Source organism: Kitasatospora sp. NPDC087271, assembly GCF_044744605.1.
Classification (GTDB): domain Bacteria; phylum Actinomycetota; class Actinomycetes; order Streptomycetales; family Streptomycetaceae; genus Kitasatospora.
Genome location: NZ_JBIUYQ010000002.1, coordinates 111,630 through 226,972 on the forward strand (window position 1 = coordinate 111,630; position 115,343 = coordinate 226,972).

Genomic DNA, 115,343 nt, shown 5'->3' on the forward strand with positions numbered 1-115,343 from the left:
CGTAGCGCGGCCGGCGGGCCCTGACGTGCGCCTTGGCCCGGCTGCCGACCTGCCGGCAGGCGGCCTCGGTGCGCTCCAGCGCCTCGGCGATCTCCCGGTAGGAGAAGCCGAAGGCCTCGTTGAGGACGAAGACGGCCCGCTCCAGCGGGGACAGGCTCTCCAGCACCACCAGCAGGGCGAACGAGACCGTCTCGGCACGCTCGACGTCGGCGGTCGCGTCCGGTTCGGCGACCAGCGGCTCGGGCAGCCAGGGGCCGACGTAGGCCTCGCGGCGGACGGCGGCCGAGTCGAGCCGGTTGAGCGCGAGGTTGGTGACCGTCCGGGCCAGGTAGCCGCCCGGGTTGGCGACCGGGCCGGTGACCCCGCTCCAGCGCAGCCAGGTGTCCTGGACCAGGTCCTCGGCGTCGGCGACGCTGCCGAGCATCCGGTAGGCGATACCGAAGATCATCCGGCGGTGCCGCTCGAAGTCGTCGAGGGCGGGATCGGTGAGGGTGTCCGTCACCGCTCCGACGCTACCGCACGGGCCGCGGCGAGCCGAGGCCTCGTCAGCCGCGGAACGCCTCGTACGCGGGGGCGAGCAGGGTGGCGAGGTCGCGGCCGCGCACGGTGACGCCGGAGCGGCCGAGACGGCGCAGCGAGGGCTCGTCGGGCTCCTCCTCGGGCCCGGGCGGGGCCGGGCGCAGGGTGAAGCCGCCGCCCCAGTAGGCGGCGACGTTCACGGCGGCGGCGTTCACGGCGGGGGTGTTCCCGGGTTGGGCGTCCACGGGTTGGGCGTTCCCGGCGGGGGTGTTACCCGGTGGGACGGGGGCGGGGTGGTCGGGTGTCATGCGTCCTCCTCGGCGACGGCGTCCTCACGGGTGAGCGCGACCAGTTCACGCAGCGCCTCGACCGGCAGGTCGGTGAGCCAGCGCTCCCCCTCCCCCACCACCGCTGCGGCCAGCGAGCGCTTGGCGGCGAGGAGTTCGTCGATCCGCTCCTCGACGGTGCCGACGCAGACCAGTCTGCGGACCTGGACGTCCCGGCGCTGGCCGATCCGGAACGCGCGGTCCGTGGCCTGCTCCTCGACCGCCGGGTTCCACCAGCGGTCCAGGTGGATCACCTGGTTGGCGGCGGTCAGGTTGAGGCCGGTGCCGCCGGCCCGCAGCGAGAGCAGGAACACCCTTGGCCCGTCCGGGGACTGGAAGCGCTCGACCATCTCCTCGCGGCGGGCCCGGGGGACGCCGCCGTGCAGGTAGAGCACCTCCTCCCCGAGCCGGCGGGCCAGGTAGGGGCGGAGCATCGTGCCGAACTCGGCGTACTGGGTGAAGACCAGCGTCCGGTCGCCCTCGGCCAGCGCCTCCTCCAGCAGTTCCGCCAGCCGGGCCACCTTTCCCGAGCGATCGCCCAACGCCGAGCCGTCGTGCAGCAGTTGGGCCGGGTGGTTGCACACCTGCTTGAGCTTGCCGATCGCGGCCAGCACGGTGCCGCGCCGCTCCACGCCCCGGATCCCCTCGACCCGCTGCAGCAGGTCGGCCACCACGGCCTGGTAGAGGCCCGCCTGCTCGGCGGTGAGGCTGCACCAGACGGTCATCTCCTGCTTGGCCGGCAGCTCGGCGGCCACCGCCGGGTCGGACTTGAGCCGGCGCAGCACGAACGGGGCGGTACGGCGCTGGAGTTCGGCGGTGCGCTCGGGGCTGCGGTGCAGTTCGACCGGGATCGCGTAGCGCTCCTTGAAGCGCTCGGCCGGGCCGAGCAGCCCGGGATTGGCGAAGTCCAGGACGGCGTGCAGTTCGGCGAGCCGGTTCTCCACCGGGGTGCCGGTCAGGGCGATCCGGTGGCGGGTGACGGGCAGCGCGCGGACGGCCCGGGACTGGGCGGTGCCGGCGTTCTTGACGTACTGCGCCTCGTCGGCGACCACCCGGCGCCAGCGGATCGCCCGCAGCGCGGCGAGGTCGCGCTGGACCAGCCCGTAGGTGGTGATGACGAGGTCCGAACCCCGTACGGCTTCGGCGAGTCGGTCGGCGCCGAGGCGGCCGGAGCCGTGGTGGACGTGGCGCCGCAGCGCGGGGGCGAAGCGCTCGGCCTCGCGCTGCCAGTTGCCGACCAGGGACATCGGGCAGACCAGCAGGGTGGGGCCGGCCGCCCCCTCGGCCTGCTCGGTGGCCAGCAGGGCGAGGGTCTGGACGGTCTTGCCGAGGCCCATGTCGTCGGCCAGCACGGCCCCGAGGCCGAGCCCGGCCATCGCGCGCAGCCAGGCCAGGCCGCGCTCCTGGTAGGGGCGCAGGGTGGCCCGGAAGTCGGGCGGCAGCACGGGGGCGGGGGCCGGGGCGGCACGCCCGGCCAGCAGGTCGCCGAGCGGGCCGTCCGCGCGGACGGCGGTGACGGGCAGCCCGGCGACGGTCGCCTCCGGATCGAGGGCCAGCCGCAGCAGGTCGGCGGTGGCCAGCACGCCGTCGCGCCGGTCGGCGAGGAAGGCGAGCGCGGCGGCGATCTGCTCCGGGTCGGCCTCCAGCCAGGTGCCGCGGACCCGGACCAACCCCTGCTTGGCGGCAGCGAGTTCGGCCAGTTCCTGCTCGGTCAGCGGCGCCCCCTCCGGGCCGAGCGCGGCCTGCCAGCGGAAGGCGACCACGGCGTCCCGGTCCATCTGGGAGGCGACGGCGAGCGAGCCCGGCGCGGGCGGGGTGGTGGCCCGCAGGGCGAGCCCGAGCCTGGGCCGGCGGCGCCACCAGGCGGGCAGCAGCACGCCGAAGCCGCCCTCGGCGAGGGCGGGCGCGGCGGTGCGCAGGAAGTCCAGCGCGCCGGCCCGGTCGAGCGGCAGGGCGGCCGGGCGGGAGCGGTGCCGCAGGCCGTCCAGGGCCGGCCAGCGGTGGGCGGCGCGGGCGAGCTCGGTGACCAGGACGTCGGCCGGGTCCGGCGCCTTGCGGGCCAGCGCGGCGTGGGCGGCGCCGCCTTCGTGCAGGTCGGCGGCGCGGACCAGCAGGGAGGGCTCGTCGACGGCCTGGAGCAGGAACTCCAGTTGCCAGGCGTCGTCGGAGGGCCGGCCCTCGGGGTCGTCCGGGTCGGGACCGAGCGGCTCCAGCAGGCGGAAGCAGAGCCGGAGCGCGGGCGCGGTGGGCTCGGCGGCGGCGTACCAGGCGGCGAGCCGGCGGCGCAGTTCGGCGAAGCCCTCGGACTGGACGTTCGTGAGGCCGCCGTCCGGGGCGGTCAGGGCGTGCAGCCAGCGTTCGGCGGCGGCCCCCACCGCGGCGGCCCCCATCGCGGCCCCCACCGCGGCGGCCGTCGTGGCGTCGGCTCCCACCGCGGCGGCCGTCGTGGCGTCGGCCGGAACGCCACCGGTTCGGGCGTCGCCGGTCCGGGCACCGCCCGGGCCCAACGGGGGCGTGCCGGCCAGGGCGGCCCGGGCCTCGGCGTCCACCAGCGCGCCCAGCGCGGCGTCCAGCAGGGCCTCGCCGGTGCCGGCGCCGCCGGCCGGCCACTCCCCCAGCAGGACGGGCGGGCAGCCGTCCGCCAGTGCGGCGGCCTCCCGGCGGCCCGCCGGAGTGGGATCGGGCCGCCAACGGGCCTGCGGGCGGCCGTCCGCCAGGACGGGCAGCGGCAGCACCCGGCCCCGGCCGACCGTTCGCCAGGCGAGGTCGTGCACGCCGGTCAACCAGCGCAGCGAGGGGCCCTGGACGACCTCGACGCGCCCGGTGCCGGGCAGATCGGTGCTGGTGACGGCCCAGTGCGGGTCGAAGACCTCGCCGAGCAGTTGGGCGGCCGCGCCGGTGTCGAAGAGCAGCGCGGGGACGCGCCAGGGCGCCAGGACCGCCGCGCCCCGGACCGGGGTGACCGGCAGGTCCGGCGAGGGCGCGGGCAGGGCACCGGTGGTGGGCAGCAGCAGGGTGGCCCAGCGTTCGGGGGCCTGGCCGGCGAGCCAGCCGAGGCCGGGCCCGATGCCGCCGAGGACGGCGGCGAGTTCGCCGGCCGGGCAGGCGTAGGGGTGGGCGCGCGGGGCCGCCCGGCCGGGGCGGGGCTCGGCGGCGCCCGGATGGGCGCGGGCGTCCTCGGCCCACAGGGCCAGCCGTCCGCCCGCCCGCCAGAGCGCGTGCAGGACGAACATGCGGGAGGCCTTCCGGTCGGCGGAACCGTCCTTTGCAGCCTAACCGGGCGGTCCGACAGCGCCGCTCCGCCAAGTCTTTCGCGAAACGCCGAGGGCTGTGGTTGAAATTTGAACGAAAGCGGCTTACGCTGAACCCAACAAGTTGAAGCCTAAACAAATGGCTTCGGACCCGAGGAGGAGCCATGGGCCTGTTCAACCGCACCAAGACCGCCACCCCCACCGCCGTCGCCGAGACCCCGACCGGCCCGGACCTCGCCCACCTGACCGGCGACTGGACCATCGACACCACGCACAGCGAGGTCGCCTTCTCGGTGCGCCACGCCATGGTGACGAACGTCAAGGGCCGCTTCACCGAGTACGACGGCAAGCTGCACCTGGACGGCAGCACCCCGGGCAACTCCTCCGCCGACCTGGTGATCAAGGTCGCCAGCATCGACACCAACCAGGCCCAGCGCGACGAGCACCTGCGCACCGGCGACTTCTTCGCCGCCGACACCTACCCGGAGATCCGCTTCCGCAGCACCTCGGCCGAGCGGCTGCGCGGCGACACGTACCGGATGAGCGGCGAGCTGACCATCAAGGACACCACCCGTCCGGTGGTCCTGGACCTGGAGTACACCGGCAGCGCCACCGACGCCTACGGCGCCGAGCGGGTCGGCTTCGAGGGCAGCGCCGTCCTCGACCGCACCGAGTTCGGCCTGACCTACAACGCGGCCCTGGAGACCGGCGGCGTGCTGATCAGCGAGAAGGTCAAGCTCAGCTTCGACATCTCCGCCGTCAAGGCGGCCTGACCCGGCCGTCCACGACCGCCACCCGGGCCACCGGACCCGCCGCGCGGCCCGGTCCGCCCACCCGCCGCCCCTGCCGACCCCCGACGGCAGGGGCGGTGTCGCGTCCCAGGGTTTCCGGCGGCCCGTCCCGACGGCCCGGTCTCACCCGAGCAGCGCCGCGTCCGCCGCCGGCAGCCAGCTTCCCGCCGGCCGCCGCAGCCAGCCCTCGGCCGCACCGAGCCCGGCAGCTGCGGCGCCCAGTGCGGCCAGCCCCGGGTGGCGCTCGCCGGGCCGGTGCACCAGGCTGACCAGGCTCAGCGGCACCGGCTCCACCAGCGGCACGTTCACCGCCCCCGGAATCCTCGGCCCGCCGACGGTGGTCAGCATCGGATCGCCGTGCCGGGCCAGGTAGCGAGCCGTCTCGTCCACGCCCACCGGCGGCACGTACGGCGCGGCCGGCGTCAGGCCGTGCTCGCGCAGCAGGCGGACGCCGAGATCGGCCCACTCGGTGGTGGCCGGGTTGCCGGCGCAGACGTCGACGGGGTTCCCGGTCAGCTCGGCGACCCGCAGCACCGGGCGGCCGGCCAGCGGGTGGGTGTCCGCCATCATCACCGAGATCCGCTCCAACCGGACCGGCCGCTGGGCGAGTTGGTCGCGCAGCGGGGCGGGCAGTCCGGCGAACCGGCCGAAGGACACGTCCAGCCGGTGGGCCAGCAGTTCGGCGGCGGCCGCGGCGAGGCCGCCGTGGAAGCGGGCCAGCAGTTCGCCCTCCGGCCAGGCGGCGCGGGCGCGTTCGAGCACCCGGTCGGCGGTGAGGTCCGGGCCGGTGACGTCGCTGTTGAGGTCCAGCAGCAGCGGCCGGGCCGCCGCGCCCGCCAGGATCTCGTCGTGCAGGGCGAGGAGCCGGCGCGCCCGGGGCAGCAACCGCTGCCCGGCCGGGGTGAGTTCGACGCTGCGGGTGGTGCGGGTGAACAGCGCGTCGCCGAGCAGCCCTTCCAAGGTCCGGACGTCCCGGCTGAGCGCCTGCTGGGCGACGTGCAGCCGCCCGGCGGCCCGGCCGAAGTGCAGGCTCTCGGCGGTCGCGACGAAGCCGCGGAGCAGTCGGGGGTGCAGGTCACGGGGCATGGGCGGCAGATTAACAACAACCTGCTGTGAATGCGACGGAACAGGTGTTGGACCGCCGCCGGGCACCGGCGGGAGGCTGATGGGCACCCCCCTCACTCTCCCCAGGAGCCCGATGCCCTCGCGCGCCCTCCTCACCTCCTACCGGCGGCTGTTCGCGGCCCCCGGCGCGGCCGCCTTCACCCTCGCCGGGCTGCTCGGCCGGCTCGCGCTGTCGATGAACGGCGTCTCGCTGGTCGTGCTGCTCGCCGAACGGCGCGGCTCCTACGCGCTGGCCGGCACCGTCTCGGCGGCCGGGCTGATCACCGGCGCGCTCGGGATGCCGCTGCTCGGTCGGCTGGTGGACCGGTACGGGCAGGCGCGGGTGACCGTACCGGCCGCGCTCTACAACGCCGCCCCGCTCGCCGCCCTGCTGCTCTGCCTCCGGCTCGGCGCACCCGACTGGACGCTCTACGCCTGCTGGGCGGCCGGCGCGGCCGCGCCCAACCTCGGCGGCATGGCCCGGGCCCGCTGGGCACACCTGTACCGGGCCGACCCGGCCGCCCGGCACCTGGCCAACTCCCTCGAACAGGCCCTGGACGAACTCTGCTTCATGGCCGGGCCCGTCCTCGCCATGACGCTCTGCACGGCGGTCGCCCCGGAGGCCGGACTGCTCGCCGCCGGGGCGCTCGGCACCACCGGCGCCCTCCTGTTCGCGGCCCAGCGGCGCACCGAACCACCGTTGCCCGCCCGCTCGGAGGGCGACCGCCACGGCTCGCCGCTGCGGGTGCCCGGGCTGCGGGTGCTGCTGCTCGCCTTCCTCGCCACCGGCGTCGTCTTCGGCTCGACCGAGATCACCACCGTCGCGTACGCCGACGCGCTCGGGCACAAGGCGGCGGCGGGCGCGCTGCTGGCCCTGGTCGCGGGCGGATCCTGCCTGGCCGGGCTGCTGTTCGGGCTGCTGACGCCGCGTCGGGCGACCGGGGTGCGCTTCCTGTCCGGGGCCGCGGCGATGGCCGGGGTGCTGCTGCTGCCGCTCGCCGCCGGACTGGGCGGGGCCGGGCTCGGCCTGCTCGGGGTCGCGCTGTTCGCGGCCGGCACGGCCACCGCGCCGACCATGGTGACCGGGATGACGCTGGTCCAGGAGCTGCTGCCGGGGCGGCAGTTCAACGAGGGGATGGCGGTCGCGGTGTCCGGCATCGTGGTCGGCATCTCGGGCGGCGCGGCGCTCGCCGGCGCGGTCGCCGAGCACGCCGCCCCCGGCACCGGCTACGCGCTGCCGGCCTGCGCCGCCGCGCTCGCCCTGCTGATCGCCCTGGCCGGGCGGCGGCACCTGGGGCAGTCACGGCGCACCCCGGTGGAAGGTGCCGAGCGGGTTGTCAGTGCCTCGGTCTAGCCTTCGGGGCATGGCGGAAATCACCTATGTCCGGGGCGATGCCACCGCGCCGCAGGGCAAGGGCGTGAAGGTGATCGCGCACGTCTGCAACGACCTCGGCGGCTGGGGCAAGGGCTTCGTGCTCGCGCTGTCCGGACGCTGGCCCGAGCCCGAGGCCGCGTTCCGGCGCTGGCACCGGGAGCGGGCGGGGAACGACTTCGGGCTCGGCGCCGTACAGCTGGTGCAGGTCGAGCCGTACGTCTGGGTGGCCAACCTGGTCGGCCAGCGCGGCATCCGGACGGGGCGCTCCACCGGGGTGCCGGTCCGGTACGAGGCGATCGACACCGCGCTGGCCGCGCTGGGCGACCACGCGCGGGAGCTCGGCGCCTCCGTCCACATGCCGCGGATCGGCTGCGGGCTGGCCGGCGGGCGCTGGGAGCGGGTCGAGCCGCTGGTGTCCGCGCGGCTGGTGGAGCGAGGGGTGCCGGTGACGGTCTACGACGTCGGCTGAGCCGGCGCCGCCTGCGCTGACACCGCCTGCGCCGCGAGGCTCTCGGCGGGCCAGCTGTACACGCACTCGGGCAGTACGTACCCGCCCGGGAACACACCCTCCTGCACCCGCGTCCGCACGCCGCCCTCGCGCTCGTAGAAGGCGATCGCGCGGATGTTGTCGCGCAGCACCTCCAGGTACAGCTCGGCTCCGGGGTGCCGTTCGGCGACGTGGGCGCGGGCCGCGGCGAACAGCGCGCGGCCGATGCCGCCGCCGGTCCGCCCGGGGCGGACGTGCAGGTTGTCGACCAGTACCCGGCCGTCCGGCTGCGGGACGAGGTAGATGAACCCGACCGTCTCCCCGGCCTGTTCGGCGATCAGCAGTTCGGGCTCGGCGGCCGGATCGCCGTAGTCGACGGTCAGCCGCAGCTCCCACAGCTCGCTCCGCTGGACGGGCAGCCCGTCGCCGAGTGCGGCCGCGGGGACGATCCCGCGGTAGGCGGTGCTCCAGCTGCGGGCGTGCAGGTCGGCGACGGCCGCGGCGTCCTGCGCTCCGCCGCGCCGGATGGTGGTCTGCACGGGACTGATCATGTGACGAGCCTCCCACAGATTGGAGTTGAACATGTTCAAGCGAAACCTCTACAGTGCTCACATCATTTTGAACGCGTTCGAAATGGCGGGGGTGGTGGATGTGGCACCGAGCACGGAGGGGACGCCCGGTGCCGCGTCCACCGACACGGGTCGGAGCTTCGTCTCCGGTTAGGCTCGTGCCCGTGGACGACCTGGCAGCGACGAACCGAACGGACGGCACGAGCGGTGCGGCCGACAGCGGGCCCATGCCCGGCGGCCGGGCGCAGCCGAAGACCGACAAGAGCGAGCAGACCCGGGCACTGATCCTGGAGACCGCGATGCGGCTCTTCCAGGAGCGCGGCTACGAGAAGACCACCATGCGCGCGATCGCCACCGAGGCGGGCGTCTCGGTCGGCAATGCTTACTACTATTTCTCGGCGAAGGAATTCCTGATTCAAGGGTTCTATGACCGAATGACGTACGACCATGCGGCGGATGCCAGGAACCGCATGGCCCATACGCGGAACTTTGCCGAACGGCTGGAAATCGCGCTGACCTCCTGGCTCGACACGGCCGCGCCGTACCACGAGTTCGCCGCGCAGTTCTTCCGCACGGCCGCCGACCCCACCAGCTCGCTGAGCCCGTTCTCCAACGAGTCCCACCCGGCGCGAGCGACCGCCGTGGAACTGTTCCGCGACGTGTTGCAGGGATCGGAGCTGGCCCCCAAGCTGGACGCCGAACTGGGCGAGCTGCTGCCCGACGTGCTCTGGCTGCACCTGATGGTCGTGGTGCTCTACTGGGTCTTCGACCGGACCGAGGACACCGAGCGGACGCGGGAATTCGTCCGCCGGTCCACTCCCATGGCGGCCCGGGTGATCAACCTCTCGCGTTATCGGGTGTTCCGCCCGATCGTCCGCGATGCCAAGGGCCTCATTCAGGACTTCATCCTGCCCACCATCGGGAAAACCGCCGTCAAGTAACCCGCCCGAGGGCAGCTCGGACGCGTCGAGGGCCGGACCGCAGCGGTGCGATCCGGCCCTCGGCGTGGCGGCCGCTCAGAAGCCGTCCGGGTTCCAGGGCTGCAGCGGCGTGCGCAGCAGCAGGTCGGCGGCGGCCGCCGCGCCGGGGCGCAGTTCGGTGAGCAGGCCGGCCGCGAGCAGCCGGGGCGCCGTCTCGCCGCCCAGGTAGAGCGACGCCAGCTCGGAGGCGTCCAGGGCGAGGTCGGCGTCGTCCGTGGTCCGGGTGCAGCGGCCGGTGCCGTCCGCGGCGACCTCGATCGCCCAACGGCCGGAGGCGTAGCCGAGCCGGTCCTCGACCTCCAGGACCACCCGGCCGGGCGCGCCGTACGTCCGGGCGTCGAACGCGGCCGCCACGTCCAGCACCCGCAGCCAGGTGAAGTCGGCGTTGTCCACGTACGGGGTGGCGGCGCGCGGGTCCTGGAGCAGCAGCGGCAGCGGGTCGTCCGGGCCGATGTTCTCCGCGACGACCTTGCGCACCCAGTCGACGGAGAGGACGAAGCGCCACAGTTCGGCGGCGGTCGCCCGGTCGAGGGCGAGGAAGTCGGCCACGGTCAGGGTGCAGTTCGGGTAGCTGCCGTCCCAGGTGTCGTCGACCCGGTAGGCCACCAGGCCGGTGACCGTACCGTCGGCGTCCCGGTGGACGGCCGCGAACGGCTCCTTGAACTCGTTCCCCGGCACCTTGAGTTCGCCGGTGTTCCGCTTCCACCACAGCTCGTCGCGGGCGATCGCGCCCGGCTGGGTGCGCCGCCAGCGCTCGTGCAGGTCGGGGCCCAGCTCGCGGGCCTGCGCCATGGTCACGAAGTCGATCCGCCCGCCGGGCACGGTGGGCAGGCCGTCGCGCAGACCGCGGGTGCGGTGCAGGTCGATGTTCCAGCCGTGGCCGCGGGTGGCCGGGCCGAAGCCGTAGCGGCCGTAGATGTTGTACTCGGCGGCGATCAGGATGGCGACCGCCGAACCCCGCTCGACGGCGGCCGCGAGGTCGCGGCGCATCAACGTGCCGAGCAGGCCGCGGCGGCGGTGGGTGGTGCTGACCGTCACGGCGGTGACGGCGTCGGCCCGGACGGTGGCCCCGCCCGGGACGGTCAGCTCGACGTCGAAGCTGCGGAAGGTGGCGATGCAGCGGTCGCCGTCGAAGCCGGCCAGCATCCGGCCCGGCTCCCACTGCAGGCGGCGGAAGTCGGCCGTGCTCTCCGCGTGCGAGCGCAGGAAGCCCAGAGCGAGCGCCCGGTCCCACGCGGCCACCTCGCTCTCGGCGATCGCGCGGATCTGGAGGCCGTTCACGATGTCGACGGCCCCGTCATCGGTTGTGTTGCCCATCGGGCCACCGTACGGGCGCCGCTTTCGGGCGGCATCCCATTTATTCCGTGTCCGATGCGTGGTGCTCCCCCGGCACCACCACCCAGTGGTTGCAGTGCAGGACTCGGTCGGCGAAGTCGACGTCCAGCTCGCCGAGCAGCCGGAAGCCGAGCGCCCGGCAGATCCCGTTGGACGGGCCGTTGGCCGTCGCCGGGAAGGCGTGCACCGGGCCCCACCGGCCGTCCCGGGAAGCCGCGTCCAGCAGTTCCCGGACGGCCGCCTTGGCGAGGCCGCGCCCCTGGAACTCGGGCAGCACCATCCAGCCGATCTCGGCCACGGCGGCGCCGTCCTCCTCGTGCGACCAGAGCGTGACGGAGCCGGCCACCACCTCCGGCCCGGCGCCGTCCGGGACGATCACCTTGATCCACGAACGGTCCTCGGCGACCTCCACGACGTCCTTGCGCAGCCGCTCCCGCACCCGCTCCTCCGGCAGCGGCCCGCCCAGCTCGGCCATCATCACCGCGTCGCACCGCATCCGGACGTACGCCCCGACGTCCCCCGCCTCGACGTCCCGCAGCCTCATCGCGTCTCCTCCCGAGTGATCGACGCGGCCACGCTAGCGCCCGCCGCCGACAGCACCGGCGCGAGCCGGGCGCGCACATCGGGCCCTGCGGGCGGGCGCGGAAGCGGGCCGGGCGCTACGGGCGGGCGTAGAAGTCGGGGGTGCCCATGATCCAGAGGCTGGCCTGTTTGACCGGCATGCCGACGCGGGGGGCCTCGATCATCTGGTCGTCGCCGATGTAGAGGCCGACGTGGTGGATGTCGACGGCGCGGCCGGTGTCCGTCCAGAACACGAGGTCGCCGGGGCGCAGCTGGCGGTAGCTGACCGGGGTGCTCTGGGCGTACTGGTCGGCGGCGAAGTGGTTGAGCTGTTTGCCGCCCTCGCGCCAGGCCATCATGGTGAGCCCGGAGCAGTCGTAGCCGGCCGGGCCCTCGCCGCCCCAGATGTAGGGCAGGCCGATCTTGGAGCGGGCGAAGGCGATGGCGGCGGCGGCGCCCTCGGCGGACCACGGGCCGCCGGCGGCGGGAGGTGCGGCCGGGGTGGCCTTGGCGGCGGCCTCGGCCGCGGCGGCCGCTTCGGCGGCGGCCTTCTCGGCGGCGGCGCGGGCGGCGGCCTCGGCCTCGCGGGCGGCGATCGCCTCCAGGGCCTCGCTGCGCCGGCGTTCCAGGTCGACGGTGGTGTGCCGGGCGGCGGCCAGGTCGGTGAGCAGTTGTTCGCGGCGGCGGTCGGCGGCGGCGACCGCCTCCTGCTGGGCCGCGAGCCGGGCCTCGGCCCTGGCCTTGGCGGCGCCGACCTCGGCGGCGGCCTTCTCGGCGGTCTCGGTGGCGGCTCGGGCGGCGGCGGAGGCGCGGGTCGCGGCGGCGGCGGTGGAGGTGGCGGCGTCGAGGATCTGCCGGGTGCGCTCGCTGGCGACGCCGATCACGGCGGCGCGGTCGCCGGCTTCGCGCGGGCCGTGGGCGCCGAGCAGGGCGTTGAGGGCGGAGAGTGCGGCGCCCGCGCCCTGGCGGTACGTTTCGGCGGCGAGCTGGGCGGCGTCCTCGGCGGCCGCGGTGCGGTCGGCCTCGGCGGCGGTGGCGCTCCGGGCGGCGGCGGTCTCGTCGGCGCGGGCCCGGACGAGGGCGAGCTGGGCGCCGTTGTAGGCCTCGACGGCCTGTTCGGCGCTGCGGCCGGCCTGGTCGAGTTCGGTCCGGGCGGCGGCGAGGCCGGCTTCGATGGCGGTGACGGAGGCGGCGGTGCGGTCGGCCTCGGCACGGGCCCGGTCGATCTCCCCGGTGGTCGGGTACGGGTCCTCCGTCCGGGCGGGGCCGGCGGCCGGTTCGGGGTCCGCCGGGGCCGCCTGGGCTGCGGGGAGCAGCCCGAGCAGGGCGGTGAGGGACAACAGGAGGGTCGGCAGGAGCCTGCGCGCCACGAGACATCCCCTTCTCACGGGTCCGGAGGGGACGGCGGCGGACGGTCCGCAGCGCTCGGGCGGGGCGGCCGAGCGGAGCAGGTCCGACGAATCATCCCATCACATGACAGAACGGTCACTCGCCGATCATGTTCTCAACTCCGGCGCTTTTCACACCTCGGACGCACTCCGCCGGGCGGGTGACCATCAGATGATCTGACCACAAGTCACCTTCAGCCGGGCGCACAGGGTCTGCGAACTACCGGTGGATCCGGCGGGTGTGCGGCCGCAGGTGGGGGTGTCGCCCGGGCCGGTGCTCCACCCCGGTCGGACGAACCGCGTACGTCCGATTGCGCCCCGCCCGGATCGCGCGACGGCGCTGCTGCGCCCCGAGGGACGGGCCCGCGCCGGGGCCGCCCGCGCCGTACGGCCCACCCGGCGCCGGGGAGTTCGCCGCCCCGGCCCCGGCAGCGGCCGCCGAGCGGCGGTCCGCCAGCCGCGCCTGACGCCGGGCCAGCGCCCGGGCGGCGTGCGCGTCGAGGTGGGCGGTGGCCCGGGCGGACATCCGCTCGGCCACCCGGTGGGCGGCGGGGTGGTTCGCGGGCACCTTGTCGGGGGCGCCGGCGATCAGGTCGAAAAGCCAGGTACGGGCCCGGTCCGCACGCCGGTGCAGCAGGCGCTCGCGCCGGAGCGCACGCGCCCGGCGGCGCGGGCGCGTGGCGTACCGCCAGCGGGCCCACGGGCTGCTCGGGCGGGCCAGCCGGATCGCCCCGATCCAGGACAGGCCGGGGACCATGATGCCGAGCAGGCCGGTCCACATCTTGCCCTTGATCAGGGTGATCACCGAGGCCAGGGCGTTCACCGAGATCACCGTGATCAGGCCCCACCTGGTCTCCTGGCTGGGCACCACGCCGAGCGGCACGTACCCGACCAGCAGGAGGGCGGTGAACAGGATCCCGAAGATCACCGCGTCCACCGACTTGCGGCCCTGCTCGCTCCAGTACACGTCGTCCAGGTGCAGGATCAGCGCGAACTCGTCCAGCACCAGGCCGCACCCGATGCCGAAGACCAGCCCGAACCAGTCGATCCACGGGTGCCCGCCGTACGTGGCGAACACCCCGACGCCGCCGACCAGCAGGAAGCCCAGGCCGAACACCATGTGATGGATGTGCAGGCCGCCGGGGGTGACGTTGCCGAACCACCACCGCACCTCGGCGCGGATCATCCGGACGCTGAACCGGATGCACACGAAGGAGGTGATGAAGCCGACCAGCAGCAGGAACAACGGCTGTTTGTGCGCGGCGACGATGTGCTCGCGGTAGCCGTCCAGCAGTGTGGTCATGCGTCTTACCTTCGTTCCTGGTCCTGCGTGCGGCCTGCCGTGACATGGCCCGGAGCCCAACACCGGTCCAACGCGCGGTCAGAACCCGCGGGTGCGTTTGGCCGCCCGGCGCGGCACGACCGGGTACAGCGACGGGCGCTCGCCGCCGACCGGCAGCTTCATGAACATCCGGGCGATCTCACCGCCGAGGTTCACCCCGATCGCCAGCGCCATCGCGATCGCCGCCGCCCGGGAGACGGACACCAGGCCCGCGCTGGCGTGGCCCTGGGCGAAGGACAGCATCCCCAGGTAGAGCGCCGAACCGGGCATCAGCGGGCCGATCGCGGCGGTCACGTACGGCAGCGCGGAGCCGTTGCGGTAGCGCGCCATCAGCTGGCCGAACAGGCCGACCAGGCCGGCCGCCACCCCCGTCGCCACGATCGGGGAGATGCCCGCGTTGTACGCCAGCACGCCGTAGCTGGCCCAGCCGATGCCGCTGTTCAGGGTGACCAGCGCGAGCGAGCGGCGGTCGGTCTGCAGCAGCGTGGCGAAGGCCAGGGTCAGCAGCATCGCGGCGATCATCTGGACCGGCGGGTAGGTGACGCCCGCCAGGCTCTCGTCCGGCCGCAGCTTCGCCTCGAAGCCGACCCCCAGGTAGAGGATCAGCATCACGCCGATCACGATGCCCGCGACCAGGTAGATCACCTCCAGCAGGCGGGCCGCGGCGGTGATGTAGAAGCCGGTCAGGCCGTCCTGGACGGCGGCGACCAGCGCCCGGCCGGGCAGCAGCGCGAACAGGCCACCGGTGATCACCACCGAGCCGCGCAGGCCCCAGTCATTGAAGGACAGGATGATCCCGGAGGCGGCGGCCGGCATCGCGGCCGCCACGAACTGGTAGAACTCCGGCAGCCGGCGCCGGGCCAGCGTGGAGGCCAGCCGGTCGCCGAGGACGGCCGCGACGAAGGCGCTGGCGAACACCAGCCAGGCCTTGTCGTCGATCCGCCCGCCGACCAGGAAGGTGGCCGCGCCGGCCAGCAGACCCGTGGTCAGCGCGAGCATCCAGCCCGGGTACGGGTGCCGGTTGCGGCGGATCAGGGCGAGCCGGCGGTAGGCGTCGTTGACCGTGACCTTCTCCGCGGTGATGTCCGCGACCAGCTCGTAGACCGCGTTCAGCCGGGTGTAGTCGGAGGTGCGGCGGCGCACCACCCGGTCGGCGGTGATCGGCGGCTCGACCAGCGAGGGCTGGTGCGAGATGCCGATCAGGGTGAAGGTCACCTGCGGCTCGCAGCGGTCCAGCCGGTAGGCGTGCGCGATGCCGAGCATCGCCGCCTCGACGTCCTCGGCGGCCTCGCCGCTGGCGAGCAGCAGCTCGCCGATGCGCAGCGTCAGGTCGAGGATGCGGGGGACGTTGCGGGTCGCACCCGCGGAGGGGTGCAGCTCGCGGGCGGTCCGCTCGAAGGCGGGGCGCTCGGACATCGGCATGCGCAGCAGGGTGCGCATCCGGTCCGGCCAGGGCGCCTCGCCGGGGGCGCCGGCGGTCAGCTCCGGGACCGGGATGCCCATCGGCGGGGTGTAGCCGGCGGCCCGCCACTCCTCGGGGGTGAGGGTGTCCTCGGCGACCGATCGGCGGCGGGCCGGGCGCGCGTCCTCCGGGCCGGGCGCCTGCCCGGGCGCGGGGTGCGGTCCGAGCGCGGGGTGCGGCCCGGACCCGGCGGGCGCCCCGGACTCGGGGGCCGGCTCCCGCTCCGGCTCCGGGGACAGCAGGCCCCTGGTCTCCGTGATCGGCGGGACGAAGGGGACGACGGTGGCGGGCTCGACGGTCGGGGCCGGATGGCCCAGCAGGCCCTCGGTGGGCGGCGCCTCGGCGGGGTTCACCGGCCGTACCGGCGGCGTCCGCCGGGTCTGACGGACCGCCCGGCCTCCCCTCGCCCGCTTGCCTGCGCCCGGTCGGCCCCGCTTAGGCACTTCCGCTCCTTGCCGCCCCTGGTGGCCGTCGGCCACCGTTCGATCTCGGGTTACACCTTGCCTGATCGAACTGCTGGACGCACATGTACGTGGCGTACCCCGGCGGGGGCCGCGGACGCCTACCCGGCGCGGTGGCGGTCGGCGGACGCCGCGCCGGAACGGCGGGCCCGCAGCAGTTCGACCGCCACCGGGACCACCGAGACCAGCACGATGCCGACCAGGATCGCCTCGATGTTCTCCCGGACGAACGGGATCCGGCCCAGGAAGTAGCCGAGCACGGTGACGCCGGCGCCCCACAGCACGCCGCCGACGAGGTTGAAGACCACGAAGGTGCGGTAGTTCATCCTGCTCACCCCGGCGACGATCGGGGTGAAGGTGCGCACGATCGGGACGAAGCGGGCCAGCACGATCGCCTTGGGACCGTGCCGGTCGAAGAAGGCGGCGGCCTTCTCCACGTTCTCCTGCTTGAAGAGCCGGGAGTCGGCGCGGCGGAACAGGCTCGGCCCGACCTTGCGGCCGAACAGGTAGCCGACCTGGTCCCCCGCCACCGCGGCGGCCACGATCAGCGCGCAGACCAGCCAGAGCGGCTGGTGCAGGTAGGTGCCGCCGGCCACCAGCAGGCCGGTGGTGAACAGCAGCGAGTCCCCCGGCAGGAAGAAGCCGATCAGCAGGCCGGACTCGGCGAAGACGATGGCCAGGATGCCGATCAGGCCGAAGGCGGAGATCAGGTTGGTCGGATCGAGCCAGGACGGGCCGAGGGCGAGGCTGGTCACGGGCGGACACTCCTGGGGGTCGAGTCTTGGCAATGAAATGGTAAAGCATTTACCAAGACTCGACAGATCCCGGGATGGTTCCCGGCCCGGGCACGCGCGCCCCGCCCCCGTGGCGCGCGTGCCCGGACCGGGCCGGAGCCGGACCAGACCGGGGCCGGCGACCGGAGCCGGACCGGGTCAGAGGCCGTAGCGCTCGACGACCTCCTCGTGCCGGGCGGCGTCCGCGCCCGCCGCCTTGGCCAGGTCGAGCCAGGCGAGCGGGTGCGCCCAGTCTCCGGTGAGCCGGTGCAGCAGCGCGTCGGCCTCGGCGGCGGAGGCCGTCGGCGGCACCCCGAGGGCGGCGTACACGCCGGGCAGCGTGCCGTCCTCGTCGGCCGGGTCGGTGATGCGGTACTGCTCCCCGCTGTACGCCCAGACCGCGTAGCCGGCCTGCTGGAGGCTCTCGCGCAGCGCCGCCCACGGCTCGTCGCCTGGCCAGCCGCCGTCGATCCAGTACGTGGTGTACCCCGCCGGGTCGAGCAGGGTGAGCAGCTCGAACACCGGACGCCAGCCGCGCCGCTCCTCCTCGGGGGCGTCCTCGGCCGGCGGCGGCTCCAGCAGCGCCGGGGCGAAGACCACCACGTCGCCGTGGTTGAGCGTCAGGTCTTCGCCGAGCACCGGCAGGATCCGGGCGGTGGCCGGACCGGTGCGGACGGCGGGCAGGTCGGCGGTGGCGCCGTTGGTGCGGGTGGCCCGGACGGTGACCAGCTGCCACTCCTCGTCCACCGGCCCCTCGGGCTCGTCGAACTCGATGCCGAGCAGCGCGCCCGCGGAACGGACCGCGGCCCAGTCCCGGTTGGCGGTGGCCGCCGTGATCAGGTGCCAGAGGTCGGACTCCTGGACGGTGCGGTGGCGCTCCTCCTCCGGGGCGGCCCCGGCGGGCAGCGCGTGCTCCAGGAGCTCCTGGTACAGCCGCTGCGCGGTGGCGTGGTCGCCCAGCTCGGTGGCGGCGCCGGCGGCCAGCCGGCGGGTGTTGATCCGGCCGGCGTCCAGGGCCAGGATCGCCTCGCACTGCTCCAGCACCTCGGCCCAGCGGCCCTCGGCGGCGGCCCAGCGGGCGCGTATCCAGTGCCCGTCCTCCGGGCTGTCGTCGGCCAGCCGGTCGGCGAGGCGGCGGACGCCCTCGCCGTCCCCCGCGTCGATCAGGGCGGAGCCGAGCATGCCGATCAGCACCTCGTCGGTCGGGGCGGTGTCGAGCCAGTGCCAGAGCAGGTCGCCGGCGGCCCGGGCGTGGCCGAGGCCGCCGAGCACCGCGGCCAGGTTGACGGCCAGTTCGGTGGCGCCGGCCGGCTCGCCCCGGTACTGGTCCAGGGCGACGGAGAGCAGGTCGGCGCCGGTCTCGTAGGGCACACCGACCTCGGCCAGGTGCGCCGCCAGCTCGCCGGGCGGGACGGGCAGCTCGGGCTCCGGCAGCGCCTCGGCGGCCGCCCGCAGCGCGGCGACCTCCGCGGCCACGCCGTCGGTGCGGCGCAGCTGGGCGAGCTTGCGCTCCCCGGTCGCGGCGAGGGTCAGCGCCACCGTCCGGGCGCCGCGGGCGAGGGCGAGCCGACCCGCCGCCAGCAGCAGGTCCACGCACGGGCGGTGCGAGCCGGTGCCGTCCAGGTAGCCGACCCAGCCGGCCACGGCGGCGCCCAGCTCGGCGTCGTTCTCCCAGGCGCCGGCCGCGACCAGCAGCTCGACCGTGTGCGTCCAGCCGTCCCGCAGGTCGGCGTGGCGCTCGGCGGCCTCCCGGTCGGGCAGCAGCGCCAGCGCCTCCTCCGTCCGGCCGAGCGAGGCCAGCGCGCGGGCCCGCAGCAGGCCGCCCCAGAGCCGGTCGCTCTCGTCGATCTCGTGGCCGCGGGAGCGCTCGGCCTGCTCGGCGGTGTCGAGCAGCGCGAGCACCTCCTGGTGCCGGCCGAGCCGGTGCAGGGTGCCGGCCCGGGCGTGGTGGAAGTGCAGCGAGAGCCGCTCGCCGGCCGCCTGGATCCGGGTGGCGGCGGTGTCCAGGTGGGCGAGCGCCTCGGTGTGGCGGCCGTCGTCCTCCAGCGCGTCGGAGTACTCGCGGGAGAGGCAGTCGAAGCAGGCGCGGCCGGGCTCGATCCGCTCCAGCGTCTCGCCGAGCACCGCCAGCCGCTCCGGCACGTAGCCGGGGCCGTCGACCCGGGCGTGGCAGATCGCGAAGTCCTGCACCACGCAGACGGACTGCGGGCAGCCCGCCGTCTCCTCGCGGTGGGCGAACTCCAGCAGGTCGACCGCCTCGGGCAGGGCCTGCTCGCCCTGGTGGCGCTTGTTCAGCAGGTTCTGCATCCGCCAGTGCCGCAGGTAGACCTCGACCCAGGGCAGGCCGAGCGCCCGGGAGGCGGCCAGCGCCTCCGGGTAGACGGCGTCCACCTGGTCGTTGCGGCCCTCGTTGGCGTGGCCGGGCAGCTCGTAGATGGCCTCGGCCAGCCGCCGGTGGCCGGCCTCGGCCAGCTGGCGGTGGGCGTCGTGGACCCAGGCCCAGATGTCGGTACTCATGTGGTGTCCCCCTGCGTGGTGCTGATGTGATGTCTACCGCGAACCGCTGACAATCCGTCCGTCACGCCTCGTCCGGGAGGGCGCCGAGGGTGTCCGGGACACCCGGCAGGCCGGCCGGGACGGCGGCGGTCAGCGCCGAGACCGCGGTGCCGATGCCGGACAGCGCGGCGGTGAGGTCGCCTCCGGGCGAGCCGGCCGGGCCCGCCGAGGCGGCCGCCATGATCACCTTGAGCGAGCGGAGCAGCCCCGCCGCCGTGGCGCTGCCGGTGTGCCCGGCGCGGTAGGCGGCGAGCAGGTCCAGCACGGCCGGGCAGGACAGGTTGAGGTAGAGGCGGGCCCTGACCTCTCCGTCGGTGCGGGCGGTGAACGCCCGGGCCAGCCGCAGCGCCGCGGACGGGATCCGGGCGTCGGCCTGGTCGTCCTCGATCCGGGCCTTCAGCTCGGCCTCGCGGTCCGGCACCAGGACCAGCGGCAGACCGGGCGGGTCGAACCGGGCCGGGACGAGCTGCTCGCCCTCGTCGGCGAGGGCGCCGGCCAGCCAGGCCGCCTCGCCGGCCGGCAGCGGGCGCTCCGGGTCGCGGAACAGCTCGCGGTCGCCGTGCTCGCTGCCCAGCTCGACCAGGCGGCAGCCGCGCAGCTGGGCGTAGCGGCGCAGGAAAGGCAGGACGGCGTAGCGGTCGCCGCGGGCGATCGGCACCCGCATCGCCCGGTACAGCATCTCCTCGAAGCCGCCGCCGCTGCCGAGCGCGACGTGCACCGCGCCCCCGCCCGCGGCCCGCAGCGCGCCGGCGGTGAGGTCGCCCTGGGAGGTGGGGACGGGGACGTCGTCGGCGAGCAGGGTGAACAGCCGCTCGTCGCAGAGCGCGGCGCCGAGCAGGTCCTGGCCGTGCCGGGTGAGGATGCGGCGCCAGGCGGCGGGCCGCAGCCGGGCGGTCTCGTACAGGCCGTCGACGATGGCGTCGGTGAGGGCGCGCTGGAGTGCGCGGTAGTGGTCGTCGCGCTGGAGGTCCTCGCGGCTGGCGGTGGGGGTGAGCCTGCTGGACTCGACCACACCGCCGATGAACCCGGCCCAGCTGGGCAGCAGGTCGCGGGCGTCCTCGGCGAGCAGCATGCCGCGCAGGTAGACGGCGAGGTCGCGGTTGTCGCTGCTGCCGTAGGTGCCGCCGTCCTGGACCCAGAGCAGGCCGATCGCGTCGGTGCCGCCCGCGGCCCCTCCCCCGGTGCCGCCCTCGGCCGGGTGGACGGGGAAGGCGGTGAGCGGCTCGAAGCGGCGGCCGAAGGCGGTGGCGAAGCGCATCCGGGCGGCGTGCTGGTCACCCGGCACGCTGTGGCGCCAGGGCACCTCGACGTTGTTGACGGGCTGCTCGTCGTCGCCGACGTGGACCGGGATCGGCAGCAGCACGCAGTACCGGCCGAGCACGTCGCGCAGCGCGTCCTCGTCGGCGAGGTGGGCGTGTTCGGCCTTGAGGGTCAGCTCGACGACCGTGCCGGGGCGGGGCCGGGCGGGCACCGGGTCGACCTGGTACTGCTCGCCGCCCCGGCTGCGGTAGCGGTGGCCGAGGTGCGGTTCGCGGTGCGAGGTGGTGATGACGGCGACCTCGTCGGCCACCGAGAAGGCGGAGAGGAAGCCGAGGCCGAAGGCGCCGATCAGCTCCTGGTTGCCGGTGAGGTCGCGCAGCATCCGGGTGTAGCCGGTGCCGACGGTGGCGAGGTAGGCATGGATCTCCGGCTCGGTGAGGCCGGCGCCGGTGTCCTCGATGGAGACGGTCCGCCGGGCGGCGTCTCCGCGCACCCGGATCAGCGGGCGGTGGTCGCCGTCCGGGTCCTCCAGGAGTCGGCGGGTGTGCGAGTCGTGGGCGTTCTGGACGAGTTCGCGCAGAGCGACCAGCGGGGTGGAGTAGAGGTGGGTGGCGAGGACGTTCACCAGTCCGCCGAGATCGACCTCGGTCGTACGCAGATCCTCGGCGGGGGCGGGCTCGGGCGGGGCACCTTCAGACATGGGTCCCCAGTGTGCCAGTGCGACTATCCGGCCACCATTTCTTTCTCCCTGAGAAAACTCGGTCAACTCCGCGTTGACAGCTCAGGGTTGTCCGGCCTTGCCGCCTTGCACGTCAACTTCCATCTCCACCAGCAGTTTTGAGGAGTGGAGATGCCGCCGTCGCAACCGTCGGGCTATCTCCGGATACGGCGTCACCATGACACCATCGGGGGAATTGCCACCTGTTTGGTGGAGTTCGTCCACGCTGCTGGTGAATGCTGAACGTGCGACGTCAGGCAACGGCGCCACGGAGCGGCCACTCCGGATCGCGCCACATTTCGCACCCCCAGCTCAGGGAGACCACCGTGTCCCGTATCCGCGCAGCCGCCGCCACCGCCCTCGGGGCGTTCCTCCTCGTCGGCTTCGGCGCCGCCGGCGCCCACGCCGACAACGGCGCCGGTGCCATCGACCACTCCAACAGCAGCGTCGTGAGCAACACCGGCTCCGCCAACGTCATCGGCAACGTCCACGGCAACGTGGTCGTCACCCAGCAGACGGCCACCGGCTCGGGCGCGAGCAACCAGAACAACGGCCTCGCCTCGACCGGCAACGGCGGCAACATCGGCGCTCTGCAGGGCAACGGCAACCTCGACGCCCGGGCCTTCTTCCCGGGCGCCGTCGGCTAGGTCCTGTCCGGCCCCGGGCGCAGCCACACCCTCCGGGCCGGGTGCCCACCCCGTCAACGCGGGGCGGGCACCCGGCCGCCGTCCGTTCCGGGCAGTCCGAGGACGGCCCGGCCGAGGTGCAGCAGGCAGTTCCCGAGGTCCGGGCGGGCGCTGTGCGGGCGGTTCCGCACCCCGTCGTTGACCAGCGCGAACAGGGCGTGGACCCGGATCCGGGCCTCGACCGCGTCGTACTCGGGCCGGACCCGCCGCAGCAGGCCGACCCAGGTGCGCAGGAAGTCGCGCCGGAAGTCCACCGCGACCCGGCGGTCCGGCGGGGCCAGCCGCTCCGTCTCGCTGAGCATCGCGCCCAGGTAGTCGCCGTTGCGCAGCGCGAAGCCGACGTACGCACCCAGACCGGCCGCCAGCGCCGCCTCCGGCCCGGCGGCGGCCGCGAACGCGCCGTCCACCTCCTGCCAGAGCCCTTCGCGGCTGCGCACCAGCGAGGCGGCGAGCAACTGGGCCTTGCTGTCGAAGTGCCGGTAGACACTGGGGCCGGAGATGCCGACGGCGGCGCCGAGCTGGTCGGTGCTGACGTTGTCGAAGCCGCGCTGGTGGAAGAGCCGGACGGCCGCCGCGAGCAGTTCCTCGCGACGCGCCTGCGGCCTGGGCTCCGGCGACCCCGGGGCGACGGGACCGGCGGCGGGGACGGCAGCGGGACCTGGGTGGACAGCGGGATCCGGGTGGGCGGCGGCGCCGCCCGGAGAGGCCGCGAGGACGGTGGCGACGAGTTCGCGCAGCACCGCCTCGGCGCGGCGCGGCTGCGGCGCGACCGACTGGTAGGAGAGCCCGGTGCAGGCCGAGAGCGCCGACCAGCAGAGAAACTCGGCGTCCGGCAGCGGAAGTTCCGGCCGTCCGGCGCGCAGCACGGCGGTCATCAGCGCGACGTCGGCGCGCAGTTCGCGGCGCAGCGCCGCCCGCCGGGCCGGCGGCAGCAGCCTGGCGTCACGCTGCACCAGGGTGCCGAGCGGGCGGTGTCCGACCGCGACGGCGGCCAGCGCGGCGCCGAGGTCGCCGGTGGTGCGGGCCCCGCGCAGCCCGCAGGCCAGCGCGTCCAGCCCCAGCCGGACGGCGCGGTCGAGCAGTTCGGGCTTGCCCCGGAAGTGCCGGTAGAGGGCGGGCGCGGTGATGCCGACCCCGGCGGCGACCTCGGTCATGGAGACCTGGTGGTAGCCGCTGCGGTGGAACCGGTCGGCCGCCACGGCGAGGATCTGGGCGCGCCGCCCGGGAGGTCGTCGGACCACCATGGCGAGCCTCCCTCCCGCGCTCCGGACTGCCGCCCGAAGGCTAGCAAGGATTCACTTGAGGGCGCCGACCGCCGGTGGCCACCGGCCTTTTCCGGCGCCGTCGACCCTGGACAGCCGAAGCTACCCGGGATTAACTTGTGAGGCCATCACCTGGCACGTTCAGCCCCCGCCGGCGCCCGCAGCCGGTCACCACCGAAGGGAGCGCCGCCGTGCGCCGCACCGTGTTCAACGAGGACCACGAGGCCTTCCGGGAGACCATCCGGGACTTCATCGCCAACGAGGTCGTCCCGGTCTACGAGAGCTGGGAGGCCGACGGCCACCCGCCGCGAGACTTCTACCGGCAGCTCGGCGCGCTCGGCGTCTACGGCATCGAGGTGCCGGAGGAGTACGGCGGCGCGGGCGAGAGCGGCTTCAAGTACCAGACGGTGATCACCGAGGAGACCGCCCGGGCGGGCGTGAGCTTCGGCTCCTCGGGCGTGCACACCGCGCTGGTCCTGCCCTACCTGCTGGAGTACGCCACCGAGGAGCAGAAGCGGCGCTGGCTGCCCGGCTTCGTCTCCGGCGACATCATGACCGCCATCGCGATGACCGAGCCGGGCGCCGGCTCCGACCTCGCGGGCATCGCCACCACCGCGAAGCTCTCCGAGGACGGCACCCACTACGTCCTGAACGGCGCCAAGACCTTCATCACCGGCGGCGTGCTGGCCGACCTCGTCCTGGTGGTCTGCCGCACCGCCCCGTACGACCCGGACAACCGCCGGGCCGGCCTGTCCATCCTCTGCGTGGACACCACGTCCCCCGGCTACACGGTCGGCCGCAAGCTGCAGAAGATCGGCCTGCGCACCTCGGACACCGCCGAGCTGGCGTTCAGCGACGTCAGGGTGCCGGTGGAGAACCTGCTCGGCGAGGAGGGCCGGGCCTTCTCCTACCTGACCCACAACCTGGTGCAGGAGCGGCTGGCCATCGCCGTCAGCGCGTACGCGTCGGCGGCTGCGGCGGTGCGGTTCGCGCTCCAGTACGTCAAGGACCGCAAGGTGTTCGGCAAGGCGGTGGCCGAGTTCCAGAACACCAAGTTCACCCTGGCCGACTGCGAGGCCCAGGTGGTGGCGCAGCAGTCGATGGTGGACCGCGCGCTGGAGCTGTACCAGCAGGGGGAGCTGACCGTCGCCGACGCGGCCGCCGCGAAGCTGTTCTGCACCGAGTCGGCCTCCACCGTCATCGACAAGTGCCTTCAGCTGCACGGCGGTTACGGCTACATCCTGGAGTACCCGATCGCCCGGCTCTACACCGACAACCGGGTGTTCCGGATCTACGGCGGCACCAGCGAGGTCATGCGCAGCATCATCGCCAAGTCCCTCGGCCTGTAGGCGGGTCCACAGCCGCGGCGGGCCGCACCCCCATGGCGGCCCGCCGCACCCGGACGGGCGCGGGTGCGGCTCAGGTCGACGGGTGCGCTCAGTTGGGTGAACCGTGCTCCGCGCGCCAGGCCTCCCAGCCCGCGCTGGACGCCACCTTCGCCTCGCGCAGCGCCCGCTGGGCGAACGCGGCCGGCGCGGTCTCCAGGCTGCGCACCCAGCTGCGGCCGGCCGTGGCCAGCGCCGCGCACACCATCGCCGCCCCGGCCACGCCGAGCACGGCGCCGATACCGGTGAGCAGCGCGCCGCCGGCCAGCAGCGAGCGGTTGACCTGGAACCCACCGGAGACTGTCTCGTTGATCGCCATGCCTCCACGATGCGGGCACTCGCCGGGGGCTGCACGTCGAACGGCTCCGGGTGCGCGAGCCGAGCGCGTCCGCGAACCTGGGCACACGGCGCCGGTCCGGGCGCCCGGGGTCGGCCCGGCACGCCGGGTCAGGAGGACGCGCGATGCCCGATCTCGAACAGCTCGCCGTGGAGCACGCCGCCCGGGCGGCCGAGAGCCCGCACGGGCGCAGCGCCCACCTGGTGCTCCACGACGGCGTCCTGCGGCAGACCGTGATCGCGCTGACCGCGGGCACCTCGCTGGACGAGCACACCCCGCCGACCGCCGGCAGCGTCCAGGTGCTGCGCGGCCGGGTCTCGCTGACCATCGCCGGCCGGCACCAGGAGCTGCCGGTCGGACGGCTGGAGCCGGTGCCCCAGGAACGGCACGGGCTGCTGGCCCACGTCGACTCGGTGGTGCTGCTGACGGTGGTCACCGCCTAGCGGGGCGGCGCGGGCGGCAGCGGGCGACGGGCGGCAGCGGGCAGCGGGCGACGGGCGACGGCCGGCCGCCGTCAGCGGGCGGTGGCGGGCGGTGACGGCACCGCGGGGCCGAACACGCTTCCGCTGACCAGCCGCAGCCCGCGCAGGAAGTCCCGCCCGTTCGGCGCCAGTTCGGGGGCGGCCAGCCACTGGGCGGCGTACCCGGCCAGCAGGGTCTGGTAGAAGGAGCCGCGGACGACCTCCTCCTCGGTGTCCGGCACTTCGGGCAGTCCCTGGAACAGCGCGGCGAGACCGAGCCGGCCCTCCTTCTGCGCCTCCGCGAACGCGTGCGCCAGCTCGGGCGCGTGCGCGGCCTGGGCGAGCGCCTCGAACTGGGCCGCCCAGAGCCCGCGGTGTTCGGTGAAGACGGTCCTGAGGCCGTCCCAGACCGCGGCGAAGCGCTCCTCCGGATCGTCGGACACGCGGTTGGCGGCGTCCACCACCGCGCCCAGGGCCGCCCCCATCTCCCCGATCGCCTCGATCATCGCCGCGTTGAGCAGCGCGTCCTTCGAACCGAAGTGGTAGCCGATCGCGGCCAGGCTGACGCCCGAGGCGGTCGCGACGTCACGGGCGGTGGTGCGCCCGTACCCCTTCTCGTACAGGCAGCGCTTGGCGCCGGCCATCAGGTCTTCGCGGTTTCCCATGACCCGATCCTACGGAAGGACTGCACAGATGTCTTGCACGAACGTCTCGCACTGATGTCTCGCACGATCGATTTACACATACGTACTAGACAAGCGTCTGACACGTCCGTACCGTCTTCCCCATGACCGCAACCACCGGCCGCGCAGGCCGTCGCGAATGGATCGGCCTGGCCGTCCTCCTGCTCCCGACCCTCGTCCTCGCCATGGACATGGGCGTGCTCTTCTTCGCCGTCCCCTTCATCTCCACCACGCTGGCGCCCAGCAGCACCCAGCAGCTGTGGATCATGGACGTGTACTCGTTCCTGCTCGCCGGGCTGCTCATCACCATGGGCTCGCTGGGCGACCGGATCGGCCGCCGCCGGCTGCTGATGATCGGCGCCGCCGGCTTCATCGGTGCCTCGCTGCTGGCCGCCCGGGCCGACACCGCCGGCCAGCTGATCGCCGCCCGCGCCCTGCTCGGCGTCGCCGGGGCCACCGTGATGCCCTCGACGCTCGCGCTGGTCCGCAACATGTTCCACGACCCCAAGCAGCGGCAGATCGCCCTCGGCGCCTGGGGCGGCGTCCTCACCACCGGCGCCACCCTCGGCCCGGTCGCCGGCGGCCTGCTGCTCGACCACTTCTGGTGGGGCTCCGCGTTCCTGCTCGCCGTCCCGGTGATGGCCCTGGTGCTGCTCGCTGCGCCCGTCCTGCTCCCCGAGTACCGCTCCACCGCCCGCACCGGCCGCTTCGACCTGCCAGGCGCCGCGCTCTCGATGGCCGCGATCCTGCCGCTGGTCTACGGCGTCAAGACCCTCGCCGTGGACGGCTGGAGCCCGCTGCCCGCCCTCGCCGTCCCGGCCGGCCTGCTGCTGGCCGCCGCGTTCGTATGGCGCCAGCGCACCGCCGCCGACCCGCTGATCGACCTCGGTCTGTTCCGGATCCGCACCTTCAGCGGCGCGATCAGCGTCAACACCATCGCGATGTTCGCGATGATGGGCTTCTCCCTCTTCACCTCGCAGTACCTGCAACTGGTCAAGGGCATGAGCCCGCTCACCGCCTCGCTCTGGTCGCTGGTGCCCAGCGTCGGCGTCGGCGCGGCCGTCGGCACCAGCTCCGCGCTGGCCGGCAAGGTCCGCCCTGCGGCCCTGATGGGCGGCGGGTTCCTGGTCGGAGCGGCGGGCTTCGCAATGATGACCCAGGTCGGCGCGCACTCCCCGCTGGCGCTCATCCTCGTCGCGGCAGGCGTCCTCGCCGCCGGCACCGTCGGCACCATGACCATGACCGCCGAAATGGTCGTCACCGCCGCCCCCGCCGAGCAGGCCGGGGCCGCCTCCGCCACCTCCGAGACCGCCGTCGAACTCGGCAGCTCGCTCGGCATCGCCCTGCTCGGCGCGGCCGGCGCCGCCGTCTACCGCCACCAGCTGGACGGCGCCCTCCCCGCAGGCGTCGACGGCGAGGCCGCCCGGGCCGCCCAGGACACCCTCGGCGGCGCGGTCACCGTCGCCGGCCACCTGCCCGGCCGGATCGGCACGGACCTGCTGGAGACCGCCCGGGCCGCCTTCACCGACGGCCTGCACGTCGCCGCGGTGGTCGGCCTGGTCTTCGCCCTCGGCGCCGCCCTGCTGGCCTACCGCCTGATGCGCCACCTCCCCGCCGCCGCCCCGGCCCCCGAGGCCGTCACCGCCTGACCCACCCGGCCCGATCCAACGCGAGTCATCGAGAGCCCCCGCCCCCTCGGGCGGGGGCTCTCCGCCGTTCCCACCGGCCCCTACCGGTGCCGGTAGACCTCACGACGGTTGCCGACCGCCACGACCCAGACGATCAGCACCCCGTCCTCGACGGTGTACAGCACCCGGTGAGCACGGAGCAGCCCCTCAGGCTCGGCCGTGGTGATCGCGGAGCAGGGCGGCCATCCCCTCCAGCGAGACGGAGCCTTCGAGGCCCTCGACCTCGGCCATCGACTCGATCACTGGCTCGCCCATGGCGTCAAGGTAGCGGTTGTACGTCCATCGGCGTGCCAGGGTCGGCGGCACGGCCGCAGATCGCAGGCGGCCACGAACGGGCCTCGCCAACGGGCGGGCCGGACGGTCCACCTGGGGGTGGAGGCCGGGGCGTCCACCCCCGGGGGCGTGCGTCGGCGGCCCCCGGGGAGGACCGTGAAGGGGTACTTGGCCCGCATCTCCTATCCGCCGGGAGCCGCCGCATGTCCCTGACGACCCTGCTCTCCCTCCTCGGCATGCTCTGCTGGGTCGGCTACGAGCTGATGCTGCGCCGCCGCGAGGACTCCGCCGCCGGCACCTGGCGCGCGGACGGCCGCGACCGCGGCTCGACCCGGCTGCTGCTCGCCTGCTACGCCGCCGCGGTGCTGGTCGTGGTGCTGTTCGGCCGCGCCGGGATCGGCGAACTGCCGCTCTGGGCACGCTGGTTCGGGATCGCGCTGATCGCCGCCGGGCTGGCCCTGCGGGCCTGGGGCATGCGCACCCTGGGCCGCTACTACACCCGCACCCTGCGCACCGTGGACACCCAGCGCGTCGTCCGCAGCGGCCCGTACCGGCAGATCCGCCACCCCGGCTACGCCGGCAGTCTGCTGGTCTGGACGGGCTACGCGCTCGGCCTGGGCAGCTGGCCGGCGGCCCTGCTGGTACCGGCGCTGCTGCTCGGCGCGTACGGCTGGCGGATCACCGCCGAGGAGCGGCTGCTGCTGGCCGCCTTCGGGCCGGAGTACGCGGAATACCGGCGGACGTCGAAGCGACTCGTGCCCTTCGTGTACTGAGCCGCCGCCGATCGGGTGGTTGCCGGCTGCGGACCCCGGCGACGGAACCGAGGGGGCTGGAGGGGTCGGAGAGACGGGTGCTGCGCGGTGCGGTGCCGTGCGGGCTGGTCACGGGTGCGCGAGCCGGACCGGGCCGGCTCCGGCCGCCGCCGCGGGCGCTCGCATTCCGCTCGAACGGCACCTGCTTTTTGGCCAGCGTTTCCCGGCCGGTGTATCCGTTCGCCGTCGTCGCCAGGCATACTGGCCAGCACGGGCGCTCGCCCACCCTTGACTCTAGACAAGAAGGGACCGGTGGCCAGGGATGCTGCGGAACGGTCTTGAGCCCTGGCACCTCCTGGTGGTGCTGGCGATCGTCATCCTGCTGTTCGGGTCGAAGAAGCTGCCGGAGATGGCCCGCGGCCTCGGCAAGTCGATGCGCATCCTGAAGGCGGAGACGAAGGCGCTGCGCGAGGACGAAGCCCCGGCGGACGCCGCGCAGAGCGCCGGCACCGCGCAGAGCACCGCCGCCCCGCAGCCGGCCGCCACGACCCCGCCGGCCGTCACGCCGACCAACGTGACCAAGGCCACCGAGACGAAGCGGCCCGAGACGGCCGTCTGAGTCCCGCTCTCCTCCGGAAGCCCCCGGTACCGTCCGATGACGGTGCCGGGGGCTTCTGCTGCATCCGGGCTGCTCACGGCCCTCCCGGCTGGCCGTCCGATCTGATCCGTTATCTCCTGGTATGCACCCACCGGAGGAACGGAGTCACGGCATGCCCACCGACGAGCCGGGCGACGAGCCGCCCGCCGGAACACCCGCCGGACCGCCAGGCGGACCCCCCGCCGGACCCCCGGGTGAACCGCCCGCCGGGTCGCCCGACGAGCTGGCCGACCTGCGGGCCCGCCTGAGCGCCGCCGAGGCCCACCAGGCGCAGCTCACCCGGCAGTTGGCGACCCGCCCGGACCGCCACCGGGTGCGCTCCCTCGTCGCCGTCCTGCTGATCCTGCTGGCCTGCGTGCTGACCCCGCTGAGCGCCGTCGCGGTGTGGGCGAGGTCGGAGATCGGCGACACCGACCGGTACGTCGCGACCATGGCGCCGCTGGCCCGGGACCCGGCGGTCAGGGCGGCCGTCACCAACCGGGTCACCGACGAGGTCGTGGCGCGGATCCCGGTCGACTCGCTGCTCGACAACATCGCCCCCGACGACCGGCCCAAGCTCGGCGCGCTGCTGAACGGCATCGGCCAGGCCCTCACCGACGGGCTCACCGGCTTCGTCCGCGACCAGGTCCAGCGGGTGGTGGACAGCGACGCCTTCGCCACCCTCTGGACGGACGTCAACCGGCAGGCGCACACCGCGATCGACCGGATGCTGACCGGGCAGGGCGGCGGCGCCGTCGAGGTCAGGAACGACCGCGTGGTGCTCGACCTCGCCCCGGTGATCGCCCGGGTGAAGACCGCGCTGGTCGACAACGGGCTCGCGCCGGCCGCGAGGATCCCGGAGATCCACACCTCGTTCACGCTGGTGCAGTCCGACGCCATCCCCAAGGTCCGCACCGGCCTGCGGCTGCTGGACCTGGCCGGCTTCTGGATGCCGGTGCTCACGCTGGTCTGCGCGGTCGGCGGGGTGCTGCTCGCGGTCCGGCGGCGCCGGGCGGCGGTCACGGCGGCGCTGGGGATGGCCGCCGGGGCGCTGCTGCTGGGCATCGGGCTGAGCGTGTTCCGCGCCGTCTACCTGGACGGGCTCCCCGCCGGGGTGGACCAGGCGGCCGCCCAGGCGGTGTACGACGCGCTGGTGCGCTACCTGCGCTCCGCCGTCCGGGTGGTGATCGCGCTCGGCCTGGTCGTCGCGCTCGGCGCCTGGATCAGCGGCGGCGGTCGCTGGGCCCGCACCGCGCGCAGCGGCTGGCACGCCGGGCTCGGCGCGGCCCGGAGCACCGCCGAACGGGCCGGGCTGCGGCTCGGGCCGGTCGGGCGGTTCGTCCACCGCTGGAAGGCCTGGCTGGGCTGGGCGGCGGTCGCGGGCGCGGCGCTGGCGTTCGCGCTGTGGAGCTATCCGACGGTGCTGGTGACGCTCTGCCTGGCGCTCGCGCTGGTCGCCGTCCTGGCCCTGCTGGAGCTGCTGGACGAACCCGGCCGACCGGACGGAGAAGCCCCGGCCTCCGCCTGAGGGGCGGTCAGCGGGGGCCGGTGCTGCGGCCGCCGCCGACACGCCCCCGGACGGTCCGGCCCGAACGGCCCAGCCCGGGACGCGGCCGGCCCGGCGCGGCCGCAGGCTGGACGCGATGTCCGGAAGCCAGCCACCACCACCGCAAGGCCGGGTCGACCCGCGGTCCGCGCTCTGGCTGCTGAGCGCCTGCACCGCGCTGATCCTCGCGTACTGGGCCCTCCCCCTGCGCCTGCTCGGCTACCAGCACCCCGTCCTCAGCTGGCTCGTGTTCGCCGCCGCGCTGGTCGGCCTGAGCGGCCTGCTGCTGGCGAAGACCACCGCCGTGCTGCGGGGCGACGCGAAGCGCCCGGTGGTCTGGCTGTCGTTCCTGATCTTCCTCGCGATGACCATCTTCTCCGCGACCTACTACGTCATGGCCGCCCGTCCGGGCGATTTCGAGGGGCTGGTCACCCGGCTCGACGCCCTGTACTTCACCGTCGTCACCCTGGCCACCGTCGGCTACGGCGACATCACCCCGGCCGGCCAGGCCCCTCGCCTCGTGGTGATCCTGCAGATCGGGTACACCTTCGTCTTCCTCGCCACGGCGGCGGGGACGCTGTCGCGGACGATCCGGGCGAACGTCGAGACCCGTAGCCACCGCAAGCCGTGACGTTGTCCACAGGCTGTGGACGGCCACGCCCGATCGGTCAGGATTCGAGAAGCACGCCCGCGCGGCCACACCTAGCATCGGCGCCATGGACATCACCATTCACACCAGCGTCCTCCCGCACGACGACCCGGACGCGTCCCTGGTCTTCTACCGCGACGTCCTCGGCTTCGAGGTCCGCGGCGACGTCGGGCAGGGCAAGATGCGCTGGATCACCGTCGGCCCCGCCGACCGGCCCGACACCTCCATCCTCCTGGCACCGCCGGCCGTCGACCCCGGGGTCACCGAGGACGAGCGCCGCACCATCGCCGAGATGATGGCCAAGGGCACCTACGGCTGGATCCTGCTGGCCACCCGGGACCTCGACGGCACCTTCCGGGCGGTGCAGGCCGGCGGCGCCGAGGTCGTCCAGGAGCCGACCGAGCAGCCGTACGGCATGCGCGACTGCGCCTTCCGCGACCCCGCCGGCAACCTGATCCGCATCCAGGAGCTGCGCTGAGCCGTCCGGCCGAGCACCGACCCTGCGGGCCGCGCGGCCCCTGACGGCCGCCACGGCCGCCACGGCTGCGACGGCCGGAGTCGGGCCCGGTGAGAGGAGTCCTCCCGTGTGCCACCCCTCGTGGGCCCGCGCCCGCACGGCGGCGCAGCGCCTGAAAGACCTCGCGCGGCTGCGCCGCGTCCGGGACCGGATCGACCGCGAGTACGCGCGGCCGCTGGACGTCCTGGCGCTCGCGCGCGACGCCGGCCTGGCGGCCGGACAGCTCAGCCGCGAGTTCCGGCTGGCCTACGGCGACTCGCCGTACGGCTACCTGACGGCGCGCCGCGTCGAACGCGCGGCCGCGTTCCTGCGCCGCGGCGGCCTCGGCGTCACCGCGGTCCGCCGCGCGGTCGGCTGCACCTCGCCGGACGCCTTCCGCACCCGCTTCACCGGACTGGTCGGCATGCCGCCCGACGACTACCGGCGCCGCGCGCGACGGGCCGCCGGACCGGTCAGAATTCGAGAAGCCCCGGCCGCCGGGCCGCACCTAGCGTGGAGGACATGACTTCCATCGACTCCCTCGTCCTCGACGTGGCCGACCCCACGGCCGCCCGCAGCTTCTACACCACCGCCTTCGGCCTGGACACCCAGCTGCGCCTGCGGGCCTCGCAGGAGCCGACCACCGGCTTCCGCGGGTTCACGCTGTCGCTCACGGTGTCCCGGCCCGCCACCGTCAACGGCTTCGTCGACGCCGCCCTCGACGCCGGCGCCACCGCCCTCAAACCCGCCGCGAAGTCGCTCTGGGGCTACGGCGGCGTCGTCCAGGCCCCGGACGGGACGATCTGGAAGATCGCGACCTCCGCGAAGAAGGACACCGGCCCGGCCACCCGGCAGATCGACCAGCTCGTGCTCCTGCTGGGAGTCGCGGACGTCTCCGCGAGCAAGCGGTTCTACGTCGACCGCGGCCTCACCGTGGCGAAGAGCTTCGGGCCGGTGTACGTCGAGTTCGCCACCGGGTCGAGCCCGGTCAAGCTCGCGCTGTACAAGCGCCGGGCCCTCGCCAAGGACGCCGGCGTCTCCCCCGACGGCAGCGGATCGCACCGGCTCGTGATCGGCGGCACCGCCGGAACCTTCACCGACCCGGACGGGTTCGCCTGGGCGGCCGAGCGGCCCGCGGCCGCGCGCTGAACCGCCGCGCCACCGTCGGACCGGACCTGAGGCCCCGCGGTCACCAGTCCTGGTTGTCGGCGGCCGTGGCGTGCAGGGTGATCAGCAGGGCGCCGAGGCGGGCGTTCCAGTTGGCGTTGGTGGGGCCGTCGATGGCGTGCTTCTTGGCCAGGTCGCGGATCACCTTCTGGGCGTCCTTGAGCTCCTGGGCCGCGTCGTCCGGATTGCCCTCGTTGAGGCGGGCGGAGGCGTCGTCGAGGATGCGCAGCAGCTCCGCCTGGCGGTCGTGCTCCTTGCCCGCGACCTGGGTCTGGACGACGGCCTGGCGGAAGGCGTTGAGCTGGAGGGCCGGCCCCTGGTTGCGGGGGACGGCCGGGTTGGGGGCCGTGGGGAGGCCGGCCGGGGTGGTGGGGGCCGCGGCGGTGGGCGTCGGGGTCGCCGCGGGGGTGGACGCGCGGGCCTGGGTGCTGGGCGCGGCAGCCGGGGTGCTGGGGGCGGTGGCCGCCGGCGGCTTGGTGGGAGCGGGGGCGGCGGCGTTGCCGGCGGGCTCGTCCAGGGCGGCGACGGCCAGGGCGGTGACGCCGGCGAGTGCGGCCACGCCCAGTGCGCCGAGGACGAGGGGCCTGCCGCGGCGGCGACCGCGGCCGGCGGGCGCGGGCGGGCCCTGCCGGACGGGCGCCATCAGCGAAGTGGCCGGCGGGGCCTGCGGGACGGGTGCCATCAGCGAGGTGGCGGCCGGGGCCTGCGGCGGGAGCAGGGTGGTGTGCTGCTGGTTGGGGTTCACCGGCCTTACGGGCGGCAGCAGTTGGGTGGCGGCGGCGGTGGCGAGGAGTTCCGCCGTCGGGTCGCCGACCGCCAACCCGGGGATGGTGGAGAGGAGTTCGGCCCGCGCCGCGACGGCGTCCGCCGGCCGGTCGGCGGGGTTCTTGGCGAGCAGGCGCAGCACGGCCGCGTCCAGCGCGGGCGGCAGGCCGGGGCGGCGGTAGGACGGCGGCAGGGGCTGCTCGCTGACGTGCTTGAAGGCGATCGCCACCGGGGTCTCGGCGGTGAACGGGGTCTCGCCGGTGAGCATTTCGGTGAGCACGCAACCGACCGCGTAGAGGTCGGTGCGGCCGTCCAGGGGCGAGGCGGTGGCCTGCTCGGGCGACAGGTAGGCGGCCGTACCGAGCACGCTCGCCGTCTGGGTCAGGTTGCTGGACGAACCGGCCCGGGCGATGCCGAAGTCGACGACCTTCACCCCGCCGTCGTCGGTGATCATGATGTTTCCGGGTTTGATGTCCCGGTGGACCAGCCCGGCCGCGTGCGCGACGGCCAGCGCCTCGCAGACCGCCGCCGCGATGCCGACGGCGCGTTCCACCGGCAGGCCCGGCTGCTGCACCAGCACGGCGGCGAGCGAACGGCCGTGGACGAGCTCCATGACGATGAACGGCGTGCCCTGGTCGACGCCCGAGTCGAAGACCATGACGATCCTCGGGTGCACCAGCATGGCCGCGTGCTGCGCCTCGCGGCTGAACCGCTCGGCGAAGCGGGGGTCGTCGGCGAGTCCCCCGTTGAGGACCTTGACGGCCACCTGGCGGCCCAGCACGTGGTCCAGCCCGCGCCAGACGGTGGCCATGCCGCCGACGCCGAGTATCTCGACGAGTTCGTAACGCCCGTTCAGCGCCCGTCCGATCACCTGGAACTCCCCTCACGTGCCGTGCCCGGTGTTCCGGGCCGCCTCGTGCACCTGTGCACGATAGCCGCACCGCCGGACCGCACCGCCGGGGGCGGGGAGGCGGTCGGGGGACCGGGCAGCGGTCCCCCGGCCGCCGGCGCGGGGGTGCGACCCGCCCTGACTGCGGGAGGGCGGGCCGCACGTTCCAGGCCGACCGGGCCGGCGGCGCGTCCGGGGTGGGCGCCTGCCGGGCCGGCCGGGGCCGGGCGGCCGGACGGCACGGGGAGCCGACCGGCCACCCGGGGTCTTCGGGTGGTACTGACGAGCGGTACTGCGGGTGGTGCGGTCCGGGTGGGCGGCGAGCCCGGGGGGAGTCGCTCGCCGCCCACCCGGAGTTCCTGGGTTACCTCCGGCCCGACTGGCTGTCGTCGGAACGGTCGGTCCTGCTCGGACGGACGTCGGGCAGGGGCGGCGCGGCCGGCGGCGCCGGGACGGTCACGCCGGACCGGCCGGGCCTGGCCCCGTTGCCGCCGTTGCCCTTGTCCTGGCCGTTGCCCTGGCCGTTGTCCTTGTCCTTGTTCTTGTCCTTGTCCTGGCCGTTGCCCCGGCCGTCCTCGGTGTTCCCCTTGCCCGCGCCCGCACCGGGGCCGGGGGTGGTCCGGCCGGGGTCGTGGGGCTTCGCGGCGACACCCGGATGGTCGTCGTCCTCGTCGCCGAGCACCTCCGCGCAGTAGTCCGCCACCTTCTCCGCCCCGCCGGCCGCCGTGACCAGCGGGCCGAACCGCGGCTCGGTGGCCGGGGAGCGCTCGCCCCGGCCAGACCAGTCGGCGAAGCCGTGGCAGAGGGCGACCAGTCCGGGCGCGAGCGGCCGGGCGCCGTGCCCCTCGACGTCGCCGTCGCCGTCGGTATCGGCGGAGGGGGTGCCGGGCTTCGGGGCGGTGGACGGTCCGACCAGCTGCGGACCGCCCGAGGCGGAGCCGCCGCCGGACGGGCGGACGGACGGGGTTCCGGGCGCGGCACTGTCGGGCGAGGTGGCGGACGAACCGGCCGACGAACCGGCCGACGCATCGGCGGACGCGGTGCCGGGCGCACTGCCGGAGGGCCCGCCCGCGGCGGCGAGCGCGTGCTCGGGCGCGCCGGACCCGCCGCCCAGCGGGGACGGCAGGTTGCCGGTGCCGGCGGCGACCGCGACCCCGCACAGCGCGGTGGCGCCGAGCACGGCGGCAGTGGCCTTCGTGCTGAAGGCCCTGGCCAACGCGGCGGTTGCCATCGATCGTCTCCGGACGGGTGTGGTCACTACGGGGTCGGGCGTGAGACGCGCCTCCCGGAACGCCGTCAGGGCGGCCTGCTCCCCGGCCAGTTCGTCGGCCGTCGCCGGGGCGGCGGCCGCGGCGAGGATCCGGGCGAGCGGCCCGGGACCGCCGTCCGGTCCGGTGAGCGAGGCGTCCTGCCCGGCCGGCGGGCCGCCCACGGCACCGCCGAGCAGATGCTCGGCAGCGTCACGGTCGATCCGACGGGATCGGTTGGTGCTCATCTCATGTCCTTCAGCGTCGCGGCCCGGCGTTCTGTCACACCCTGCGGAGAACTTTTTCCCGCAGGCTTTCCCGCAGGTTTCCCCGTGGGCTTCCCGGCCGCCTTCCCCGCGGTTTCCTCGACGGGTTCCTCGACGGGTTCCTCGGTACGACGCCGGCCGGTCCGGCCGGGCCGCCGCACCGCCGGTTCGGCCTCGCGCGCGGCGGGGATCCCGACCCCGGCCGCGAAGGACTGCTCCAGCAGCGTGGCCAGTTTCCGCAGCCCCCGGTGGGCGGCCATCCGGACGCTGCCGGCCCGCTTGCCGAGCACCCGGGCGGCGCTCTCGGCGTCCAGCTCCATGACCACCCGCAGCAGGACGGCCTCGGCCTGGTCGCGCGGCAGCCGGGAGATCAGCGCCAGCGCGTCGGCGGTGCCGACGGTGGCCAGCGCGGCGCCCGCGGTGTCGTCCCCGGCGGCCAGCCCGGCCAGGTACTCGAAGGGCAGGTCGGCGACCGGGCGGCGGCGCCGGGCGCGCAGGTGGTCGAGCGCGCGGTGGCGCGCGACGGTGGCGGCCCAGCCGCGGAAGCCGTCCCCGTCACCGGAGAAGCCGCCCAGGTCGCGGGCGATCTGAAGCCAGGTCTCGGAGGCGATGTCCTCGGCGTCCTGGGTGTCCTCGGGGCGACCGCCGACCAGGACCCGCAGGTAGCGCAGCAGGCCCGGCTGGACGGTCCGGAACAGCAGCCGGAACGCCTCCTCGTCCCCGGCCTGGGCGGCCCGGACGGCCTCGGTCAGATCGGCGGGAGCGGGGGCCCGGCCCGCTGGCGGGCCGACGGAAGGGACTGGTCCGGACCGGCCGACGGGGCTGCCGGTGCCCGCTCCGGGGCGCTCTGCACTCTGCACTCGCCACATCATGGGCCATCCGGGCGAACGCGACCCCGCGAGCCGGGAGAAGTCGCAGGTCGGAGCGGCTGTCACGGCCCGCACCATGACAGCTGTCACGCGGATCCCGCAACGGACGGCACTGCTCTGACGGAGGGTCGGACGGAAACACTGGAGGCACGACGCGGGCAGCGGCCCGCGGCCACCAGCAGGGAAGGAACCCGCCGTGAGCCGAACCGTCACCACCACCGCCGCCACCGCTGCCACTGCCGCCGAGACCGGCACGACCCCGAACCCGTCGGCCTCCGGGCTCCGCCCGCTCGCCATCGACGTGGTCGCCCCGCTGGCCGGCTACTACCTGCTGCACTCGGCCGGCGGCCTGAGCGTGTTCGCCGCGCTGGCGTGGAGCAGCGCCATCCCGGCCGCCCGGACCGTGCTCGGCCTGCTGCGCGAGCGCAGGCTCAACCTGTGGGCCGCGCTGATGCTGACCGTGAACCTGGCGGGCCTGGCGCTCACCTTCGTCACCGGCGACGCCCGGCTGATGATCGCCAAGGACGGCGGGCTGAGCGGCACCGTGGCGCTGGCCATCCTGTTCTCGGCGCTGGTCGGCCGGTCGGTGATGACCCCGGTGCTGATGCCCTTCCTCACCAAGGGCAAGCGCGACCGGGCCGCCGCCTGGCAGCGGCTGGTCGAGGGCCGGGCGGCCGGCTCCCGGGCCTTCCAGCGCCACGAGCGGGTGTTCGCGGGTGCCTGGGGCACCGCGCTGCTGGCCGAGTGCGTCGCCCGGGTGGTCGGCGCCTTCACCCTGCCGGTGGCGACCATGGCCTGGCTGTCCACCGTGTTCATGATCGGCGCGATCGCGGCCGGCGCGATGCTCGGTCGGATCGCGGCCGATCCGATGGAGAAGCTGGTCGCGGCCGAGACCGAAGCCCCGACCGCCGTCTGACACTGCCCGCCGTCCACCTGCCGCCCGGGGGAGCATCGCCGCCCCCGGACGGCGCCCGAACCGGGCCCAACGCCGGGTGTCGGCGATCCGAACAGCACGGAACCATCCGGATCTCCCGGGAGTCCCTTATAACGAGGGGGTAACGGGACCCCCGGTCGAGGAAACGGGGCCCCCATGAGCCGGACGCACGCGCTGACCACCACCGAGGACCGCACCCTCGTGTGGGACGGCTGCCTGAACGTCCGCGACCTGGGCGGACTGCCCACCGCCTCCGGCCGGCCGACCGCCCGCGGGGCGATAGTCCGGGCGGACAACCTGGACCGCCTCACCGCCGAGGGCTGGGACGCCCTCCTCGACCACGGTGTCCGCACCGTGGTCGACCTGCGCAACGCCGAGGAGTACAAGCCGCTCCTCCCGCTCCCCGAGGGCGTCGAGCTGATCCGCGTCCCGCTGGACGAACTCGCCGGCCCCGCCTGGTGGGAGGCCTACGGCCGGCTGGACGGCACCCCGCTCGCGCTCCGCCCCTACCTGGACCACTGCCCGCACGCCGCCGCCGCGCTGATCGCCGCCATCGCCGGCGCCCGCCCCGGCGGCCTGGTCGTGCACTGCGGCGCCGGCCGCGACCGCACCGGCCTGGCGGCCCTGCTGCTGCTCGCCCTGGCCGGCGTCGACCGGGCCGCGATCGTCGAGGACTACCAGCTCAGCGGCCCCAACGTCCGCCCGCTGTACGGGATGCTGGGCCTGCCGGACCAGTACCACCGGATCGACGCGGCGCTCGCCGAGGCCGGCACCACCGCCGAAGCCGTCCTCGCGGGCGCGCTGGAGGGCCTCGACCCGGCGGGCTACCTGCTCGCCGCCGGGGCCACCCCCGCCGAGGTCGCCGCCGTCCGGGCCCGGCTGCTGCCCGCCGCGTAGCGGCCACCGGGCCAGGCCGGCTCCTGCAACTCGACCACCTGGAGCTTGAGTTCGCGAGACAGCCCGGCCTCGGGCGGGGCCGGGATCCGCGGCCCGCCGCTCGGACGCCTCCGTCCCGCAGGGGCCGCCGAAGACCACTCGCACGTATCGTCAACCGATGGTTGACGACCCGGAATCGACAACCTACGGTTGACGCATGGAGAATCCCGTCGTTCCCAACACCACTCCGCTGCGCCTCGACGACCTGATCGCCGCGATCAAGAAGGTCCACCCCGACGCGCTCGACCAGTTGTCCGACGCGGTCATCGCCGCCGACCACCTCGGCGACCTCGCCGACCACCTGATCGGCCACTTCGTCGACCAGGCCCGCCGCTCCGGCGCCTCCTGGACCGACATCGGCCGCAGCATGGGCGTCAGCAAGCAGGCCGCCCAGAAGCGGTTCGTCCCCAAGGACCCGGGCACCCCCGCCGACCTCGACCCCAGCCAGGGCTTCGCCCGGTTCACCGACCGGGCCCGGAACGTCGTGATGGCCTCGCAGGAGGAGGCCAGGGCGGCCGGCAACGCCGAGATCACCGCCGAACACCTCCTGCTCGGCCTGCTCGCCGAACCGGAGGGCATCGGGCTCAAGGCGCTCGCCGCCCAGGGCGTCACCCCGGAGGCCGTCCGGGCGGCGACCGCCGCCGTCCTGCCGGCCGCCGCCGAGCAGGTGCCCGCGCTGATCCCGTACGACGCGCAGGGCAAGAAGGCGCTGGAACTGACCTTCCGTGAGGCGCTGAAGCTCGGGCACAACTTCGTCGGCACCGAGCACATCCTGCTCGCCCTGCTGGAGCTGGAGAACGGCTCGGGCGTGCTCGCCGGCCTCGGCGTCGAGAAGTCCGAGGCGGAGACCTTCACCTCCGAGGCCGTCAAGGCCATCATCGCCGCCCGGAACGCCGAGCAGGCGTGAGACGGGGCCCGGCCCCGGGCGGAACTCCCGCCCGGGGCCGGTCGGTTGGGCTCGGGCGGGACTCAGAAGCCGGAGACGGGCGTGGTGACGATCCGCACCCGGCCGTCGGCGGCCGCCTCCAGCGCCGCCCGCAGCCGGAGCGAGCGGGCCGGACCGAGGAGTTCCAGCGCCTCCTCGACGGTGGCCCACTGGTGCCGGTCCAGTTCGCCGGCCGGGACGGTCACGGGGGTGCCGTCCGGGACGGTGCCGAAGTCGAACATCAAGTGCTGCGCCGGGTGGTCGAGTTCGGACGAGGGGTGGGTCCAGGAGATGGCCAGTAGCTCCCCGGTCGCCCTGACGATGCCGGTCTCCTCCAGCAGCTCCCGCGAGGCGCACTCCACCGGGCCCTCGCCGAGGTCGATCGTGCCGCCCGGGAACTGCCAGTACTCGCGGTACCCGGCCTTCACGATCAGGATCCGGCCGGACTCGTCCCGCAGCAGACAGCCCGCCGCCGCGTAGATCCTGGGCAGGGACGCCAACCATTCCTCGCGGGACTTCAAGGGCTCAGCCGTCACTGCGATCCTCCTGGGGCACGGTGGTTCTGCACCGCCCACTCTGCCACCGACCCGCCCGGGGCCGTCAGTTCAGCGCTGGGCGGCGAGGTGCTCGACCAGGCGGTCGAAGCTGGAGTTGAGGCCCGCCCGGGCCTCCGGACCGCAGTACATCGCCGGCACCTCGGTCTGGTGCAGGACCACCTCGGTGCGGCCGTCGCCGAGGTCCTTGAAGGTCATCGTGGAGCGCAGGCCCACGCTCTCCTCGACCAGGGCGATCAGCTCGCCCGGGCGGATCTCGGTGATCTCGGCGCACATCGGGTACACGTCGCCGGTCGCGTCGATGGTCATGGTGCTGTCGTAGCGCCCGCCCACCCGCGGCTCGATGGTCACGGTGTCCAGCTCGACGTGGGTGCCGACCGGGCCCCAGAAGCGGACGAACTGCTCGGGCTCGACGTAGGCGCGGAAGACGGCGTCCGGGGTGGCCGGCAGCTCGCGGGTGATGGTCAGCTCGCCCAGGTTCTCGGTCATGGTGTCGTCCTTCGTGATCGCGGCGCCACGGTGGCGCTTTCACAGGAGTAGACCGAGGGCGCGACCGAAACTCATCGCTCCACGCGGAAATTCTTTCGAGAAGTTCTGCGGAGTTCTGCCGAGCTCCGGAAAGTTCCGGGAAGTTCCGCCGGAGCCGATGAGCCCGGGCCGCCGGGCCGGTCCAAGCGGTATGGACACCACGCCGAAGCCCCCGCCCGCCCCCGCCCTGACCTGCGACCTGGACGCGCTGACCGCGCCCGACCTGGCCGTCGTCGACGCCCTCGCCCGGCTGCGGCTCGCCGCCGCGCGGCACGGGGTGGGCGTGGTGCTGGTGAACGCGAGCGGCCCGCTGCGGGAGCTGCTCGCGTTCAGCGGGCTCGCGGCCCTGCTGCCGGGGGGCGTGGACCCCCTCGACCTCCGGCGGCCGGACAGGGCCTAGTCGGCGGCCAGCCGGGGCGGGAGGCCGAACAGCGGGAAGAGCACGTCGGTGTCCAGGAAGCTGGTGAACCCGGTGATCCGGCCCGCTGACACCTCCAGCACGATCAGCGCCCACGGCTCGTGCCCGCCCGCCGGGCTCGGCCGGTACTGGGCGAAGGCCGGAGCGCCGTTGGCCGTCACCGGGACCAGCCGGGAGCCGCGGCAGCCGTGGCCCGGGCCGAGCATCCAGGCCCGGATCTCGCCCCGCCCCCGCAGCCACATCGCGTACGGCGGCATGTTGAGCGTGACGTCCTCGTGCAGCAGCGCGGCGAGGCCGTCCATGTCGTACGCCTCGAAGGCGCGGACGTAGCGGTCCAGCAGCGCGCGGTGGTCGTCGTCCAGCGCGGAGGCCGGGCGGGCGGCCGCGCCGTCCCCGGCGAGCACCGCGCGCGCCCGCTGCAGCGCGCTGTTCACCGAGGCCACCGTGACGCCGAGCAGTTCGGCCACCTCGGCGGCCTTCCAGCCGAGCACCTCGCGCAGGATCAGCACGGCCCGCTGCCGGGGCGCGAGGCGCTGCAGCACGGCGACGAAGGCCAGCTTCACCGACTCGCGCTGGGCCGCCACCTCGGCCGGGTCACCCGTCTCGGGCAGCACCCGGCCGTCCGGCGCGGGGCCGATCCACGTCACCTCGGGCAGCTGGGTGTCGCTCGCCGTGGCCACCGTCACCGGGCCGGCCAGGTCCATCGGGCGGGCCCGGCTGTTGCGGCCGTTCAGCGCGTCCAGGCACACGTTGGTGGCGATCCGGTACAGCCAGGAGCGCAGCGCGGCGCGCCCCTCGAAGCCGCGGTGGCCGCGCCAGGCGCGGACCATCGTCTCCTGCACCGCGTCCTCGGCCTCGAAGACCGAGCCGAGCATCCGGTAGCAGTAGCCCGTCAGCTCCGTCCGGTACCGCTCCAACTGGAGCTCGACCGGCTCCTCCGTGATCAGGTCGGCCATGGTGCGCCCCCGTCGTCCCGCCCCGTGCTGGTGAACGGCACGAAGGTACTCCAGCCCACTGACAACGCCCCGGCGCGCCCCCGCACCGACCGCGAACCACCCCGGACACCGCCCCCCGAGCACGCGTCGGGGGCGGACGCCGGAACGCGGCGCCCGCCCCCGGACCCGGATCCGCTCAGTGGGCGGAGTGCTTCTCCGCTCCGCGGTGCCGGTGGCCCTTGAGCTCGGCGTGCGTCGACGGGGCGGCGCGCCCCGCCGAGGCCGCCCGGTCGCGGCCGCCGTGCCGGAAGGCGTCCGGCGCGGCGTACCCGGCGGTGGCGGAGGACATGGCGTCGGCGCGCAGCATCGGCACCAGCCGGGTGGGCGCGGTCGCCATGCCGCGGCGCTCCAGCAGTTCCTGGGTGCCCCGGCGGAGCTGGGCAGTGCTGCCCGGTGTTCGCCTGGTCATCGTCGGCCTCCCTTCGGCGGTCACCGGCGGGACGGATGTCGACCGGAGGGGCCGGGGGCCGCGCGGGCGTTATGTCCGGATTTTATCCGGTTTGCGCCCGGATGCCACCGGAAACGGGCCCCGGCTTTCCCCGGAGCGGCCCGATCCGCGGGACGCGCCCCGCGCCGGGCCTCAGCCCATGACCTCGTGGACGAAGCACCAGCGCCAGTCCTCGCCCCGCTCGTACGAGCGGATCACCGGATGCGAGGTGTTGTGGAAGTGCGCGGTGGCGTGCCGCTGCGGCGAGAAGTCGCAGCAGCCGATGTGGCCGCAGTCCAGGCAGATCCGCAGGTGCACCCAGTCCCGGCGCCCCTGGGCCAGGCAGTCGGCGCAGCCGTCGGCCGGGGGGAGGGGCTCGATGTCCTGGGGGGCCGCGGCGAGGTCTTCGCAGGCACTCATGCCCGCAGGGTAGTGACGGCCCGGCCGGCCCCGGCCTCAAGACACGCCGCGCGCCCGGTCGGCCTTCCCGGCGCCAGGGTGGTACCGCCGCACCCAGGAACGCGGATCCCGGGAGGGCCGCACCCCGGACGCACACGGCCCTGGGCGAACCTCCGCCGCCCGCACACAGTTGTCGTCGTCAGCCCCACCACCCTCCCAGGCCCAGGAGCCACCGATGAGCTACCCCGCCCTCGCCGCCCGCACCGCCGTCGTCACCGGAGCCGCCAGCGGCATGGGCGCGGCCACCGCCCGCCTGCTCGCCGCCCACGGCGCCCGGGTCGCCCTGCTCGCCCGCCGCACCGACCGCCTCGACACCCTCGCGGCCGAGCTCGCCGCCGCCGGCGGCCAGGCCCTCGCCGTCACCGCCGACATCACCGACCAGGCCTCCGTCGACGCCGCCGCCAAGGCCGTCCACGACGCCTACGGCCGGGTCGACCTGGTGGTCAACAGCGCCGGCGTGATGCTGCCCAACCCCCTCGCCGACGGCCGGACCGACGAGTGGACCCGCATGGTCGACACCAACCTCACCGGCGCCCTGCGGATCATCCGCGCCTTCGCCGACGACCTCACCGCGGCCGCCGCCGACGGCCGGGCCGCAGACCTGGTCAACGTCTCCTCCATCGCCTCGCGCGTCGTCTTCCCCAACTACGCCGTGTACAGCGCCACCAAGGCCGCGCTCACCCAGCTGTCCGCCGCCCTGCGCTCCGAACTCAGCCCCCGCGACGTCCGGGTCAGCTCCATCGAGCCCGGCCTGACCGACACCGAACTCGGCGGCCACATCGACAACCCCGCCCTGCGCGAACAGCTCGGCGGCATGTTCGCGGCCATCCCCGCACTCACCGCGGACGACCTCGCCGACCTGATCGCCTACACCGTCAGCCGCCCCCGGCACGTCAACCTGAGCCACACGGTCGTCGTGCCGACCCGGCAGGCGTAGGGCCTTCCTCGGACTCCCCCGATCCGGGCCGGCTTCCGGGCTCCGGCTCCACCATCAGGGGAGGCATGGGAGCATGCCACCCGTGGCGATCGTGACGGGGAGAACGAACGGCGACACCGGCGGTGGCGACACCGCCGGCACGCCCGCACCGGCGGACACCGGCATACCGGCGAGCGCCGGAGCCGGCCGGGGCCCGGCCCGGGCGGTGTCCGAACCCGGCCGGATCCGGCAGCCCGTCGCCCTGATCCGGCTGCTCACCGGGCTCATCGCCATCGCCCTCACCCTGCTGCTCGCCGACTACGCCCGGGCCACCACCGGCGGCATCGCCGCCGACGTGGCCGAGGCCGCCGAACTGGTGCCCCGGCCGCTCGCCGGCCTCGCCGGCGGCCTCACCACCGCCGCCGTGCTGCTGGTGCCCGTCGTCCTCGCCGCCCGCCGCCTCCTCGGCCCCGACCGGCGACGCGCCCTCCAGCAGGTCTCCGACGGCCTGCTCGCCGCCGTCCTCGCCTACGGCGCCACCCTGCTCCTCGACCTGTGGGCCGACGGCGTCGCCCCCGTCTCCCTGCTCGCGGCCCTCACCCAGGCCCTACCGGGCGGTGCCCTCGGCCACACCGAGCCCGTCTACGGCTACCTCGCGCCCGTCCTCGCCTTCATGACCGCCTCCGGCAACCGCGAACACCGGGCCCCCTGGGCCGTCCTCGCCCTCTCCGGCCTCGCCGGACTCGCCGGCGGGTACGCCACCCCCACCGCCCTGCTGCTCGGCCTGCTCATCGGCTGGACCGGCGCCCACGGCACCCTCTACGCCGTCGGCACCCCCGACCCGCTGCCCAGGCCCGGCGAGGTCCTCCGGGCCCTGCGCGAGAGCGGCCTGCACCCGGCCGAGGCCCACCCCGCCGGGCCCGACCGCTACCTGGTCCGGCAAGCCGACGACCGGCCCGACCTCGACGTCCAGCTCCTCGACCGGCAAGCCGTCACCGCCGCCGCCGTCCAGCGCGCCTGGCGCCGCCTGCGGCTGCGCACCGCCCCCCACCCCCGGGCCCTGCGCTCCCCCCGCGCCGGCCTCGAACACGAGGCGCTCGTCACCTACGCGGCCCTCGCCGCCGGCGTCCGCACCCGCCGCATCGCCGCCACCGCCGGCCTCGGCCAGGACACCGCCCTCATCGCCTACGAGCACCTCCCCGGACGCACCCTCGACCGGCTCCCCGACGAGGAGATCACCGACGACCTGCTGGCCGACGCCTGGCGGCAGCTCGCCCGCCTCCAGCGCCGGGAGACCGCCCACCGGGCGCTCGTCCCGTCCTCCCTGCTGGTGGACGCGACCGGCGCGGTGCACCTGGTCGACTTCGCCGACGGCGACATCGCGGCCAGCGAACTCGTGCTGCGCTGCGACATCGCCCAGCTGCTCACCACCCTCGCCCTGCGGGCCGGCGCGGCCCGCTCCGTCCACACCGCCGTCACCGTCCTCGGCGCCGACACCGTCGAGGCCGCCCTCCCCCTCCTCCAGCCCATCGCGCTCGCCCGCACCACCCGCCACGCCCTCAAGCACACCGCCCGCCCGACCGCCGCCGCCCGCACGGGCGGCCCGGCGGACCCCGGGCCCGACGAGGCCGCCGCCGGCGGGGGCGGGGGCGGGCTGCTGGAGGAGATCCGGGCGGAGGTGCTGCGGACCAGGCCGCAGGCGGAGGTGCGGCCGGTGCGGTTGGAGCGGCTGCGGCCGCGGACCCTGCTGGCGGTGGTGGGCGGGGTGGTGGCCGGGTGGCTGCTGATCCCGCAGCTGTTCGCGGCCGAGGACAACCCGATCGCGGCGGTGGCCGACGCCGATCCGGCGTGGCTGGCGCTGGCGCTGCTGGCGGCGGCGCTGAGCCACGTGACGGCGGCGATGGGGTTCGTCGGGTTCGTGCCGGAGCGGCTGGACTTCCGCAACGCGGTGCTGGCGCAGCTGGCCGGGGCGTTCGTGAAGCTGGTGTCGCCCGGGGGCGTCGGCGGGATCGCGCTGAACACCCGGCTGTTGCAGCGGGCCGGGATCCCGACCGCGCAGGCGCTGTCCAGCGTCGGGGTGGGGCAGTTGATCGGCCTGGTGCTGCACCTGCTCCAGCTGGGCGCCTTCGTCTACCTGCTGGACCTGCAACCGGGCGGTTCGGAGCTGGACGCGCTGCCCGCCGTGGTGGGCGGGCTGGCGGGGGCGGCGGCGCTGCTGGCGGTGGTGTCGGCGGTGCCGCCGGCCCGGCGCTGGCTGGCGGCGCGGCTGCGGCCGCTGACCACCGAGGTGCTGCCGCGGCTGCTGGACCTGCTGCGCAGCCCGGCCCGGCTGGCGGTGGGACTGACCGGGCAGCTGCTGGTGTCGATCTGCCTGATCGGCTGCCTGTACTGCTGCACCCGGGCGATCGGCCGGGAGCCGTCCTTCGCCTCGGTGGCGGTGGTGTTCCTGGTGGGCAACGCGGCGGGCAACGTGGCGCCCACCCCGGGCGGGGCCGGCGCGGTGGACGGGGCGCTGATCGCGCTGCTGCAGCAGACCGCGTCGATGGAGAAGGGCGGCGCGCTGGCGGCGGTGGCGACGTACCGCCTGCTGACGCTGATCCTGCCGGTGCTGCCGGGCTGGGCGGCGATGACCTGGCTGCAGCGCCGCCGGGCGCTGTAGGGCCCCGGACAGCACCCCGGATGGCGCCCCGGACCGGTCCCGGCGGCGGCTACTCGCGGTACTCGTCCTCGTCGAGCTGGACGACGCGGCTCTGCTCGGCGGCGTCGGCGACATCGGTGGCCGGGTCGGCTCCGACGGCCCGGCGTTCGGCCACCTCGTCGTACTCGTCGCCCTCGGGTGCCTCGTCGTCGGGTTCGACGGTCTCGACGGCCTCGTCGATCAGGTAGTCCTCGTGATTCTGCGGCATGGCGTCCGTCCTCACTGTTCGGAGGCACTGTCCGGAGGCTCCCACGGGCGCGGGGGCGGTACTGGCAGTATCCGTCGCCGGGCGGCCGGGCGCGATTGCGCCGCGGCGGCCCCGCGGCGCCCGGGCCGCCGGCCGGCACGGAACGCGCCGCAGGCCACCGGGGGTACGATCGGTGCCGTACCAAGGGCTTACCCACACCCACCCGGTGGCCCCGAGGCCCTTACGAACGACGGGGAAATCATGTCCGGCTCGCACTACTTCACCGGTGCACCCGAGGTCGCCAGCGAGCGCCGGCCGATCACGGTCTCCCTGCCGGACCTCACCCTCGAACTGACCACCGACACCGGAGTGTTCTCGCGCGGCCGGCTCGACCCGGGCACCCGGATCCTGCTGGAGCACGCCCCGCAGCCGCGGGTGCGCGGCCCGATCCTGGACGTCGGCTGCGGCTACGGCCCGATCGCGCTGACCTGGGCGAGCCGGCGCAGGCGGCTGCCGGTCTGGGCGGTGGACGTGAACGAGCGCGCGCTGGAACTGGTGCGGCTGAACGCCGAGGCGCTGCGGCTGGGCAACGTCCAGGCCGCGCTGCCCGAGGACGTCCCGCAGGACGTGCGGTTCGCCACCATCTACTCCAACCCGCCGATCCGGATCGGCAAGGCCGCGCTGCGCCGGCTGCTCACGCACTGGCTCGGCCGGCTGACCCCGGACGGCTCGGCGTTCCTGGTGGTGCAGAAGCACCTGGGCTCGGACTCGCTGCAGAAGTGGCTGAACGAGCAGGGCTACCCGACCACCCGGGTCGCGTCGGTCAACGGGTTCCGGATTCTGGAAGCACGACCCCGCCCGGAGCCGGGCGAGGGCACGGAGAGTGGACGGGGAACGTCGTCGTGAAGCAGTTGCGCGGGACCGAACTGAAGCGACTGCACCGCTCGTGGCGGCGCAGCAACGAGTTCCGGCTCGCGATGATCCTGGAGAACCTGCAGTCGCCGTTCAACGTCGGCTCGGTGGTCCGGACCGGGGCCGCGATGGGCGCCGAGAAGCTGTACCTGGCCGGGGAGACCCCGTCGGTGCGCTCCTCGGGCGCGCAGAAGGCCGCGATGGGCACCGACAAGTACCTGAAGGTGGAGCACTTCCCGACGGTCGCGGAGGCGGTCGCGGCGGCGAAGGCGGACGGCTTCAAGGTGGTCGGCCTGGAGCTGGCGGACGAGGCGGTGCCGATGTTCGCCGCCGAACTGACCCCGGCGGTGGCCTTCGTGCTGGGGCACGAGGACCGCGGGATCACCCCCGACGCGCTGGCGCTCTGCGACCAGGTGGTGTTCGTGCCGCAGCTGGGCCGGGTCGGCTCGCTGAACGTGTCGGCGGCCGCGACGGTGGCCTGCTACGAGGCGCGCCGCCAGGGGTACGCGATCAGCGGCACCCCGGACGGCACCGACCTCGGCGACCTCGGCGGGGCCGACGACGAGTAGGACCTGATCCGATCCGGAGGGGTGTGCCGAAAGGCCACCCCTCCGGTCGTTTCCGCCCGGCGGTACGGGACGGTCGACCACGCCTGCGGGCCGGACTTCCCCGGCGTCCGCGCGGGGAGCGCGCCCCGGCCCCGCCGGCGGTGGTCAGCGCAGCGTCAGCTAAGCGTCAGCGCTCCAGGCGACTGTAGTTGGCATGACGTCGATCACGGCAGTCTCCAGCTGTCTTCCCGACACCATCCCGATCGCGCGCTTCCAACAGGAACTCCAGCTGACGGATGTGCAGCTCCGGCGCTACCAGCGCTTCTACGGGCTCTCCGAGGTGTGCCGCGACCCCGCGGCCACCGAGACCGAGCTGCTGCTGCGCGCCGCGACCAAGCTGGTGGAGCTGCGCGGGCAGGAACAGCGCGTCAAGTACGTCCTCCAGGCCCGCACGATGCCGTCGCCGCTGCCGTACCCGATGACCTCGCTCCGACCGATCCAGGTCGAGCTCGGCCTGGAGCACGCCGCCGGCTTCGTCGTCTCGCACCACGCCTGCGCCTCCGGGCTGCTCGCGCTGGACCTGGCGGGCACCCTGCTGGCCGCCGACCCGGATCCGAACGCGCTCGCCCTGGTCCTGGCCGGGGAGAAGGCGTGCACCACCCGGACGCAGTCCATCCCGGACGTCACCGTCATGGGCGAGGGCACCGTGGCCTTCCTGGTGAGCGCGGACCGTGCCGGCTCCGACCGGATGCTCGGCTACGCGACGCGCACCCACACCCAGTTCGGCGACGAGTTCATCATGGGCGACGCCGCCGCCAAGGAGTTCCAGGACCTGTACGGGCCCGGCCTGTGCGAGGTGATCGGCGCCGCCCTGGAGGAGGCCGACTGCGGCCTCGACGAGCTGGCGCTCGTGCTGCCGCACAACGTCAACCGGCTGTCGTGGATCGGCGTCTGCAAGGCGCTCGGGCTGCCGCTCGACAAGGTCTTCCTCGACCTGGTCGGCGAGACCGGGCACTGCTTCTGCGCCGACCCCTTCATCAACCTGCAGAAGGCCACCGAGCTGGGGCGGCTGCGCCCCGGCGACCGCTACCTGATGACCAGCGTGGGGCTCGGGGCGACCTTCGCCGCGATGGTCCTGGAGCACTGACGGCCGCCCACCGGATCGGCCGGCCCCCGCAGTACCGGCGCACCCGCACCACCGCAGCACCGCAGTACCCGCGCACCCGCCGCACCGCGCCCGAGCGCACACGAGAAATGACGAGGTCGACATGCATCTACCGTCCTCCGGCTTCAGCGCGCGCCTCAAGCGCGCCGTGACCGGGTCCGCGGACACCCCGCTGGTGTTCCTGGGCAACTTCGAGGTGGAGAACCACTGGGCGCTCGGCGAGCCCGCGCTGCCCCGGGTCGCCTCGCACGCGGGCAGTGCGGTGGTGAACCGCATGGACGAGTTCGCGCTGCTGCTCGGCGGCAAGGACGACCACGTCGTGCTGAAGACCGCCCTGGACGAGGGCTACCGCGGCTACCTGGAGGGCCTCGGCCTGGAGCTGCCCACCGTGCACGTGGTGGCCGGCCAGGACCCGCAGCGCACCGTCAGCGAGGACGCCCTCGCCGACCCCGAGCTGCTGCGCGCGCTGTCCGCCGTCGCCGCCGAGGGCGCCCGGCTGACCGCGCACGGCATCTCCACCGTCGAGGAGGAGCTCGCCGAGCGCACCGGGCTGCGGCTGGGTGCGCCGACCGCCGCGGTCTGCAAGCGGGTCAACAGCAAGGTGTACAGCCGCCGGCTCTCCGACGAGCTGGGCATCCGCCAGGCCCGCGGCTGGGCCTGCGAGACGCTGGAGGAGCTGGCCGAGGCGGTGGCCGCGGCCGGTGAACTGCTGGCGGCGGGCCGCAAGGTGGTGCTGAAGGACGCGTTCGGCGTGTCCGGCAAGGGCATCGTCGTGCTGGACTCCGAGGCCCGGCTGGGCCGGCTGCACCGGATGGCGGTCCAGCAGGCCGAGCGCGCCGCCAAGGCCGCGGGCGGGGCCCCGCGCACCGCGCTGGTGATCGAGGAGTGGGTCGCCAAGCGCTGCGACCTCAACTACCAGTTCACGGTGGGCCGGGACGGCTCCACGCACTTCGACTTCGTCAAGGAGCTGCTGACCGAGGGCGGCGTCCACAAGGGCCACCGGATCCCGGCCCGGCTGACCGACGGGCAGGTCGCCGAGATCGGGGCGACGGCGCTGCGGCTCGGCGAGCGGCTCGCCGCCGACGGCTACTACGGCGTGGTCGGCGTCGACGCGATGGTCGACCCGGACGAGGGCCTGTACCCGGTCATCGAGATCAACGCCCGCAACAACATGTCCACGTACCAGAACGTGGTGCACGAGGGCGGCCTGGCCGGGGCCGACGAGGTCGCCGTCGCCCGGCACTTCCCGCTGCGGCTGACCCGCCCGCTGCCCTTCGCCGAACTGGCCGAGGTGCTGGACGGGCTGCTGCTGACCGAGCGGGGACCGCGCCCGCGCGGCCTGTTCGTGAACAACTACGCCACGGTGAACGCCGCCGCGGGCACCGCCGCCGACACCGAAGCGGACGGCTTCGAGGGCCGGCTGTACGGCGTGCTCGTCGGTGCCTCCGACGAGGAGATCGAGGCGCTCGACACCGACATCACCCGCCGCCTCGCGGCCTACCCGGAACGGAGCTGACCGTGAGCGTCGCATTCGAGGTGCAGGGCCTCGGGATCACCGAGCTCGCCGAGGAGTTCGGCACCCCGCTCTACCTGTACGACGGCGAGGAGATCACCACCCGCTTCCAGGGGCTGCGCGAGGCGCTGCACCCGGCGCTGGAGGTCTTCTACTCGCTCAAGGCGAACCCCAACATCTCCGTCTGCGCGCTGCTGCACAGCCTGGGCTCGCGCGCCGAGGTGTCCTCGCTGACGGAGCTGGTCACCGCCCGCCGGGCCGGGGTCGAGCCGCGCGACATCATCTTCCTCGGCCCGGGCAAGAGCCGCGGCGAGGTGGCGGCCTGCCTGGACGAGGACATCCACGCGATCGTCTGCGAGTCGATCGGCGAGCTGGACCTGATCGACGAGGTGGCCCGCGGGCGCGGGATCACCGCCCGGGTCGCGCTGCGGGTCAACCCGAGCTTCTCGGTGAAGGGTTCGGGCCTGACCATGGGCGGCAAGCCGCGCCAGTTCGGCACCGACGAGGAGCTGCTGCTGGCCGAGGGCAAGGACCTCGCCGGCCGCTACCCCAACATCCGGCTGATGGGCGTCCAGGTGTACCTGGGCACCCGCATCCTGATCGAGGAGTCCGTCGTCGAGAACACCCGGCGGATCCTGGAGCTGGCCGAGCGCCTCTCCACCGAGCTGGGCTTCCCGCTGGAGACGGTCGACGTCGGCGGCGGCCTCGGCATCGCCTACTTCGACAACGAGAAGGACCTCGACGTCGCCGAGCTGACCGCCGGGCTCAACCCGCTGATCGCGGACTTCCGCACCCGGCACCCGGACACCCGCATGATCATGGAGCTGGGCCGCTTCCTGGTCGCCGCGTCCGGCACCTACGTCACCCGGGTGCGCTACACCAAGACCTCGATGGGCGAGAACTTCGCGGTCACCGACGGCGGCACCAACCACCACATGGCGGCCGTCGGCATCGGCTCGTACGTGAAGCGCAACTTCCCGATGGCCGCGCTGGAGCGGCTGGACGAGCCGGCCACCGAGCCCTGGCACATCACCGGCCCGCTCTGCACGCCCAACGACGTCATCGGCAAGAAGGTGCCGATGCCGGCGCTGCGGGCCGGCGAGCTGATCGGGGTGCAGCGCTCCGGCGCGTACGGGCCGACGGCCTCGCCGGTGCACTTCCTCAGCCACGGCTACCCGGCGGAGGTGCTCGTCCTGGACGGGCGGGCGCACCTGATCCGGGAGCGCGACGACGTCGAGGCCATGCTCGGCCGCCAGCGGCTGTACGCGGCCCCCGGCGACGACCAGAACTGACCACCGACCGGCCGACCCACGGCCGGGACCAGCCCGAGGAGAACACCATGAGCGACACCGCCAACACCGTGGCCGACGTGAAGTACGTCGACGCCGTCCGCAAGGGCCTGTCGGAGGTCCTCAACAAGGACGTCTCCGGCGCCGACCCGGGCGTCCGCCTCTTCGACGAGCTGGGCCTGGACTCCAGCAGCGCGCTCGAACTGCTCATCACCATCGAGGAGATCCTCGACGTGCAGTTCGACGCCGACGAGCTGGACATGACCCACTTCGAGACCGTGGGCTCGCTGGCCGGCTTCGTCGCCGCGGAAGCGAGCGCCTAAGCATGTTCCGCGCGACTGCGCCCGTGCGGCGTCCGGCCCCGGCCGGCGCGGACGGCCCGCACGGCACGCCCGGCCCGGCCCCGGCGGCGGTCCTGCCGCGGCTGATCCGGGCCGGCGCCCACACCCCGCCGGGGCCTGGCGCGCCGTACCGGCCGGAGGCCGCGCGGGAGGACTTCTACCGCGAGCTCGGGGCGCTCTACGGCGCGGACTTCGACCGCGAGCAGTTCGCCGCCTCGGGGCGGCGCACCTCGGTGGAACTGGCCCACGGCGCGCTCGACGCGCTGGGCCCGCTGACCGCCGAGGAGTGCCCCGAGGTGGTGGTGGTCGCCTACTCCGCACCGGACTTCGACCACGCCGAGCTGGTCGCCTCCTGCGTGAAGGGGCGGCTGCCGGGCGAGCCGCTCTCCTTCGCCCTGTCCGACCAGGGCGTCCTGGCGCCGTTCAGCGCGCTGCGGGTCGCCGTGGAGTACGCCCGGCGGTGCGGCTGGTCGCGGCTGCTGCTGCTGGTCGTGGACCAGGGCACCCAGCCGTTCCCGCTGCCCGCGACGGGGCAGGGCGCCGTCCACGCGGACGCCGCGGTCGCGCTGCTGATCCACTGGGACGGCGGCGACGCGCCGCTGGGCGGCGCGGCCCAGGGCCTCCCGGAGCCGGGGCTGTTCGCCGGCTGGGACACCTCGGCCGCGCTGGTCACCGGCTCCGGCCTGTCCGACGGCTGTGCTGAACTTCCGACACACGGCGGTCCGTGGACCAAGGTGGCGGCCGGACAGCCCGCCACCGGCGGCTGGGCCGCCCTGCTCGCCGCCGCCGACCGGGACCGCCCGGTGGTGGTGGCCGACTACGACCGGGAACGCGGATTCCTGGCCTACTGCACACTCGACACGGGGGAGTTGGGGGTCCGATGACGGTTCCGGCCGAGGTGCGCGAGCACTGGCAGGAAGCCCGGACGAGCGCGCGCAACGACGGCCTCGTCCCCGCACTGACCCTGCTCTCCCGCGCGCTGTCCCCCGGGGTGGCACCGCGCGGCCCGCGCGGGCACGCCGTGGTCCCGCGCGAACTCCTCGGCGAGTACGCCGAGTTCGGCGACGACGAGGACGGGGACGGGGGCCTGGACCCGGTGCCCGGCCTGGCCGTCCTGAGCCCCGCCGACGCCACCCGGGGCCCCGCCGGCCCCGACGCCCACGACTGGGGCACCGGCCTCGCCTGGCTGCGGCTCGGCGCGTCCGAGCGGCTGCGGGAGGCCTGCCTGGCCTACCTCGCCGGCCGCCAGGTCGAGGGTTCCTCGCTGCTGCTGCAACAGCTGGTCAAGGGCGCGCTCGCCGACGTGCTGATCGACCACCTGGAGATCGAGGGCGTCCTCGACGACCTCGCCGAGGGGCCGGACGACTCCCCGTCGGCCCCCGCCCACCCCCTGGACGGCCCGGCCCTCGCCCGCCTCCAGGCCCAGATCACCCAGGCCGACCGCGCGCTGCTGCGGCTGCTCGGGGCGTACGGTTTCACCGCCGAGGGGCCGGGCCGGGCGGCGTACGCCTCCGAGCTCCTCGCCGACGTGTACTGCGGCTGGCCGGGGCCGGCCGGGGACACGGCACAGAACGTCGACTCCCGGAAGGGGAACGTGTGATCAGCCTGCCCGGCCCGCTGGAAACCACGCACCGGTACGTGCGGCGGTGGGCCGAAGACCTGCGGGCGGGCGCGCTCGACCTCGACCGGGACCCGGACGCCGTCCACCGCTTCCTGGACCTGCCCGCCGTGCGCTTCCTGGCCGGCCACCAGGTGCCGCCGGAGTGGGACCGGGCGTCCGCCGAGGCCGGTGCCGGCCCCGCGCACGGCCTGGCCACCCTGGAGCGGGTCCTGGTGAGCGAGGAACTGGCGCGCGGCGACGCCGGGATGATGCTGGGCGCGCCCGGCGCCTCGATGTGCGGGGTGCTGCTGAGCGTGCTCGGCAGCCAGGCGCAGAAGGACTGGGTGTACGGCCGGCTCGCCGAACGCCCCCGCTGGACCTGCTTCGGCCTCACCGAGCCCGACCGCGGCTCGGCCATCGGCGAGATGACCACCACGCTGACCCCGGTGGGCGACGGCTCGTACGTCCTGGACGGCGAGAAGCGCTACGTCGGCAACGCCGCCCGGGCCGACCTGGGCGCCGTGTTCGCGCGGGTCGCGGGCACCGAGCGGCTCGGCGTGCTGGCCGTCCTGGTGGACACCGCCGACCCCGGCTTCCGGGCGGAGCCGCTGCCCACCCTCGGCCTGCGCGGCGTCCAGCTGACCCGGATCACCCTCGACGGGGTGCACGTGCCCGCCGAACGGGTGCTCGGCGCCCACCTGCCGCCGACCCGGCGGGGGATGTGGAGCATCGTCTCGGTCTTCAACCAGCTCCGCCCGAGCGTGGCCGCGATCGCCCTCGGGATCGCCCGGGCCGCCCACGACTACGTCGCCGAGAACCGCCGGGAACTGCGCGGCGCGGAGCGCGAGCTGTTCGAGTCGCTCGGCCAGCGCATCGACGCGGCCCGCCAGTTGACCTACCGGGCGGCCCTCGCGGTGGACCGCAGGCCGGCCGCCGGGCACCTCTCCTCGGCGGCGAAGGCCCGCGCCTGCGAACTCGCCGAGGACGTCACGATGCGCGCGCCGGGTTTCTTCGGGCCCGGCGCGCGGCTGGACCACCCGCTCCTCGACAAACTCGCCCGGGACGCACGGGGCGTGGAGTTCATGGAGGGGACACGGAACATCCAGAAGCTGAATCTGTTCCAGGGGCTGCACACCGGAAAGGTGGGCCGGTTCTGAACGGGACAGAACAACCGGTCGGTCGGGACACGGTCGAGATCTGGCAGATTCCGCTGACCGGTGGCGAGCACCCGGACCGGCCGGGCGGCGAGGCCGTCCGGGGCGCCCCGGACGGGTACCCGCCGCACCTGGAGGAACTGCTCGACGAGCAGGAGCGGGCCCGCGCCCGGAGCGGACAGCTGCCCGGGCTGCGGCGCCGCTTCGTGCTCGCGCACGCCGCCACCCGGATCGTCCTCGGCGAGCGCCTCGGCCGCCACCCGGCCGGGCTGCGCTTCAGCCGCGGCCCGTGGGGGAAGCCGGCCGTCGAGGACGCGCCGGGCCTGCACTTCAACCTGTCCCACTCGGGCGAGATCGCCCTGCTCGCCCTGGCATCACGGCCGGTCGGCGTGGACGTCGAGCTGGCCCGTGCCGAGCTGGACACCGCCCGGCTGGCCGGTCGCTTCTTCCCCCCGGACGAACGGGAGCTGGTCGCCCGGGACGGGCCCGACGCCTTCACCCGGCTGTGGACCAGGAAGGAGGCGTGCGTGAAGGCCTCGGGCGCCAGACTCACCCAGGGCATGGGGATCCCGGTCGCCCACGACGGACCGGAAGCCACCGTGTACGCACGCTCCGGGCCGTTGCCCGGGCCGTGGAGAGTCACCGACCTGCCGCTGCCCGAGGAATACGCGGGGTCCGTCGCACTGATCGGCGACGGGCCCTTTAACGTGTCCCGGCGGATGTGGTATCAAATTCCGCCCGGGGAATCCGGCGGCAGCCCTCTCGGGTCGGCTGTCAAGTAGAAGAAACTCCCCCTCCAATCGTCGAAGTTGTACCCGTGATCATGCGTCGAAGCGTCACTAGATTCAGTGATGCAGGCGAACGCCGCACCGCACCGGCCGGACTCATAAGTCAGGCCCGTGTCTTGATCCGGGCATTTCTTTTGAGGAGGGGAACGTGATCGTGGAAGGCAGGAACGTGATCACCAGGGCCGCTCGGTGGAGCGCCGTCCACCCCTGGTGGGCGATCGCGCTCTGGGTGGCGTTCGTCGTGGCGGCCCTCGTGGTCGGCGGCGTCACGGGCACCCGGCAGGCCACCACCTCCGACCTCGCCATCGGCCAGTCCGGCCGGGCGGCCGCGATCGCCCGCAGCGGCGGCCTCCAGGAGCGCGCGGTGGAGAACGTCCTCATCACCCCGTGGGGCGGCGGCCGGCTCGACCCCGTCCAGGCGCAGTCCGCGGCCTCGGACGCCACCCGCGACCTGAAGGCCCTCCCCGGCATCAGCTCGATCGACGCTCCGGTGCCCGCACCGGACGGCTCGGCCCTGCTCGTCCCGGTGACCCTCGACGGCGATCCGGAGACCTCCGCCGACCGGGTGCAGCCGCTCATCGACACCGTGGCGAGGACCCACGCGTCGCACACCGAGCTGCGGATGGAACTCGTCGGCGCCGGCTCGATCAAGGCCGGGCTCAACGAGATGCTGAGCAAGGACCTCGGCAAGGCGACCGTGCTGAGCCTGCCGGTGACGCTGCTCGTGATGGTCTTCGTCTTCGGCGCGATCGTCGCCGCGAGCGTCCCGGTCGTCCTCGGCCTGTCCTCGGTGCTCGCCGGGCTGGGCCTGTGGGGGGTGGCCTCCCAACTGGTGCCCGACCCTGGGCCGGTGACGCACGTCATCGTGCTGATGGGCATGGCCATCGGGGTCGACTACTCGCTGTTCTACCTCAAACGCCAGCGCGAGGAGCGGGCGTTGGGCGCCAACAACATCGACGCCATCGAGATCGCGGCCGCCACCTCCGGGCACTCGGTGCTGGTGTCCGGCGTGGTCGTCATGATCTCGATGGGGGCGCTCTACCTCGCCGGGCACATCGCCTTCGAGTCGATGGCCACCGGCGCGGTGCTGGTGGTCGCCATCGCGATCACCTCCTCGCTGACCGTGCTGCCGGCCATGCTGTCCCGGTTCGGCCGCTACCTGGACGCGCCGCGGGTCCCGCTGGTGTGGCGGCTCACCCAGAAGGGCGGGGTCAAGCCGCGGCTGTGGTCGACCATGCTCAAGCCCGCCCTGCGCCACCCGGTGATCGCGCTGGTGCTCTCGGTCGGCGCGCTGCTCGTCCTCGCGCTGCCCGCCCTCGGCCTGAAGCTCAAGGCCACCGGGATCGACGACCTGCCCCGGTCGATCCCGGCGATGCAGGCCAACGAGCGGCTGACCGGCTCCTTCCCGAGCCAGGCCGACACCCACACCGTCGCGGTGAAGGTCCCGGCCGACCGGACGGCGGAACTGGGCGGCGCGGTGGAGGCGCTGGTCGAACGCGCCTCGCAGGACGCCCTCTTCGTGCACAACCCGGCGCCGACCGTCCGCACCTCCCCCGACGGCACGGTCGCCACCATCGCGATCGGCACCCACTTCGACAGCGGCTCCCCGCAGGCCCGCGCCTCGCTGGCCCGGCTGCGCCAGGACCTCGCCCCGCAGACCCTCGGCACGGTCGCGGGCGCCGAGTTCGCGGTCGGCGGCAGCGACGTCGCGTTCGACGTCGACTACCGGGCGAACGTCATGCACAAGATGCCCTGGGTGCTCGGGGTGGCCCTGGTGCTGACCTTCCTGGTGATGACCGTCGCGTTCCGCTCGGTGATGCTCGCGCTGATCACCGTGGTGCTCAACCTGCTGTCCGCGGCGGCCTCCTTCGGCCTGCTCGCGCTGATCTTCCAGCACACCTGGGCGGAGGACCTGCTGCACTTCGAGTCCACCGGCCGGGTGGTGGCCTGGCTGCCGCTGATGCTCTTCGTGATCCTGCTCGGCCTGTCGATGGACTACCACGTCTTCGTGGTCAGCCGGATCCGGGAGGCGGCGCGCGGCGGGCTCTCCGTGAAGGAGGCGGTCGAGCAGGGCATCACCCGCACGGCGGGCGTGGTGACCAGCGCCGCGGTGGTGATGGTCTGCGTGTTCGCCCTGCTGGCCTCGCTGAACTTCATCGAGATGAAGCAGATGGGAGTGGGCATGGCCTGCGCGGTGCTGCTCGACGCGACGGTGATCCGGATCGTCGTCCTGCCGGCCGTGGTCACCCTGCTCGGCTGGAAGACCTTCTGGCCCTCGCGGCTCGCGCGCCAGACCACGACCCGGACCCCGCGGATGCCGGCCATCGTGGCCGCGGCGGCGGCGGCCTCGGCGGCGCGCACGACCCTCCCGTAACACGGGACCCGTCCAACTCGACGGCCGGGGAAGGGCTTAGCCCCTTCCCCGGCCCTTTTCGTGTGCGTTTCGTGCAGGCACCGGCCACAACCAGTCGTGACAAGGGGTTTGACGCCGACTGTCCCGTGGTGGTTTGTTACGGGAGTTGTAGAATCGCATGCGCGTTCGTCGGCACGTGAACGACCTTCCCGGTGACGGGGGGGCACAACTGCCGCCGGACGCACCACGGGGAAGCAGGGGGCGGTCAGGGGGGTGGCCATGCACAGTGACGGCAGCCTCGCCTCGGCGCGCTGGCGCAACGAGCTCACCCGGGTCGGGACGCTGTCCGGACGGGAACGGCAGGTCTTCGACCTGATCGGTGCCGGACACTCCAACCGCGGCATCGCCGCCCGACTGCACGTCACGGAGCGCACGGTGAAGGCGCACGTCGCCAACATCCTCGCGAAACTGGGAGTGGAGTCGCGGCTTCAGGTGGGGTTGGTGGCGCAGGTTCATCAACTCATGTACGAAGGTACATGGCCGGACGACCCAGGCGTGTCCGATACTTGACCAGCGCGAATGATACCCAGGCTTTTCCCCTTTGTCAGGCCACCCCAAACACGTCGACCACTGTTGACGGTGGCCGGGCCGAGGTCACAGGAGAAAGGCTTGTGGCTGGAGTTCACCGCTAGGGACGGGGAATTTGGTGTACATCTCCATATTAGGCCCACTATTGATCGGCGACGGTCAGCGCACCGTAGGTCTACGGGCGAAGAAGAATCGCGTGATGCTCACCATGCTGGCGCTCAACGCCGGCCAGGTGGTCGCGTTCGACGAACTGATCGACGAGCTGTGGGGGGAAGCGCCGCTCAAGAACGCGCGCAACGCCTTGCAGGCCAATGTCAAACGCATGCGCAAGTCGTTGGCGGAACTTGGTCTGGAGGGGCCGGACCAGGAACTCATCCGCACGGTTGACAACGGTTACATGCTCAACGTCTCGGAGGACGCGGTCGACGCGTACCGGTTCCTGCGGACGGCGGAGAAAGGCGCGGGGCTGGTCAGCGACCGGCCGTACGAAGCGATGGACACGCTCCGCAAGTCGCTCGCGATGTGGCGCGGACCGGCCCTGCTCGACACGAGCGACGGGCCCTGGTGCCGGGCCGTCGCGCTGCGTCTGGACGAGCAGCGCAAGACCGCGCGGGAGGACCTCATCTCGGCGCAGCTGCAAGCGGGCGAGGCGGGGGCGGTGGTGGCCGAGCTGAAGCAGTTGCTCGCCCAGTACCCGGAACGCGAGCGGTTCAGCGAGCAGTTGATGATCGCCCTCTACCGGTGCGGCCGGCAGTCGGAGGCCGTCGACATCTTCCACCGCACCCGGAAGTGGCTCGACGACGAGTTGGGGCTCAAACCGAGTCGTCGTCTCCACCACCTCTACCAGGCGATCCTGATGCAGGACCCCTCGCTGTAAGTCCCGTCGGGGCGAGGGCAGTTCGCCCCGACACGCCGACGGCTCCCCTCCTGGGGCGCCGCCGGCGGCCCCGTGACGGCCGGGCCCGGATTCCGGGCCCGGCCGTCCGGTCGTTCAGGACCGGCGCAGCGCGGCGTCGGCCACCGCGCCGATCCGGCCGGCCGCCTCCCGGCCGAGCATCTCCTCGTGGCCGCAGGCGACGTCGTGCACCGTCAGCGCGCCGGTCAGGTGCGCGCGCCAGCGGTCGGCGAGCTCGGCGGCGGGGGCGCCCTGCACCTCGTCGGCGGCGGCGAACAGCAGCAGCGAGCCGTCGAACCGTCCGGGGGTGAACTCCCGGGCGATGTCCGTGTGGTGGCGCATCACCGCCATCAGCCGGCGCAGCTCCCCGTCGTCGATGCCCGTTCCGGTGGCGTGGTGGGCGAGGAAGGCCCCGCGGATCTCCTCGTCGGTCGGGTTGTGGTCGCCCGGCAGCACCGGGAAGACGTCCAGCGCCGCCAGGAAGGCCACCCGCTCGCCCGCCGCCTGGAGCTGCACCGCCATCTCGTGCGCGACCAGCCCGCCGAAGGACCAGCCCAGCAGGTGGTACGGGCCGTGCGGCTGCACCCGGCGGATCCTCGCCAGGTACGTGGCCGCCAGCTCCCTTACGCCCTGCGGCCGTTCCCACTCCCCCTCGGGCGCGGCGACACCGTCGGACTGCAGCGCGTACACCGGCCGGGCCGGGTCGAGGTGCGGGGCCAGCTCCGCGTACGGCAGGCCGAAGCCGACCCCGCCGTGCACGCAGAACAGCGGCTCGGCGGTGCCGCCCGGCCGGATCGGCAGCACCGGCTCCAGCACCGTCGCTGGGAGCCGCTGCGAGGTGGCGGGCCGGGCGGCGGCGGCGAGGGCCGCCACCGTCTTGTGGGTGAAGACGTCGGCCAGCGAGAGCGTGAGCCCGGCCTTCGCGGCCCGGCTGACGATCTGCACCGAGCGCAGGCTGTCGCCGCCGAGGTCGAAGAAGTCCCCGTCGGCGCCGACCTGGTCGAGGCCGAGGATCTCGCCGAAGACCCCGGCGATGACCTCCTCGGCCGGCGTGCCCGGGCGCCGCACCGGGGTCTGCGCGGCGGCGGGCGCGGCACCGGGCGCCGGCAGGGCGCGGGTGTCGAGCTTGCCGTTCGCGGTCAGCGGCAGCGCGGGCAGCGTCACCAGCGCCGCGGGCACCATGTGCGCGGGCAGCGACTCGGCGACGAACGCGCGCAGCACCGGCACGTCGACGGCGGCGACGCCGGGCAGCGGCACCACGTACCCGGTCAGCTGGGGCACGCCGGTGGGCGAGGGCGCGACCTGCACCGCGGCCTGCACGACCACCGGGTGGCGCACCAGCGCGGCCTCGATCTCGCCGAGCTCGATCCGGAAGCCGCGCAGCTTCACCTGGTGGTCCACCCGGCCGACGTAGTCGAGCGTGCCGTCGGCCCGCCAGCGGGCCAGGTCGCCGGTGCGGTACATCCGGGTGCCGGCCGGGCCGTACGGGTCGGCGACGAAGCGCTCGGCGGTGGTGACCGGGCGGCGCAGGTAGCCGTGCGCCAGGCCGGTGCCGGCGATGTACAGCTCGCCGGTGACGCCGACCGGCGCGGGCGCGAGGGCGTCGTCCAGGACGTACAGCCGGTGGTTGTCCAGCGGGCGGCCGATCGGCGGGCGCCCGCCGCCGGCGCGCAGCGGGTCGCTCCAGGTGGCGCAGACCGAGGCCTCGGTCGGGCCGTAGGCGTTGCGGAACTCGGTCAGCGGGGCGAACCGGTCGACCAGCGCGGCCGAGCAGGCCTCGCCGCCGACCAGCAGGTGCAGGCCCTCGGGCAGCACCACGTCCTCGGGCAGGCCGGCCACCACGGTGGGCGGCAGCACCACGTGGTTGACCTGGTGCTCGGCGAGCAGCGCGCCCAGCACCTCGCCGGAGACCCGGCTCTCGTCGGTGGCGACCACCAGGGTGCCGCCCGAGTACAGCGAGACGCCGAGCTCCCAGACGGTGGCGTCGAAGCTGAACGAGGCGAACTGGAGCACCCGGGTGTCCGGCCCCGCGCCCATCCGCGCCTGGTGGTTGGCGGCCAGGTTGGCCGCCCCCAGGTGCGGCACCGCGACGCCCTTGGGGCGGCCGGTGGAGCCCGAGGTGTAGATCACGTAGGCGACGTCCTGCGGGAGGAGCGGCCGGGTGCGGTCGGCGTCGACGGGGTTGCGGTCGGGCCGGCCGGTCAGGTCGGACCGGGTGCGCAGGGAGTCCAGGACCAGCGGGACGACGCCCTCGGGCAGCCCCGGGATCCGGTCGGCGACCGCCTCGACGGTCAGCACCTGGGCGGGCGCCGCGTCGTCGAGCATGTAGGCGATCCGCTCGGCCGGGTACTGCGGGTCGACCGGCAGGTAGGCGGCGCCGGTCTTGAGCACCGCCAGCAGCGCGACCACCAGCGGCGCGGAGCGCGGCATCGCCAGCGCGACCACGTCGCCCGGCCCGACCCCGCGCTCCAGCAGCAGGTGGGCGAGCCGGTTGGCCCGCTCGTTGAGCGCCGCGTAGGACAGCCGCGTCGTCGCCGGGCCGGCCGGCACGCCGTCCGGGCCGATCAGCGCGGGGTGGTCCGGGCCGGCGGCCGCCAGGCCCTCGAACACGGCGGTCAGGGTGACCGGGGTGAACGGGGCGGTCGGGCCGGCCCACTCCTCCAGCAGGACGCGGCGCTCCTCGGCGGTGAGCAGGTCGAGGGCGCTGAGCGGCGCGTCGGGGGTGCGGGCGGCGGAGTCGAGCAGGGTGGCCAGGGCCCGGGCGAGGCGGGCCGCCGTCGCCCCGGTGAACAGGTCCTCGCGGTACTCCAGGCGGATGTCCAGACCGGCCGGGGCGCCGTCCGGACCGGTCCGCTCCAGCACCTGGAAGGACAGGTCGAACTTGGCCGTCGTGCTGCCGATCGGCAGCACCTCGGCGCTCAGGCCGGGCATCGCGGGCAGCGGGTCGGAACTGTTCTCGAAGGCCAGGATCACCTGGAAGAGCGGCTGCCGGCCCATCGAGCGGACCGGGTTGAGCTCCTCCACCAGGTGCTCGAAGGGCAGTTCGGCGTGCCCGTAGGCGGTCAGGTCGGTCTCCCGGACCCGCCCGAGCAGGGCGGTGAACGCCGGGTCGCCCGAGGTGTCGGTGCGCAGCACCACGGTGTTGACGAAGAAGCCGACCAGGTCGCGGACCGCGTCGTCGGTGCGCCCGGCCACCGGGCTGCCGAGCGGGATGTCGGTGCCCGCGCCCAGCCGGGTGAGCAGTGCGGCCAGGCCCGCCTGGACGGCCATGAACAGGCTGGCGCCGCCGCGCCGGGCGAGTTCGGCGAGCCGGGCGTGGGTCTCGGCGGGCACCGTGCACTCGACCTCGGCGCCGCGGTGCCCTGCGCGGGCCGGGCGGGGGAAGTCGGTGGGCAGGTCCAGCTCCTCCGGGATGCCCGCCAGCGCCTCGCGCCAGTGCGCGAGTTCGGCACTGGCCAGGCTGTCCGGGTCGTCCTTGGAGCCGAGCAGTTCGCGCTGCCAGAGCGCGTGGTCGGCGTACTGCACCGGCAGCGGCTCCCAGCGCGGCCCGGCGCCGTCCAGCCGGGCCCGGTAGGCGTCGGAGAGGTCGCGGGCGAGCGGGCCGAGCGACCAGCCGTCGGCGGCGATGTGGTGCACCGTCAGGGCCAGCGCGTGGCTGTCCCGGCCGAGGGTGAACAGCCGGGCCCGCAGCGGCACCTGGGCGGACAGCTCGAAGGGGTGGACGGCCTCGGCGGCCAGCGCCGCCTCCAGCGCGCCCGGCGCCGCCCCGGAGAGGTCCACGACGACCAGCGGGGCGCCGGCCCGCTCCGCCTCCTCGGCGGAGAGCACCAGCTGCGAGGGCAGCCCGTCGGCCTCGGCGAAGACGGTGCGCAGGCTCTCGTGCCGGGCCACCACGTCCCGGACGGCGGCGGCCAGCGCGGCGGCGTCCAGCGGGCCGGTGAGGCGGACCGCCAGCGGGATGTTGTAGCTGCCGGTGGGCCCGTCCATCTTGTCCAGGAACCAGAGCCGCTCCTGGGCGTACGAGAGCGGCACCGAGGACGGCCGGTTCGGGACGGCGCGCAGCGCGGGGCGCCGGGGGGCCGGCTCCGCCGCCTCGGCGGCCGCCGCCGCGTCCGGGTCGAGGGCGCGGGCCAGCGCCTCGGCCGTCCGGGCGTCGAACAGGGCCCGCACCGGGACGTCCACGCCGAGCGCGGCACGCAGCCGGTTGGCGACCCTGGTCGCGGACAGCGAGTGGCCGCCGAGTTCGAAGAAGTCGTCGTCGGCGCCGACCCGGTCGAGCCCGAGGGCCTCCGCGAAGACCGCGCAGAGCAGTTCCTCGCGCTCCCCCGCGGGCTCGCGTCCGGTGCCCGCCCGCTCGTCCGGCGGGGCGGGCAGGGCCTTGCGGTCGACCTTGCCGTTGGGGGTCAGCGGCAGGTCGTCCAGGGGAACGTACACGGCAGGGATCATGTGCGTGGGCAGCACCGATGACGCCCGCTCCCGCAAGCGGTCGCGGTCGATCCCTGCCGGTACGACATAGGCGACCAGGCGGGCGTCCCCCGCCCGGTCGGTGCGGGCCGTGACGACGGCCCGCGTCACTCCGGGCTGCGCCGCGAGCACGGACTCGATCTCGCCGAGCTCGATGCGGTAGCCACGGATCTTCACCTGGTGGTCGCTGCGCCCCGCGTACTCCAGGGCGGTGCCGGCGGCGTCCCAGCGGACGATGTCGCCGGTGCGGTACATCCGCGCGCCGCTCGGGCCGTACGGGTCGGCGACGAAGCGCTCGGCGCTCAGGCCGGGGCGGCCCAGGTAGCCGCGGGCCAGGCCGGTGCCGGCGAGGTAGAGGTCGCCGAAGGTGCCGTCGGGGACGGGGCGCAGCGCGCCGTCCAGGACGTACACCCGGGTGTTGGCGATCGGGCCGCCGATCGGCGGCGGCCCGGCCTCGGCGCCGGTCAGCGGCGCGGCGGTGGACCAGATGGTGGTCTCGGTCGGGCCGTACACGTTGGTCACGGACGCGCAGTGCGCGGTGAGGGTGCGGGCCAGCGGCTCGGGCAGCGCCTCTCCGCCGACCAGGGCGCGCAGGCCGGCCAGCCGGGGGGCGTGGTCGGCGGCGAGCGACTGCCAGAGGCTGGGGGTGGCCTGCAGCAGGGTGGCGTCCAGGCCGGTGACGGCGTCCGCCAGGGCGGCCGGGTCGCGGACCGTCTCGCGGTCGGCGACCAGCAGTTCGGCGCCGGCGGCGAGCGGGACGAACAGCTCCAGGTTGGCGATGTCGAAGCCGAAGGTGGTGACGGCGAGGAAGCGGTCCTCGGTGGTCACTTCGAAGCGGGCGACCATGTCCTCGACCAGGTTGACCAGCGCCCGGTGCGGCACCACGACGCCCTTGGGGCGGCCGGTGGAGCCCGAGGTGTAGATCACGTACGCGGGGTGGTCGGCGCGCGGGGCCGTGCCCGGTACGCGCTGCCCGGGCGCACCGGTCGCGGCGTCCGGGCCGTCCAGCACCCACAGCTCGCCGGTGTTCATCTCGCCTTCGGCGGCTACGGCGGCTTCGGCGGCGAGGAGTTCGCGCACCCGGCGGTGGGTGAGCGTGACCACCGGGGCGGCGTCGGCGAGCATGTAGCGCAGCCGGTCGGCCGGGTAGTCCGGGTCCAGCGGCAGGTAGGCCGCGCCGGACTTGAGGACGGCCAGGGCGGCCACCACCAGGTCGCAGGAGCGGTCCAGCGCGATCGCCACCACCTGCTCCGGGCCGGCCCCGGCGGCGTGCAGGGCGTGCGCCAGCGCGTCGGCGCGGGCGTGCAGTTCGCGGTAGGTCAGGCGCTCCTCGCCGCAGCGCACGGCGGGCGCGTCCGGGGTGCGGGCGGCCCGGGCGGCCAGCAGCGGGGCCAGCCAGTCGCCGGGCAGCGGCGCCCCGGTGGCGTTGCGGGCCTCGGTGATCTCGGCGCGCTCGGCCTCGTCCAGGACGTCCAGCCGGCCGCACGGCTCGTCGGGCCGGGCGACGGCGGCGGCCAGCAGCCGGGCGAAGCGCCGCCCGACCAGTTCGGCCTCGGCCCGGGTGACCAGCGCGGGCACGTGGTTGACGGCGAGGCCGAACGGGGTGCCGGGGAAGACCGTGAGGGTGACCGGGAAGTGGGTGGCGGAGCGGACGTCGGCGCCGGTCACCCGGGGGCCGGTGCCGGTGGCCAGCGGCAGGCCGCCCATCGGGTAGTTCTGGAACATCAGGGCGGTGTCGAAGAGTTCACCGCGCACGGCGGTGAGCTGCTGGACCTCCGCCAGGGTCAGGTGCTCGTGCGCCAGCAGCGCGGTCTGCGACCGCTGCACGTCGGCGAAGAGCTCGGCCGGGGTGCGGGCCGGGTCGACGTCCACCCGGACCGGGAGCGTGTTGGCGAACAGGCCCACCATCCGCTCGACGTCCGGGACCTCGGCCGGCCGGCCGGAGGTGACCGCGCCGAACAGCACGGTGTCCTGGCCGGTCAGCCGGGACAGCAGCAGCGCCCAGCAGCCCTGCACCACCGCGTTGACGGTCAGGCCGCGCGAGCGGGCGAAGCCGGTCAGCGCGGCGGAGACCTCGGGGGTCAGCTCCAGCGGGACGGCCTGCGGCAGCGCGGCCGCACCGGCGGCCCGGTCGCGGCCGGCCGGCACCAGCCGGGTCGGGTCGACGACCCCGGCCAGGGCGGCGGTCCAGGCCTGCCGGGCGGCCTCCTTGTCCTGCGCGCCCAGCCAGGCCAGGTGCGCCTGGTAGCGGGCCGCGCCGGCCTGCGGCTGCCTGGCGGGGGCGCCGCCGGCCTTCAGCTCCTCGGCGAGCGCGGCGAGTTCGCCGATCAGCGAGACCATCGACCAGCCGTCCACCAGGATGTGGTGGACGGTCCAGACCAGCCGGCAGCGACCGCCCTCGGCGCGGGCCAGGGTGAGCCGCTGGAGCGGCGGGCGGGCGAGGTCGAAGCGGCGCAGCCGGTCCTCCTCGGCGAGCCGGTCGAACTCCGCCTCCGGCCCGGCCGCGCCGGCCGCCACCGCGACCTCGCGCCACGGCAGTTCGACCGACGTGGGGATCACCTGGATCGCCTCGCCGTTCTTGCGGTGCCGGAAGCAGGCCTTCAGGTTGGGGTGCCGTTCCAGGAGCAGGCCCGCCGCGGTGCGCAGCGCGGCGGCATCGGCGTCGGTCAGCTCGTCCAGGTCGAGGACCAGCTGAATGGTGTAGACGTCCGTCCCCTCACGGTCGTACTCCGAGAGAAAGAGCAGTCCCTGTTGCAGCGGCGAGAGCGGAAGGACTTCACTGATGGCGGACGGCCGATTCAAACCGGGCTCCTCGTGGAAGGCCTGCAAGTGCGGAATAACAAACGCTTTCCGATGGCGCTGACGAGCAACTGACCGGCAACTGACGGACGGCTGACGCGCGCCTCCGGGCGGGTCCGAAACCCTGGTCGCCGACCCCGTCAGCAGTCCGTCAGCCCCTCGTCAGCGCCCGGCGGGAGGCTTGCCGCCGAGGCTAATTCGTTACCGAAGGCCAGGAGTCTCCAGTGCCGGTCATTTCCGCGTCGCACGAATTCGAGGTCAGCGACCTCTTCGTGAATCTGCAGCCGTTCTTCGGGCACCGTCTCTTCCTGAAAGTCGAAGGGTTCAACTTCGCCGGGTCCATCAAGCTGAAAGCGGCCCGGGAAATGGTCGCGCAGGCCGAGGCGGCGGGCGTCCTCGGCCCCGGCTCGACCCTGGTGGAATCCTCGTCCGGGAACATGGGCGTCGCCCTGAGCGTGCTCGCCGCCAGCCGCGGCTACAAGTTCATCTGCGTCACCGACTCTCGTTGCAACGAGGTCACCCGCCGCACCATGGAGTCGTACGGCGCCGAGGTGCACCTGATCACCGAGCCGCACGAGACCGAGGGCTTCCTCGGTGCGCGGATCCGCCACGTCAAGGCGCTGCTCGCCGCCGACGAGAAGCGGGTCTGGCTCAACCAGTACCTGAGCCCGGGCAACTGGATGGCGCACTACCGGACCACCGCGCCGGCCATCGCCCGCCAGTTCCCGGACCTGAACGTGCTGTTCATCGGCGCGGGCACGACCGGCACGCTGATGGGCTGCGCCCGGTACTTCCGCGAGCGGCGCCCCTCGGTGCGGGTCGTCCCGGTCGACAGCGTCGGCTCGGTCACCTTCGGCGCCCCGCCGGCCACCCGGCACATCCCGGGCCTGGGCACCAGCGTGCGGCCCGCGCTGCTGGACGAGTCGCTGGTGGAGCGGGCGGTCCACGTCGAGGAGACCGACACCGTCCGGACCTGCCGCGAACTGATGCGCGGCGGCTTCCTGTTCGGCGGCTCCACCGGGACGGCCGTCAGCGGCGCGCTGCGCTGGCTGAACGAGCACTACGGCGACGGCGCGGGCGGCGTGCGCGAGCGGGTGACCGCCGTGACCATCTCACCGGACCTGGGCGAGCGCTACATGGACACCGTCTACCACGACGAGTGGGTGCGCGGGTCGGTCGGCCAGGAGGGCCTGCTGCCCGGGGTCGAGCACCGGGGCCTCGGGGCGGGCGTCGCCGCCGGGCTCCAGACGGTGTCCGGCTGACCGGACCGGTGGGGTCGGAGCCTGCGGGGCCGGGGCCTGCGGGGCCGGGGCCTGCGAGGTCAGAGGGTCGAGAGTTTTCAAGGCGGGGCTGAGGCTGAGAATGACGGAGAGCAAAGCAGTGACGACAAACCGGAACGCTGTCCTTCCGCTCACCGCGGCACAGGCCGAGATCTGGTTCGACGAGCAGTTCGCCGCCGGGCCGCTGGCCTACAACATGGCGGACTACATCGATCTGCGCGGACCGCTCGACGCCGAGCTGCTCGGACGGGCGCTGCAATGCCTCGGCCACGAGGCCGAGGGACTGCGGGTGCAGTTCGTCGAAGAGGACGGCGCCCCCGGCCAGATCATCCGCCCGCTCGCCCAGCTCCCGCTCAAGACGCTGGACTTCAGCGGCGAGGCGGAGCCGTCGGCGGTCGCCGAGCGGTGGATGCGGGCCGACCACGCCGACCCGATGAAGGTCACCGACTTCCCGCTGTTCCGCGGCGCGCTGATCAAGCTGGCCCCGGAGCACCACCTGCTCTACCTGTGCATGCACCACATCCTCGCGGACGGCTTCAGCCGCTCGCTGCTCTACCCCAAGCTGTCCAGCGCCTACACCCGGCTGGCCGCCGGCGAGGGCCCGGCCGAGCTGGACGCCGACGCCATGCCGGCCTTCCACCGGCTGCTGGACGCCGAGCGCAAGTACCTCGACTCGTCGATGGTCGAGAAGGACCGCGCCTACTGGACGGACCGCCTCACCTCCGACCGGCACGGCGCGGTGCCCGAGCTGGTCTCGCTCTCCGAGCAGGAGCCGGCCCCCGGCCGGGTCGCGCTGCGCGAGACCGCCCGGCTCTCCCCCGCGACCACGGCCGCGCTGCACGCCCTCGCCCAGGACGGCAAGGTCACCATGCCGGTCCTGATGGTCGCCGCGATGGCCGCCTACACCCAGCGCGTCACCGGGGTCCCGGCGCCGCTGCTCACCCTGCCGGTCACCGGCCGGGTCGGCGCGGTCAGCCGCGAGATCCCCGGCATGCTCGCCAACTACCTGCCGCTGGCCGTCCGGGTGCGCCCGGAGATGACCCGCACCGAACTGCTGCGCGCGGCCTGGGTCGAGGTCGCCGGCACGCTGAAGCACCAGCGCTACCGCGGGGACAGGGTCCGCCGCGACATCGGCCTGCGGATCGACGACCAGCGCGCCTTCGGCCCGTTCATCAACGTGCTCAACCAGGACCCCGAGCTGGCCTTCGGCGACTGCCGCGGGGTCGTGGTCAACCTGTCCACCGGCATCGTCAAGGACCTCATCATGACGGTCCTGAACGCGGACGACGGCACCGTCGAGATCCACCTCGACGGCAACCCCGAGCTGTACGAGCCGGCCGAACTCGCCACCCACCTCGCCCGGTTCGAGACCTTCCTCGGCGCCCTCGCCACCATGCCCGCGGACCGTCCGCTCGGCCAGGTGGGCCTGGGCGCGACCGGCGAACCGCTCGGGCTGCTCGGCGCCTGGGATCCGGCCACCGCCGCCGACCAGGGCCTGGTCGAGCGGGTCCGCGCCGTCGCGGCCGGTACGCCCGACGCGGTGGCCGTGGCCGACGGCACCGAGCGGATCGACTACCGCGAACTGGTCGCCCGCGCGGCGGGCCTGGCCGCCCGGCTGACCGCCGCCGGGGTCGGCACCGGTTCGGTGGTCGCGATGTTCGCCGAGCCCGGCGTCCCCTTCGTCACCGGCGTGCTGGCCGTCCAGGCCGCCGGCGGTGCCTACCTGCCGCTCGACCCGGCCGCCCCGGCCGCCCGCAACACCGGGCTGATGGAGGACGGCGGCGCCCGCCACCTGCTGGTCGGCGCCGGGTACGAGGCACAGGCCGCCGAGCTCACCGCCGGGGCGACCACCGCCCTGCCGCTGACCGACCCGTCCGACTCCAGCAGCGGCGCCGAACTCACCTCTGTCGGAGGTGAGTTGGACCTGGCGTACGTGATGTTCACCTCCGGCTCCACCGGCAAGCCCAAGGGCGCGATGGTCCAGCGCTCCGGCATGATGAACCACCTCTGGGCCAAGGTCGGCGACCTCGACCTGGTAGCCGGGGAAGGCGTCGTCCAGAACGCGCCGCTCACCTTCGACGTCTCCGTCTGGCAGATGCTCGCCCCGCTCATCGTCGGCGGCACCGTCCGGGTCTCCGGCACCGACATGGCCGCCGACCCGGCCGCCCTGTTCGGGATGGCGCGGGACGAGAAGATCGCCGTGCTGGAGGTCGTCCCCTCCCTGCTGCGCGCCGCCCTGGACGCCTGGGACCTCGACGGCACCGCCCCCGAACTCCCGGACCTGCGCTGGCTGATGGTCACCGGCGAGGCCCTTCCGGCCGACCTGTGCCGACGCTGGCACGCCCGCCACCCGCACGTCCCGATGATGAACGCCTACGGCCCCACCGAGTGCAGCGACGACGTCACCCACGCCGTCATCCGCGCCGGCGACACCCTCACCGCCCGCGTCCCCATCGGCACCGCCGTCCGCAACACCCGCCTCTACGTCCTCAGCGACGAACTCCAGCCCGTCCCCGTCGGCGTCCCCGGCGAGCTCTACATCGGCGGCGCCGGAGTCGGCCGCGGCTACCTCCACGACCCCGCCCGCACCGCCGGCACCTTCATGGCCGACCCCTACGCCGGACCCGGCACCCGGATGTACCGCACCGGCGACCGCGTCATCCAACGACCCGACGGCCAACTCGAGTTCATCGAACGCCGCGACCACCAGGTCAAGATCCGCGGCCGCCGCGTCGAAACCGGCGAGATCGAAGCCGTCATCCGCTCCCTCGACACCGTCGCCGACACCGCCGTCGCCGTCCTCCCCGACGCCTCCGGCAACCCCCGCCTCATCGGCTACCTCACCGGCCCCGCCGTCGACCCCGCGCAGGTCCGGGCCGAACTCTCCCAACTGCTGCCCGGCTACATGATCCCGGCGTCCTGGCTCGTCCTCGACGCCATGCCGCTCACCCCCAACGGCAAGCTCGACCGCAAGGCCCTGCCCAAGCCCGCCCTCGCCGAGCAGGACACCCTCCGCGGCCCCCGCACCGAGCGCGAGCGGGTCCTCTGCGACATCCTCGCCGAGGTCCTCGGCACCGGCCGGGTCGGCATCGACGAGGACTTCTTCGCCCTCGGCGGCGACAGCATCCGCTCCATCCAGGTCGTCAGCCGCGCCCACAAGGCCGGACTCACCCTCACCACCCGCGACATCTTCACCCACAAGACCGCCGCCGCCCTCGCCCGGGTCGCGGGCGGCGCCGACCCCACGGCGGCGACCGCGCCCGCCGAGGACGCCGGCGGCACCGGCCCGTACGAACTCACCCCGATCATGGGCCAGTTGCACGACGACACCACCAGCCTCACCGGCCCGGTCGTCAAGTACAGCCAGCACGTGGTCGTCCGGGTCCCCGCCGCCCTGGACGCCGAACTGCTCGACGCGGCCCTGCACACCCTGGTCGACCACCACGACGCGCTGCGCACCCGGGCCACCGAACCCGCCCCCGGCCTGTGGCACCTGGAGGCGCTGGCCCCCGGCGCGCTCGCCGGCGTCCGTCTGGTCGCCACCGCCGAGAACGGCGCCGGCAGCGGCGCCGACGACCAGGACGCCCTCGGCTTCGCCGAGCGGCAGGCCGCCGCCGCCCGCGCCCGGCTCGACCCCGCCGCCGCCGTGATGATCCAGGCCGTGCTGATCGGCGCGGCCCCCGGCGCCGACACCGCCCTGCTGGTGCTCTCCGCCCACCACCTGGTCATCGACGGCGTGTCCTGGCGGATCCTGCTGCCCGACCTCGCCGCCGCCTGCGAGGCGCTGGCGGCCGGCCGCACCCCCGCACTCGACCCGGTCGGCACCTCCTACCGCGCCTGGTCCCAGCTGCTCGCCGCGCAGGCCCGCACCCAGGTCCGCGGCCCCGAACTCGCCCTCTGGCAGTCGATCCTGACCGGCCCCGACCCGCTGGTCGGCACCCACCGGCTCGACCCCGAGACGGACGTCTACGGCACCCAGCGCACCCTGCGCCTGGAGCTCGGCCCCGAGGTCACCGGCCCGCTGCTCACCGACGTCCCGGCGGCCTTCCACGCCGAGGTCAACGACGTCCTGCTGACCGGCCTCGCCCTCGCCGTCGCCGACTGGCGCCGCCGGCACGGCCGCGCCGACTACGCCCAGACCCTGATCGAGCTGGAGGGCCACGGCCGCGAGCAGCTCGGCGACGGCCTCGACCTGTCCCGCACCGTCGGCTGGTTCACCAGCGCCTTCCCGATGCGCCTCGACCCCGGCACGCTCGACTGGGACGAGCTCTGGGCCGGCGGCCCCGCCCTCGCCGCCGCCCTCAAGCGGATCAAGGAGCAGCTGCGCGCGCTGCCCGACCGCGGCGTCGGCTACGGCCTGCTGCGCTACCTCAACCCGCACGCCGCCCGCGCCCTGGCCGGCCACCACAAGCCGCAGATCGGCTTCAACTACATGGGCCGCTTCGACGCCCGCGAGGCCCGCCTCTGGGAGCCGGCCGGCGGCGACGGCGTGGTCGGCACCGGCGCCCACCCCGGCATGCCGCTGCCGCACCTGCTCGACGTCACCCCGGCCACCGAGGACCGGCACGACGGCCCGCACCTGATCGCCAACTGGTCCTGGGCCGGCCGGACCGTCGCCGAGGAGGACGCCCAGGACGTCGCGGCCACCTGGTTCCGCGCCCTCGAACTGCTCGCCCGGCACGCCACCGCCCCCGGTGCGGGCGGCCGCACCCCCTCCGACCTGCCGCTGGTCGCCCTGGCCCAGGACGAGATCGAGGAGTACGAGGCCGAACTCGCCGAGGCCGGCACCGCCCTCGCCGACGTCCTGCCGCTCACCCCGCTCCAGCAGGGCATGCTCTTCCACGCCGACTACGACACCGCCGCCGGGGGCGGCGCGGACGCGGTCGACGTCTACACCCTGCAGATCGTCGCCGACATCGAGGGCGACCTCGACGCCGACGCCCTGCGCGCCGCCGGGCAGGCCCTGCTCGACCGGCACCCGAACCTGCGCGCCGCCTTCCGCGCCCGGGCCACCGGAGAGCCCGTCCAGGTCATCGCCCAGCACGCCGAACTGCCCTGGCTGGAAGCCGACCTGACCGACCTGCCGGAGCCCGCCCGGGCCGCCGAGCTGAGCCGCATCACCGAGGCCGAGCGCACCCGCCGCTTCGACCTCGCCGCGCCGCCGCTGCTGCGCTTCGCGCTCGTCACCCACGGCGAGGGCCGGCACCGGTTCATCTGGACCAGCCACCACATCCTGGTCGACGGCTGGTCGATGCCGCTGCTCGTCCGCGAGCTGTTCGCGCTCTGCGCGCCCGGCGCGGACGTCGCGCTGCTACCCGACCCGGCCCCGTACCGCTCGTACCTGGCCTGGCTGACCGCGCAGGACCGCACGGCCGCCCGGGCCGCCTGGCACGAGGTGCTGGCCGACGTCGACGAGCCCACCCTGCTCGTCCCCGCCGACCCGAGCCGCCTCCCGGTGCTGCCCGACGCGGTGCTCGCCGAGGTGCCGCGCGAGCTGACCGCCGCGCTCGCCGGCTGGGCCCGCGCCCAGGGCCTGACCGTCAACACCGTGGTGCAGGGCTGCTGGGCTCTGCTGCTCGGCCGGCTCACCGGCCGCCAGGACGTGGTGTTCGGCGCCGTCACCTCCGGCCGCCCGGCCGAGGTCCCGGACGTCGAGTCGATGATCGGCATGTTCCTCACCACCGTGCCGGTCCGGGCCCGGCTGCACCCCGATGCCACCCTCGCCGAACTGCTGCACGCCCTCCAGGACCAGCAGACCGCGCTGCTCCCGCACGAGCACCTCGGGCTCGCCGCGATCCACCAGGCCGCCGGCCTGTCCGGCGAGGTCTTCGACACCGTGGTGCTGTTCGAGAACTTCCCGCTGGACGAGAACGGCCTCGACACCGGCGTCGCCGACGGCCCGCGCATCGTCCGCACCGAGGCCCTCGACGCCCGGCACCACCCGCTGAGCCTGGTGGTCCACCCCGGCGACAGCCTGCACCTGCGGCTGGACTACAACCCCGGCCTGTTCGGCCGGGCCGAGGTCGAGCGGGTCTCGGCGATCTTCCAGCACCTGCTGCGGACCGTCGCCGAGCGGCCCGGACTGCCGCTCGCCCAGGTCGACGTGACCGGCCCGGCGGACCTCACCGGCACCGGCACCCCCGGCGAGCTGGGCGGACTGCTCGGCGCCTGGGACCCGTCGATCCCCGAGGAGAGCCTCGGCGTCGTCGAGCGGGTGCGCGCCGTCGCCGCCCGCACCCCCGAGGCGACCGCCGTCACCGACGGCGCCGGCTCGCTGACCTACCAGGAACTGGTCGAGGCGGCCGGCGGCCTGTCCGCGGGCCTCGCGGAGGCCGGGGTCACCACCGGTTCGGTGGTCGCGATGCTCGCCGAGCCCGGCGTCCCGTTCATCACCGGCGTGCTGGGCGTGATCGGCGCCGGCGGTGCCTACCTGCCGCTCGACCCGGCCGCCCCGGCCGCCCGCAACACCGGGCTGCTGGAGGACGGCGGCGCCCGCCACCTGCTGGTCGGCGCCGGGTACGAGGCACAGGCCGCCGAGTTCGCCGCCGCCGTCCAGGGCGAGCCGGTCACCGTCATCGGCCTGGAGCAGGCCGCCGGCGCGCGGGCCCTGCCCGACTGCGTGGGCACCGGGCTGGACCTGGCGTACGTGATGTTCACCTCCGGCTCCACCGGCAAGCCCAAGGGCGCGATGGTCCAGCGCTCCGGCATGATGAACCACCTCTGGGCCAAGGTCGGCGACCTCGACCTGGTAGCCGGGGAAGGCGTCGTCCAGAACGCGCCGCTCACCTTCGACGTCTCCGTCTGGCAGATGCTCGCCCCGCTCATCGTCGGCGGCACCGTCCGGGTCTCCGGCACCGACATGGCCGCCGACCCGGCCGCCCTGTTCGGGATGGCGCGGGACGAGAAGATCGCCGTGCTGGAGGTCGTCCCCTCCCTGCTGCGCGCCGCCCTGGACGCCTGGGACCTCGACGGCACCGCCCCCGAACTCCCGGACCTGCGCTGGCTGATGGTCACCGGCGAGGCCCTTCCGGCCGACCTGTGCCGACGGTGGCACGCCCGCCACCCGCACGTCCCGATGATGAACGCCTACGGCCCCACCGAGTGCTCCGACGACGTCACCCACGCCGTCATCCGCGCCGGCGACACCCTCACCGCCCGCGTCCCCATCGGCACCGCCGTCCGCAACACCCGCCTCTACGTCCTCAGCGACGAACTCCAGCCCGTCCCCGTCGGCGTCCCCGGCGAGCTCTACATCGGCGGCGCCGGAGTCGGCCGCGGCTACCTCCACGACCCCGCCCGCACCGCCGGCACCTTCATGGCCGACCCCTACGCCGGACCCGGCACCCGGATGTACCGCACCGGCGACCGCGTCATCCAACGACCCGACGGCCAACTCGAGTTCATCGAACGCCGCGACCACCAGGTCAAGATCCGCGGCCGCCGCGTCGAAACCGGCGAGATCGAAGCCGTCATCCGCTCCCTCGACACCGTCGCCGACACCGCCGTCGCCGTCCTCCCCGACGCCTCCGGCAACCCCCGCCTCATCGGCTACCTCACCGGCCCCGCCGTCGACCCGGACCTGATCCGCCGTCAACTGGCCGAGCTGCTGCCCGGATACATGATCCCGGCGTCCTGGCTGGTGCTGCCCGCCATGCCGCTCACCCCCAACGGCAAGCTCGACCGCAAGGCCCTGCCCAGGCCCGACCTGGGGGACCAGGAGGAGGCCCGCGCGCCGCGCACCGAGCGCGAGCAGGTGCTGACCGAGATCCTCGCCGAGGTCCTCGGCACCGGCCGGGTCGGCATCGACGAGGACTTCTTCGCCCTCGGCGGCGACAGCATCCGCTCCATCCAGGTCGTCAGCCGCGCCCGCAGGGCCGGACTCACCCTCACCACCCGCGACATCTTCACCCACAAGACCGCCGCCGCCCTGGCCCAGGTCGCCGAGGAGCAGGAGCAGAGCCCCGCCGAACCCGCCCCGACGGAACCCGAAGGCAGTCTGATCGCCCTGTCCGACGAGGAACTGGCCGATCTGGAATTCGAGTTGAATGAGGAACTTTCGTGACGACCGCCCCCAGAACCGGGTCGAAGATCAGCGAAGTACTTCCGCTCTCCCCCCTCCAGCAGGGGCTGCTGTTCCTGTCCTCGTACGACCAGGCCTCGCCCGACCTGTACACCCTCCAGTTCGTCGCGGAGATCGACGGGCCGGGCGCGGGTGACGGCGAGCAGCTCGCCGCCCGGCTGCGCGCGGCCTCGGCCGCGCTGCTGCGCCGGCACCCCAACCTGCGGGCCTGCTTCCGCAACCGCAAGACCGGCGAGCCCGTCCAGGTCGTCCTCAAGGAGACCGAGGTCGAGCCGGACTGGCAGCTGCACGACCTCACCCACCTGCCCGAGGCCGACCGGGAGGCGGCGGCGCAGCGGCTGACGCGCGAGGACCGGCTGCGCCGGTTCGACCTGGCGCGGCCGCCACTGATGCGGTTCACCCTGATCCGGCTCGGCGCGGGGCACCACCGGTTCGTCTGGTCGGTGCACCACATCGTCATGGACGGCTGGTCGTTCCCGCTGGCCGTCCGCGAGCTGGTGCTGCTCGGCGACGAGGCGGGCGCGGCGGCGCTGCCCGCGCCCGCGCCGTACCGCTCGTTCCTGACCTGGCTGAACGGCCGTGACCGGGCCGCCGCGCGGGCGGCCTGGGCGCAGCTGCTGGACGGCCTGGACGGGCCGGTCCGGGCGCTGCCCGGCGCCGGTGCCGGCGATTCCCGCGAACTGCCGTCGCTCGTCCGGGGGTTCCTGTCGCCGGAGCGCACCGCGGCGCTCGCCGGCTGGGCGCGCGGCCGGGGCCTGACCCTCAACACCGTGGTGCAGGGCTGCTGGGCGCTGCTGCTCGGCCGGCTCACCGGCCGCGAGGACGTGGTGTTCGGGTCGGTCACCTCCGGCCGCCCGGCCGAGGTCCCGGACGTCGAGTCGATGATCGGCCTGTTCGCCAACACCCTGCCGGTCCGCGCCGACCTGCGCCCGGACCAGCGGGCGAGTGAGCTGTTCGAGGCGCTGGCCCGCCAGCAGCTCGCGATGATGCCGCACGAACACCTGCCGCTCGCCGAGGCGCAGGCCGCCTCCGGCGTCCAGGGCGAGCTGTTCGACACCGTCCTCGCCTTCCAGAGCTACCCGCTGGACGAGGCCGCGCTGTTCCGCGAGTCGGGCGGCACCGTCAGTTCCGCGCAGGTGCTCTCGGCCACCCACTACCCGCTGAGCCTCACCGTCTTCCCCGGCGAGCGGCTGGACCTGCACCTCGCCTACCGGCCCTCGGCCTTCGCCGGGAACCCCGAGGGCCTCACCGAGGACCCGCGGCCGTCCGCGCAGCGCGTCCTGGACCGGCTGGTCCGCGTCCTGGAGCAGGTCGCCGACGACCCGCAGGCCCCGCTCGCCCGGCTCGGCGCGCCCGAGCCCGCCGAACTGGCCCGCATCCTCGGCGAGTGGAGCGGCGCCTCGGCCGCCCCCCGGGAGCCCGCGCGGCGCGCCACCGTCGCGGAGCTGTTCGCCGAGCAGGCCGCCCGCACCCCGGACGCCGTCGCGGTCACCGCTCCCGGCGAGGCCACCCTCAGCTACCGCGAGCTGGACGAGCGGGCCAACCGGCTCGCCCACCTGCTCGCCGCCCGCGGCGCCGGCCCGGAGAGCCTGGTGGCCGTCGCGCTGCCGCGCAGCGCCCGGCTGATCGTCGCCGTCCTGGCCGTCCTCAAGGCGGGCGCGGCCTACCTGCCGCTGGAGCCCGGCCACCCGGCCGACCGGATCGGCTACACCCTGCGCGACGCCCGTCCGGCGCTGCTGCTGACCGCCGGCGGCGTGCTGCCCGAACCGCCCGAGGCCCCGGACCTGCCGCGTCTGGACCTGGACGCCCCGGAGACGGCCGCCGCGCTGGCCGCCCACCCGGCCACCGCCCCGGACACCGCGGCCTCCCCCGAGCACCCGGCCTACGTCATCTACACCTCCGGCTCCACCGGTCGCCCCAAGGGCGTCGTGGTGCCGCACCAGAACGTGGCGCGGCTGCTGGAGGCCACCGACGACTGGTTCGACTTCGGCCCCGGCGACGTGTGGACGCTGTTCCACTCCATCGCCTTCGACTTCACCGTCTGGGAGCTGTGGGGCGCGCTGCTGCGCGGCGGCCGGCTGGTCGTGGTGCCGTACGACGTGTCGCGCTCCCCCGACGCCTTCCTGGACCTGCTCGCCGAGGAGCGGGTGACCGTCCTCAACCAGACGCCGTCCGCCTTCTACCAGCTGATGCGCGCCGACGCCGACCGCCCGCGCCCGCTCGCCCTGCGGACCGTGGTGTTCGGCGGCGAGGCGCTGGACATCGGCAGGCTCGCCGACTGGTACACCCGGCACGCCGACGACGCGCCGCGCCTGGTCAACATGTACGGCATCACCGAGACCACGGTGCACGTCTCCTACCAGGAGCTGGACGCCCCGACGGCCGCCGCCGGCGGCGGCAGCGTGATCGGGCGCGGCATCCCGGACCTGCGGGTCTACCTGCTCGACGGCGCCCTCCGGCCCGTCCCGGCCGGCGTGCCCGGCGAGCTGTACATCACCGGCCCCGGCCTGGCCCGCGGCTACCTGCGCCGCCCCGACCTCACCGCGGCCCGCTTCGTCGCCTGCCCGTTCGAGCCCGGCGGCACCCGGATGTACCGCACCGGCGACCTCGGCCGCTGGCGGGCCGACGGCACCCTGGAGTACCTGGGCCGCGCCGACGAGCAGGTCCAACTGCGCGGCTTCCGGATCGAGTTGGGCGAGATCGCGACCGTCCTCGGCCAGCACCCCGCGGTCGCCGAGGCCGCCGTGATCGCCCGCGAGGACCGGCCCGGCGACCAGCGCCTGGTCGCCTACGTGGTGCCCCGCGACGGCGCGAACCCGGACGGGCTGCGGGAGTTCGCCGCCGAGCGGCTGCCCGAGTACATGGTCCCGGCGGCCATGGTCCCGCTCGCCGCGCTGCCGCTGACCGCCAACGGCAAGCTCGACCGCCGCGCCCTGCCCGCCCCCGCGTACACCACCTCGGCCCGCGGCCCGCGCACCGCCGAGGAGGAGCAGCTCTGCGGCGTCTTCGCCGAGGTGCTCGGACTCGACCGGGTCGGTGTCGACGACGACTTCTTCACCCTCGGCGGCCACTCGCTGCTCGCCACCCGGATCGTCAACCGGGTCCGCGCCGAACTCGGCGCCGAACTCCAGGTGCGGGACCTCTTCGAGGCCCCCTCCCCCGCCCGCCTCGCCGAACGGCTGGCCGCCGCCGCACCCGGCCGCGCCCCGCTCGCCGCCGGGCCGCGCCCGGCCGTGCTGCCGCTGTCGTACGCGCAGCAGCGGCTCTGGTTCGTCGAGCACCTGGGCGCACCCGGCGGGCTGTACGCCATCCCGCTGGCGATCCGCCTCTCCGGGCGCCTCGACACCAACGCCCTGGCGGGCGCCCTGCACGACGTGGTCACCCGGCACGAGGCGCTGCGCACCGTCTTCCCGCAGCGCGCCCCCGAGAGCACCGGGTCCGGGGCCACCTCCGGGACCACCGGCAGCGGACCGGCCGAGCAGCGGGTGCTCACCCCGGCCGAGGCCGCCGTCCCGCTCCCGGTGAGCGAGACCACCGAGGCGGGCCTGCCCGCCGCCCTCGCCGCCGAGGCCGCGCGCGGCTTCGACCTGGAGCGCCACCTCCCGCTCCGCGCCCGCCTGTTCCGGCTCGGCCCGGACGAGCACGTGCTGACGATCGTCCTGCACCACATCGCCGGCGACGGCTGGTCGCTCGCCCCGCTCACCCGCGACCTCACCGCGTACTACCGGGCCCGGGTGGCCGGCCGCCCGGCCCAACTGCCGCCGCTTCCCGTCCAGTACGCCGACTACGCCCTGTGGCAGCGCGGACTGCTCGGCGCGGAGGACGACCCGCGGAGCGAACTCGCCCGCCAACTCGGCTACTGGACCGCCACCCTGAAGGGCCTGCCGGAGGAACTGGCGCTGCCCTTCGACCACCCGCGCGGCACCCGGGCCGAGCACCGCGGCGACATCGTGCGCACCACCGTGCCGCAGCCGCTCACCGCCGAGCTGCACCGGCTCGCCGCCGCCTGGGGCGTCAGCGTCTTCATGCTGCTGCGGGCCGGGCTCGCCGCCCTGCTCACCCGGCTCGGCGCGGGCACCGACATCCCGCTCGGCAGCCCGATCGCGGGCCGCACCGACGAGCGGCTCGACGAGCTGGTCGGCATGTTCGTCAACACCCTGGTGCTGCGCACCGACACCTCCGGCGACCCGGGCCTGCGCGAACTCGCCGAACGGGTCCGCGCCTACGACCTGGCCGCCCACCAGCACCAGGACGTGCCCTTCGAGAAGCTGGTCGAGGTGCTCAACCCCGAGCGCTCGATGGCCCGGCACCCGCTGTTCCAGGTGATGCTCGGCTTCCAGCAGGCCGGGCCGGCCCCGGCGCCCGAGCAGGACCCGGAACTCGCCGTGGCCGAGCAGCCGGTGCCCGTCCGGACCGCCAAGTGGGACCTGTTCTTCCAGCTCACCGAGCAGGCCGGCGGCGCGCTCGCGCTCGCCGTCGAGTACCGCACCGACCTGTTCGAGCCCGCCACCGCCCGCCGGATCACCGACGCCTACCTGCGGCTGCTCGCCGCCGCCCTCGCCGAGCCCGCCCGGCCGCTGTCCCGGCTGGACCTGCTCGGGCCCGAGGAGGAGGCCGAACTGCTCGCCCTCGGCACCCACCGGGCCGGCACCCCGCGCAGCACCCTCACCGCCCTGGTGGACCGCCGGATCGCGGCCACCCCGGACGCGGTCGCGCTGGTCCACACCGAGCCCGGCCACCCCGAGCGGCTGCGGCACACCAGCTACGCCGAACTGGACGCCGAGGCCAACCGCCTGGCCCACCTGCTGACCGCGCGCGGCGCCCGCCGGGGCGACCTGGTGGCGCTGCGCCTGGAGCGCGGCCCGGCCGTGGTGAGCACCCTGCTGGCGATCGCCCGCACCGGCGCGGCCTACCTGCCGATCGACCCGTCCTACCCCGACGAGCGGGTTCGCGACATGCTGGCCGACAGCGGCGCCCGGCTGCTCGTCACCGAACGGTCACCGGCCGGACGGGAGCTCCCCGCCGGGGTCGTCGAGCTGCTCCTGGACGCCCCCGAAACCCTGGCCGACCTGGCCGGCCGGCCCGTCACCGCCCCGGTGCCCGCCGTCCCGATCGACCCCGACGACCTGCTGTACGTCATCTACACCTCCGGCTCCACCGGCAAGCCCAAGGGCGTCGCGGTCCCGCACCGCGCCGCCGTCCGCCTGGTCCTGGGCCTGCCCGAGCTGGCGCCGACCGCCGCGGACACCTTCCTCTACTTCGCGCCGGTCGCCTTCGACGCCTCCACCTTCGAGATCTGGGGCGCGCTCGCCCACGGCGCCCGGGTGGCGGTCCACCCGCCCGGCCCAGCCGACCCGCGCGCCCTGGAGTCCTTCCTGGCCCGCGCCCGGGTGAGCGTCGCCTTCCTCACCACCCAGTTGTCCAACACCATCGCCGACACCCGGCCGCGCGCCCTGGCCCCGCTGCGGGCGCTGCTCACCGGCGGCGAGGCGCACTCCCGCGACCACCTGGACCGGCTGCGGGCCGCCCTGCCGGACACCACGGTGTTCAACGTGTACGGCCCCACCGAGACCACCACCTTCGCCACCGGCCAGGACCTCGGCCGCACCCAGGGCACCGTCCCGATCGGCCTGCCGATCGGCGACACCCGCGCGTACGTCCTGGACGAGGCGCTGCGGCCGGTGCCGCGCGGCGTGGTCGGCGAGCTGTACCTGGCCGGCGAGGGCCTGGCCCGCGGCTACCTCGGCCGGCCCGCGCTGACCGCCGCCCGCTTCACCGCCTGCCCGTTCGGCGCGCCCGGGGAGCGCATGTACCGCACCGGCGACCTGGTCCGCTGGGACCGGCACGGCCGGATCGAGTACGTCGCCCGCGCCGACCAGCAGGTCAAGATCCGCGGCTACCGGGTCGAACTCGGCGAGATCGAACGGCTGCTGGCCGAGCACCCGGCCGTCGCCCGGGCCGCCGTCCTGGCCCCCGCCGACGCCGCCGGCCAGCGCCGCCTGGTCGCCTACCTGGTGCCCGCCGACGGCCGGCCGGCCCCCGGACCGGCCGAGTTGCGGGGCCACCTGGCCCGCTCGCTGCCCGGCCACATGGTGCCGGAGAGCTACACCGCGCTGCCGGAACTGCCGCTGAACGCCAACGGCAAGCTGGACGTCAAGGCCCTGCCCGCCCCCGCGGCCACCCCCTCGGCCCGCGCCCCGAGGGCCCCCCGCACCGAGCCGGAACGGCTGCTCTGCGCCGCCGTCGAGGAGGTCCTGGGCACGGGCCCGATCGGCCCCGAGGACTCCTTCTTCGCCCTCGGCGGGGACAGCCTGAAGGCGATCCGGCTGGTCAACGCGGCCGGCCGGGCCGGGCTGCCGATCAGCCTCGGGGCGGTCTTCGAGCACCGCACCCTGGAGGCGCTGGCCGCGGCCGCCACCACCGGGGGCGGCGCGGTCGACCTGCTCGGGCCCGTCCTGCCGATCCGGCCCACCGGCGGGCGGCCCCCGCTGTTCTGCGTGCACGGCGGCCTCGGCTTCGCGATCCCGTTCGCGGCGCTCGCCGAGCACCTCGACCCGGAGCAGCCGGTCTACGGCCTCCAGGCCCGCGGCCTGTCCGACGACGGCCCGCTGCCGACCGACCTGGGCGACGTCGCCGAGGAGTACCTGGCCCGGGTGCGCGCCGTGCAGCCGCACGGCCCGTACCACCTGCTCGGCTGGTCCTACGGCGGCGTCGTGGCGCACGAGATGGCCGTCCGGCTGCACGCCGCCGGCGAGCGGGTGACGTTCCTGGCCAACCTGGACGCCTACCCCGACGACGCCCTCGGGGCCCGGCCCAGCGACGCCGAGTTCCTCGCCGACTTCCTGGCCGAGGCCGGGGTCGACGCGGCGGAGCCGGAACGGCTCACCCCGCAAGGCGTCGCCGCGCACCTGGCCCGCACCGAAGGCCCCCTCGCCGCGCTCGAACCGGGTACGCTGGAACGGCTGCTGGGGGTCATGCGGAACAACCTGGAGCTGTTCCAGCGGTTCACCCCGGGCCGCTTCGACGGCTGCCCGATGACGCTCTTCGTGGCGGCCGGCGGCGACACCCGCCCCACCCCGGAGGAGCGCGCCCTCAAGGTCAAGAGCTGGGAGCCGCACGTCGGTTCCGCCGTCCTCGTGCACGACGTGGACAGCGGGCACCAGCAGCTGCTGCAACCCGCACCGGCCGCGGCGATCGGCGCGGTCGTCGAGCACGCCCTCGCCGCCCTGGCCCCGGACCCGACCGGAACCCCGGCCGCACCGGCCGCCACCCCGACCACCTGACGCCCGATCAACCCGGCACGTCCCGAGATCCCGAGACCTGGAGAACAGTCATGGCGAACCCCTTTGACCGCGAAGACGGCACCTTCCTCGTCCTCGTCAACGCGGAGGGGCAGCACTCCCTGTGGCCGTCCTTCGCCGCCGTCCCGGAGGGCTGGTCGGTGACCCTGGAGGCCACCGACCGGGCCACCGCCGTCGCCCACATCGAGGGCAACTGGACGGACATGCGCCCGCTCAGCCTCCAGCAGCAGGGCTGACCGGCCGGGCCCGCGCCCGGAACCCGGAAGAACGCCGCCGGACGGCTCCGACCCCGCCGCCCGCCGCACCCCCAGGGCCTTCGCCCGGCGGTGCGGCGGGCGGCCGTTTTGTCCCCGGCACCCCTCCCCACCAGGCACGCGACACCCCGCCAGGACCCGTCAGTGAGCGGTCAGTTGGACGTCATCGACCCGTCATCGGGCCTGACTAATTTGCTGCCCAGAGGCCCGGTTTCCGGGCACCCCAGGGCACCCCCACAGGGCGCCCGCGAAAACGGAGGAAAACGAGCATGACGACGGTAGCGCCGGAGCGTCTCACCCGGATCCGCGAGATCATCGCCGAGAACATCGACGTGCACACCGAGTTCGCCGACACCGCGCTGTTCGTCGACGAGCTGGGCGCCGACTCGCTGAAGCTCATCGACGTGCTCAGCGCCCTGGAGATGGAGTACTCCATCGTCATCGACATGAACGAGCTGCCGAAGATGGTGAACGTGGAGGCCACGTACCAGGTGACCGCGACGGCCGCCGGCTGGTGATCGGGGCGGGTTCCGGGACCGGAACCCCCGCCCGCAGGCATCCCACTGCTTAAGGAGTCCCATGTCCACCGCACAGTCACCAGCGGCACCCCGCGCCGGCGTGCCGGCCGACCGCCGCCGGGTCGTCCTCACCGGCCTCGGGGCGATCTCCAGCATCGGCACGGGTGTCGAGGAGTACACCGCGGGGCTGCGGGCCGGCCGCTCCGGTGCGCGGCCGATCACCCGGTTCGACACCGAGGGGTTCGGCCAGAACATCGCCTGCGAGGTCCCCGACTTCGAGCCGGAGCGCTGGATCCGCAACGTCCCCCTCGACGACATGGGCCGCGCCGGGCAGTTCGCCGTCGCCGCCGCCCGGATGGCCGTGGAGGACGCCGGGCTCACCGAGGCCGACCTCGGCGAGCGCCAGGCCGTCATCAGCGTCGGCACCACCGACGGCGAGGGGCACGACATCGGCGTGCTGGTCGAGCAGGAGCTCGCGGCCGGGGACCCTGGGGCCATGGACCCGGTGCTGTCCCGCCGGATCAACGCCGGCCGGCTCACCACCGTCATCGCCCGCGAGCTGCGGATGCCGAACGTGGAGCCGACCACCATCACCACCGCCTGCGCGGCGGGCAACTACTCGATCGGCTACGGGCTGGACGCGATCCGCTCCGGCGAGGTCGACATCGCCCTGTGCGGCGGCGCCGACGCCGTCTGCCGCAAGGCCTTCGCGCTGTTCAAGCGCTTCGGCGCGCTCACCCCGGACGTGGTCCGCCCGTTCGACAGGAACCGCCAGGGCATCCTGACCGGCGAGGGCGCGGGCATCCTCGTCCTGGAGAGCCTGGAGTCCGCCCTCGCCCGCGGCGCGCACATCTACGCCGAGGTGCTCGGGTACGGCCTCAGCTGCGACGCCGCCCACCCGACCGCGCCGAACCGCGACGGCATCGCGCGCGGCATCCGGCTCGCCCTGGACGACGCCGGGGTCGAGCGGGACGAGATCGACTTCATCTCCGCGCACGGCACCGGCACCAAGGCCAACGACAAGACCGAGTCGGCCGCCATCGTCGACGTGTACGGCGACGCACCGCCGCGCACCGTCGCGGTGAAGTCGATGCTCGGCCACTCGATGGGCGCGGCCAGCGCGCTCGGCGCGATCGCCTGCAGCCTCGCCATCGAGCACCAGTTCATCCCGCCGACCATCAACCACGTGGAGACCGACCCCGACTGCCCGCTGGACGTCGTGCCCAACCAGGCCGTCGACGCGGAGGTCCGGATCGTGGAGAACAACTCCAGCGCCTTCGCCGGCAACAACGCCATCCTGATTCTGGGCACGTACGGAGAGCGAGTCTGACGATGACCACCGCAGCCACCCCGGCGGCCCTGCCGCCGGAGACACTCGTCATCACCGGCTGGTCGGCCGTGTCGCCGTACGGCCTGACCCGCCAGGACTTCGCGTCCGGCGTGCGCGCCGGTGCCAAGACCGCCGTCAGGGCGGACGCCGCGCTCGGCACGCTGCCGTCGCCCGACGTCTGCCTGGTGCCCGGCTTCGACATCAAGGGCCTGCTCGGCCCCACCGGCACCGCCAAGATGGACCGGCTCACCGCGCTGGCCCTGGTCGCCTCCGACGGCCTGCTCAAGGACGCCGACGGCAACCGGGTGGTGGAGACCGACGACCGCACCGGCGTGGTCCTCGGCATCTCGATGGGCAGCCTGGAGAACGTCACCAACTTCCTCAAGCAGTCCTACACCAACGCGCTGCCCTTCCACGTCGACGCCGGCCGCATCCCCTTCGGCAGCCTCAACCACGCCGCCGGCGCCACCGCCATCCGGCACGACCTCAAGGGCCCCAACACCACCGTCGCCGGCGGCCGGGTCAGCGGCCTGCTCGCCCTCAACTACGCGCGGCGCCTGATGGGCCAGGGCCGGGCGACCAAGTACCTGGTCGGCTCCGCCGAGGAGTTCTCCGCCGCGCACGCCTGGATCGAGCACACCGCCGTCGCGGCCGGCGACTCCACGCCGCTGCTCGGCGAGGGCTGCGGCCTGTTCGTGGTCGAGCACGCCGGCACCGCCCAGCGCCCGGCGCTCGCCGCGGTGCTCGCGGTGGAGACCCGCGTCGACATCGACGACGACCCGAAGGCCGCCGTCACCGCGTGCGTGCAGCGCGCCCTGGCCCGCGCCGGCGTCACCGCCGACGAGGTCTGGGCCGCCGTGCCGTGCGCCGCGCCCACCGCGGCCGGCCGGGCCGAGTACGACGCGCTCGCCGCGCTGCTGCCGGCCGAGGCACTGGGCCGGGTCCCGTCCATGGAACTGCTCGGCGACACCGGCGCGGCCTCCGCGTCCTTCCAGATCCAGGCGGTGCTCGGCGTGGCCGGGGCCGACCCGGCGGCCCGGGGCCGGATCGCCCTGGTGTCCGCCGTCGACCGTGACGGCGCGGTGGGCTGCGCCGTCCTGAGACTCTTCGGGGAGCACGCGTGATCGCCCTGGTCAGCGGCGGGTCCCGGGGCATCGGCAAGGCCATCGTGCTGCGCCTGGCCCAGGACGGCTACGACGTCGCCTTCTGCTACCGCTCCAACGCCGAGGCCGCCGAGCAACTCGTCAAGCAGGCTGGCGAGTTCGGTACCCGGATCACGGCCACCCAGTGCGACGTGGCCGACCCGGAGCAGGTCCGCGACTGGTACAACCGCACCGAGCGCGAGGTCGGCCCGGTGGACGCCGCCGTCACCTCGGCCGGCATCACCCGGGACCGCCCGGTCATCCTGATGCCGGAGGACGACTGGAACCAGGTCCTGCGCACCAACCTGGACGGCGTGTACCACGTGTGCCGCGCCGCCGCCTTCGCGATGAGCAAGCGCCGCAGCGGATCGATCGTCAACCTGTCCTCGGTGTCCGGCATCTACGGCAACCTCGGCCAGGCCAACTACGCCGCTTCCAAGGCCGGCATCATCGGCTTCACCAAGTCCCTCGCCAAGGAGTGCGGCCCGCGCGGCGTGCGCGCCAACGTGGTCGCGCCGGGCCTGATCGCCACCGACATGGTCGGCGACATGTCCGACGCCGCGGTCGAGCGGATGCTGAAGAACGTCGCCCTCGGCCGGGCCGGCAAGCCCGAGGAGGTGGCCGACCTGGTCTCCTTCCTGCTCTCCGACCGCGCCGCCTACATCAGCGGGTCGGTCTTCGAGATCCACGGCGGCGGCACGTTCTGATGGGAGCACGAATGCAGGGGGCCCAGGGACTGCGCGAGCACTACGACGCGATCGTCGTCGGCAGCGGCATCGGCGGCCTGACCACCGCCGGCTACCTGGCGGCCGACGGGCGCAGCGTCCTCGTCCTCGAACAGCACGACATCGCCGGCGGCAACGCGCACGTGTTCCGCCGCCGGCGCAAGTACGAGTTCGACGTCGGCACGCACTACCTCGGCGACTGCGGCCCCGACGGGCACTTCCCGGCGATCCTGGCCGGCCTCGGCGTCCTGGACCGGGTGCGGTTCCGGCCGATGGACAACGAGCAGGGCTTCGACCGGATCATCACGCCCACCGCGACCGTCGACGTGCCGGCCGGCTGGGACGCCTACCGCGACCGGCTGCGGCAGGCCCTGCCCGAGGAGGCCGACCGGATCGCCGGCTTCCTCGAACTCGCCGAGAACGTGGCCGGCTCGACCCGGGCCGGCCTGAACGGCGTCTCCCTGGTCGACCTGTTCCGCAAGTCCCCGCAGACCATGCGCTGGTCCCGCCGCACCTTCGCCGACGCCCTGGGCCACTTCGGCCTCTCCGCCAAGGCGCGCACGCTGCTCGCGGCGCAGGCCGGCAACTACGGCACCATGCCCGACGGCATCAGCCTGGCCCACCACGCCTCGATGATGGACCACTACCTGCGCGGCGCGTACTACCCCGAGGGCGGCGGCCAGGCGATGGTCGCCGCGTTCGTCGAGGCGCTGGAGGCGCACGGCGGCGAACTGCGCACCCGCTGCGACGTCCGCCGCATCCTGATCGAGAACGGGCGCGCCACCGGCGTCGAACTCACCGACGGGCAGCGGATATCGGCCCCGCTGGTCATCTCCAACGCGGACTACCGGCGCACCGTCCTCGACCTGTGCGGCGGCGAGGACGCCTTCCCCTCCGAGGTGGTGGCCCGCACCCGCGCGGCGACCATGCGCGGCTCCTTCGTCTCGGTGTACATCGGGCTCGACACCGAACTGCCGGGCCTGCCCAACGCCAACCTCTGGTGGCACGACAGCGACGACATGGAGGGCGCGCACGCCGCCATGCTGGAGCGGTACGCGCGGGACGGCTCGATGGACTCGGTACCGGCGCTCACCTTCTCCTTCGCCTCCCTCAAGGACCCGGGCGCCGCCGCCGTCTGCCCGCCCGGCCACAGCAACTTCCAGCTCATGACGGGCCTGCCGCCCGGCTACGGGTTCTGGGGCCTGGAGGGCGGCCCGGCCGACGGCGAGCCCTACCGCCGCAACGCCGCCTACCTCGCCCGCAAGCAGCAGCTCACCGAGGTCATGCTGGCCACCGCCGAGAAGGTCATCGGCCCGTTCCGGGAGCGCGTCACCCACCTGGAGACGGCCACCCCGCTCACCCACGAGCGCTACATCCGGGCCACCGGCGGCACCCCGTACGGCATGGCCAGCTGGGGCGGCTCCAGCCAGCGGCCGGACGTGCGCACCGAGGTCGAGGGCCTGTACGTGGTCGGCCAGAGCGTGCGCTACGGCAGCGGCATCGCCGCGGTCGCGAACAGCGGCATGGCCGCCGCCTCCGACATCATCGGCCGCGCGCTGCTGCGCGAGGTGTTCGGCGGCGCGGTGCTCGGCGACCCCTCCCGGCTGCCCGAACGCGGCCCGGACTGGGACCCGCTGGTGGTCTCGCGCGGGCGGGCGCGGCAGCGCGCCAAGGGCCTGGCCCGCATCGGCTGACCCCTCCTCCCCTCCGTTTCCCCACCCTCCGATCCTCACCCCTCCGACCAGGAGCACTGTTCCCATGAATCAGGTCCCTCCCTTCGCCGTGGTCTCCGGCGCCCAGGTGCACGAGGCCCTCAACGGGCACGAGGACGAGGTCGTCGCCACGGTCGAGGCCGCGTACCGGCTGCACGGCGAGGGGCAGACGGTCAACCCGGACTCGTACTTCCTGCGCTTCCCCGACCGCCCGTCCTCCCGGATCATCGCGCTGCCGGCCTCGGTCAAGGGCGAGGTCGGCGTGCACGGCATCAAGTGGATCTCCAGCTTCCCGGACAACGTGGCGGCCGGCCTGCCGCGTGCCTCGGCCGTCCTGATCCTCAACGACGCCGAGACCGGCTACCCGTTCGCCTGCCTGGAGAGCTCGATCATCAGCGCGGCGCGCACCGCCGCCTCCGCGGCCCTCGCGGCGGCCCGGCTCGCCGACGCCCGCGGCGAGCGCCCGACCCGGGTCGGCTTCTTCGGCGTCGGCCTGATCGCCCGCTACGTGCACACCTACCTCGCCGCCAACGGCTTCGACTTCACCGCGGCCGGCGTCCACGACCTGTCCGCCGAGCACGCCGAGGGCTTCTCCGACTACCTGCGCCGGGCCGAGGGCGAGGGCGTGGAGATCACCGTCCACGACAAGGCCGAGGACCTGATCCGCTCCAGCGACCTGGTGGTCTTCGCCACCGTCGCCGGCGAGCCGCACGTGACGGACCCGCAGTGGTTCTCGCACAACCCGCTGGTGCTGCACGTCTCGCTGCGCGACCTCTCCCCCGAGATCGTCCTCGACTCGTGGAACGTCGTCGACGACATCGAGCACTGCATGAAGGCCGGCACCTCGCCGCACCTGGCCGAACAGCTCGTCGGCCACCGCGAGTTCGTCGCCGGCACGCTCTACGACGTGCTCACCGGCACGATCACCCCGCCGTCCGACCGGCCGGTGGTCTTCTCCCCGTTCGGCCTCGGCGTGCTCGACATGGCCGTCGCCAAGCACGTCTACGACCGCGTCCTCGCGGCCGGGCAGCTGCACACCGTCCCGGACTTCTTCCACGAGCTCAAGCGCTACGGCTGAGCCCTTCCCGCCCCGTCCCGGAGGCCCGCCCGCGCTCCCGGCGCCGGCGGGCCTCCGGCCTTTCCCGCCGCCCCGCCCCCTCCGCTGACGGCCAGCTGACGCCGCGCTGACCGAACGGCCCCCAGGCCCCCCGACGCCTTGTCCGCGCCATGGACGGCCGCCCAGAATCACCCGCATGAGATCCTTTGCCAACCTGGCCGAGTTCACCGGGGCGACCGGGGAGCACCTCGGCTACAGCGAATGGCTCGACGTCACCCAGCACAGCGTCGACCAGTTCGCCGACGCCACCGGCGACCTCCAGTGGATCCACGTGGACCCGGAGCGCGCCGCCACCGGCCCGTTCGGCGGGACCATCGTCCACGGCTACATGACGCTCGGCCTGCTGCCCGCGATGATGCGCGCGATCTTCGAGATCCACAACGTCGAACTGGGCGTCAACTTCGGCCTGGACAAGGTCCGCTTCCCCCGCCCGATCCCGGTCGGCGCCCGGGTCCGCGGCGGCGCCAAGGTCACCAGCGTCCGCGAGACCCCGATGGGCCACCTGGCCGCGGTCCGGATGACGGTGGAGGTCGAGGGCCGGCAGCACGCGGCCTGCGTGGCGGACACCCTGTCCCTCTTCGTCGCCGCCCCCGACACCGCCGAGGGCCCATCGGACGGCTTCTGAGCCCGCCCGCCGACGTCACCGCCGCCGCCAGGTAGAAGAACCTCCCCCTCCGGTCGTGCAAGAGGGGGGTTATTACTACCGATTTCGCCGCGCCGCCCCCGCCAGAATGGTCACACGGCCACCACGGCCGGGGCACAGCGAACGGCACCAGAGAGGAGCGGGCCATGGACCGCACGATGAAGCTCGGGGGAAGCCCCTCGGCGGTCGAGATCAGGGGATTCTCCGTCCCCGCCGGATTCACCGGACTGCGGCGGGCACTGGCCCTCTGCTGGATGTCCGTCGCGGCCTTCGGGCGCTCACTCGGGGTCACCGGCGCGATCTCCCTGGTCGGCCCCGGCCTCGGCCTGGTGCCGCGGGCCATGGAGCGCGTCCGGGCACTGGCCGCCCGCCAGCGCGGCCTGTCCGAGCGCTGGTCCGGCGTGCAGATCCCCGGCCCGCCCAGCGGCCTGCCGGCCGCCCCCGAGGGCGCCTCGGGAGCCGTCGCCCGCTACCGCTGGATCATGAGCGACCCGCAGACCAAGCGGGAGTTCACCTGGGTGCTCACCGACCCGATCGTCGGCGGCTTCCTCGCCTTCATGCCGATCGCCGTCCTGCTCAGCGGCTTCTGGGGCATCTTCCTGGCCTTCTTCGGCGTCCCGCTGTCGACCCAGTGGGACGGCCTCTGGTACCAGTTCATCCCGATCGACGGCCAGGCCACCGCGGTGCTGGCCGGCGTCCTCGGCGTCCTGCAACTGCCGCTGGCCCTGTGGATGGCCCCCCGCGCCATCCGCAAGCACGCCCGGTACACCCACTCCATGCTCGCCCCCAGCGAGCAGGAACTGATGGCCAGCCGGATCGAGCACCTCACCACCACCCGCAGCACCGCCGTCGACACGCAGATGGCCGAGATCCGGCGGATCGAACGCGACCTGCACGACGGCGCCCAGGCCCGCCTGGTCGCGATGGGCATGACCCTGGACGCCGCCGAACACCTGCTGGAGACCAACCCGGAGGCCGTCCGGGCCCTGCTCATCGAGGCCCGCCAGTCCTCCTCCAAGGCGCTGGAGGAGATCCGCAACCTGGTCCGCGGCATCCACCCGCCGGTCCTCGCCGACCGCGGACTCGCCGACGCGGTGCGGGCGCTGGCCATGGTCTGCCCGGTCCCCACCGAGGTCGTCGTGGACCTGCCCGGGCGCCCCGAGATGCCCGTCGAGTCCGCCGCCTACTTCGCGATCTCGGAGATCCTCACCAACGTCGCCAAGCACTCCGGCGCCGACCGGGCCTGGATCGACATCCGTTACGATCACGGCATGCTGCGCATCACCGTGACCGACAGCGGCCGCGGCGGCGCCGACGCCACCCGGGGCACCGGCCTGCGCGGCATCGAGCGACGACTCAGCACGTTCGACGGAGTCCTGGCCGTGAACAGCCCCGTCAACGGCCCGACCATGGTGACGATGGAGCTTCCGTGCGTATTGTCCTCGCCGAAGACCACTTCCTCCTGAGGGACGGCCTGATCCGCCTCCTCCAGGCCTACGGACACGAGGTGGTGGCCGCCGTCGACAACGGCGCCGACCTCCTCGCGGCCCTCACCGAGCAGCAGCCGGACGTCGCGGTCGTCGACGTCCGGCTTCCGCCGAACTTCACCGACGAGGGCCTGCGGGCCGTCCTCACCGCCCGCCGCACCATGCCCGACCTCCCGGTCCTGCTCCTCTCCCAGTACGTCGAACCGCTCTACGCCCGCGAACTCCTCGCCAGCGGCGGCCGCGGCGTCGGCTACATGCTCAAGGACCGCGTCACCAACGGCTCCCAGTTCCTCGACTCGATCCGCCGCGTCGCCGACGGCGGCACCGCGATGGACCCCGACGTCATCTCCCAGCTCCTCGTCCGCAAGGAACGCGACGAGAACGTCGGCAGCCTCACCGACCGCGAACGCGAAGTCCTCGAATGGCTCGCCCAGGGCCGCTCCAACGCCGGCATCGCCCAGGGCCTCTTCATCACCGAGAAGGCCGTCGCCAAGCACATCAGCAACATCTTCACCAAGCTCGGCCTCCTCCCCACCGACGGCGACAACCGCCGCGTCCTCGCCGTCCTCGCCTACCTCGACCAGTAACCCGCCCCACCCCGCCCGCCTCCGCCGGCCCGCGAGCGGCCGGTTCAGCCGTGGCGGGCGCCCGAGTCCCAGACCCAGGCCGCGATGCCGACCCGGTTGTTCACCTTCAGCTTCCGCTGCACGTGGGTCATGTGGGTCTTCACCGTGCCGGCCGAGATGAACAGCGCCTCCGCGATGTCGGAGTTGGTCAGGCCGTCCGCGACCAGCCGCGCGACCTCTAGCTCACGCGGCGTCAACTGTTCGACCTTGGGCGCCTTCTTCTGCTTCGGGCCGGCCAGGCTTCGCAGCAGCCGGGTGGTGATCTGCGGGCTGATCAGCGAGTCGCCCTCGACGGCCGCGCGCACCGCCTCGATCAGCAGCGGCGCACCGGAACGCTTCAGCAGGAAGCCGTACGCGCCCGCCTTCAGCGCCGAGTGGACGTACTCGTCGAGGTCGAAGGTGGTGACGATGACGACCCGTACGCCCGGGCTCTCCTCGGCCAGCCGGCGGGTCAGCTCCAGCCCGTCCATCCGCGGCATCCGGATGTCGGCGAGCAGGACGTCCGGCCGCAGCGTCCGCGCGATCTCGAGCGCCTCGTCACCGTCGCCCGCGACCGCGAGCACCTCCATGTCCGGTTGCAGGTCGAGGATGTGTCGAAAGCCTTCCCGCACGGTTGCCTGGTCGTCAGCGATCACGATGCGTGTCGTCATGGGCTGATCCTCGCACGGGGTAGCATCCGAGCACATGACAAATCAACTGGCCAGGATCGGACGCCCAGTTGGCGCGGCGTTCCTCGCGGCGGTCGCCATCTCGGTTGCGGTGTGGGCGGGTTCACCGGTTTCGACACTGATCCGGGGCTCGACGACGGCGGCAGTGCTGGCCGCCGCGGTCCTGATCGTGTGGCTGCCGGGGCAACCGCGGACCCGGAACCTGGTGACCGTCCCGGTGGCCTGCGCGATCTCGCTGTACGCGACGTTCCGCTACGAGGGCCCCGCCGACAACACCTCGGGGCTCTGGATCCTGGTCGAGTCGGTCGCCCTGCTGGTCACCGTCATGCCCGCAGTGCGCGGGTCCGCTCCGGCGGTCGCCGCCCTGCTGGGGCTGCTCCTGCTGGTGACCGTGACCCTGCTGCCGCTGCGGATCGCGCTGACCCTCGACCCGCCGGCCGGGCCGCGCGAGACCATCGGGCTCTGCGTGGTCTGGGGCCTGGCCGCGGTGGCCGCGGTGGGGGCGTCCTGCTACCTGCGCTCACTGGACAGCCGGCGCAGGCTGGCGGTCACGGAGGAGCGGCGCGCCCAAAGGCTGCACGTCGCCCGGGATCTGCACGACTTCGCCGCGCACGACGTGACCGGGGTGATGGTGCTGGCGCAGGCGGCCCAGATGCTGGCCAAGGAGTCGCCGGAGAAGGCGCTGGCGCTGCTCCCGCAGATCGAGAGCGCCGGCATCCAGGCACTGAAGTCGATGGACCGGACGATCCGGATCCTCAGCGAGCTGGAGGAGGACCGCCGGCCGGGCCGGGGCGGGGACGAGCCGGCGGCGGACGATCCCGAGGAGAACGCGGCGGCCCGGCCACACTCGCTGGACGAGCTGCCGGACCTGATGAACCGGTTCGAGCGCACCGGGATGATCCCGGCCCGGCTCGAACTCTCCCCCGGCGCCGTGGACGGCCTGCCGGAGCAGGTCGGCGCGGTCGGCTACCGGGTGGTGATGGAGGCGCTCACCAACGTCCGCCGGCACGCCCCCGCCTCGCCCAGGGTGACGGTCACCGCCGAGCGGGTGGCCGACGGCGGCGCCCTGCGGGTCCTGATCTACAACGAGCCGGTTCCGGCCGGCGCCCGGGCGGACGCCGCGGCGGCGGTCGACCGCGAGGGCGGCGGCACCGGCATCCGGGAGCTGCGTCGGCGGGTCGCGGGGCTGGGCGGCGAGCTCGCCGCCGGGGCCTGCGCGAACGGCGGCTGGCAGGTCGCCGTCCTCCTGCCGCTGGACGGCGTCCCGGCCGCCCGCGACGTCGGCGACGGGGCGGGCGGCCCGGCCGGGCACGCTCGGGGCACTCTCACCCGTTCGGGCGATCAGTCCTCTCCGGGTTGACCGACGTCCCTCACCTGATCGGCGGACGGCAGCCGCAGCGAGCCCGCCGCCGCGCCGGCCAGCCCGAGCATCGCCAGGCCGACGGCGCAGCCGAGCATCGCCTCGGTGCCGCTCAGCCACTGCGAGAGCAGCCCGCCCAGGGCCGCGCCGCCGGCCTGCGCGCCGCCGTTGAACAGGTTGGTCGCCGAACTCAGCCGGCCGCGCATGCCGTCCGGGGTGAGCAGGATCTGCTGCGTACCGACGACGGTGTACGCGGTCGGCGCGAGGAAGGCCATGGCGGCCAGGAAGCCGCCCCAGACCAGCGCGCCGCTCGTGACGGACATCAGCGGGACGAGCACCGCGAGCAGCCAGATGATCCCGACCACGGCCTGGTAGGGCGTGATCGAGCGGGAGATCCGCGGCGCCGCGAGCGCACCGATCAGGCCGCCGACGCCGAACATCGCGGCCATCGTGCCGACCTTCCCCGGCGAGGCCCCGTTCTGCTCGGCGGCCACGATGACGACCAGGTAGAGCGCCTGGAACAGCAGGTTGAGGCCGAGCAGCAGCAGGGTGGTCGAGCGCATGAACGGCTGGCGCACCAGGAAGGCGAAGCCGGCCACGATGTCACGCGGGATGGTCGAGATCGGGGAGGGCTTGCGCTCCTGCTTCGGCAGCCGGACGAACAGCAGCGTCAGGAAGGCCACCAGGTGGGCGACGGCGTCGGCGAGGAATGGAACGGCCCGCCCCAGGCCGAACAGGAACCCGCCGCCCGAGGTTCCGACCAGCTGCCCGAGGTGCATCCGCGCGGTGTTCACCGAGAGCGCCGTGGGCAGTTGCCCGCGGGTCACCACCAGTGGCAGCGAGGCCCGCTCGGCCGGGTCGAACAGGCTGGTGGCCGCCCCGGCGACGGCCGCGGTGAGCAGCAGCAACCAGGTGGTGACGTGCCCGGTGGCGGCGGCGAGCGCGAGCAGGCCGAGCATCACCGCCCGGACCAGCACGCAGACCACCATGATCTTCTTGCGGTCCCATCGGTCCACCAGCGCACCGGCCGGCAGCCCGACGGCCACCTGGGCCACCGCGTTGACCGCGCTCACCGCGCCGGCCACCCCGGGGGAGCCGGTCGTGGCGAGGGCGAGCAGCGGGAAGGCGATGGTGGAGACGTTGAGACCGGTCTCGGAGGCCGTGGTGCCGATCCACAGCAGGTGGTAGACCCGGTTGCGGCGGAGCGGGAGCTCCGGTTCCGTGACGGCCACCGAGCGGTCGGCGGCGGGTGCGAGCTCGCTCATCCCCGCACCTCCCGGCACTCGTCGGCGATCGCGCGCAGCACGCCGGTGAACTCCGCGGCCAGCCGCTCCACCGTCCCGTGGTGGTGGACGGCCGGGGAGTAGTACCAGGTGAACTCCAACCGTCCGTCGTGGATCCCGCCGACGATCTCCAACACGTGCTCCATCCGGTCGTCCGGGCCGAGGTCCTGGCCGATCGCGCCGTGCACGGTGTGCACGAGCCCGCTGCCGGGCCCGCCGTCGCTGCGGTGCCGGCCGAGGAAGTTGAACACCACGTCCGGGTCCGGCCCGGTGAGCGGGGTGTCCGGGTGCAGGTGGCGCAGCGGGCCGTGGCCCAGGCCCTTGCCGGGGACGGCACGCAGCTGCCGCCGCACGACGCGGGTGAGGGCCCGCCAGTCGTCGCCCTCGGGCACGGTGAGGCGGACGGGGTGCACCGCGGTGAACCAGCCGACCGTCCGGGACAGGTCGACGTCGTCGAGCAGCCGCTCGCGGCCGTGGCCCTCCAGGTCGACGGTGACCTCGTCCTCGCCGGTCCAGCGGGCCAGCACCCGGGCGAGCGCGGCGAGCGCGATCTCCTCGACCTTGGTGCGGTAGACGGTCGGCGCGTGCTCGGCCAGCTGGGCCGAGTCTTCGGCGCCGAGCCGCACCCGCACCTCCCGGCCGCCGCCCACGATGGCGACGCCGTCGAGGTCCCGGGGCACCGGCCGGACGGCGCCGACCCCGTTCCAGTGGTCGAGCTCGTGGTCCAGCCCGCCGGAGCGCACGTGCTCGACCAGGCGGGCGGACCACTCCTGGAAGGTGGTGCTCCGCGGGCCGAGGTCGACCGGCCGACCGGCCGCCGCCTGGGCGTGGGCCGCGTCCAGGTCGTCCAGCAGGATGTTCCAGGACACGGTGTCGACCACCAGGTGGTGGACCGTCAGGAACAGCCGGTCGCGGCGGCGTCCACCGGACTCGAAGAGGACGGCGGCGAGCAGCGGGCCGCGGCCCAGGTCGAATCCGGCCTGGGTGGCGCGGGCCTCCCGGTCCAGCAGCGCGCCCAGTTCGCCGTCGGGGGTGGCGGAGGTGTCCACCACCCGCAGCAGCGGCCCGCCGGCCCGGTAGGGCGGGTTCTCCTGGGCCCAGCCGTCGGCGGTGCGGGTGTAACGCATCCGCAGCGCGTCGTGGTGCTCGACCAGGGTCTCCAGCGCGGCCGTGAGCGCCGCGCGGCCGGCCGGCGCGCCGAGCTCCAGCAGCACCGACTGGTTGAAGTGGTGCGGGTGGTCGTGGGTGTCGAAGAACCAGCGCTGCACCGGGGTCAGCGGGACGGGCCCGACGGCCGGCGGCCGGCCCTCGACCGCGCCGTCGCCGACCTCGGTGGCGGCGGCGGCGAGTTCGGCCACGGTCTGGTGCAGGAAGACGTCCTGGGCGTCCAGCCGCAGCCCGGCCCGGCGGGCCCGGGCGACCACCTGGATGCTGAGGATGGAGTCGCCGCCGAGGTCGAAGAAGCTGTCCTCGACGCCGACCCGCTCGACGCCGAGCGTCTGCGCCCAGATCCGGGCGAGCAGTTCCTCCTTCCGGCCGCGCGGCGCCACCCGGGCCGCCACGGCGGTGTCCGGTCCGGTCGGCGCCGGGAGCCGGCGCCGGTCCACCTTGCCGTTGGTGCCGACCGGGAGCTGGTCGAGCACCTGGACGGCGGCCGGCACCATGTAGCCGGGCAGGGCGCGGGCCACCGCGTCCCTGAGCACCGCGGGCGAGAGCTCGGAGGCGCCCGACCGGGCGCCCGGGGCCACGTACGCGGCCAGCAGCTCGCGGCCGCCCTCCGGTTTGAAGACCACCACGGCGGCGTCCCCGACGCCGGGCTCGCGCAGCAGCACGGCCTCGATCTCGGAGGGCTCGACCCGGTGGCCACGGACCTTGAACTGCGTGTCGGTGCGGCTGACGAACTCCAGCTCGCCGTCGGCCACCCGGCGGACCAGGTCGCCGGTGCGGTACATCCGGCTTCCGGACCCGCCGAACGGGTTGGCGACGAACCGCCCGGCGGTCAGGCCGGGCTGTCCGGCGTAGCCGCGGCCGAGCCCGGGGCCGTCGATGTAGAGCTCGCCGGGCACGCCGTCCGGCACCGGCCGCAGGTGGCGGTCGAGGATGTGCAGGCCGACGCCGTTGAGCTCGGTGCCGACCGGCACGGGGGCGCCCTCATGCAGCTCGCCCGGGCTCCACAGGGTCGAGACCAGCGTGGCCTCGCTCGGCCCGTACACGTTGAAGAACTCCCGGCCCTGTGACCAGGTGCGCACCAGGTCGGGCGGGCAGACGTCGCCGGCGGCGGCGACGGTGGGCAGCCGGCCGCGCAGCCGCTCGGCGTCCATCACCGCCAGCAGCGCCGGGGGCAGCACCGCGACGGTGGCGCCGGTCCGGATGATCTCCCCGGCCGGGTCGGGCGCGGGGCGCGGACTGGTGAGGCAGAGCGCGCCGCCTGCGGTGAGGGTGCAGAACAGGTCGCACACCCCGCCGTCGAAGCTGGCCGGCGCGTACTGCAGCACCCGGCTGTCGGCGGTTATGCCCCAGGCCTCGCGCAGCACCCGGGCGGTCCGGGCGATCGCGCCGTGGCTGATCACCACGGCCTTGGGGCGGCCGGTGGAACCGGAGGTGTGCACCACGTACGCGACGTGGTCGGCCTCCACCCGGTACGGGGAGCCCGGCTCGCCGGGCAGCGCGGTGCCGGCCGGGGCCGCATCGCCGTCCGACCCGTCCGACCCGTCCATCCGCAGGACGGTGAACGGCCCCTCGGGGAGCCGCTCGGCCAGGTGCGCCTGGGTGAGCAGCAGCGGGACCGCGGTGCCGCAGATCATCGCGCCGATCCGGTCGGCCGGGTACTGCGGGTCCAACGGCACGTAGCCGCCGCCGGCCTTGAGCACCGCGAGCGCCGCCACCACCATCTCCACCCCGCGGTCGGCGAACACGCCGACCAGGGTGTCCGGGGTGACGCCCCGGGCGACCAGGCGGCGGGCCAGGTCCCCGGCCCGGGCGTCGAGTTCACCGTACGAGACCTCGGTGCCGTCGTCGGCGACCACGGCCACCGCGTGCGGGTGCTCCTCGGCCCGCCGGCCCACCAGCTCGTGGGCGAGCACGCCGGCTTCCTCGTCCGGCTCCCGGTGCCAGCGCCGGGGCTCCAGCACGAGCTCCCCGGCCGGGACGTAGGGGAGTTCGCGCAGCGGGTCGCACGGGCGCTCGGAGATGCCGCCGAGCAGCAGGACCAGGGCGTCGGCCATCCGGCGGGCGGTGCTCCGGTCGAACAGGCCGACGCTGTACTGGAGGGCGGCGTCCAGGCCGCGGTCGGTCTCCTGGAACTGGAAGGTGAGGTCGAACGCGGCGCCGCCGGTGGGCAGGCCGAACTCCTCGGTGTGGGCGCCGTCGAGGCGCACCGGGCCGCCCGGGGCGTCCTGCAGGACCACCATGGCCTGGAACAGCGGGGTGCGGCTCGGGTCGCGCTCCGGCCGCAGCGCCTCGACCAGCCGGTCGAAGGGCACGTCGGCGTGGGCGAAGGCGCCGTTGACGGACTCCCGCACCCGGCCGAGGAAGCCGTCGAAGCCCTCCTCCCAGTCCACCTCGGAGCGCAGCACCAGGGTGTCCACGAAGAAGCCGACCACCTGCTCCAGTTCGGGCCGGTCGCGACCGGCCGAGACGGTGCCCACCGCGATGTCGTCCTGGCCCGACCAGTGCGCGAGCAGCAGCTGGGTCGCCGCGACCAGCACGGTGAACAGCGTCGCGCCGCGGTCCTGGGCGATCCGCTTGAGCCGCTTGGCGGTCTCCGCGTCCACGGCGAACTCCAACTGCGCCCCCTCGCGGCCGCGCACCGGCGGCCGGGGCCGGTCGGTGGGCAGCTCCAGCGGCTCCAGGCCGGCCAGCCGCTCCCGCCACCAGTCGAGCAGGCCGCTGCCCGCGCTCTCCCAACGGGCACGCTGCCAGGCCGCGAAGTCGGCGTACTGGACGGGGAGTTCCGGCAGGTCGACGATACCGCCGTGCCGCCGGACGCGGTACAGCTCGGCGAGGTCGCGGACCAGCACGCCGGCCGAGCGGCCATCGGTGACGATGTGGTGCAGGACCAGGGTCAGCACGTGCTCGTCCTCGGCCAGCCGGACGAGGTGGGCCCGGAACAGCGGCCCGGTGCGCAGGTCGAAGGGGGTGGCGCCGTCGGCGCCGACGGCCTCCCGCAGCCGGTCCTCGCGCTCGTGCGCGGGGTGGCCGGACAGGTCGGTGCGGGCCAGCGCGAAGGGCCTCCCGGCCGGGGCGATCAACTGCCGCCCCTCGCCGTCGACCTGGCCGAAGAGCGTGCGCAGCGACTCGTGCCGGTCCACCAGGTCGGCCAGCGCCAGTTCCAGCGCGTCGGCGTCCAACGGGCCGTGCACCCGCAGGCCCAGCGGTGAGTTGTACTCGGCGCCGGTCCCGCCGAACTGCCCGAGGAACCAGAGCCGTTGCTGGCCGAAGGAGAGCGGCGGGGCACTTTCCCGGCCGACCGGCACCAGCGCGTCGGCGGGCGCCTCCCGCTCGGCGGCGAGCAGCGCGGCCAGCGACCGGACGGTCGGCGCGCTGAACAGGGCACGCGGGGAGATCCCGGAGTCCACGTGCTGCCGCAGCCGGGACACCACCCGGATGCTCAGCAGCGAATCACCGCCCAGCTCGAAGAAGTTGTCCTCGGCCCCGATCCGCTCGACGCCCAGCACCTCCGCCCAGATCCCGGCCAGCAGGGTCTCCGACGCGCCCTCGGGGGCCAGGTACTCGCCGCCGAGGGCGAGGTCCTCGGGCGGCTCGGGCAGCGCCCGGCGGTCGGTCTTGCCGTTGGGCAGCAGCGGGACGCGCTCCAGTCCGACGAAGGCCGAGGGCACCATCGCCTCGGTGAGGCCGACGGCCAGTCGGGCCCGCAGCCCGGCCGGGTCGATCCCGGTGCCGGGCACGGCGGGCACCACGTACGCCACCAGCCGGTCCCGGCCGCGGTCGCGGCGGGCCACCACGACCGCCTCGGCCACGTCGTCCAGCGCGGTGAGCGCCGCCTCGACCTCGGCGAGCTCGATCCGGAAGCCTCGGATCTTGACCTGGTGGTCGGCCCGGCCGAGGAACTCCAGGACGCCGTCGGCCGTCCAGCGGCCCAGGTCGCCCGGCCGGTACAGCCGGCCGCCCGGGGTGAACGGGTCGGGCAGGAAGTGCTCGGCGGTCAGCTCGGGACGCCGCCAGTAGCCGGCACTCACGCCGTCACCGCCGATGTGGATGTGGCCGGGCACGCCGACCGGCACCGGCTCGCCCCGCTCGTCGAGCACGTACACCCGGGTGTTGCCGATCGGGCTGCCGACCGGCACGTAGGCGGCGAGGCGGGCCAGCCGCTCGGGGGTGGGGACGAACACCGTGGAGTCGACGGTGGCCTCGGTCGCCCCGTAGGCGTTGACCACCACGGTGTCCGGGTGGGCGTGTTCCAGCAGCTCGCGGCAGTCGTCGACGCGCCAGCCCTCCGAGCCGACCGACATCACCTGGAAGGCCGGCAGCCGCTCGCCGCGCCCCCCGACCTCCTCGACCAGTGCCTTGGCGAGTGAGGGGACCAGTTCGATCGCGGTACCGCCGACCCGCTCGACCAGCGCGAGCAGCCGGGCGGGGTCGGTGACCAGGTCGGTCGGCACGACGAGCAGCGAACCGCCGAAGAAGACCGAGCGGAGCAGGTCGGCCAGGAAGAGGTCCACCGAGAGGCTGGTGATGGAGACGAAGCGCAACCCGCGTTCCGTCAGGTCGTACAGCTCGTCCCAGGCGCCGGCGATGTGGAGCAGGTTCCGGTGGGTCACCACCACGCCCTTGGGCCGGCCGGTGGAGCCGGAGGTGTACACCACGTACACCGGGTCGTCCGGCCCGGCGGCGACCTCCGGCGGGGTCTCCGGGCCGGTGTCGGCGACGGACTCGACGGACTCGACGGTGACCAGGGCACCGCCGTGGCCGGGCAGCCGGTCGGCGATCGCGGCGTGGCTCAGCACCACCGCCGGCTCGGCGTCCTCAAGCATGAACTCCAGCCGCTCGCGCGGGTACGCCGGGTCCAGCGGCACGTAGGCGGCGCCGGACTTCAGCACGGCGAGCACGGCGAGCACCATGTCGGTGGAGCGTTCCAGGTGCAGCGCCACCCGCTCGCCCGGCCGGGCGCCGGCGGCGACCAGTCGACGGGCGAGCCGGTTGGCCCGGCGGTCCAGCTCCCGGAAGGTCAGCGGAGCCCCGCCGTCCGCCTCCAGGACGGCCACCTCGTCCGGGCGGGCGGCGACCTGGGCGTCGAACAGCTCCTGGACCAGCGTCTCGGTGCGGCGCGGGCGCGCGGTGTCGTTCCACTCGACGAGCAGGGTGTGCCGCTCCCGCTCCGTGAGCCAGGGCAGCGCGGCCGGCCCGCGGTGCGGGTCCGCGGCCACGCCCTCCAGCAGGGTGCGCAGCCTGCCGCCGATCCGCTCCACGGTGGCGGCGTCGAACAGCTCGGGATCGTAGGTGAGTTCGATCCGCAGCGCGGTGTCGGCGTGGCTGCTGACGGTGAGCGGCACGGTGCTGCTGTCCGAGGAGCGCAGCACCTGGACGCCCACCCCGTCGCGGCCGGTGGCGCCCTCGGCGACCGGGTAGTTCTCGAAGACCACCACGCTGTCGAACAGCCGCTCCCCGGAGGCCAGTTCGGCGCAGCGCCGGATGTCGGAGAGGGCCAGGTAGTCGTGCGCGGTGCTCTCCGCCTGCGCCGCCTGCAGAGCGCGCAGCCAGGCCCCGAGGTCACCGTCCGCCTCCGGTCCGGCCACCCGGGCCCGGACCGGGACGGTGTTGACGAACATGCCGATGCCGCTCTCGATCCCCGGCACCTCGGGGGTACGCCCGGAGACGACGGCACCGAAAACCACGTCCGGCTCGCCGGCGTGCCGCGACAGCAGGATCGCCCAGGCGCCCTGCATCAGGGTGTTGAGGGTGATCCGGTTCTCCCGGCACCAGTCGGCCAGCACCCCGGTGACCGCCGGGTCCAGGGCGAGCTTGTGCGAGCCGACGGCCCGGGTGCGGTGGTCGGCGGCGGGCTGGCGGTCCACCGGCAGCGCGGTGGGCTCGGCGAAGCCGGCCAGCACCTGCCGCCAGTGCGCCACGGCGGCCTCGCGGTCCTGCCCGGCCAGCCACTCCAGGTACTCGCGGAACGACGGCCGGCTGACCGGGAGGGCGGCCCGCCCCTCGACGGCGGCGACGTAGTGCTCCAGCACCTCCTCGAACAGCTGGGCGGTACTCCAGCCGTCCAGCAGCAGGTGGCTGAACGTCCACAGCTGGTGGACGGTCCGGTCGTCGACCCGGGCCAGGACGATCCGCATCAGCGGCCCGGCGGCCAGGTCGATGCCGCGCTCGCGCTCGGCCCGGACCAGCTCGTCCAGCCGTCGGCCGGGGTCGGGGTCCCCGCGCCAGTCGAGCAGCTCGACCGGCAGCTCCAGGTCCGAGCGGATCAGCTGGACCGGCTCGGGCACGCCCTCCCAGCGGACGGTGGTGCGCAGCACGTCGGTGCGCCGGAACACCTCGCACCAGGCCGCGGCCAGCGCCTCGGCGGTGGCCAGTCCCTCCAACCGCAGGGCCAGCTGGTCGACGTAGGCGCCGCCGTCCGGGTCGGTCAGGGTGTGGAAGAGCATGCCGCCCTGCAGCGGGGTGAGCGGCAGGACGTCGTCCACGCCCCGGCCGTCGCCGACCAGCCGGTCGAGGGCCGCCTGGTCGAGCCGGGCCAACGGGTGGTCGGACGGCGTGCGACCGCCGGCACCGGGCTCGGCGCAGTGCGCGATGACGGCCCGCAGGTGCGCCAGCAGCGACTCGCCGAGCCGCCGGACGGTCTGCGGCCGGTGCAGCGCCCGGGAGGTGAACCAGGACAGCGTGAGCACCCCGTCGGAGACGGCGCCGACCACCTCGATCTGCGCGCTCCGCTCGTGGTCGCCGTCCCACTGCGGCCCGCCGTCGCCCAGGTGGGCGCGGTAGAGGGAGCGGGCGGCGAAGGCGCCGTCCAGCTGCCCGTGGTAGTTGAAGGTCACGGCCGGCGCGGCGGCCGGGGTGAATCCCGCCCGGTGGGCGGCCAGCGCGCCGTGGCCGAAGCCCTTGGCGGGGACGGCACGCAGTTGCTCCTTCACCGACTTCAGTCGCGCGGCGACCCCGTCGCCGGCCGCCACCGTCAGCGCGACCGGGTGGACGGCGGTGAACCAGCCGACCGTGCGGGAGAGGTCGGCGCCGGGCAGGACGTCCTCACGCCCGTGCCCCTCCAGGCCGACCAGCACCCGCTCGCGGCCGGTCCACTCGGCGAGCACGCCGGCCAGGGCGGTGAGCAGCACGTCGTCCACCCTGGTCCGGTAGACCGGCGGGACGTCGCGCAGCAGCGCCTCGGTCTCCTCGGCGGTGAGGGCGAAGTCCGCGCGCTCCGACGAGGCCGCCGTATTGGGCCCCGTGCCGTCGGTGGGCAGCTCGAAGGACTCCTCGGCAATCCTTCGCCAGTACGGGAGTTCGACGTCCAGGCCACCGTCGCGGACGTACTCGGCGAGCCTGGCGGACCAGGCCGCGAACGGGGTGGTCGGGGTGCCGAGGTCGACCGGTCGGCCGGCCCGGACCTGCTCGTAGCCGGTCGCGAGGTCGTCCAGCAGGATGCGCCAGGAGACGCCGTCGACCACCAGGTGGTGCGCCGTCAGCAGCAGCCGGGGGCCGGCCCCGGCACCCTCGTCGAACAGCACGGCGCGCAGCACCGGGCCGTGCTCCGGGTCGAGGGCGCGGCGGGCCGACTCCGCCTCCTCGCGCAGCACCGCCGCGCGCTCCGGCCCGCCCAGGCCGGCGGTGTCCCGGCGGCTCAGCAGCGGGCCGTCCTGGTGCGCCGCGGCCTCCTGCAGCCAGCCGCCGTCCACGCGGCGCAACCGGGTGCGCAGCGCCGGGTGGTGGGCGACCAGGGCCTCCAGCGCCCGCGCCAGTGCGGCCGGGTCGGTGCCGGGAACCAGCTCCAGCAGCAGCGACATGGTGAACCGGGGGATGTCGGCCGCGCCGGCCAGCAGCCGGTGCTGCATCGGGGCCAGCGGTGCCGGTCCCCGGTGCTCGTACTGCTGGGCGGTGTCGGCCGCGGTGGTGACGCCGGGGGCGATCCGGGCGATGGTCTGCTTGACCAGGATGTCCCTGGACTGGAGCAGGAACCCGGCGGCCCGGGCCCGGGAGACGGCCTGGATGCTGAGGATGGAGTCGCCGCCGAGGGAGAAGAAGTTGTCCTCGGTGCCGACCAGGTCAACACCGAGCAGCTCGGCCCAGATCCCGGCCAGAGCCCGTTCGACCTCGGTTCGCGGCGGCACGTAGCCGGTGGCCGGCTCCGGCTCCACGGCGCTCTCCGGCAGGGCCCGGCGGTCGGTCTTGCCGCCGGCGGTGCGCGGCAGCGCCGTCAGGAAGGCGAAGGCGGCGGGGACGAGGTAGTCCGGCAGCAGGCCGTGCAGGTGGGCGCGGAGCGCGGCCGCGCCCGGCACCGCGGCGCTCGGCACCACGAAGGCCACCAGCCGCTGGACGCCGGCCCGGCCGACCCGGGGCACCACCGCGCAGTCGTCCACCGCGGGGTGGGAGCGCAGCGCCGCCTCGATCTCGCCCGGCTCCACCCGGACGCCGTTGATCTTGACCTGGTCGTCGCCGCGGCCGGCGAACTCCAGCCGCCCGTCCGGCGTGCGGCGGACCAGGTCGCCGGTGCGGTACATCCGGGTGCCCGCAGGGCCGAACGGGTCGGCGACGAAGCGCTCGGCGGTCAGCGCGGCCCGGTGCAGGTAGCCGCGCCCGACCGGCAGACCGGCCAGGTAGAGCTCGCCGCGCACGCCGACCGGGACGGGGCGCAGGTGCGCGTCCAGCACGTAGGCCCGGGTGCCGCGCACCGGCAGGCCGAGCTCCGGCGCGCGGGCGGTGTCCACCCGGGCGGCGAGGGTGTCGACGGTGCACTCGGCCGGCCCGTAGAAGTTGTGGGCGGTCAGCCCCGGGGTCGCGGCCAACTCGCGCCACAGCTCCTCGCCGACCGCCTCCCCGCCGAGCACCAGCACGGCGGGCCGGTGCGGCGCGGCGGGGGCGAGCAGGCCGGCGTCGAGCACCGGGCGGGCGAAGGACGGCGTGAGCTGGAACAGGTCCACCTGCTCGCGCCGCGCGTAGGCCACCAGGTCGTCGGCGTTCAGCCGGGTCTCGCTGTCCACCAGGTGCAGGGTGTGGCCGTCGGCCACCGCCATCAGTGGGTTCCAGGACGCGTCGAAGGTCGGCACCGTGGTCAGCGCGACCCTCAGCGGGCGGCCGAGCAGGGCCGCCGCGGGCCGGAACAGCTCGTCCCGCTGGCGGGCGAACAGGTTGGCCAGCGAGCGGTGTTCGACCACCACGCCCTTGGGCCGCCCGGTGGAGCCCGAGGTGTGGATGACGTACGCGGCGTCCCCGGGGGCCGGCGCGGCCGCGGGCTCGTCGTGCCCGTCCCGGGCGGCGACGGCGGCGACCACCGCGGGCTCGTCCAGCAGCAGCCGGGGCAGTTCGGCGGGCACCGCGCCGGCGAGCTCCCCGGTGCCGAGCACCAGCGCGGGCCGGATGCCGCGCAGCAGGTCGGCGATCCGCTCGGCGGGCTCCTCGGAGTTCATCGGCACGTACACCGCGCCGGCCTTGAGCACCGCCCAGAGCGCGACCACGAAGTCGGTCGAGCGCGGCAGCACCAGTGCCACCAGGCTCTCCGCGCCGATCCCCAGGGCCCGCAGGTGGCGCGCCAACCGGTTGGCCCGGCCGTTGAGTTCGGCGAAGCCGAGCCGCTCGTCCCGGAACACCAAGGCGGGCGCGCCGGGGGTGGCGGCGGCCTGCCGTTCGAAGGCCTGGACCAGGGTGGCGGGGCCGTCGTCGGCGGTGGCGGCCGCCGCGTCCCAGTCGCGGCGCAGCTCGGCCGCCTCCTCGGCGGAGACCAGCGGCAGCGCGCGCAGCGGGGTGTCCGGCCGCTCGCCGACCGCCTCGAACAGGGCGACCAGCCGCTCGCCGAGCGCCCGGACGGTCCGCTCGTCGAACAGCGCGGTGCTGTACGACAGGCCGAAGTCCAGCTCGCCGTCGCGCTCCTCGAACTCCAGCCCGAGGTCGACGGTGGCCTCCCAGCGCGGAAGCTCCAGCTGCTCGACGGCCACCCCGGGCAGAGCGAGCGGGGCTCCGAACGCGTTCTGCAGCACCATCATGGTCTGGAACACCGGGGTGCGGCTCGGGTCCCGGACCGGCTCCAGCAGCTCGACCAGCCGGTCGAACGGCACCTGGTCGTGCTCGAAGCCGTCCAGCACGCCGTCCCGCACCCGGGCGAGCAGCGCCGCGAACGGCTCCTCCTCGTCCACCGTGGTGCGCAGCGCGACGGTGTTGGCGTAGAAGCCGACGGCACGCTCCAGTTCGGGCCGGCCGCGGCCGGTGGTGACGGTGCCGACGGTGACGTCCGGCTGCCCGGAGAGCCGGGCGAGCAGCAGCTGGTAGCCGGCCAGCAACACCGGGAACAGCGTGGTGCCCTCGCGCCGGGCGAGGTCCTTGAGCCGCGCGGTCGTCGTGGCGGGCACGGCCAGCCGCAGCACGGCGCCGGCCGTGTCGCGGACCGGCGGGCGGGGGCGGTCGGTGGGCAGGCCGAGCGGCTCGGCGCCGCGCAGCCTGCTCTCCCAGTAGTCGAGCCCGGCCTTCACCCCGGGCCCGGCCAGCCACTCGCGCTGCCGGAGCGCGTAGTCGGCGTACTGGACCGCGACCGGCTCCGGGCGCGGCGTCCGTCCGGCGGCGAACTCCGCGTACGCCGAGCCGAGTTCGTCGAAGAGCACGCCCGAGGACCAGCCGTCGATGACGCTGTGGTGGGCGGTGATCAGCAGCACGTGCCGCTCCGGCGCGGACCTCAGCAGCAGGGCACGCAGCAGCGGACCCCGCGCGAGGTCGAAGGGCGTCGCGAGCTCGGCCCGTACGACGGCCGCAACACCGGGCTCCTCGGCACCGGGCTCCCGGGCATCGGGCTCCCCGGCATCGGCGGCGGGCTCGGCGAGGCGCAGCACCCCGGGCGCCGCCGGGTGGACGACCTGGCGCACCCGGTCTCCCTCGACCCGGTAGCTGGTGCGCAGCACCTCGTGCCGCTCCACCACCAGGTCCACCGCCCGGGCCAGCGCGTCCCGGTCGAGCGGACCGGTCAGCCGCAGGCCGAAGGCGCTGGTGTACTCGCTGCCCTCGGGGGCGAGGCTGCTGAGGAACCAGAGCCGCTGCTGGCCGGAGGAGAGCGGGACCTCCTCCGGGCGCGGACCGGCGCCGATCGCGGCGTCCGCCGCGGCGGCGGGCGCTCCGGGCGCGTCCGGGGCCGCTCCCCGGCCGGCCAGCCGCCGCAGCAGCTTCTCGCGCACCTCGGGCGGCAGCGCCGACAGTCGGTCGGGCCGGGACGTGGGACCGTTCATGCTCATGCTCCTCATGCCTCGCTGCTCGTGCCGGTGTCCGCCAGTCCCTCGGCGGCCAGGATGTCCGCCAGGACCTTGTCCTCGATGAGCGCCGCCAGCTCGGAGACGGTCCGGGCCGTCATGACCTCCCGCGGCGACAGGGAGATCCCGAACGCCCTGCGGACGCTCGCCATCACGCCCAGGCTCCGGATGGAGTCCCCGCCCAGGCCGATGAAGTCGTCGTCCGGGCCGACCTGCGCCACCTCCAGGACGTCCGACCAGATGTCCGCCAGGGCCTGCTCGGTGGGCGTCAGCAGCTCCCGCGGCTCCGGTGCCGCGGGCTCGGCGGGCCGTTCCGCGGGTCGGCCGAGCGCCGCCCGGTCGACCTTGCCGTTGGGGGTGAGGGGCAGCGCCGGGACGAAGGCGAAGCCCGCCGGGACCATGTGCTCGGGCAGCAGCCCGGCCAGGAAGCGGCGCAGCTCGGCCGCGTCCGGCGCGTCCGGGCCGCCGGTGGTCACCACGTGCCCGCCGAGCACCCCGTCGGCGACCGTGGCAGCGGCCGCGGCGACGCCCGGGTGGCGGGTCAACGCGCTCTCCACCTCGCCGAGTTCGATCCGGAAGCCCCGCACCTTCACCTGGTCGTCGACCCTGCCCAGGTACTCGATCACGCCGTCGGCGCGGCGCCGGGCCAGGTCGCCGGTGCGGTAGAGCCGTCCGCCGGGCGCACCGAACGGGGCGGCGACGAACCGCTCGGCGGTCAGCGCCGGACGGCCCCGGTAGCCGCGGGCCAGGCCGTCGCCGCCGAGGTACAGCTCGCCGGTGACGCCGTCGGGCACCGGGCGCAGCGTGCCGTCGAGCAGGTGGACCCGGGTGTTGCGGATCGGCCGGCCGATCGGGACGGCGCCCGGGGCGAGCGGCTGCCCGGGCTCGGCCCGGTACACGATGCAGCCCACGGTCGCCTCGGTCGGCCCGTACTCGTTGATCACCGCGCTGCCGGGGTGCCGGGCCCGCCAGCCGGCGAGGCTCTCGCCGGGCAACTGCTCGCCGCCGACCACCAGGTCGGCCGAGCCGGCCGCCACGTCGGGCAGGCGCTCCAGCAGCGGAAGGTGGCTGGGCGTCGCCTTGACGAAGCCCACCGCGGTGCCGGCGGCGGCCAGTTCGGCGAGCGCGTCCGGCTCCAGTGGGGACACCACGACCGTGCCGCCCTGGGTCAGCGGGGTCCACAGCGCGGTGACGGTGAGGTCGAAGGCGATCGAGGAGTGCAGCAGGGCCGAGGTGCGCAGGCCCGGATACGCGTCGGCGGCGTGGGCCAGGTAGTGCGCCAGCGAGGCGTGCTCGACGACCACGCCCTTGGGGGTGCCGGTCGAACCGGAGGTGTAGAGCACGTACGCGGTGTCCGCCGGGGCGGGTCGGACGACCCCGGTGTGGTCGTACGGGCCGGCCAGGCCCGCCAGGTCCACCAGGTCGACCGGGCAGCCGGCCGGCGCCTCGCCGTCCAGAGCCGCCACGCCCTCGACGTCCGCCAGCAGCCGCACCGGACCGCACTCGGCGAGCAGGGCGCCGAGCCGCCGGGCCGGGTGCTGGAGGTCCAGCGGCACGTATCCGGCGCCGGCCTTCCACACCGCGAGCAGGGTCACCACCAGCAGCGCGGAGGGCCGCATGGCGACGGCCACCACGTCCTCGGTGCCGACCCCGGCGGCGCGCAGCCGGGCGGCCAGCGCGTCGGAGCGCGCGGCCAGGTCGGCGTAGTCGAGGCGGCCGTCGGGGCCGGTCAGCGCGAGCGCCGCGGGAGTGCGCCGGGCCTGGGCGGCGATCCGCTCCGGCACGGTGGTGCGGTCCACGGCGACCGCGGTGTCGTCGTGGCCGGTCAGGTGCCGCCGCAGCTCGTCCTCGGTCAGCCAGGGCAGGTCCACCAGCCGGGTCGGCGCGTCCCGCTCCGGCTCGGCCATGCCGCCCAGCAGCAGACCGAGCCGGTCGGCGAAGGTCCGCACCGTCCGCTCGTCGAACAGGGCGGGGTCGTAGGCGAACGAGAAGGTCAGCCGCTCGGTCGGGTAGACGCCCACCGCCACGGGATAGTTGGTGGTCTCGGCGTCGGCGCTCACGTCGCGCAGGGCGAGGCCGCCGACGGTGAGCGCGGCGTCGTCCACCGGGTAGTTCTCGAAGACCAGCACGCTGTCGAAGAGCCTGGCCGGGGCGGCGATCCCGCTGCGGGCCTGGATCGCGGTGAGCGGCAGGTGCTCGTGGACGCGGGCCCGCACCTGCTCCTGCTGGAGCTCGCGCAGCCAGGGCCCGAGCTCGGCCCGCGGGTCCGCGAGGGCGCGGACCGGCAGGGTGCCGATGAACAGCCCGACCATGTCCGGCGCGCCGTCGAGGTCGTTGGGGCGGCCGGAGACGGTCGCGCCGAAGCAGACGTCGCCCTGCCCGGACAGCCGGGACAGCAGCAGCGCCCAGGCGCCCTGGACCACCGTGTTCACGGTGACCTGCCGGTCCCGCGCGGCCCGGTAGACCCGGGCGGACAGCTCGGCCGGCAGTTCCACCCGCAGCCGCGCGGAGGACCTGACCCGGTGCTCGCCGGTCGGCCTGCGGTCGAAGGGCAGCGGGGTGGCGGTGGTCAGGCTCGCCAGCCGCTCGGTGAAGTACCGCTGCGCCTCGTCGGTGTCCCGAGCGAGCTGCCAGGCCACGTAGTCGCGGAACGGCGGCCGCTCGACGGCGGCGGACGGCCGGCCGGCGCGCAGCGCCGCGTACTCGGCGAACAGGTCGGAGAGCACCTGGTAGAGGCTCCAGCCGTCCAGCAGCGCGTGGTGGAAGGTCCACAGCAGGTGGAACGAGCCGCTGTCCAGCCGGGCCGCGGTGAGCCGGGTGAGCGGGCCGTCGGCCAGGTCCACGCCGAGCGCGCGGTCGGCGGCGAAGAGCCGTTCCAACGCCTCGGCCCGTCCGGCCTCGTCCAGTCCGCTCCAGTCCAGCACGGTCAGCGGGGTGGGGACGGTCCGCAGCACCCGCTGGACGAACCCGCCGGCCCCGGTGTCGGCGACCGTGGTGCGCAGCACCGGGGTTCGGTCGACGGTGCTGCGCCAGGCGCGTTCCAGCAGGTCGACGCGGTCCACACCGTCCAGCACGAAGGCGAACTGGGCGAAGTAGGCGTCCTGACCGCCGGTCTCGGCGGCGGCCTCCAACGAGTGGAAGAGCATGCCGGCCTGCATCGCGGTGAGCGGGTAGAGGTCCGCCACCGCTCGGCCGTCACCGGCCAGCCGGTCCACCGCGGCCTGGTCCAGCCGCAGCAGCGGGAAGTCCGAGGGGGTCCGGCCGCCGGCTCCGGGTTCGCCCGCGTGCGCGGCCAGCGCGCGCAGCGCGTCGGCGGTCGCCTCGGCGAGGCGCCGTACGGTGGCCTCCTCGTGCACCTGGTCGGAGTACTGCCAGAGCAGCTCCAGGGCGCCGCCGTCGCCGAGGACGGCGATGACGTCGAGCAGGTGGGGACGGACCGACTCCGGGGACTGCCGCAGCCACATCCGTGGCCGGGTGCCCGCCTCGAACGGGCCGCCCTCGGGCAGTTCCTCGAAGCGCCCGAGGTAGTTGAAGCTCACCTCGGGCGCGCGGTCGCGCTCGGTGCGGTGGGCGGCCGCGTCGCGCAGCGCGCCGTGGCCGAGGCCACCGCCGGGGACGTCCCGCAGTCGCTGCTTGACGGACTTGAGCACGGCCGGCCAGCCGGCGGCCGGGTCGGGCAGGTCGAGGGCGACGGGGTACACGGCGGTGAACCAGCCGACGGTGCGGGACAGGTCGGTGCCGTCCCGTTCGGTCCGGCCGTGGCCCTCCAGGTCCACCAGCACCTTCGGCAGGCCGGTCCAGGCGGCCAGCGCGGTGCCGAGCGCGCTCAGCAGGACGTCGTCCGGGCCGCCCCGGTAGCGGGCCGGGAGCTCCCGGAGCACCGCGTCCGTCTCGGCGGCGGTCAGCCGGACGGTCAGCGTGCGGGTCGAAGCCGCGGTGTTGGAGCCTGCCCGGTCGCGCGGCAGCCGGGGCGTCGCCGGGTCCGGCACGCCGTCCCAGTACGCCCGCTCGGGCTCGAACTCTCCGGCGGCGGTGCGGGTTTCGAGGTCGAGCGCCCAGGCCCGGAACGAGGTGGTCTTGGCGCCGAGCCGCACCTCCCGGCCGACCGCGGCCTGCCGGTAGGCGTCGGCGAGGTCCTCCAGCAGGATGCGCCAGGAGACGCCGTCGACCACCAGGTGGTGGGCCGCCAGCACCAGCACGTCCGGGCGCCCGGTGTCGCCGCGCAGCAGGGTGGCACCGAACAGCGGGCCCTCCGCGAGGTCGAACTCCTCGGCCCGCTCGGCCATGTCGTCGATCCGGCGGTCCTGCTCGTCGACCGGCAGGCCGGCCAGGTCGACGACGTGCAGCAGGGGGCCGCCCGGGCCGGGCGCGTGGTGGCCGACGGCCCCGGCGAAGCGCAGCCGCAGCGCGTCGTGCTGCGCGAACAGGGCGCGCAGCGCCCGCTCCAGGGCCGACTCGTCGACTCCGGGGGCCAGTTCGACCCGGACGGTCTGGTCGAAGTGCCCGGGCCGGGCCGGGTCGGTGCCGTGGAACCAGCGCTGGATCGGGGTGAGCGGCAGCTCGCCCTCGACCGGGCCCTGTTCGGCGGCGGGCGCCTCGTCCCGGGCCCAGACCGCCACGGCGGCGAGTGCGGCGACGGTCTGATGCCGCATCACGTCGCCGGAGCGCAGGGAGAGCCCCTCGGCGCGGGCCCGGGCGGCGACCCGCATGGTGAGAATGGAGTCCCCGCCCAGCTCGAAGAAGTTGTCCTCGACACCGACCTGTTCCACGCCGAGCAACCGGGCCCAGGTCTCCGCGAGCAGCCGCTCCTTCTCGTCGCGCGGCGCCAGGTAGGCCCGCCCGGCGTCGGCCTCGGGCACCGGCAGGGCGGCCCGGTCGAGCTTCCCGGCGGCGTTCAGCGGCAGCGCCGGCAGCGTGACGAAGGCGGACGGCACCATGTACGAGGGCAGGTGCTGCGCCAACGCGGCGCGCACCACGGCGGTGTCCGGGCGCTGCTCGGCGTCCCGGGGCACCAGGTAGCCGACCAGGCGCTTGGAGCCCGCGCCGTCCGGCAGTGCCAGGACGGCGGCGTCGGCCAGCTCCGGCAGCCGCAGCAGGGCGGCGACGATCTCGCCGGGCTCGATCCGGAAGCCGCGCACCTTGACCTGGTCGTCGGCCCGGCCGAGGAACTCCAGCACGCCCTCGGGCAGCATCCGGGCCAGGTCGCCGGTGCGGTAGAGCCGCTCGGCCGGGTCGAAGACCGCGGGGCCGAACCGCTCGGCGGTCAGCTCGGGCCGGCCGAGGTAGCCGATCGCCAGGCCGTCGCCGGCCAGGTACAGCTCGCCGGGCACGCCGTCCGCCACCGGCCGTCCGTCCTGGTCCAGCAGGTGGACCCGGGTGTTGGCCAGCGGGCGGCCGATCGGCACCGAGGCCCGCTCCAGGTCCCGCTCGGTGATCCGGTGGGTGGTGGCGAACACCATGGACTCCACCGGTCCGTAGCCGTTGACCAGGCGCAGCCCGGGGTGGCGGCGCAGCACCCGGCCGACGTGCTCGACCGAGACCGCCTCGCCGCCGGTCAGCACCTGGCGGAGCGTCCCGAAGACGCCCGGGTACTCCTCGGCCATCACGTTGAACAGGCTGGAGGACAGCCACAGGGTGGTGACGCCGTGCCGCTCGACGAGCTCGGCGATCGCCTCCGGCTCGGGCGTGGGGGCCGGCTGGAGGACGCA

At 74.8% G+C, this 115,343-nt stretch carries 78 protein-coding genes (2 of these 78 cut by a window edge); 48 read left to right on the forward strand and 30 right to left on the reverse strand.

What is annotated here, in order from left to right:
* From ACIO9K_RS03790 to ACIO9K_RS03800, 3 genes are all read right to left on the reverse strand, one after another.
* Positions 1-448: the 5' portion of an RNA polymerase sigma-70 factor gene (locus ACIO9K_RS03790; RefSeq protein ID WP_400327498.1), read on the reverse strand. The gene continues 392 nt to the left of window position 1, outside the view; 448 of the gene's 840 nt are visible here — the first part of the coding sequence; it begins with the start codon at positions 446-448; its stop codon lies off the left edge, out of view.
* A gap of 97 nt (positions 449-545) precedes the next feature.
* Complete coding sequence (locus ACIO9K_RS03795; RefSeq protein WP_400326811.1) at positions 546-827, reverse strand: hypothetical protein; 282 nt, start codon at positions 825-827, stop codon at positions 546-548.
* Positions 824-4,078, reverse strand: coding sequence for an SNF2-related protein (locus ACIO9K_RS03800; protein WP_400326814.1), 3,255 nt, complete (start codon positions 4,076-4,078; stop codon positions 824-826). Before ACIO9K_RS03800 ends, ACIO9K_RS03795 begins: the two co-directional genes overlap by 4 nt.
* 182 nt (positions 4,079-4,260) lie before the next feature.
* On the opposite strand from ACIO9K_RS03800, the gene ACIO9K_RS03805 reads away from it, so the two are divergent.
* Positions 4,261-4,869: a YceI family protein gene (locus tag ACIO9K_RS03805; protein ID WP_363582380.1), complete on the forward strand. Its 609-nt coding sequence runs from the start codon at positions 4,261-4,263 to the stop codon at positions 4,867-4,869.
* Between the two features lie 141 nt (positions 4,870-5,010).
* On the opposite strand, the gene ACIO9K_RS03810 is transcribed toward ACIO9K_RS03805, so the two are convergent.
* Positions 5,011-5,973, reverse strand: a complete 963-nt coding sequence (locus ACIO9K_RS03810; RefSeq protein WP_363617709.1) for a LysR family transcriptional regulator — start codon at positions 5,971-5,973, stop codon at positions 5,011-5,013.
* A gap of 112 nt (positions 5,974-6,085) precedes the next feature.
* Here ACIO9K_RS03810 and ACIO9K_RS03815 point away from each other — a divergent pair, with 112 nt between their 5' ends.
* Together ACIO9K_RS03815 and ACIO9K_RS03820 are read left to right on the forward strand one after the other, a co-directional pair.
* On the forward strand, positions 6,086-7,345 hold the full coding sequence (locus ACIO9K_RS03815) for an MFS transporter (RefSeq protein ID WP_363617707.1): 1,260 nt from the start codon (positions 6,086-6,088) through the stop codon (positions 7,343-7,345).
* A gap of 10 nt (positions 7,346-7,355) precedes the next feature.
* Entirely contained in the window at positions 7,356-7,835 is a 480-nt protein-coding gene (locus tag ACIO9K_RS03820; protein WP_363617705.1) for a macro domain-containing protein, read from the forward strand.
* Here ACIO9K_RS03820 and ACIO9K_RS03825 read toward each other — a convergent pair.
* Positions 7,820-8,392: a GNAT family N-acetyltransferase gene (locus ACIO9K_RS03825; protein WP_400326819.1), complete on the reverse strand. Its 573-nt coding sequence runs from the start codon at positions 8,390-8,392 to the stop codon at positions 7,820-7,822. The two genes, ACIO9K_RS03820 and ACIO9K_RS03825, sit on opposite strands and share 16 nt — an antisense overlap.
* Before the next feature lie 194 nt (positions 8,393-8,586).
* Here ACIO9K_RS03825 and ACIO9K_RS03830 point away from each other — a divergent pair, with 194 nt between their 5' ends.
* Positions 8,587-9,363 carry a TetR family transcriptional regulator gene (locus ACIO9K_RS03830; protein WP_363582390.1) on the forward strand — a complete coding sequence of 259 codons (777 nt, stop codon included), beginning with the start codon at positions 8,587-8,589 and terminating at the stop codon, positions 9,361-9,363.
* A gap of 75 nt (positions 9,364-9,438) precedes the next feature.
* On the opposite strand, the gene ACIO9K_RS03835 is transcribed toward ACIO9K_RS03830, so the two are convergent.
* From ACIO9K_RS03835 to ACIO9K_RS03870, 8 genes are all read right to left on the reverse strand, one after another.
* Positions 9,439-10,719 carry a GNAT family N-acetyltransferase gene (locus ACIO9K_RS03835; RefSeq protein WP_400326823.1) on the reverse strand — a complete coding sequence of 427 codons (1,281 nt, stop codon included), beginning with the start codon at positions 10,717-10,719 and terminating at the stop codon, positions 9,439-9,441.
* 40 nt (positions 10,720-10,759) lie between these two features.
* Positions 10,760-11,281 carry a GNAT family N-acetyltransferase gene (locus ACIO9K_RS03840; protein ID WP_400326826.1) on the reverse strand — a complete coding sequence of 174 codons (522 nt, stop codon included), beginning with the start codon at positions 11,279-11,281 and terminating at the stop codon, positions 10,760-10,762.
* A 115-nt stretch (positions 11,282-11,396) separates the two neighbouring features.
* Positions 11,397-12,668 carry a C40 family peptidase gene (locus ACIO9K_RS03845; RefSeq protein ID WP_400326829.1) on the reverse strand — a complete coding sequence of 424 codons (1,272 nt, stop codon included), beginning with the start codon at positions 12,666-12,668 and terminating at the stop codon, positions 11,397-11,399.
* Between the two features lie 238 nt (positions 12,669-12,906).
* Positions 12,907-13,989, reverse strand: coding sequence for a hypothetical protein (locus ACIO9K_RS03850; protein WP_400326832.1), 1,083 nt, complete (start codon positions 13,987-13,989; stop codon positions 12,907-12,909).
* A gap of 78 nt (positions 13,990-14,067) precedes the next feature.
* Complete coding sequence (locus ACIO9K_RS03855; protein ID WP_400326835.1) at positions 14,068-15,843, reverse strand: threonine/serine exporter ThrE family protein; 1,776 nt, start codon at positions 15,841-15,843, stop codon at positions 14,068-14,070.
* Between the two features lie 209 nt (positions 15,844-16,052).
* Positions 16,053-16,706: a VTT domain-containing protein gene (locus ACIO9K_RS03860; RefSeq protein WP_363617692.1), complete on the reverse strand. Its 654-nt coding sequence runs from the start codon at positions 16,704-16,706 to the stop codon at positions 16,053-16,055.
* A gap of 177 nt (positions 16,707-16,883) precedes the next feature.
* The gene (locus tag ACIO9K_RS03865) at positions 16,884-19,241 is read right to left on the reverse strand and encodes a hypothetical protein (protein ID WP_400326839.1); all 2,358 of its coding nucleotides are present in this window, start codon (positions 19,239-19,241) and stop codon (positions 16,884-16,886) included.
* Between the two features lie 61 nt (positions 19,242-19,302).
* Complete coding sequence (locus tag ACIO9K_RS03870; protein ID WP_400326842.1) at positions 19,303-21,240, reverse strand: ATP-binding protein; 1,938 nt, start codon at positions 21,238-21,240, stop codon at positions 19,303-19,305.
* A gap of 344 nt (positions 21,241-21,584) precedes the next feature.
* Here ACIO9K_RS03870 and ACIO9K_RS03875 point away from each other — a divergent pair, with 344 nt between their 5' ends.
* Complete coding sequence (locus ACIO9K_RS03875; protein ID WP_363617684.1) at positions 21,585-21,905, forward strand: hypothetical protein; 321 nt, start codon at positions 21,585-21,587, stop codon at positions 21,903-21,905.
* 53 nt (positions 21,906-21,958) lie between these two features.
* Here ACIO9K_RS03875 and ACIO9K_RS03880 read toward each other — a convergent pair whose 3' ends face one another.
* Positions 21,959-23,188, reverse strand: coding sequence for a TetR/AcrR family transcriptional regulator (locus ACIO9K_RS03880; protein WP_400326845.1), 1,230 nt, complete (start codon positions 23,186-23,188; stop codon positions 21,959-21,961).
* Between the two features lie 209 nt (positions 23,189-23,397).
* Here ACIO9K_RS03880 and ACIO9K_RS03885 point away from each other — a divergent pair, with 209 nt between their 5' ends.
* Positions 23,398-24,555 carry an acyl-CoA dehydrogenase family protein gene (locus ACIO9K_RS03885; RefSeq protein ID WP_363617680.1) on the forward strand — a complete coding sequence of 386 codons (1,158 nt, stop codon included), beginning with the start codon at positions 23,398-23,400 and terminating at the stop codon, positions 24,553-24,555.
* Positions 24,556-24,643: 88 nt separating this feature from the next.
* On the opposite strand, the gene ACIO9K_RS03890 is transcribed toward ACIO9K_RS03885, so the two are convergent.
* The gene (locus ACIO9K_RS03890) at positions 24,644-24,910 is read right to left on the reverse strand and encodes a hypothetical protein (RefSeq protein ID WP_063348761.1); all 267 of its coding nucleotides are present in this window, start codon (positions 24,908-24,910) and stop codon (positions 24,644-24,646) included.
* Positions 24,911-25,053: 143 nt separating this feature from the next.
* Between ACIO9K_RS03890 and ACIO9K_RS03895 the strand changes: the two genes are divergently transcribed.
* On the forward strand, positions 25,054-25,371 hold the full coding sequence (locus ACIO9K_RS03895; RefSeq protein WP_363582412.1) for a cupin: 318 nt from the start codon (positions 25,054-25,056) through the stop codon (positions 25,369-25,371).
* A gap of 71 nt (positions 25,372-25,442) precedes the next feature.
* On the opposite strand, the gene ACIO9K_RS03900 is transcribed toward ACIO9K_RS03895, so the two are convergent.
* Positions 25,443-26,054 carry a TetR/AcrR family transcriptional regulator gene (locus tag ACIO9K_RS03900; protein ID WP_363617678.1) on the reverse strand — a complete coding sequence of 204 codons (612 nt, stop codon included), beginning with the start codon at positions 26,052-26,054 and terminating at the stop codon, positions 25,443-25,445.
* A 122-nt stretch (positions 26,055-26,176) separates the two neighbouring features.
* Here ACIO9K_RS03900 and ACIO9K_RS03905 point away from each other — a divergent pair, with 122 nt between their 5' ends.
* The 8 genes from ACIO9K_RS03905 (at position 26,177) to ACIO9K_RS03940 (ending at position 33,262) form a co-directional block, all read left to right on the forward strand.
* Entirely contained in the window at positions 26,177-27,721 is a 1,545-nt protein-coding gene (locus ACIO9K_RS03905; RefSeq protein WP_400326850.1) for an MFS transporter, read from the forward strand.
* A 515-nt stretch (positions 27,722-28,236) separates the two neighbouring features.
* Complete coding sequence (locus ACIO9K_RS03910; RefSeq protein WP_363582420.1) at positions 28,237-28,806, forward strand: isoprenylcysteine carboxylmethyltransferase family protein; 570 nt, start codon at positions 28,237-28,239, stop codon at positions 28,804-28,806.
* 301 nt (positions 28,807-29,107) lie between these two features.
* Entirely contained in the window at positions 29,108-29,404 is a 297-nt protein-coding gene (gene tatA, locus ACIO9K_RS03915) for a Sec-independent protein translocase subunit TatA (protein WP_063348755.1), read from the forward strand.
* 151 nt (positions 29,405-29,555) lie between these two features.
* Positions 29,556-30,950: a hypothetical protein gene (locus tag ACIO9K_RS03920; protein WP_400326854.1), complete on the forward strand. Its 1,395-nt coding sequence runs from the start codon at positions 29,556-29,558 to the stop codon at positions 30,948-30,950.
* A gap of 115 nt (positions 30,951-31,065) precedes the next feature.
* Positions 31,066-31,599, forward strand: a complete 534-nt coding sequence (locus ACIO9K_RS03925) for a potassium channel family protein (protein WP_363617672.1) — start codon at positions 31,066-31,068, stop codon at positions 31,597-31,599.
* Between the two features lie 85 nt (positions 31,600-31,684).
* Positions 31,685-32,095, forward strand: coding sequence for a VOC family protein (locus ACIO9K_RS03930; RefSeq protein WP_363582426.1), 411 nt, complete (start codon positions 31,685-31,687; stop codon positions 32,093-32,095).
* 106 nt (positions 32,096-32,201) lie between these two features.
* Positions 32,202-32,639, forward strand: coding sequence for a helix-turn-helix domain-containing protein (locus tag ACIO9K_RS03935; RefSeq protein WP_400326859.1), 438 nt, complete (start codon positions 32,202-32,204; stop codon positions 32,637-32,639).
* The gene (locus ACIO9K_RS03940) at positions 32,636-33,262 is read left to right on the forward strand and encodes a glyoxalase (RefSeq protein WP_363617669.1); all 627 of its coding nucleotides are present in this window, start codon (positions 32,636-32,638) and stop codon (positions 33,260-33,262) included. Before ACIO9K_RS03935 ends, ACIO9K_RS03940 begins: the two co-directional genes overlap by 4 nt.
* Before the next feature lie 40 nt (positions 33,263-33,302).
* Here ACIO9K_RS03940 and ACIO9K_RS03945 read toward each other — a convergent pair whose 3' ends face one another.
* From ACIO9K_RS03945 to ACIO9K_RS03955, 3 genes are all read right to left on the reverse strand, one after another.
* Positions 33,303-34,916, reverse strand: a complete 1,614-nt coding sequence (locus ACIO9K_RS03945; protein WP_363617668.1) for a protein kinase domain-containing protein — start codon at positions 34,914-34,916, stop codon at positions 33,303-33,305.
* Between the two features lie 382 nt (positions 34,917-35,298).
* Positions 35,299-36,429 carry a hypothetical protein gene (locus ACIO9K_RS03950; RefSeq protein WP_400326864.1) on the reverse strand — a complete coding sequence of 377 codons (1,131 nt, stop codon included), beginning with the start codon at positions 36,427-36,429 and terminating at the stop codon, positions 35,299-35,301.
* Positions 36,426-37,307 carry an RNA polymerase sigma factor gene (locus tag ACIO9K_RS03955; RefSeq protein WP_400326867.1) on the reverse strand — a complete coding sequence of 294 codons (882 nt, stop codon included), beginning with the start codon at positions 37,305-37,307 and terminating at the stop codon, positions 36,426-36,428. Before ACIO9K_RS03955 ends, ACIO9K_RS03950 begins: the two co-directional genes overlap by 4 nt.
* Positions 37,308-37,512: 205 nt before the next feature.
* Between ACIO9K_RS03955 and ACIO9K_RS03960 the strand changes: the two genes are divergently transcribed.
* The 3 genes from ACIO9K_RS03960 to ACIO9K_RS03970 all read left to right on the forward strand — a co-directional run bounded on the left by ACIO9K_RS03960 (position 37,513) and on the right by ACIO9K_RS03970 (position 40,093).
* The gene (locus tag ACIO9K_RS03960) at positions 37,513-38,232 is read left to right on the forward strand and encodes a VC0807 family protein (RefSeq protein ID WP_400326870.1); all 720 of its coding nucleotides are present in this window, start codon (positions 37,513-37,515) and stop codon (positions 38,230-38,232) included.
* Between the two features lie 174 nt (positions 38,233-38,406).
* Positions 38,407-39,147 (forward strand): tyrosine-protein phosphatase, encoded by a 741-nt coding sequence (locus ACIO9K_RS03965; RefSeq protein ID WP_400326873.1) that lies wholly within the window; start codon positions 38,407-38,409, stop codon positions 39,145-39,147.
* A 196-nt stretch (positions 39,148-39,343) separates the two neighbouring features.
* Positions 39,344-40,093 (forward strand): Clp protease N-terminal domain-containing protein, encoded by a 750-nt coding sequence (locus ACIO9K_RS03970; protein ID WP_363617659.1) that lies wholly within the window; start codon positions 39,344-39,346, stop codon positions 40,091-40,093.
* A 62-nt stretch (positions 40,094-40,155) separates the two neighbouring features.
* Here ACIO9K_RS03970 and ACIO9K_RS03975 read toward each other — a convergent pair whose 3' ends face one another.
* Both ACIO9K_RS03975 and ACIO9K_RS03980 read right to left on the reverse strand, forming a co-directional pair.
* Positions 40,156-40,647, reverse strand: coding sequence for an NUDIX hydrolase (locus tag ACIO9K_RS03975; RefSeq protein WP_363617657.1), 492 nt, complete (start codon positions 40,645-40,647; stop codon positions 40,156-40,158).
* A 69-nt stretch (positions 40,648-40,716) separates the two neighbouring features.
* Positions 40,717-41,154: an SRPBCC domain-containing protein gene (locus tag ACIO9K_RS03980; RefSeq protein ID WP_363617655.1), complete on the reverse strand. Its 438-nt coding sequence runs from the start codon at positions 41,152-41,154 to the stop codon at positions 40,717-40,719.
* Between the two features lie 190 nt (positions 41,155-41,344).
* Here ACIO9K_RS03980 and ACIO9K_RS03985 point away from each other — a divergent pair, with 190 nt between their 5' ends.
* Positions 41,345-41,593, forward strand: coding sequence for an STAS domain-containing protein (locus ACIO9K_RS03985; protein ID WP_363617653.1), 249 nt, complete (start codon positions 41,345-41,347; stop codon positions 41,591-41,593).
* Here the strand turns inward: ACIO9K_RS03985 and ACIO9K_RS03990 are convergent.
* From ACIO9K_RS03990 to ACIO9K_RS04000, 3 genes are all read right to left on the reverse strand, one after another.
* Positions 41,590-42,567, reverse strand: coding sequence for a sigma-70 family RNA polymerase sigma factor (locus tag ACIO9K_RS03990; protein WP_400326878.1), 978 nt, complete (start codon positions 42,565-42,567; stop codon positions 41,590-41,592). The genes ACIO9K_RS03985 and ACIO9K_RS03990 overlap by 4 nt on opposite strands.
* Before the next feature lie 175 nt (positions 42,568-42,742).
* A complete protein-coding gene (locus tag ACIO9K_RS03995) occupies positions 42,743-43,015 on the reverse strand; it encodes a hypothetical protein (RefSeq protein WP_400326880.1) in 273 nt (90 codons plus the stop codon).
* A gap of 171 nt (positions 43,016-43,186) precedes the next feature.
* Positions 43,187-43,453 carry a UBP-type zinc finger domain-containing protein gene (locus ACIO9K_RS04000; RefSeq protein WP_363582452.1) on the reverse strand — a complete coding sequence of 89 codons (267 nt, stop codon included), beginning with the start codon at positions 43,451-43,453 and terminating at the stop codon, positions 43,187-43,189.
* Positions 43,454-43,667: 214 nt separating this feature from the next.
* On the opposite strand from ACIO9K_RS04000, the gene ACIO9K_RS04005 reads away from it, so the two are divergent.
* Entirely contained in the window at positions 43,668-44,429 is a 762-nt protein-coding gene (locus tag ACIO9K_RS04005; protein ID WP_400326883.1) for an SDR family oxidoreductase, read from the forward strand.
* An 82-nt stretch (positions 44,430-44,511) separates the two neighbouring features.
* The gene (locus ACIO9K_RS04010; protein ID WP_400326886.1) at positions 44,512-47,067 is read left to right on the forward strand and encodes a lysylphosphatidylglycerol synthase domain-containing protein; all 2,556 of its coding nucleotides are present in this window, start codon (positions 44,512-44,514) and stop codon (positions 47,065-47,067) included.
* A 49-nt stretch (positions 47,068-47,116) separates the two neighbouring features.
* On the opposite strand, the gene ACIO9K_RS04015 is transcribed toward ACIO9K_RS04010, so the two are convergent.
* Positions 47,117-47,314: a hypothetical protein gene (locus tag ACIO9K_RS04015; protein WP_363582458.1), complete on the reverse strand. Its 198-nt coding sequence runs from the start codon at positions 47,312-47,314 to the stop codon at positions 47,117-47,119.
* Positions 47,315-47,554: 240 nt separating this feature from the next.
* Here ACIO9K_RS04015 and ACIO9K_RS04020 point away from each other — a divergent pair, with 240 nt between their 5' ends.
* The 13 genes from ACIO9K_RS04020 (at position 47,555) to ACIO9K_RS04080 (ending at position 60,421) form a co-directional block, all read left to right on the forward strand.
* Positions 47,555-48,199 (forward strand): class I SAM-dependent methyltransferase, encoded by a 645-nt coding sequence (locus ACIO9K_RS04020; RefSeq protein WP_063348741.1) that lies wholly within the window; start codon positions 47,555-47,557, stop codon positions 48,197-48,199.
* Entirely contained in the window at positions 48,196-48,774 is a 579-nt protein-coding gene (locus ACIO9K_RS04025) for a TrmH family RNA methyltransferase (protein ID WP_363582460.1), read from the forward strand. The genes ACIO9K_RS04020 and ACIO9K_RS04025 overlap by 4 nt, the downstream gene beginning before the upstream one ends.
* 193 nt (positions 48,775-48,967) lie before the next feature.
* Positions 48,968-49,900, forward strand: a complete 933-nt coding sequence (locus ACIO9K_RS04030; RefSeq protein ID WP_363617645.1) for a 3-oxoacyl-[acyl-carrier-protein] synthase III C-terminal domain-containing protein — start codon at positions 48,968-48,970, stop codon at positions 49,898-49,900.
* 121 nt (positions 49,901-50,021) lie between these two features.
* The gene (locus ACIO9K_RS04035; RefSeq protein WP_363582464.1) at positions 50,022-51,434 is read left to right on the forward strand and encodes a hypothetical protein; all 1,413 of its coding nucleotides are present in this window, start codon (positions 50,022-50,024) and stop codon (positions 51,432-51,434) included.
* A 2-nt stretch (positions 51,435-51,436) separates the two neighbouring features.
* Entirely contained in the window at positions 51,437-52,723 is a 1,287-nt protein-coding gene (locus ACIO9K_RS04040) for a type III PLP-dependent enzyme (protein WP_363617643.1), read from the forward strand.
* 47 nt (positions 52,724-52,770) lie between these two features.
* The gene (locus ACIO9K_RS04045) at positions 52,771-53,043 is read left to right on the forward strand and encodes an acyl carrier protein (RefSeq protein WP_063348736.1); all 273 of its coding nucleotides are present in this window, start codon (positions 52,771-52,773) and stop codon (positions 53,041-53,043) included.
* A gap of 2 nt (positions 53,044-53,045) precedes the next feature.
* The gene (locus ACIO9K_RS04050) at positions 53,046-53,945 is read left to right on the forward strand and encodes a hypothetical protein (protein ID WP_400326892.1); all 900 of its coding nucleotides are present in this window, start codon (positions 53,046-53,048) and stop codon (positions 53,943-53,945) included.
* Positions 53,942-54,661 carry a hypothetical protein gene (locus ACIO9K_RS04055; protein ID WP_363617639.1) on the forward strand — a complete coding sequence of 240 codons (720 nt, stop codon included), beginning with the start codon at positions 53,942-53,944 and terminating at the stop codon, positions 54,659-54,661. The genes ACIO9K_RS04050 and ACIO9K_RS04055 overlap by 4 nt, the downstream gene beginning before the upstream one ends.
* The gene (locus ACIO9K_RS04060; RefSeq protein WP_363582472.1) at positions 54,658-55,818 is read left to right on the forward strand and encodes an acyl-CoA dehydrogenase family protein; all 1,161 of its coding nucleotides are present in this window, start codon (positions 54,658-54,660) and stop codon (positions 55,816-55,818) included. Before ACIO9K_RS04055 ends, ACIO9K_RS04060 begins: the two co-directional genes overlap by 4 nt.
* A gap of 203 nt (positions 55,819-56,021) precedes the next feature.
* Positions 56,022-56,597, forward strand: a complete 576-nt coding sequence (locus ACIO9K_RS04065) for a 4'-phosphopantetheinyl transferase superfamily protein (RefSeq protein WP_363582474.1) — start codon at positions 56,022-56,024, stop codon at positions 56,595-56,597.
* A 154-nt stretch (positions 56,598-56,751) separates the two neighbouring features.
* Positions 56,752-58,977, forward strand: a complete 2,226-nt coding sequence (locus ACIO9K_RS04070) for an MMPL family transporter (protein ID WP_400326897.1) — start codon at positions 56,752-56,754, stop codon at positions 58,975-58,977.
* 258 nt (positions 58,978-59,235) lie between these two features.
* Complete coding sequence (locus ACIO9K_RS04075; RefSeq protein ID WP_107453059.1) at positions 59,236-59,526, forward strand: helix-turn-helix transcriptional regulator; 291 nt, start codon at positions 59,236-59,238, stop codon at positions 59,524-59,526.
* Positions 59,527-59,662: 136 nt separating this feature from the next.
* Positions 59,663-60,421 carry an AfsR/SARP family transcriptional regulator gene (locus tag ACIO9K_RS04080; RefSeq protein WP_363582478.1) on the forward strand — a complete coding sequence of 253 codons (759 nt, stop codon included), beginning with the start codon at positions 59,663-59,665 and terminating at the stop codon, positions 60,419-60,421.
* Between the two features lie 114 nt (positions 60,422-60,535).
* Here the strand turns inward: ACIO9K_RS04080 and ACIO9K_RS04085 are convergent, their stop codons facing one another.
* The gene (locus tag ACIO9K_RS04085; RefSeq protein WP_400326901.1) at positions 60,536-67,705 is read right to left on the reverse strand and encodes an amino acid adenylation domain-containing protein; all 7,170 of its coding nucleotides are present in this window, start codon (positions 67,703-67,705) and stop codon (positions 60,536-60,538) included.
* 221 nt (positions 67,706-67,926) lie between these two features.
* Between ACIO9K_RS04085 and sbnA the strand changes: the two genes are divergently transcribed.
* From sbnA to ACIO9K_RS04150, 13 genes are all read left to right on the forward strand, one after another.
* Positions 67,927-68,964 carry a 2,3-diaminopropionate biosynthesis protein SbnA gene (sbnA, locus tag ACIO9K_RS04090; RefSeq protein WP_363617633.1) on the forward strand — a complete coding sequence of 346 codons (1,038 nt, stop codon included), beginning with the start codon at positions 67,927-67,929 and terminating at the stop codon, positions 68,962-68,964.
* 118 nt (positions 68,965-69,082) lie between these two features.
* Complete coding sequence (locus tag ACIO9K_RS04095) at positions 69,083-77,044, forward strand: amino acid adenylation domain-containing protein (protein ID WP_400326904.1); 7,962 nt, start codon at positions 69,083-69,085, stop codon at positions 77,042-77,044.
* Positions 77,041-84,345 carry an amino acid adenylation domain-containing protein gene (locus ACIO9K_RS04100; RefSeq protein WP_400326907.1) on the forward strand — a complete coding sequence of 2,435 codons (7,305 nt, stop codon included), beginning with the start codon at positions 77,041-77,043 and terminating at the stop codon, positions 84,343-84,345. The genes ACIO9K_RS04095 and ACIO9K_RS04100 overlap by 4 nt, the downstream gene beginning before the upstream one ends.
* 50 nt (positions 84,346-84,395) lie before the next feature.
* Entirely contained in the window at positions 84,396-84,599 is a 204-nt protein-coding gene (locus tag ACIO9K_RS04105; RefSeq protein WP_063348727.1) for an MbtH family protein, read from the forward strand.
* A gap of 287 nt (positions 84,600-84,886) precedes the next feature.
* Entirely contained in the window at positions 84,887-85,135 is a 249-nt protein-coding gene (locus ACIO9K_RS04110; RefSeq protein ID WP_063348726.1) for an acyl carrier protein, read from the forward strand.
* 61 nt (positions 85,136-85,196) lie between these two features.
* Positions 85,197-86,465, forward strand: a complete 1,269-nt coding sequence (locus ACIO9K_RS04115; protein WP_363623147.1) for a beta-ketoacyl-[acyl-carrier-protein] synthase family protein — start codon at positions 85,197-85,199, stop codon at positions 86,463-86,465.
* Between the two features lie 2 nt (positions 86,466-86,467).
* Positions 86,468-87,589 (forward strand): beta-ketoacyl synthase N-terminal-like domain-containing protein, encoded by a 1,122-nt coding sequence (locus tag ACIO9K_RS04120; RefSeq protein ID WP_400326911.1) that lies wholly within the window; start codon positions 86,468-86,470, stop codon positions 87,587-87,589.
* Positions 87,586-88,314, forward strand: coding sequence for a 3-oxoacyl-ACP reductase FabG (gene fabG / locus ACIO9K_RS04125; protein ID WP_363623143.1), 729 nt, complete (start codon positions 87,586-87,588; stop codon positions 88,312-88,314). The genes ACIO9K_RS04120 and fabG overlap by 4 nt, the downstream gene beginning before the upstream one ends.
* Positions 88,315-88,325: 11 nt before the next feature.
* On the forward strand, positions 88,326-90,026 hold the full coding sequence (locus ACIO9K_RS04130; protein WP_400326914.1) for a phytoene desaturase family protein: 1,701 nt from the start codon (positions 88,326-88,328) through the stop codon (positions 90,024-90,026).
* 64 nt (positions 90,027-90,090) lie between these two features.
* Positions 90,091-91,122 carry a 2,3-diaminopropionate biosynthesis protein SbnB gene (gene sbnB, locus ACIO9K_RS04135; RefSeq protein ID WP_363623139.1) on the forward strand — a complete coding sequence of 344 codons (1,032 nt, stop codon included), beginning with the start codon at positions 90,091-90,093 and terminating at the stop codon, positions 91,120-91,122.
* Positions 91,123-91,297: 175 nt separating this feature from the next.
* The gene (locus tag ACIO9K_RS04140; protein ID WP_363623137.1) at positions 91,298-91,786 is read left to right on the forward strand and encodes a MaoC family dehydratase; all 489 of its coding nucleotides are present in this window, start codon (positions 91,298-91,300) and stop codon (positions 91,784-91,786) included.
* Between the two features lie 164 nt (positions 91,787-91,950).
* Positions 91,951-93,270, forward strand: a complete 1,320-nt coding sequence (locus tag ACIO9K_RS04145; RefSeq protein ID WP_363623135.1) for a histidine kinase — start codon at positions 91,951-91,953, stop codon at positions 93,268-93,270.
* Positions 93,234-93,878: a response regulator transcription factor gene (locus tag ACIO9K_RS04150; protein WP_063348719.1), complete on the forward strand. Its 645-nt coding sequence runs from the start codon at positions 93,234-93,236 to the stop codon at positions 93,876-93,878. Before ACIO9K_RS04145 ends, ACIO9K_RS04150 begins: the two co-directional genes overlap by 37 nt.
* A 44-nt stretch (positions 93,879-93,922) precedes the next feature.
* On the opposite strand, the gene ACIO9K_RS04155 is transcribed toward ACIO9K_RS04150, so the two are convergent.
* Positions 93,923-94,567, reverse strand: coding sequence for a response regulator transcription factor (locus ACIO9K_RS04155; protein WP_363623133.1), 645 nt, complete (start codon positions 94,565-94,567; stop codon positions 93,923-93,925).
* A 34-nt stretch (positions 94,568-94,601) separates the two neighbouring features.
* Here ACIO9K_RS04155 and ACIO9K_RS04160 point away from each other — a divergent pair, with 34 nt between their 5' ends.
* Complete coding sequence (locus ACIO9K_RS04160; protein WP_400326919.1) at positions 94,602-95,945, forward strand: sensor histidine kinase; 1,344 nt, start codon at positions 94,602-94,604, stop codon at positions 95,943-95,945.
* Here the strand turns inward: ACIO9K_RS04160 and ACIO9K_RS04165 are convergent.
* The 3 genes in view from ACIO9K_RS04165 to ACIO9K_RS04175 are tightly spaced (at most 11 nt apart) and all read right to left on the reverse strand, a layout consistent with a single transcriptional unit that may run on beyond the window.
* Positions 95,927-97,210, reverse strand: coding sequence for an MFS transporter (locus ACIO9K_RS04165; protein WP_400326922.1), 1,284 nt, complete (start codon positions 97,208-97,210; stop codon positions 95,927-95,929). The two genes, ACIO9K_RS04160 and ACIO9K_RS04165, sit on opposite strands and share 19 nt — an antisense overlap.
* On the reverse strand, positions 97,207-109,614 hold the full coding sequence (locus ACIO9K_RS04170; RefSeq protein ID WP_400326925.1) for an amino acid adenylation domain-containing protein: 12,408 nt from the start codon (positions 109,612-109,614) through the stop codon (positions 97,207-97,209). Before ACIO9K_RS04170 ends, ACIO9K_RS04165 begins: the two co-directional genes overlap by 4 nt.
* Positions 109,615-109,625: 11 nt before the next feature.
* Positions 109,626-115,343, reverse strand: the 3' portion of a protein-coding gene (locus ACIO9K_RS04175) for an amino acid adenylation domain-containing protein (RefSeq protein ID WP_400326928.1). The gene runs 3,942 nt beyond the window's last position; only the last 5,718 of its 9,660 coding nucleotides appear in the window; its start codon lies off the right edge, out of view; its stop codon occupies positions 109,626-109,628.

Bases quoted from the DNA above. Each gene is read 5' to 3' on its own strand.
- ACIO9K_RS03795 (WP_400326811.1), bottom strand. From the start codon at position 827: ATGACACCCGACCACCCCGCCCCCGTCCCACCGGGTAACACCCCCGCC.
- ACIO9K_RS03800 (WP_400326814.1), bottom strand. From the start codon at position 4,078: ATGTTCGTCCTGCACGCGCTCTGGCGGGCGGGCGGACGGCTGGCCCTG.
- ACIO9K_RS03805 (WP_363582380.1), top strand. From the start codon at position 4,261: ATGGGCCTGTTCAACCGCACCAAGACCGCCACCCCCACCGCCGTCGCC.
- ACIO9K_RS03810 (WP_363617709.1), bottom strand. From the start codon at position 5,973: ATGCCCCGTGACCTGCACCCCCGACTGCTCCGCGGCTTCGTCGCGACC.
- ACIO9K_RS03815 (WP_363617707.1), top strand. From the start codon at position 6,086: ATGCCCTCGCGCGCCCTCCTCACCTCCTACCGGCGGCTGTTCGCGGCC.
- ACIO9K_RS03820 (WP_363617705.1), top strand. From the start codon at position 7,356: ATGGCGGAAATCACCTATGTCCGGGGCGATGCCACCGCGCCGCAGGGC.
- ACIO9K_RS03835 (WP_400326823.1), bottom strand. From the start codon at position 10,719: ATGGGCAACACAACCGATGACGGGGCCGTCGACATCGTGAACGGCCTC.
- ACIO9K_RS03840 (WP_400326826.1), bottom strand. From the start codon at position 11,281: ATGAGGCTGCGGGACGTCGAGGCGGGGGACGTCGGGGCGTACGTCCGG.
- ACIO9K_RS03850 (WP_400326832.1), bottom strand. From the start codon at position 13,989: ATGACCACACTGCTGGACGGCTACCGCGAGCACATCGTCGCCGCGCAC.
- ACIO9K_RS03865 (WP_400326839.1), bottom strand. From the start codon at position 19,241: ATGAGTACCGACATCTGGGCCTGGGTCCACGACGCCCACCGCCAGCTG.
- ACIO9K_RS03870 (WP_400326842.1), bottom strand. From the start codon at position 21,240: ATGTCTGAAGGTGCCCCGCCCGAGCCCGCCCCCGCCGAGGATCTGCGT.
- ACIO9K_RS03880 (WP_400326845.1), bottom strand. From the start codon at position 23,188: ATGGTGGTCCGACGACCTCCCGGGCGGCGCGCCCAGATCCTCGCCGTG.
- ACIO9K_RS03890 (WP_063348761.1), bottom strand. From the start codon at position 24,910: ATGGCGATCAACGAGACAGTCTCCGGTGGGTTCCAGGTCAACCGCTCG.
- ACIO9K_RS03895 (WP_363582412.1), top strand. From the start codon at position 25,054: ATGCCCGATCTCGAACAGCTCGCCGTGGAGCACGCCGCCCGGGCGGCC.
- ACIO9K_RS03900 (WP_363617678.1), bottom strand. From the start codon at position 26,054: ATGGGAAACCGCGAAGACCTGATGGCCGGCGCCAAGCGCTGCCTGTAC.
- ACIO9K_RS03905 (WP_400326850.1), top strand. From the start codon at position 26,177: ATGACCGCAACCACCGGCCGCGCAGGCCGTCGCGAATGGATCGGCCTG.
- ACIO9K_RS03910 (WP_363582420.1), top strand. From the start codon at position 28,237: ATGTCCCTGACGACCCTGCTCTCCCTCCTCGGCATGCTCTGCTGGGTC.
- tatA (WP_063348755.1), top strand. From the start codon at position 29,108: ATGCTGCGGAACGGTCTTGAGCCCTGGCACCTCCTGGTGGTGCTGGCG.
- ACIO9K_RS03920 (WP_400326854.1), top strand. From the start codon at position 29,556: ATGCCCACCGACGAGCCGGGCGACGAGCCGCCCGCCGGAACACCCGCC.
- ACIO9K_RS03925 (WP_363617672.1), top strand. From the start codon at position 31,066: ATGTCCGGAAGCCAGCCACCACCACCGCAAGGCCGGGTCGACCCGCGG.
- ACIO9K_RS03930 (WP_363582426.1), top strand. From the start codon at position 31,685: ATGGACATCACCATTCACACCAGCGTCCTCCCGCACGACGACCCGGAC.
- ACIO9K_RS03940 (WP_363617669.1), top strand. From the start codon at position 32,636: ATGACTTCCATCGACTCCCTCGTCCTCGACGTGGCCGACCCCACGGCC.
- ACIO9K_RS03950 (WP_400326864.1), bottom strand. From the start codon at position 36,429: ATGAGCACCAACCGATCCCGTCGGATCGACCGTGACGCTGCCGAGCAT.
- ACIO9K_RS03965 (WP_400326873.1), top strand. From the start codon at position 38,407: ATGAGCCGGACGCACGCGCTGACCACCACCGAGGACCGCACCCTCGTG.
- ACIO9K_RS03970 (WP_363617659.1), top strand. From the start codon at position 39,344: ATGGAGAATCCCGTCGTTCCCAACACCACTCCGCTGCGCCTCGACGAC.
- ACIO9K_RS03980 (WP_363617655.1), bottom strand. From the start codon at position 41,154: ATGACCGAGAACCTGGGCGAGCTGACCATCACCCGCGAGCTGCCGGCC.
- ACIO9K_RS03985 (WP_363617653.1), top strand. From the start codon at position 41,345: ATGGACACCACGCCGAAGCCCCCGCCCGCCCCCGCCCTGACCTGCGAC.
- ACIO9K_RS03990 (WP_400326878.1), bottom strand. From the start codon at position 42,567: ATGGCCGACCTGATCACGGAGGAGCCGGTCGAGCTCCAGTTGGAGCGG.
- ACIO9K_RS03995 (WP_400326880.1), bottom strand. From the start codon at position 43,015: ATGACCAGGCGAACACCGGGCAGCACTGCCCAGCTCCGCCGGGGCACC.
- ACIO9K_RS04000 (WP_363582452.1), bottom strand. From the start codon at position 43,453: ATGAGTGCCTGCGAAGACCTCGCCGCGGCCCCCCAGGACATCGAGCCC.
- ACIO9K_RS04005 (WP_400326883.1), top strand. From the start codon at position 43,668: ATGAGCTACCCCGCCCTCGCCGCCCGCACCGCCGTCGTCACCGGAGCC.
- ACIO9K_RS04015 (WP_363582458.1), bottom strand. From the start codon at position 47,314: ATGCCGCAGAATCACGAGGACTACCTGATCGACGAGGCCGTCGAGACC.
- ACIO9K_RS04020 (WP_063348741.1), top strand. From the start codon at position 47,555: ATGTCCGGCTCGCACTACTTCACCGGTGCACCCGAGGTCGCCAGCGAG.
- ACIO9K_RS04030 (WP_363617645.1), top strand. From the start codon at position 48,968: ATGACGTCGATCACGGCAGTCTCCAGCTGTCTTCCCGACACCATCCCG.
- ACIO9K_RS04035 (WP_363582464.1), top strand. From the start codon at position 50,022: ATGCATCTACCGTCCTCCGGCTTCAGCGCGCGCCTCAAGCGCGCCGTG.
- ACIO9K_RS04045 (WP_063348736.1), top strand. From the start codon at position 52,771: ATGAGCGACACCGCCAACACCGTGGCCGACGTGAAGTACGTCGACGCC.
- ACIO9K_RS04050 (WP_400326892.1), top strand. From the start codon at position 53,046: ATGTTCCGCGCGACTGCGCCCGTGCGGCGTCCGGCCCCGGCCGGCGCG.
- ACIO9K_RS04055 (WP_363617639.1), top strand. From the start codon at position 53,942: ATGACGGTTCCGGCCGAGGTGCGCGAGCACTGGCAGGAAGCCCGGACG.
- ACIO9K_RS04075 (WP_107453059.1), top strand. From the start codon at position 59,236: ATGCACAGTGACGGCAGCCTCGCCTCGGCGCGCTGGCGCAACGAGCTC.
- ACIO9K_RS04105 (WP_063348727.1), top strand. From the start codon at position 84,396: ATGGCGAACCCCTTTGACCGCGAAGACGGCACCTTCCTCGTCCTCGTC.
- ACIO9K_RS04110 (WP_063348726.1), top strand. From the start codon at position 84,887: ATGACGACGGTAGCGCCGGAGCGTCTCACCCGGATCCGCGAGATCATC.
- ACIO9K_RS04115 (WP_363623147.1), top strand. From the start codon at position 85,197: ATGTCCACCGCACAGTCACCAGCGGCACCCCGCGCCGGCGTGCCGGCC.
- ACIO9K_RS04120 (WP_400326911.1), top strand. From the start codon at position 86,468: ATGACCACCGCAGCCACCCCGGCGGCCCTGCCGCCGGAGACACTCGTC.
- ACIO9K_RS04130 (WP_400326914.1), top strand. From the start codon at position 88,326: ATGCAGGGGGCCCAGGGACTGCGCGAGCACTACGACGCGATCGTCGTC.
- sbnB (WP_363623139.1), top strand. From the start codon at position 90,091: ATGAATCAGGTCCCTCCCTTCGCCGTGGTCTCCGGCGCCCAGGTGCAC.
- ACIO9K_RS04140 (WP_363623137.1), top strand. From the start codon at position 91,298: ATGAGATCCTTTGCCAACCTGGCCGAGTTCACCGGGGCGACCGGGGAG.
- ACIO9K_RS04145 (WP_363623135.1), top strand. From the start codon at position 91,951: ATGGACCGCACGATGAAGCTCGGGGGAAGCCCCTCGGCGGTCGAGATC.
- ACIO9K_RS04155 (WP_363623133.1), bottom strand. From the start codon at position 94,567: ATGACGACACGCATCGTGATCGCTGACGACCAGGCAACCGTGCGGGAA.
- ACIO9K_RS04160 (WP_400326919.1), top strand. From the start codon at position 94,602: ATGACAAATCAACTGGCCAGGATCGGACGCCCAGTTGGCGCGGCGTTC.
- ACIO9K_RS04165 (WP_400326922.1), bottom strand. From the start codon at position 97,210: ATGAGCGAGCTCGCACCCGCCGCCGACCGCTCGGTGGCCGTCACGGAA.
- ACIO9K_RS04170 (WP_400326925.1), bottom strand. From the start codon at position 109,614: ATGAACGGTCCCACGTCCCGGCCCGACCGACTGTCGGCGCTGCCGCCC.